The following is a 115,343-nucleotide window of genomic DNA, read 5'->3' as shown; positions in this document are numbered from 1 at the left end:
CTCAAAGGCAACTTATTGCGCAAGGAAATTGCGCAGCAGCTGATGTCCCTGCTCGCTGAGAATGCTTTCGGGATGGAACTGCACGCCTTCCAGCGCCAGGGTTTTATGGCGGAATCCCATAATTTCGTCAGGCTCGCCGTCACGCACCGTCCAGGCCGTCACCTGGAACGCATCGGGCAGGGAATCGCGCTGCACAATCAGCGAGTGGTAGCGGGTCACGGTAAGGGGATTATTGAGATTGCGGAACACGCCCTGGCCGGTGTGCTGAATCGCGGAGGTTTTGCCGTGCATCACCTGACGCGCCCGCACCACCTTCGCGCCATACGCCTGCGCAATTGCCTGATGGCCCAGGCAGACACCCAGCACCGGCACGTTACCGGCGAAATGCCGAATCGCCGCCAGCGAGATGCCCGACTCTGACGGCGTGCAGGGACCAGGAGAGATGACCAGATGGGTCAGCGGTAACGCTGCCATCTGCTCCAGGGTGATGGCATCATTGCGCACCACCTGAACCTGCGCGCCCAGCTCGCAGAAGTATTGATAAAGATTCCAGGTAAAGGAGTCGTAATTGTCGATAAGCAGCAGCATGACGCGTCCAGAATGATAAACCGCGCCGCTATTCTACGCGGTTAAGCCGCCTCACTCACCACTTTCGCAAACACCTGCTCCAGCGGAGTCAGGTCTCCGGCTACACCCGCCTGATTAGCGGCTTTCCAGCTCTCCGCGTCCGTCTCTTCCCACGACAGCAGATAACCGGCATGCAGCGCCAGCTGCTCAAAGAAAATCCGCTGCGCCCGGCCATTTCCATGACGGAAAGGATGCAGCATATTGATTTCGCAGTAGTAATGAGCGATGCGCTGAATAAATTCGTCACGCGGCAACTCAGCCAGGCCTTTCTCCTCTTCCAGCGCGGCCATCAGCGCGTTACCTTCCTTTTCGATATATTCAAAATGGCAGAACGGCGTCTCATCACGCCAGATATCAATGGTGCGCAGTTCGCCAGCCCAGCTGTAAATGTCCTGGAACAGCGTGCGGTGGATCTGGCGCAGGTAAGGCAATCCGGGATTACGCGGCCCCAGTTCCAGCGTGGCGGCACGCGCTGCACTGAAGCTCAGCTCCGCCTTGCGCAGTTGCGCGGCGTCATGAATGTCGGCCAGATTTTTCAGCACCGTGTCATGCTGCCACAGGTAAGTATCCTGGGTCACAGCGGTATTAGAGTCCATATTGCCTCCTCAGTGACGCCAGGCGTGCAGCCGCATCTTCACTGTTCAGGCTGGTTTCATTCGGCGCAAAGCCTTCCAGCTTACAGCTGGCCTGATAGCTGGCGCTACGCCGCTGTTGCCACAGAGTGACCTTCTGTTTTTCGGTGAGTTTGTTCGCCATACCGCCTCCTGCTCAGGTTTTTGCCCTAAGTATAAGAGCAAATTCTGGCTTTGCCGGAAGCGGCAGGCGGTCGCCATCCGCAGATGGCGACAAAAAGCGTTAAGGCAGGACTTTGGCGGAGAGGATAACTACCGGTTTGGACGGCACATTCTGGTACGGACCCACATCTTTGGTCGGAACCTGAGAAATTTTTTCAACCACATCCTGACCTTTCACAATCTTACCAAATACGGCATAGCCGAAATCGCGCTGGCCGTGGTCGAGGAAGGCATTATCCGCAACGTTGAGGAAGAACTGGCTGGTGGCACTGTCTTTATCGGCAGTACGCGCCATAGAGATGGTACCGCGCAGGTTACGCAGTCCATTGTCCGCTTCGTTTTTAATTGGCGCGTTGGTCTGCTTCTGCTGCATATCCGTGGTGAAGCCACCACCCTGCACCATGAAGCCCGGGATCACGCGATGAAAAATGGTGTTGTTGTAAAAACCGTTGTTGACGTAATCAACAAAGTTTTTCACAGAAACCGGCGCTTTCTGGTTATTCAGTTCGAGTTCGATATTGCCGGCGGAGGTGGTGAGCAGAACGTGGGTGTCACCTTTTGCGGCCAGCGCCTGGGCGGAAACGGAAGAGAGCGCTAACAGGGTGATGGCCGCTGTTAAAGTACGTTTAAACATGAAAGATTCCTTACCTGGGAGAGCGGGCACAAAAACGTGATTGATTGTAAAGAGACTCTATTCCATGAGCCAGCGTTTTACCTATATTTACGCTGTTGCGGCAAAAGCGCTGAGCAAACGTTAAACAACCGTAATTGCGTGATTAAAATCACACAACACATGAAATATGGATCTGTAGTTTCACTGCTTGTTTATTAAGATCACAGTTCCGTTTACACTTTCTGACACTTTTTGGCACCCGGTTCTCAACAGGTTCAGAACATGACAAACCGTAATCGTATTGGCCTTACCTGGATAAGCTTCTTCTCCTACGCGCTGACCGGCGCGCTGGTGATCGTTACCGGCATGGTAATGGGCGATATCGCAAAAGATTTCCAGATCCCTATCTCCAGCATGAGTAACACCTTCACCTTCCTCAACAGCGGCATCCTGGCGGCGGTCTTCCTGAACGCCTGGCTGATGGTGATTGTGCCACTGAAGCGCCAGCTGATTTTCGGCTTCGTCCTGATGGTGCTGGCGATAATCGGGCTGATGACCAGCCGCGATCTGACCATCTTCTCGCTCTGTATGTTTGTGCTGGGCGTGGTCAGCGGCATCACCATGTCGATCGGCACCTTCCTGATCACTCACATGTATGAAGGCCGTCAGCGTGGTTCACGTCTGCTGTTTACCGACTCCTTCTTCAGCATGGCGGGCACGCTGTTTCCGGTGCTGGCAGGCATTCTGCTGGCGCGTCAGCTGCCGTGGTACTGGGTCTACGTCTGCATTGGCGTTATCTACGTCGCCATCTTCGTCATGACGCTGTTTGTGGAGTTCCCGGTGCTGCGTAAGCCTGAGAACAGCCCGACCGTTGAGAAAGAGAAATGGGGTGTGGGCGTGCTGCTACTGGCTGTCGCGGCACTCTGCTACATCCTGGGCCAGCTCGGTTTTATCTCCTGGGTGCCGGAATATGCCACCAAAGTTATGGGCATGAACATCAATGACGCCGGACAACTGGTGGGCAGCTTCTGGACGGCATATATGGTCGGTATGTGGGCCTTCAGCTTCCTGCTGCGCTTCTTCGATCTGCAACGCATTCTGATGGTGCTGGCGGGTCTGGCTACGATACTGATGTACTGGTTCGTCAGCAGCAGCGATGCCGGCATGCTGAAATGGATCATCATGATTCTGGGCTTCAGCTCAAGTGCTATCTATACCACCATCATCACTCTCGGCTCGCTCCAGACCAAAGTGGCGTCACCGAAGCTGGTGAACTTCATTCTGACCTGCGGCACCGTCGGCACCATGCTGACCTTTGTGGTCACGGCGCCTATCGTTGAGAAAAGTGGTGTGCATACCGCACTGGCGACGGCGAATGCGCTTTACGCCGTGGTATTTGTGATGTGTGCCCTGCTCGGCTTTGTCAGCCGTCATCGTACTCACGGTCACGTCACGCATTAATCCTTCAGGGCGGCGAGCGATCGCCGCCCTGCTCATTAACGTCGGAAATCTACGCGCTCCCGTTCCCGCCAGTAAATCTCACTTTCTGCAGGCTTCGTCTCCGCCACCACCACGCCACGACGCACTGAATAGCGCACCGGGACCTGCCTTCTTACCGCATCAAAACCGCTCTCTGCTGGCAATATAATCAGACTGGCCTCGTTGCCGCTCTGAATGCCATAGCCTGCAAGCTGCATCGTTTTCGCGCTGTTATGCGTAATCAGATCCAGACCCGCATCAATCTGCTCATAGCCCATCAGCTGACAGACATGTAATCCCATATGCAGCACCTGCAGCATGTTGGCGGTGCCCAGCGGATACCAGGGATCAAACACATCGTCATGGCCAAAGCAGACGTTGATCTCTGCCTCCAGCATCTCTTTTACCCGCGTAATGCCGCGCCGCTTAGGATAGGTGTCGAAGCGGCCCTGCAGGTGAATATTAACCAGCGGATTGGCGACAAAGTTAATGCCCGACAGCTTCAGCAGCCGGAACAGCCGTGAGGCGTACGCGCCATTGTAAGAGTGCATCGCGGTGGTATGACTGGCCGTCACGCGTGCGCCGTTGCCGTCGCGATGTGCCAGCGCCGCCACGGTTTCCACAAAGCGCGACTGTTCATCATCGATCTCATCGCAGTGAACATCGATCAGCCGATCATAGCGGTCAGCTAGCGCAAAGGTTTTATGCAGCGACTCGACGCCATATTCGCGGGTGAATTCGTAGTGCGGAATCGCGCCAACGACATCCGCGCCCAGCCGCAGGGCCTCCTCCAGCAACGCTTCGCCGTTAGGATAAGAGAGAATGCCCTCCTGGGGAAACGCCACAATCTGGATGGTGATCCAGGGTGCCATCTCCGCTTTCACTTCCAGCATCGCTTTCAGCGCCGTCAGTGAGGGGTCAGACACGTCAACATGGGTGCGGACAAACTGAATGCCGTTGGCGATCTGCCACTTCAGCGTCTGCAACGCCCGCTGTTTGACATCTTCATGGCTGAGCAGCGCCTTTCGCTCGGCCCAGCGCTCAATTCCTTCAAACAGCGTGCCGGACTGATTCCATGCCGGTTCACCCGCCGTCTGGGTGGTATCCAGATGAATATGCGGCTCAATGAAGGGCGCGCAGGCTAAGCCGCCCTCGCCGTCCAGCGATTGCTCCACCGGAGAAGGCTGCTGCGGCTGGGCTGAAATCCGGGCTATTTTTCCGTCGGCGATTTCGATTTGCCACAATCCTTCCCGCCAGGGTAAACGCACGTTATTGATCCACTTAGGTGACAGCATGGCTGATTCCTTATCCGAAAAACCCGTGTGGTTAAAACTAACACGATTCATACCACCCGTGGCAATGCAGGATATTCAGCAGGTTAGCCGCGCCAGATAAACCTAATTAAAATCAACTATATAACTCTTAATGGGTATATGGCGTTGTGGTTGATGCATATCAATAAGCGTCAGAAAGGGCGCGCTATTGTAGCCGCAGATATCGCAAATTTGAGGCAAAAATGAGCAAGCACAATGTCGTCGTTATCGGTAACGGCATGGTCGGCCACCGCTTCATAGAAGAGTTACTTGAGAAAGCGGAACCCGACCAGTTTTCGCTGACCGTCTTTTGTGAAGAACCCCGCGTCGCCTACGACCGTGTCCACCTGTCCGCTTACTTCTCCCATCACACCGCCGAAGAGCTGTCGCTGGTTCGTGAAGGCTATTACGACACACATCAGGTCAATCTGCTGCTGGGCGAGCGCGCCATCACCATTAACCGTGATGAGAAGCTCATCCACTCCAGCACCGGGCGAGCCGTTCACTATGACACGCTGATTTTTGCCACCGGCTCTTATCCGTGGATCCCGCCGATTAAGGGTGCCGAAGGCAGCGACTGCTTTGTCTACCGCACCATCGAAGATCTCAATGCCATTGAAGCCTGCTCGCGCCGCAGCAAACGCGGTGCGGTGATTGGCGGCGGCCTGCTGGGACTGGAAGCCGCGGGCGCGCTGAAAAATCTGGGTATTGAAACCCACGTTATTGAATTTGCGCCGGTACTGATGGCAGAACAGCTCGATCAGCAAGGCGGGGAACAGCTGCGTCGCAAGATTGAACAGATGGGCGTGCGGGTCCACACCAGCAAAAACACCCAGCAGATAGTGCATCATGAGCACGGCGGTAAAACGCTGCAGTTCGCCGACGGCAGTGCGCTGGAAGTCGATTTCATTGTCTTCTCCACCGGCATCCGCCCGCAGGACAAACTGGCAAAACAGTGTGGATTAACTCTGGGTCCGCGCGGCGGCATCGCCATTGATGACCAGTGCCGCACCAGCGATCCCGCCATTTACGCCATCGGTGAGTGCGCCGCCTGGCAGAATCGCGTCTATGGCCTTGTGGCGCCGGGTTACAAAATGGCGCAGGTCGCCAGCGACCAGCTGCTGGGCCGCGATAATGCGTTTACCGGCGCGGACATGAGCGCCAAACTCAAGCTGCTGGGTGTCGATGTCGGTGGCATTGGCGATGCGCGCGGCACCACGCCAGGCGCACGCAGCGTGGTCTGGCTGGATGAAAGCAAATCGGTCTACAAACGCCTGATTATCAGCGAAGATCAGAAAACCCTGCTGGGTGCGGTGCTGGTGGGCGACACCAGCGACTATGGCAACCTGCTGCAGCTGGTGCTGAATGGTATTCCACTGCCGGATAACCCTGAAGCGCTGATTCTGCCAGCGGGCAGCGGAGATAAACCGGCCATCGGCGTCGATTCCCTGCCTGACAGCGCGCAAATCTGCTCCTGCTTCGACGTCAGCAAAGGCGACATCATCAAAGCGGTTCAGGGTGGCTGTCACACCGTGGCCGCGCTGAAAAGCAGCACCCGAGCCGGTACCGGCTGCGGCGGCTGTATCCCCCTGATCATCCAGGTACTGAACAGTGAACTCAGTCGTCAGGGTATCGAGGTCAATAATCACCTTTGTGCCCACTTCGCCTGGTCACGTCAGGAGTTGTATCACCTGATTCAGGTTGAAGAGATCAAAACCTTTGATGAACTGCTGGCCCGCTATGGTCAGGGTTACGGCTGTGAAATATGCAAGCCTGCGGTGGGCTCCCTGCTCGCCTCCTGCTGGAATGAGTATGTGCTCAAGCCGCAGCACGCGCCGTTACAGGACAGCAACGACCTCTATCTGGGTAATATTCAGAAAGATGGCACCTATTCGGTCATCCCGCGCTCGCCCGGCGGTGAAATTACACCACAGGGACTGAAAGTGATTGGCGAGATCGCCGAACGCTACCAGCTCTACACCAAAATCACGGGCTCGCAGCGCATCGGCTTGTTTGGCGCGCAGAAAGACGATCTGCCCGCTATCTGGTCACAGCTGAGCGAGGCCGGATTTGAAACCGGTCAGGCCTATGCTAAAGCGCTGCGTATGGCGAAAACCTGCGTCGGCAGCGCGTGGTGCCGTTACGGCGTGGGCGACAGCCTCGGCTTCGGCGTCATGCTCGAGAACCGCTATAAAGGCATCCGTACACCGCACAAGATGAAGTTTGGTGTCTCTGGCTGCACCCGTGAATGCGCAGAGGCCCAGGGCAAAGATGTCGGCATTATCGCCACCGAAAAAGGCTGGAACCTCTACGTCTGCGGCAACGGCGGCATGAAACCGCGTCATGGCGACCTGCTGGCGGCAGATCTCGATCAGCAGACGCTGGTCAGCTATCTTGACCGCTTCATGATGTTCTATATCCGCACCGCCGATCGCCTGCAGCGCACCTCGCTGTGGCTCGAGAGTCTGGAAGGTGGCATCGACTATCTGCGTAGCGTGATCGTGGATGACAAACTCGGCCTTAACAGCCAGATGGAACAGCAGCTCGCCGCGCTGCGTGCCAGCGTTCGCTGTGAATGGCAGGCGACGCTGGAAGATGAGAGCCAGCTGACGCGCTTTGCCCACTTTATCAACTCGCCGCAACGCGATCCTGCTGTGCAGCGGGTGGCAGAGCGCGATCAGCATCGCCCGGCGCGCCCCGAAGAACGTATTGCCGTGACCCTGATTGAGGAAACCGAATCATGAGCCAGTGGAATCCGGTGTGCCCGCTGACGCAGATCCTGCCCGCCACGGGCGTCTGCGCGCTGGTCAAAGGCCAGCAGGTGGCTATTTTCCGCCCGCGCGACGATGAGCAGCTCTATGCCATCAGCAATATCGACCCGTTTGCCGATGCCAGCGTGCTGTCACGCGGCATTATCGCCGAACATCAGGATGCGCTGTGGGTGGCCAGCCCGCTGAAAAAGCAGCATTTCCGCCTCAGCGATGGCTACTGCATGGAGGATGAAACGCGCTCCGTGGCGGCCTGGCCGGTGCGGGTCAATGCCGGACAGGTTGAAGTCTGCCTGTAACGCCTGTTAACAGCCCGCCTTAGCGGGCTTTTTTAAGGACCTCTGATGGACTACTTCCCCTTGTTCTGCCGCCTGCAGGGCCGACGCTGTCTGCTGGTCGGCGCGGGTGACGTGGCGGAGCGAAAAGCGCGCCTGCTGCTGGAGGCCGGTGCCGATCTTTGGGTCGGAGCCCCCGATTTCTCCCCTGCCTTCCTGCAATGGGCGCAGCAGAAAGCCGTCACGCTGCTACCAGGGCATTTCGATCCCGCGTGGCTGACCGGCTGCTGGCTGGTGGTCGCCGCCACCAGTGATAACGAGGTCAATCAGCAGGTGGCTGACACAGCTGAAAAACAGCAGATCTTCTGCAATCTGGTGGATGCGCCGCAGCAGGCCAGCGCCATTATGCCGTCGATCATTGACCGCTCACCGCTGATGGTCGCCGTCTCTTCCGGTGGACGCGCGCCGGTGCTGGCGCGGCTGCTGCGGGAGAAACTGGAGGCGATGCTGCCGCAGCATCTGGGTCAGCTGGCGCAGCGGGCGGGCGGCCTGCGCGATCGGGTGAAAAAGCAGTTCGGCTCCCTCAATGTCCGACGCCACTTCTGGGAGCGCTTTTTTAACAGCGAACGGCTGGCCCAGACGCTGGCTAACGGCGACGGTGAACGCGCGGATCAGATTACCGACGCACTTTTTAGCGCAGACCTTCCGCAACAGGGTGAAGTAGCGCTGGTCGGTGCCGGTCCGGGCGATGCCGGATTGCTCACACTCAAAGGCCTGCAGCTGATCCAGCAGGCAGACGTCATCGTCTATGACCGGCTGGTCTCCAATGAAATCCTGAATCTGGTGCGCCGCGATGCCGAACGCATCTTTGTCGGTAAACGCGCCGGACATCACTGCGTGCCGCAGGATGCGATCAACCAGTTGCTCTGCGAACAGGCGCAGTGCGGCAAACGTGTGGTGCGGCTGAAAGGCGGCGATCCCTTTATCTTTGGTCGCGGCGGTGAAGAGCTGGAAGCGCTGGCACAGCTGAAGATTCCGTTCAGCGTGGTGCCGGGCATCACCGCGGCATCAGGCTGTGCGGCCTACAGTGGCATTCCCCTGACCCATCGCGATCATGCGCAGAGCGTCAGGCTGGTAACCGGGCATCTGCAGAAATCCGGTACGCTCGCCTGGCAGACGCTGGCGGCAGAACAGCAGACGCTGGTGTTTTATATGGGGCTGGGCCAGGCCGGAGAAATTCAGCAGCAGCTGATAAAACATGGGATGCGCAGCGATATGCCGGTGGCGCTGGTGGAAAACGGCACCAGCACGCGTCAGCGCGTGGTCACCGGGACACTGAACGAACTGGAAGCGTTAGCCGGTCAGGTGAGCAGCCCCAGCCTGATGATTATTGGCAGCGTGGTGAGTCTGCGCGACAGCCTGCGCTGGTTCTGAATGGGCAAATAAAAACGGCGGGCACAATGCCCGCCGTTTTTTATCCGCTCAGCCATTACGGCATCGCGACAAAGCCTACCGCTTCGTAAACCTTCTTCAGCGTTTCCTGCGCCTGTGCGCGTGCTTTCGCCGCGCCATCACGCATTACCTGCTCCAGCAGCGCTTCATCGTTACGGAAGCTGTGATAACGCTCCTGCAGCTCAGAGAGCATGCCCGATACCGCATCGGCTACTGCGCCTTTCAGGTGGCCATACATCTTGCCTTCGAACTCCTGCTCCAGCTCGGCGATGGTTTTACCGGTCACGCCCGACAGAATATCCAGCAGGTTAGAGACGCCCGCTTTCTCTTTGATGTCGTAGCGCACCACTGGCGGCTCTTCAGAATCGGTAACGGCGCGTTTGATCTTCTTCACAACCGCTTTCGGATCTTCCAGCAGGCCGATCACGTTGTTGCGGTTGTCATCAGACTTGGACATCTTTTTGGTCGGTTCCAGCAGCGACATCACGCGCGCGCCAGACTTCGGAATGAACGGCTCTGGTACCCGGAAAATATCGCCATAGATCGCATTGAAGCGATGCGCAATATCGCGGCTCAGCTCCAGGTGCTGCTTCTGATCTTCACCGACCGGCACCTGATTGGTCTGATAGAGCAGAATATCCGCCGCCATCAGCACCGGGTAGTCGAACAGACCGGCATTGATGTTCTCTTCGTAACGCGCTGATTTGTCCTTGAACTGCGTCATACGGCTCAGTTCACCGAAATAGGCGTAGCAGTTCAGGATCCAGCTCAGCTGCGTGTGCTCTGGCACATGCGACTGAACAAAGATGGTGCTTTTTTGCGGGTCGATACCACAGGCCAGATAGAGCGCCAGCGTATCCAGCGTCGCTTTACGCAGTGCAGCAGGATCCTGACGCACGGTGATCGCGTGCAGATCAACAATGCAGTAAATGCAGTGGAAATCATCCTGCATCTGCACCCACTGACGCAGCGCTCCCATATAGTTGCCAATGGTCAGTTCGCCGGACGGCTGTGCGCCGCTGAAAACGATGGGTTTCATACTTAAGTCCTGATATTTACAGCCCCAGTGTGGGCAAAAGTTCGTCGAAAGAGTCGAGGGTTAAATCGGGCTGGCTGGTGGCAATCGGCTCGCCATAGTTATAGCCAAAGGTCATACCGACATTAGGTACGCCTGCCGCCTGCGCCGCCTGGATATCATTGCGAGAGTCGCCAACAAACAGCAACTCGTTCGGCAGTACGCCGAAGGTGCCCAGCACCATGAAGATCGCTGCAGGGTGCGGTTTTTTAACCGGCACATCATCGCCACCGATAATCAGCGAAAACGCATCGGCAATGCCAAGCGATTCAAGCAGCGGTGCCACAAACGGCGTCGGCTTGTTGGTCACAATCGCCATCGGCAGCCCGGAAGCTTTTAAGGCATCCAGCGTCTGCTTCACCTGTGGGAACAGCGTGCTGCCCGCATCCACGGTGTCGGCGTAGTGGCGGTCAAACAGCGCGCGTGCATCGCGCTGCTCTTCCGGCTGCGGCTCACGGCCCAGCGCGAAGGTCAGCGCACGGGCCATCATGATATCGGCACCGTTGCCAATCCAGGTTGAGACACGCTCAAGGCCCGCCTGCGGCAGACGAAGATCCTTCAGCGTGCGGTCGATCGCATCGGCAAGGCCTGGCGCGCTATCCACCAGCGTGCCATCGAGATCAAACGCCAGCGCACGAATATCAGTGAAATGAGCCATTGGCTTTCTCCAGTTCGTTGCGCATATCGTCGATCACTTTTTTATAGTCAGGATGACCAAATATGGCAGAACCCGCGACAAACATATCTGCACCGGCAGCCGCAATCTCGCGGATATTGTCGATCTTCACGCCGCCATCCACTTCAAGACGAATGTTGTAGCCGCTCTGATCGATACGTCTGCGCGCTTCACGCAGTTTATCCAGGGTGCCGGGAATAAATGACTGACCGCCAAAACCTGGGTTCACGGACATCAGCAGAATGATATCCAGCTTATCCATGACGTAATCGAGGTAGCTCAGCGGGGTCGCCGGATTAAACACCATACCCGCTTTACAGCCGTGCTCTTTGATCAGTTGCAGGGTGCGGTCAACGTGCTCGCTGGCTTCCGGATGAAAGGTAATATAGGTGGCACCGGCTTTGGCAAACTCCGGGATCAGCGCATCGACCGGTTTTACCATCAGATGCACATCGATGGGGGCAGTGATGCCATAGTCGCGCAGTGCTTTCAGCACCATCGGACCCATGGTCAGATTAGGGACGTAGTGGTTGTCCATTACGTCGAAGTGAACCACGTCACCTCCGGCCGCCAGCGCTTTGGCTGTGTCTTCGCCCAGGCGGGCAAAATCCGCCGACAGGATTGAAGGGGCCAGCAAATATTGTTTCATCCGATTCTCCCACTGTTGTGCGCCAGCACTCAGGCTGGCGTAATGCGTTGGTCGCGGACGAAACAGACTAGCGATAAAGTGCCAGCAGTTCGTCGACCTTGGTGCGACCGGCTATGCTCCGGCTGATAGATCGCCGTGCTTTGACCACATGTAACACTGCATCCTGATACCATAAACGCGTCAGTGCAGTGTCGTGGTTAGAAATCAGTACCGGAATCCGGTGCTCCGACGCAGCCAGCTGTGCCGCTAACGCCGCCAGATTCTCCTGCTCACGCAGGCTGAAGCTGTTGGTATGATAAGCCGTAAAATTGGCCGTGGCCGACAGCGGTGCATAAGGCGGATCGCAATAGACCACCGAGCCTTTACCAGCACTGGTCAGGGTAACATCGTACGATTCACAGACAAACGTCGCTTTTTGCGCGCGCTCGGCAAACCATAACAGTTCGGCTTCCGGAAAGTAGGGTTTGCGATAGCGGCCAAACGGCACGTTGAACTCACCACGCAGGTTATAGCGGCAGAGGCCGTTGTAACAGTGACGGTTCAGATAGAGGAACAGCAGCGCACGCTGGTAGGCGTCGGTGCTGGTATTAAATTCGGTGCGGCGCTGGTAATAACAGATTTCGTTGTTACCTTCCGGCGTAAACAGCAGCTGCGCGTCACGGATGAAATCCGCAGTACGCGTTTTGACAATGTTGTAGAGATTAATCAGGTCGCTGTTGATATCAGCCAGATGGTAGCGATCAAATTCCGTGTTCAGAAACACCGAACCCGCGCCAACAAATGGCTCGACCAGACAGTCGCCTTGCGGCAGATGACGATGGATCTCTTCTACTAAGGGAAATTTTCCCCCTGCCCATTTCAGGAAAGCGCGATTTTTTTTCATGCTGTCGTGGTTATAACATCTTATTGTGAGGCTGTGGCTGGACCGACAGCAGATCTGCGCTTAAAACGGGGCCAGAGCCTGGCCCCACATCCGCTATTGGCTGGCTTCTTTCTTCACCTGGCTGACGGGTTTTACCCACGGGTTCTTCGCACGCACGTCTGCAGGCAGCGATGCTACAGCGCGTTTGGCATCGGCCGGTGTGGCATAGGAGCCACTCACCAGCACGTACCACGACTGACCGTTACGGGTGGTTTTGTAGACGTGATATCCACTCAGATTTTGTTGCTTAGCCCAGGCATTCAGGCTTTCCGGCTTCGATGCACCGCTCAGCTGCAGAGTGTAGCTGCCACCTGGCAGTGATTTGCTGGCTGAACTGCTGCCCGCAGCCGTGGTAGCTGGCGCAGAACTCACTGGCGTACGCGCTGGCGTGGTGTGCGTTTTGCTGTCACGGGTTACAGGCTTCGATGCTGTTTTATGCGATGAATCGTGCGCCGGACGAGCAGCGGTATTGGATTTGTTCGGTGTCTGACGGACTGAAGGTGCCGTAACAGGATTAGCAGCCGTTCCGGCATTGCCGCTGACCGTTGCTGGCGCCATTGGCAGTGAACTGCCGCCCTGCGTGCCCATCGCGGCACTGTCAACCTGCTGCTGCTGATTAGTCAGCGCGCTATTCAGATCGCCCGGCAGCGTGACACGCTGCTGATTCGCGGGCGCATCAACCGGGGCGGCCTGGGTAGGCGTTGAAGCCACAGGCGGCATCGAAATGTCGCGCTGCGGATTAGAGGCAGCATCACCGCTGGTCGCCGCGTTATTTTCGCTGGTGGCAGGGGTAGTCTGCGCACCTGACGGAGGCGTCTGAGCGCCGGACATGGAAGAGGAGCCGCCCAGGTCAATGTTCTTCTCGCTGCCCGAACCGCCATTGGTGGCAGGGGTTGTTCCCGCCGTGGCCGGTTTTTTCTCATCCGGGCCATTCAGCGCCGAACCAATCCCCAGTACCAGTAACAGCAGAACCAGGATCCCGACGCCCATCATGATACGCTGGCGCGAAACCGGTGTTTTGGCCGCAGTAGAGGACTTACGAGGGCGCGAGGGACGGCGGTCGCTGGCGTCAGGCTTTAACTCGTCTTCCGGTTTAAACTCATCCATTTTGGCTCCTCCGTAAAGCGGCATTCCGCACTGCGCACCCTGCGCGCCGCGTCACCACTCAACTGCTTAATCTCAGGGTTGCTGACAATCGTTAATTGCAGCCAGCACCATATCATGTGCCACGCCACCACGCACTTCAGAGCGGCCAATCGACAGCGGGAGTATCAGCCGCAGTTCGCCCGCCAGAACTTTTTTATCGCGCATCATGTGCGGCAGATACATCTCTGCACTCATTGCCTGCGGCCCATGCACCGGTAAACCGGCACGCCTGAACAGGGCAATAATGCGGTCGGTCTCTTCCGCCCGGAACTGTCCCAGACGTTCAGCCGTGCGTGCTGCCATTACCATGCCCGCCGCAATTGCTTCACCGTGCAGCCAGTTGCCGTAGCCCATGTGTGCTTCGATCGCATGACCAAAAGTATGGCCCAGATTAAGCAACGCCCGCTGACCGTTTTCACGCTCATCGGCCGCCACGACGTCAGCCTTCAGTTCACAACAGCGACGAATGCAGTACGCCAGCGCCTGTTCATCCAGCGCCAGCAGAGCATCAAGATTCTGCTCCAGCCACTGGAAAAACGCACCGTCAAGGATAATGCCGTACTTAATGACTTCCGCTAAGCCAGACGCCAGCTCACGCGCAGGCAGCGTCTTCAGACAGGCCGTATCAATCACCACTGACGCGGGTTGATAAAACGCGCCGATCATGTTTTTGCCCAGCGGATGGTTAACGGCCGTTTTGCCGCCAACTGAAGAATCAACCTGCGACAGTAAGGTGGTCGGTACCTGGATAAAGCGTACGCCACGCTGATAACTGGCCGCAGCAAAACCGGTAAGATCGCCAATGACGCCGCCGCCTAAGGCGACAAGCGTCGTATCACGACCGTGCGGCTTTTGCAGGAGCGCGGTAAAGACCTGATCCATCACGGCCAGCGTCTTATGTTGCTCGCCGTCGGGTAAGATCACCTGATCCACTTTTACACCTGCCGCTGTCAGCCGCGCTGTCAGCTGGTCAAGATAGAGCGGAGCCAGCGTCTGGTTTGTCACCACCATGGCGTTTTCGCCCGCGGTCAGCGGCCAAAAAGAAGCCGGATCGTTAAACAGTCCGGCGGCGATAGTGATGGGGTAACTGCGTTCCCCCAGTGAGACGGTGATCTTCTCCATGATGCCCGATACCTGTTAAAAAGCCTTCGAACGTTGGATCAACTTTTTTCCAACATGTGGATAATCTGATTCGCCACCACTTTTGCACTCTGATCATCTGTGCGAATGGTGACATCGGCGATCTCTTCGTAGAGCGGGTTGCGTTCGCCAGCCAGCGCTTCAAGCACTTCGCGCGGCGGTGAATCCACCTGCAGCAACGGACGTTTTTTGTCACGTTGGGTGCGCGCCAGTTGCTTCTCGATGGTGGTTTCAAGATAAACCACAACACCGCGGGCGGAGAGACGATTACGCGTTTCCCGGGATTTGACGGAACCACCGCCTGTCGCCAGGACGATGCCTTGCTTCTCGGTCAGTTCGTTAATGATTTTTTCTTCGCGATCGCGAAAGCCAGCTTCGCCTTCGACATCAAAAACCCAGCCCACATCCGCTCCGGTGCGTCGCTCAATTTCCTGATCGGAATCGAAGAACTCCATGTTGAGTTGCTGAGCCAACTGACGGCCAATAGTGCTTTTGCCGGCACCCATCGGCCCAACCAGAAAGATATTGCGTTTCTCTGCCATTTTGTCGGTATTACTAAGAATTCGTTAATGATACCCCGCGTTCAGCATTTGCTGGCGGGACAGGAACTGAGACCTCATGAGCGTTAGCAAGAGTCAGATGAAAAATTATCTCAACACTCAAGGCTGTTTGGCAACCGATTATATTGCCTTCAGCACATCCATTTCTGAATTGGCCTGTGTTCGCGAAACTGTAACGCGCCAGCGCTGCGTCTTTACAACGCTGCTTACAGAGGAGTTTTCTGATCTGTTTGCCGGGATTTACCCTGCATAGACGGTTACACCGTATTGAAAATCGCTAAACCTTGTAAGCTAATTCCTCTCCTGCGTCAACGCAGATGGCCTTAAGGGACGCATTTTCCGTTTTATCCAGCCGTAAGCGCTGCTTCCCTGACCAATCGCGGCGTTATGAAGATCACCAGCTCTCTTTTTTTGCGCTGCTCCGATTGCTGACGAAACAACCCGCCAATCAGCGGCACATTTCCCAGCAGTGGCACTTTATTCTCTCCGTGACTGCGCTGCTGCTGAAAGATACCCCCTAACGCCAGTGTTTGCCCGTCACTGACCGTGACCTGCGTCTCAATTTCCTGTTTATCGATGGATAATATGTCACTGTCGCCGGTTCTGATGCTGCGACCCGGCATGTTCTGACTGATATGGATCTTCAGCTGGATGCGGCCATTCCCGGAAATCGTCGGTGTCACCTCCATGCCCAGCACCGCTTCTTTGAACTCGATACTGGTGGCACCGCTGTTTCCCGCCGACACTTCATAAGGTATCTCCGTGCCCTGCTTAATCGACGCGGTCTGCTGATGTGAGGTAAAGAGACGCGGACTGGCGATGATTTCAATCTGGTTCTCCTGCTCCAGCGCACTTAATTCCAGATCCAGCAGCTGACCGCCGATGCGCGCCAGCGCCATACCCACGCTGATGCCGGGTGAACTCACCGCCAGCGGAATATCCAGCCGGGGATGATGCAGGATGTCTGTCACGGCGGCGTCACCGGCCTGCAATCCCCACTTCACGCCCAGCTCCTGCAGATGCTCTTCGCTGATGGTGACGATATGCGCCGATAGCTCGATTTGCTCCAGTGGCAGGTCCAGCGCCCGTATCCAGCGTTCCGTCTCTTTCAACGCTGCCGCCGTATCGCGCAGTAACAGGGCGTTGGTGCGTTTGTCGACCGTCACGCTTCCGCGCGGTGTCATCAGCGACTGCCGTTCAGTCAGCAGGCTGGCATGCACCTCGCTGGCGCTGGCATAGCGCAATATCACAGCGCGCTGCTGCAAAGGCATCTGCTGCAACTTTTCCTGCTGCTCCGCTTCCCGTGCCTGCTGCTGAGCCTGCTGCCAGCTCTCCGGATAGACCAGCAGCACATTATCCTGTTCTATCAGCGTCAGCTTTGCCATGCGCGCTACCAGGTCCAGCGCCTGATGCCACGGCAGGTTATCAAGCCGCAGCGATAACGACCCTTCCACCTCTGGCGCTATCATCAGGTTGATCTGCTGATAGTCAGCCAGCGCCTGTAAAATGCGCGCTACCGGCGCGTTATCAAATGTCAGGCTGAGAGGCTCCTCATCAGCGGCGTAAACCGGCAGCAGGCAGCTTAAGAGCAGCAGCAGAGTAGCTATCCTTTTCATGCGAACGTCCTTTTAAGTAAAACGAAGTCTGTTGTGCAGTGCAGCTATTCGGTACCGCTAAGGAGAGGCTGCGGCGGGTCATATCAGCGAGTTGCCAGGGCGACAGGGGAAATGGCTTGCCTGTGCGGACTGCGACGCTCTCACCCTGCGGGTTTAGCAGCCAGGCATGAAAATCCGTCTCACGGCCAATGATCCCCTGCAGACGCCAGCCGGTAAGCGGCTCCACGAGCGCCTCACAAATCGAACCGGCAACAGGCCGGAACGGATCACGTGCCAGCACACCGCCACAGCACAGCAGTAAAATCAGCAGGCTATTGCGCATCGTCGGGCTCCAGCCAGAGTTGAGCCACCAGATACTGCGGCTGCGCCAGCAGCTGGAAATGCACCGGAAACGTCAGGGAAGCATCGGCAAGCTCGGCAAAAAGTGACTGAAACGCCGGCCACTGCAGATGCAGGGTCAGCGTGCGTGAAGGATAATCCGGCTGCCACTCTTCCAGCTGATGACGCCGTGCCGCCAGCATCGCTTCCACTGCCCGGCCCGATGCACCCGGTGCAGATCTGGCGGTCTGCATCGACTGCAGCTGCGCCTGCAACTGCGCTATATCCGGGTTCTGGCCCCACTGCCGCCGCCGCTGTTCCAGGGTACGGTTCAACTGCAACAGTTTCTGCTGTTCAGCGATCAGCGTCTGCTGCTGTGGCCGCAACCAGAAAACCCATGAGATCAGTAACAGGCTGGCTGAGACGGCAGCGAGCATGCCGTAACGCGGAAGTGCAGCCATCTGCCACCAGCGATCCCACCACTCATTCATCAGTCACCTCCTTCACCTCTGCCCGCAGTGAAAAGCGATAATGACTATCAGCCTGACGCTTAACGCTGCCCTGCCTCACCTGACCAAACAGCGCGACGGTGGTTAACTGCTCACGGAACTGCCGGACCGCCGCCATATCCTGCGCCAGCCCCTCCAGCGTGAGACGATTGTCGCGCTTCTCCAGCCGGGTCAGCCAGGCGGTGTCAGGCAGTAACGCGGGTAAATCGAGCCAGAACTGATGCCATGCGGTCAGTTGCAATGCCTTCTGGCGCTGCTTCGCCTGCTGTTTTTGCACTGCCGTGCGCTGTGCCAGTAATGTCTTTTGCTGCGCCAGCTGCGCGTCCAGGTTTTCCAGCGCCTGCTGCTGTACCCTGCCCGTCTGCGCCACCTGCTCACGCGCCTGACAGATGCGCCAGCTTTGCTGCATGACTCCCACCAGAACAGCACTCAGCATCAGTGACAGCACGACAAGGCTCTGTCGCCGCTGCTGCTGCTGACGGCGCTGCCGCCACGGCAACAGATTCACTGCGTCCATCATTGATCTCCGTCGCGCAGCGCCAGCCCGGCCGCCAGCGCAAAGGCACCCGGACTTTCCGGTAACGGCGGCTGTTTATAATGGAACAGATCAAAAGGGGAAAACGCGCGGGCATCAGCGGGCAGCGCAGAATTATCGGCTGAGCACCAGACGACAGAACGGGCATCGGGGAAGGCCTGCTGCTGTAGTGCCGCAAGCGTGGCAGCTTCGCCGTTGTCAGCCGCGGTATGCACATCGCTCCAGAGCCAGCGGTTATCCTGCTGCAGCACCAGTACCGCACCCTCCTGCAGCGCGGCCTGGCGGGCCAGCCGCCTGAGCGCTTCGGTAGTCAGCTCGAACACCTGCGGCTTTAATCCCGCCTGCAGCAGTGGCGCTGCCCACTGGTCTATAATCTCCAGCCGGGCCGCCGTGACGCAGAGCTGGCCGCTCTGTGTGTCGGCCCGGTAATCCAGTGCCAGCGCAGCAGGCTCCAGCGGAAAGAGACGGCGCGCGGCCGCCTGCACGTAGTGCCCCAGCGCAGGCTCATTGAGCGACTGTGCGGGCAGGGGAAGCTGGCGCTGCAGTACCAGCCGGGCGGGCAGCGCGACACGCAGCGAGTAACGACGCGGCAACCGCTGACGCCAGGCCGTTAAGGCTGCCAGTAATTCAGGCGAAGATTGCAGCACGCCGTTTCTTAACGTATCTTGCGGCAGCCGCTGCTGCCACCAGTGGCGTAGCTGCCAGCCATCACGACGAGGCTGGAGGGCCAGGGCACAAATCTGCCTATTCTGAATATCCAGCCCAATTTGCCAGGTATGAAAAGCCATGCGCGCGATCTCCTTATCGTCCGGGAAAGATGGACATATCAAAGCGTCTGGCTTGCCTTTATACTACCGCGCGGTTGTTTATAAACTGCTCAAACGACAAGAGATGGGAAATTCCAGGTGAAGTTCGTAAAGTATTTATTGATCCTTGCAGTGTGTTGCATCCTGTTGGGAGCTGGCTCGATTTATGGTTTATACAAATACATAGAGCCACAGCTGCCCGACGTAAACACGCTGAAAGATGTGCGTCTGCAAACCCCGATGCAGGTTTACAGCGCCGATGGCGATTTAATCGCCCAGTATGGCGAAATGCGCCGTATCCCTTTGACTCTGCAGCAAGTGCCACCTGTGATGGTGAAAGCGTTTATTGCGACCGAAGACAGCCGTTTCTATGAGCACCATGGTGTTGACCCGGTGGGTATTTTCCGTGCGGCCAGCATTGCGCTGGTTTCCGGTCACGCCTCACAGGGTGCCAGTACCATCACTCAGCAGCTGGCCCGTAACTTCTTCCTGAGCCCGGAACGCACTCTGATGCGTAAAATAAAGGAAGCGTTCCTGGCGATCCGCATTGAGCAGTTGCTGAACAAAGATGAAATTCTTGAGCTCTACCTGAATAAGATCTACCTCGGCTACCGTGCTTATGGCGTCGGCGCAGCTTCGCAGGTCTATTTTGGTAAGCCGGTTGACCAGCTGTCGCTGAGTGAGATGGCGATGATTGCCGGTCTGCCAAAAGCGCCGTCCACCTTTAACCCGCTTTATTCACCGAGCCGCGCCCTGTCACGCCGCAACGTAGTACTGGCGCGTATGCTGGATCAGCATTACATCACGCAGCAGCAGTATGACGAGGCACGCAATACGCCGCTGGTGGCGAAGTATCACGGTCCGGAAATCGCCTTCTCTGCTCCCTATCTCAGCGAGATGGTGCGTCAGGAGATGGTGAAACGCTACGGCGACAATGCCTATACCGACGGTTACAAGGTTTACACCACTGTCACCCGCCGTCTGCAGGAAGCCGCTCAGACCTCGGTGCGCAATAACGTCATGGCTTACGATATGCGTCATGGCTATCGCGGCCCGACCAGCGTGCTGTGGAAAGTGGGTGAACCTGCCTGGGACCAGACGAAGATTGAGAAGGCGCTGAAGCCGCTGCCGGTCTATGGACCGTTGCATCCGGCCGTGGTCACAGAAGCACGCAGCGATGAAGCGACCGTGATGCTGAAAGATGGCAGCAATGTGTCGCTGGCACTGGCGGGTGTGCGCTGGGCGCGTCCTTATAAATCTGACACCGTGCAGGGTCCGACGCCGAAAAGCGTGACGCAGGTCCTGCAGGCTGGTCAGCAGATCTGGGTGCGCAAAGTGGGTGACGACTGGTGGCTGGGCCAGGTGCCGGATGTGAACTCGGCGCTGGTCTCGCTGGACCCGAATGATGGTGCGGTGCGCGCGCTGGTGGGCGGTTTCGCCTTTAACCAGAGCATGTTTAACCGTGCGACCCAGGCGCTGCGCCAGGTCGGTTCTAACATCAAGCCTTTCCTCTATACCGCCGCCATGGATCGCGGCCTGACGCTCGCTTCCATCCTGAACGATGTGCCTATTTCACGCTGGGATGCGGGTGCCGGGGCTGACTGGCGTCCGAAGAACTCACCGCCAACGTATGATGGTCCGATTCGTCTGCGTCAGGGACTCGGCCAGTCGAAAAACGTCGTCATGGTACGTGCGATGCGTGCGATGGGCGTAGACTACGCCGCAGAGTATCTGCAGCGCTTTGGTTTCCCGGCTCAGAACATTGTGCACACCGAGTCGCTGGCATTGGGTGCAGCCTCATTCACACCGTTACAGGTGGTACGCGGCTACTCCGTAATGGCGAATGGCGGCTTCCTGGTCGATCCTTACTTCATTACCAAAATTGAGAATGAACAGGGCGGCACCGTATTTGAAGAGAAACCGAAGATCGCCTGTCCACAGTGCAATCTGCCGGTCATCTACGGTGAGACCAAAAAAGCGCTGGCGTTGAATGAAGAGAGCGTCGAGAACGTTGCTGCTTCAAATAACAACCAGAATCAGGCGGTTCCTCAGCCTGAATTGGAGCAGGTTCCTGCGCAGGCACAGCAGGGTGAGCAGCAATATGCGCCGCACGTGATCAATACCCCACTCACCTTCCTGATTAAGAGCGCGCTGAACAGTAATATCTTTGGCGAACCGGGCTGGATGGGAACCGGCTGGCGTGCCGGGCGTGACCTCAAGCGTAATGATATCGGCGGCAAAACCGGTACCACCAACAGCTCGAAAGACGCCTGGTTCTCGGGTTACGGCCCTGGCGTGGTGACGTCAGTCTGGATCGGTTTTGATGATGCGCGCCGCAATCTGGGCCGCAGCACGCTCTCCGGTGCGATTCCCGATCAGATTTCGGGCTATGAAGGTGGTGCGAAGAGTGCACAACCGGCATGGGATGAGTACATGAAGAGCGCGCTGGACGGTGTGCCGGTACAGCCGTTAACCCCGCCGGATGGCGTGATCACAGTGACTATCGACCGCAGCACCGGCAAGCTGGCCAATGGCGGTGGCAACACCCGTCAGGAGTACTTCATCAATGGCACCCAGCCAACCGAATATTCGGTGCATGATGTGGGTACGACGATTATGGATAACGGCGAGAGTCACGAGCTGTTCTGATGTGACCCACATAATCGCACGATAAAAATGGCCGACTTTAAGTCGGCCATTTTTTTATTCAGTGACGCATCTTAATCAGTAATTCAGCCGCCCCTGTTTCACCAGCCATTCGCGCGCCATAAACAGCGCACTGACATTGCGTGCTTCGCGGAAATCGGGTTCGTCCAGCAGCGACAGCATATCGCTCAGCGGCCAGCGGTGGACAATCAGCGGCTCCGGCTCATCGCCTTCCAGCTTTTCGGCGTAGAGACCTTCCGCTATCACAATATTCATCTTGCTGGAAAAATAGGAGGGGGCCATTGTGAGCTTACCCAGCGTGGTCAGCTGTTCGGCACCAAAACCCACCTCTTCTTTCAGTTCGCGCACCGCCGCTTCATTCACGGTTTCACCTGCATCGATCAGCCCTTTCGGAAAACCCAGCTCGTAAGTTTCCAGTCCGACGGCATACTCCTGAATCAGGATCAGATGGTCATCAATAATCGGCACAATCATCACCGCTTCACGCTCAGAGGGCTTCATCCGCTCATAAACGCGATGCGCCCCATTGCTGAAAGCCAGATCGACCGACTCAATAGTGAATAACCGTGAACGTGCCACGGCGGTGATATTGAGGATGTCGGGTTTTTTTGGAATTTTCATATCAGCCTCAAATTATTCTGCGTCGGCTATCTGGAGCGAATTAGCATACCTAACCACAGGCAATTGTGCGACAGTCAGGCAATGACGTTATCGTTGCATAGATTACAGCGATTGAATAACAGCCTTTGGTTATCAGTTAAGACTAAATTTGCATTAGTCAATATGCTGCGATAAGTTTCAGATAATACCGATATTTAATCCAGTCTGTGCCAGTTACCATTCGGACAAGGCAGGGTTTAACAAATGCCAATAAGATATACGCTGGCACTATTTCATCGGGTGTCTGACTCCTCAGGGTTATATAATCTTCCGGAATGCCTCTTTTATAGTGAGCATAACCGGAGGCGAAAGTTTAAAGTGAAGGCAGCATTTTGGCTGAATTGAGCAGAGCATGAGCACAATCTTTATGATCCTGGCCATAGTGCTGACCTGTTCAATCCTGGCAGGTATTGGGTTCTGGTACGCTATGCGGCATCGCCCGCCGTTGGCGAAACCGCTGCCATTCATCAGTCCGCCCTGCCGTAAACTTTCTGCCCAGGAGCGTGAGGCGGTCGATAAATATGTCGCCGCGCTGGAAAAGCAGCCCCGTACCACGCTGACTACCGATAAGCGCAGCGCGCCTGAACGTCTGACACTCACGGCGCAGAGCAACAATGTGTATCCGGTTACCCGCGCCATTACCCGCTATGGCCTCTCGACTGACGATCCCCATAAATGGCGCTACTATCTGGATGAAGTTGAAGTTCATCTGCCGCCGCTGTGGGAACAGTACATCACCGACGAAAACTACGTTGAGTTAATCCGCACCCAGTCCATTCCGCTGGTAATCTCACTGAACGGCCACTCGCTGGTGGATTACGCGGTCGACCAGCAATCGCTGCCAACACTGATGCGCCCGGTGTCGACCAACGCCTCTATCCGCAAAGCAGAAACGGAAAATGTCGAACTGCTGCAGGTGCGCAAAGAGACAGCGGAAGAGTATCGGCTGTCACGGCCAGACGGCACGCGTGAAGCGGTGATGATCTCCCTTGCCTTCTTACTCTTTTTCTTCAGCCTGCTAGTGCCCACCACACTAATGATCTGGCTGGTACTGACGGGCGCAGTCACGATCGCGGCCAGTCTGTGGCTGCTCTATCGTATTCCCGGTGAGCGCGGATTGCGTGATATCCACTGCCTGCGCGGCGCGCCAAAGCGCTGGGGCCTGTTCAGCGAATCTAATCAGGAGCAGAGCAACATTACGCTGGGGATTATTGACCTGGCCTATCCCCCGCACTGGCAGCCCTATGTGGCACACGATCTCGGTCAGGTGACGGATGTCGAAATCTACCTCAACCGCCAGGTGGTGCGTCAGGGACGTTTCCTGTCGCTGCAGGATGAAGTCAAAAACTTCCCTATCCAGCGCTGGCGGAAAAACGTGGTGCTGGCCTGTGGTTCGCTGATGGTGCTGACCATGCTGGTCACCTGGATCCCGCTGGGTATGCCGATTAAGCTCAGTCTGGCCTGGGCCAGAGGCACGGATAGTCTGGAGGTCAACAGCGTCGATAAACTCAGCAGCGTGCCGCTGAATATTGGCGACAACCTCAAAGTGAGTGGCACCGGCATGTGTTCCGTGCCGGACAACTACCAGAGCAACCGCAGTTACGCCTATATGCCGTTTGACTGTTCGGCGGTCTACTGGAATAACGCCATGCCATTGCCGCAGCCACAATCTGACATCATAGACAAAGCCGCGGCGCTGCTGGATACCACGACAAAGCAGCTGCATCCGGAAACCAATACCGATCCCAAACTCAATCCACAGCTGGCGTCCGCGATTCAGAAGTCCGGCATGATTCTGCTGGATGATTTCTCCGATCTGGTGATGAAAACGCAGGATCTCTGCAATCAGCCGCAGGACTGTATGCGCCTGAAAAATGCGCTGGTGAACCTGGGCAATGCTAAAGACTGGGAAGCGCTGATGCGCCGGGCAGATTCCGGTCAGCTCAACGGCATGAATGTGCTGCTGCGGCCGGTAAGCGCCGAAGCGCTGGAAAATCTGGTCAATACCGCCACCTCGACCTTCTTTTTCCGTGAAACCCGTCGTGCGGCAGAAAATCTCAACAGCCCGCCGCCAGGGGGATTCCTGATCGTTAGCGACGAGGGTCGCCAGCTGGTGAATCAGCCACAGCCCACCGTGTCACTGTTTGATCTTGATCCCCCCTCCCAGTGGCACGAGCTGCAACGTATTTCTGCCATGCTGCTGCACACGCCGTTCAGCGCCAGCGGCATCATTACTGGCATTTCTACCGATGCCAACGGCACACGTCACATCATGCTGCACAATGAACCGGACGCTATGGCGCAGTGGCGCTATCTCGGCACCGTATTGCTGCTGCTGGTGCTGCTGACCTGCGGCGTGATCAACGGACTGCTGGCGCTGCGTCGCATGCACCGTAATCGCCAGCGCATGATCGATATCCAGCAATACTACGACAAGTGTTTCAACCATAACCTCGGCACTTTGCAGAGCGTGCGCTCGATATTCTGAGCCCTGCCCTTCTGTGCTACCCTGTCGCCCGGTTTTTTACAGGGTCTGACACTACGATGCTCAACTGGTCTGAGATTGATACCGTGCTGCTTGACATGGATGGCACGCTGCTGGATCTGGCATTCGATCGCCACTTCTGGCTGGAGCATGTCCCTGAACAGCTCAGCCAGCAACGCGACATCACCCGTGCAGAAGCCGACGCGATCATCACGGAAAAGTATCAGGCCGTCGCCCATACGCTAAACTGGTATTGTCTGGATTACTGGGCAGAGGCGCTGTCGCTGGACATCCGTGCCATGACCTGGGCGATGCGCAGCCGGATCGCACTGCGTGACGATACGCTGCCTTTTTTGCAGGCCCTGCGTCGCGCCGGAAAGTCCACGATTCTGCTGACCAACGCGCATCCTTACAATCTGGACGTCAAACTGGCGCAGACAGGTTTAGCGCCGCACCTTGATTTATTACTTTCCACCCATACCTTTGGGTATCCGAAAGAAGACCCGCGTTTATGGCACGCGGTACAACAGCACACCGGCTTTTCTGCGCCGCGCACGCTGTTTATCGACGATAGCGAAGTGATTCTGGATGCTGCAACGTTATGGGGCATCGGCTGGTGTTTAGGCGTTAAGAATCCCGATTCGGGTCGTCCTGAACAAATCTTTCAGCGTCACCGCGCCACGGACGATTACCGGACGCTGATCTGAGTCAGGAGCAGTAATGAAAGAGAAAAGCAGCGAAGAGGTCCGCCTCGACAAGTGGCTGTGGGCAGCGCGCTTCTACAAAACCCGGGCGATGGCGCGGGAAATGATTGAAGGCGGCAAGGTGCATTACAACGGCCAGCGCAGCAAACCCGGCAAAGTGGTAGAGCTGAATGCGGAACTGACACTGCGTCAGGGCAATGATGAACGCACCGTGGTGGTGGCTGGTATCACCGCGCAGCGCCGTCCCGCCAGCGAAGCCCAGCTGCTCTATCACGAAACCGATGCCAGCATTGAAAAACGCGAAAAAATGGCGCAGGCGCGCAAGATGAATGCGCTGACTATGCCCCATCCCGATCGGCGACCTGACAAAAAAGAGCGTCGCGATTTGATGAAGTTTAAATTATCGGGCGATGAATAACGCCGTCTTCGCTGACGCACCATCGCCCCGTTCCAGTGAGAGAAAAAAATATGTCAGTCCAGGATCAACTGCACCGTTATCTGTTTGAAAATGCCGCCGTGCGCGGCGAGCTGGTGAACGTCTCTGACACCTGGCGTGAAACCGTGAAGAACCACGACTATCCGGCACCGGTTAAAACGCTGCTGGGTGAGATGCTGGTCGCCACCAGCCTGCTGACCGCTACGCTGAAGTTCGATGGCGAAATCACCGTGCAGCTGCAGGGTGACGGTCCGCTGTCGCTGGCGGTGATCAACGGTAACAACAACCAGGAGCTGCGCGGCGTCGCACGTATCAAAGGCGACATCGCGGACGACAGCACCCTGAAAAGCATGGTCGGCAATGGCTATCTGGTGATCACCATCTCCCCTGAAAAAGGTGAGCGTTATCAGGGCGTGGTCGGGCTGGAAGGTGACACCCTCGCGGCGTGCCTGGAAGATTACTTCATGCGCTCCGAGCAGCTGCCCACGCGTCTGTTTATCCGCACCAGCGACAAAGGCGCTGCCGGTATTCTGCTGCAGGTGCTGCCCGCGCAGGACACGGAGAAAGAGGTCTTCGAGCACCTGGCGACCCTGACCGAAACCATTAAAACGGAAGAGCTGATCGATCTCCCTGCCAATGAGGCGCTGTGGCGTCTTTACCATCAGGAAGAGGTCACCCTCTACGATCCGCAGCCGGTGATCTACAAGTGCACCTGCTCGCGCGAACGCTGTGGCGAAGTGCTGACCACGCTGCCGCAGGAAGAAGTGGATGAGATCATCGCGGAAGATGGCAAAATTGACATGCACTGCGACTATTGCGGCTCAAACTACGTGTTTGACGCAGTAGACATTGCCGCCATCCGCAGCCACTCCCATGAGAATAACGACCGACTGCACTGATTAATCGGGCGGCGTCTGCCGCCCCTTCTCGATTCCCCAGCCTATCCCCATAATTTTTCAGACAAATTATCTTTTTTTACTTTCATAACATCTTTTAAACGTTCGAAACATGGCCTTAACGCGCCCTGAGTCGCATTTTTAGATCACTGCCCTTTTTCCCTTAACGCAGAAGAGTAAACTGCGCGCGATCGTGCAAACGCCCGGAAGCCAGGGGCAGATGCCCTGAATAGCCCGGTTATCTTTGCAGGCTGTCGTAACGACGCGCAGTAAACCGTCAGTGATTCACCGCACCCGATACAACAGCCGGTGGCACGATCCCAACCTATCTCTGCTTTGCAGAACAGACACCGATTTAAGGAGCAGTAAAATGCGCGTTAACGGCCTGACCTCGCAAGACCTTGCCGCTTTGGGCATCGTGGATACCACGGAAGTGGTTTACAACCCTGATTACGACACGCTATTTCAGGAAGAGACGCGCCCGGACCTCGAAGGTTTTGCTCGTGGCACCCTGACGCAGAGCGGCGCGATTGCAGTAGACACCGGGATTTTCACCGGGCGATCGCCAAAGGATAAGTACATTGTGCGTGATGACACCACGCGCGATACCCTGTGGTGGAACGACCAGGGCACCGGCAAAAACGACAATCAGCCTCTGTCACAGGAGACCTGGAACGCACTGAAAAGCTGCGTCACCCGCCAGCTTTCCGGCAAGCGTCTGTTTGTGGTGGATGCCTTCTGCGGTGCCAATGCCGATTCACGTCTGAGCGTTCGTTTTGTCACCGAGGTGGCCTGGCAGGCGCACTTCGTGAAAAACATGTTTATTCAGCCTACAGACGCTGAGCTGGCCGACTTCACGCCTGACTTTGTGGTGATGAACGGGGCCAAATGCACCAATCCGGACTGGCAGGCGCAGGGTCTGCACTCGGAGAACTTTGTTGCCTTCAATCTGACGGAACGCATGCAGCTGATTGGCGGCACCTGGTACGGTGGCGAGATGAAGAAAGGTCTGTTCGCCATCATGAACTACCTGCTGCCGCTGAAAGACATCGCCTCAATGCACTGTTCAGCTAACGTCGGTAAAGCAGGTGATGTGGCGGTCTTCTTCGGCCTCTCCGGCACCGGCAAAACCACACTCTCCACCGATCCTGACCGCCAGTTGATCGGCGATGATGAGCACGGCTGGGACGATGATGGCGTGTTTAACTTCGAGGGCGGTTGCTACGCCAAAACCATCAATCTTTCTGAGCAGGCTGAGCCGGAGATCTACCGCGCCATTCGCCGCAATGCGCTGCTGGAAAACGTGGTAGTGCGCGAAGATGGCAGTGTTGATTACGCTGATGGCAGCAAAACAGAGAACACCCGCGTCTCCTATCCGATTAATCACATCGACAATATCGTGCAGCCGGTCTCAAAAGCGGGCCACGCGAAGAAGGTGATTTTCCTGACCGCCGATGCGTTTGGCGTGCTGCCACCGGTTTCACGTCTGACGCCGGAGCAGACGCAGTATCATTTCCTGTCAGGCTTCACCGCCAAACTGGCCGGCACCGAGCGTGGCGTGACAGCGCCGACCCCGACCTTCTCCGCCTGTTTCGGCGCGGCATTCCTGACGCTGCATCCGACGCAGTACGCTGAAGTGCTGGTGAAGCGGATGGAGGCGTCCGGTGCGCAGGCTTACCTGGTCAATACCGGCTGGAACGGCAGCGGCAAACGCATCTCACTGAAGAATACCCGCGCCATTATCAATGCAATCCTGGCGGGTGAGCTGGATGATGCACCGACAGAAACGCTGCCAATCTTTAATCTGCAGATGCCGGTTGCGCTGGGCGAGCTGGACAGTGACACGCTCGATCCGCGTCGTAGCTGGGAAAGTGAAGAGAAGTGGACCGCTGCCGCCGAAGGTCTGGCACAGCGCTTTATTGATAACTTCGACAAGTATACAGATAACGCCGCAGGTGCTGCGCTGGTGAAAGCCGGTCCGCAACGCTAAAAGAACCGGCGCGGCAGTGATGCTGCCGCGCCGCGTTTATCAGTTTGAGATGCTGTTACTGCCATTGTTGTGACTCAGCGCCATCGTTTCCACTAACGGCAACCAGGCACGAATACGCAAGCCCCCGCGTTCGCTCTCGCCAATCTCCAGCGAGCCCTGATGGGCATCGATAATCCGCTGTACAATCGCCAGACCGAGACCGGTTCCGCTGGTGCTGCGGGCGCTGTCGCCCCGCACAAACGGCTGGAACAGATGCGCCAGCTGATCCGGCTTGATGCCAGGTCCATCATCTTCCACCTGGAACCAGGCGCGATGCAGTTCCCGTCCGCTGCTGACCTTGATCCAGCCATTGCCGTATCGTGCGGCGTTGACCACCAGGTTAGCCAGCGCGCGCTTAATCGACAGCGGGTTGATATCCAGCATTAACTCTTCCGGCATCACCGCATTTTCTATTTCACGCTCGTAGCCACTTTCCGCCGCAACTACCTCACCCAGCACGCTGTTCAGATCGGCACGCTCGGTCTGCATCTCCTGACCGGTGCGCAGGTAGTCGATGAACTGTTCGATGATGGCGTTGCACTCTTCGATATCTTTGTTAATCGATTCGGCCAGATAGCCATCCTGCTCGCTCATCATCTCGGTGGCGAGACGAATACGGGTCAGCGGCGTACGCAAATCGTGGCTGACGCCCGCCATTAACAGCGTGCGGTCATCCGCCAGCTGCTTCACCCCGGCCGCCATCTGATTAAAGGCACGCGTTACCGATCGCACTTCTGACGCGCCATACTCACGCAGCGGCGGCGGAATAATCCCGCGTCCCACCTGCAGAGCGGCGTGCTCCAGATCCACCAGCGGTCGGTTCTGAATGCGGATAAACAGCCAGGCACCGCCAATCGCCAGCAGCATAATCGCCAGGGTATAGCGGAACAGCGGCGAGAAGTCGCCCTGATGAATCTCTGTCAGCGGCACCCGCACCCAGATATCGGGCGACAGCCAGGTTTTCAGCCAGACCACCGGAGAGTTTTTGTTCACCTCAACCCGGACATCGGTCGGACCGCCGAGCTGCTGCCCCATCTGCTCGCTCAGGAACTCATAGTGCTGCGCCCAACGCAATCCGCTCTCCTCTGCTGCTGCATTGGTGTAGAGCGAGATCCCCAGTTCGCGGTAGATTTCCCGGCGAAACGCCGGGGGCACTTCCAGCTGCGTGCCATCTTCCAGCTGCAACCGGTCGGTCATCAGCATACGAACTTCGTAAGCGAGCACCTTATTGAACTGTTGCAGGCTGGGAAGAATGGCGAAGTTCAGCACTACCAGATAGGTCGTGACCAGGCTGACGAACAGCAGGGTAACGATCAGCAGCAGGGTGCGGGCAAACGAACTCCGTGGCGAGAAGCGCAGTCGCTTCATGCTTTACTGCCGTCCGGCACAAAGACATAGCCCAGACCCCAGACGGTCTGAATATAACGCGGATGCGCAGGATCCTCTTCCACCATGCGACGCAGGCGGGAGATCTGGACGTCGATCGAACGTTCCATGGCACTGTATTCACGGCCACGCGCCAGGTTCATCAGCTTGTCACGGGACAGCGGCTCACGCGGGTGGCTTACCAGCGCTTTCAGCACGGCAAACTCACCGCTGGTCAGCGGCATCGGCTCATCTTCACGGAACATCTCGCGGGTGCCGAGGTTAAGTTTGAATTTACCGAAGGCGATAATCGCCTCTTCCTGCGACGGTGCGCCTGGCAGTTCGTTGGCCTGACGGCGCAGCACCGCGCGGATACGCGCCAGCAGCTCACGCGGGTTGAAAGGCTTGGGAATGTAGTCGTCAGCGCCGATCTCCAGCCCCACGATACGGTCCACCTCTTCGCCCTTGGCGGTCACCATGATAATCGGCATCGGGTTGCTCTGACTGCGCAGACGACGGCAGATAGAGAGGCCATCTTCGCCCGGCAACATCAGGTCGAGCACCATCAGATGAAAGGATTCACGGGTTAACAGACGATCCATCTGCTCGGCATTAGCGACACTGCGCACCTGAAAGCCCTGCTCGGTGAGATAGCGTTCAAGCAGTGCACGCAGACGCATATCATCATCGACGACCAGAATTTTGTAGTTCTCTTGCATTTTCAACTCCCAAAGGCGCTATTGCCTGAGCCAACATTGTTAAAAAAAGATGCCTTATAGTGACAGTCATTAATGGTTTATATTCTAGCCAAAATTGTTACAAAGCATATTAAACAGGAGCTTATATTTGAATTAAGGTGATTTCGGGCCTGTTTTAACCCATTTGCCCCTGCCCGGCCTCTGATACGGCAAATCTGAAAAAAAGGCCCGGTTTCTCTGTATCGCTGGCGTCAGAAGCGAGCCAGTTTTTAATCAACGAATCAATTCAGTGAGTTAGCAGATAATTTGACTTAATGATCAGCCATCATTGTAGATAAGCTCCAGATAATCTACCTCAACAGCGAAGCGGCAGCATAATATTCCAGTAAACCTGCGTAACGCCCCACGCTCCTCTCGGATTAGTTTCAGCGGCCCTCTCAGCAAGGCCATTTTAAATTAAAGCCCTTTAAATCAATCAGTAAAGCCAACTTTTCGCCCCTCTCGTTTTGAACCAGACTGCTCTGGCAACATTCGATGTCTCAACGGGGAATACACAATGAAAAAAACAATTTTACTGCTGAGCGCGCTGGCATTAGGCAGCGTCAGCCCAGGTTATGCTGCCACAGCAACCGGTGAAGCCGCCGGTGCAGCAGCGACAACGACTGCAAAAGGTAACTCTGACGCCATCGGTGTGGGTGCAGTCGCAGCCCTGCTGGGCGTTGCGCTGGCCACCATGGGCGGCGGCGGCGGTGACGGTCACAGCACCGGCACCTCGACCACCACGGCGACTCACGCCGGAAAATAAGTTTAAGCATCTACTGGCTTCAGATTACTGGTTTGATTTTGAATCACAGCACCAACCCTTTCGCCGCCGGGGAAATCAACGTGGGTTTTTAGCCTTTAAAAACCCTTTCCCCGACTCTTTTTTGCTGCGCCCTCTTTGCCTTACACTGTCGCTCCTGAGATCACTGTGGCCGGTATAGCATGAAAACCCGACTTATTACCCGCGAAGGCTTCGATAAGCTAAAAGCGGAACTCGACTATTTATGGCGTGAAGAGCGACCGGAAGTGACGAAAAAAGTCACCTGGGCTGCCAGTCTTGGCGATCGCAGTGAAAATGCCGATTATCAGTACAACAAAAAACGGCTGCGTGAAATTGACCGCCGCGTTCGCTATCTGACCAAAAGTCTTGAACAGCTGCGTATTGTTGACTATTCCCCCCAGCAGGATGGCAAAGTCTTCTTTGGTGCCTGGGTAGAAATTGAAAACGATGAGGGCGACCTCAAACGCTTCCGCATTGTGGGCTACGATGAGATTTTTGGCCGCAAAGATTACATCTCAATCGACTCGCCGATGGCGCGGGCGCTGCTGAAAAAAGAGGTCGGCGATGCCGCCACCGTTGAGACGCCACTGGGTCCGGCACTGTGGTATGTCAACGCGATTGACTACCCGCAATAACGATTCAGATTATCGCTGAAAGCCGCCCGCGTCTCTGGCAATTTTGACCATCAATCCGTATAACTGTCGGCTATTTCTCAACCCGGAAAGCAAGACAGTCCTGATGATGAAAGTTCTGAGCCAGATAATTGCCAGTGAGCTACAGGCGCGACCAGAGCAGGTTGATGCCGCCGTTCGCCTGTTAGATGAAGGGAATACCGTGCCGTTTATCGCACGCTATCGTAAAGAGGTCACCGGCGGCCTGGATGATACCCAACTCCGCCAGCTGGAAACCCGCCTCAGCTATCTGCGTGAACTTGAAGAGCGACGCCAGTCGATTCTGAAGTCGATTGACGATCAGGGAAAACTGACTGACGACCTCGCCCGCGCCATCAATACCACCCTCAGCAAAACCGAGCTTGAAGACCTCTACCTGCCCTACAAACAGAAACGCCGCACGCGTGGACAGATCGCGATTGAAGCCGGTCTGGAACCGCTGGCGGACACACTGTGGCAGGATCCGTCGCACATCCCTGAGCAGCTGGCGGAGCAGTATGTCGATGCTGATAAAGGCGTCGCAGACGTCCGTGCCGCGCTGGATGGTGCCCGCTACATTCTGATGGAGCGTTTCGCCGAGGATGCCGCGCTGCTGGCCAAAGTGCGTAACTACCTGTGGAAAAATGCCCACCTGGTCTCACGCGTAGTGGAAGGCAAAGAGGAAGCGGGCGCGAAGTTCCGTGACTACTTTGATCATCATGAAGCGCTGAGCACCGTACCGTCGCATCGTGCGCTGGCAATGCTGCGTGGCCGCAACGAAGGCGTGCTGCAACTCTCGCTCAATGCCGATCCGCAGTTCGACGAAGCACCGCGTGAAAGCCACGGCGAAACCCTGATTGCTGAACACCTGAACCTGCGCCTGAATAACGCCCCTGCCGACAGCTGGCGTAAAGCCGTCGTGAGCTGGACGTGGCGCATCAAGGTGATGCTGCATCTGGAAACCGAACTGATGGGTACGGTGCGCGAACGCGCAGAAGATGAAGCGATCAACGTCTTTGCCCGCAACCTGCACGACCTGCTGATGGCAGCCCCGGCGGGCATGCGTGCCACCATGGGACTGGATCCCGGCCTGCGTACCGGCGTTAAGGTCGCTGTGGTCGATGCCACCGGCAAAGTCGTGGCGACCGATACCGTTTATCCGCACACCGGCCAGACCGCCAAAGCCGCTGCCGCTGTTGCCGCGCTCTGCATTAAGCATCAGGTCGAGCTGGTGGCGATTGGCAACGGTACCGCTTCCCGTGAAACCGAGCGTTTCTTCCTGGATCTGCAGCAGCAGTTCCCGCAGGTCACGGCACAGAAAGTGATTGTCAGCGAAGCTGGCGCATCGGTCTACTCAGCCTCTGAACTGGCGGCGCTGGAATTCCCGGATCTCGATGTTTCGCTGCGCGGCGCGGTGTCGATTGCCCGCCGTCTGCAGGATCCGCTGGCCGAGCTGGTGAAAATCGATCCGAAATCAATCGGTGTCGGCCAGTATCAGCATGATGTCAGCCAGAGCCAGCTGGCGAAGAAACTCGACGCCGTCGTCGAGGATTGCGTGAACGCCGTCGGCGTGGACCTGAATACCGCCTCGGTGCCGCTGCTGACCCGCGTCGCGGGCCTGACGCGCATGATGGCGCAAAACATTGTCGGCTGGCGTGATGAGAATGGCCGCTTCCAGAATCGCCAGCAGCTGCTGAAAGTGAGCCGTCTTGGGCCAAAAGCCTTTGAGCAGTGTGCGGGCTTCCTGCGCATTAACCACGGCGACAATCCGCTGGATGCTTCGACCGTCCACCCGGAAGCTTACCCGGTCGTGGAGCGTATTCTGGCCGCCACCGAGCAGGCACTGAGCGATCTGATGGGCAACGCGGGCAGCCTGCGTAATCTCAGCGCCCGCGATTTCATTGATGAACGTTTTGGTCTGCCGACCGTTACCGACATCATGAAAGAGCTGGAGAAGCCGGGCCGCGATCCCCGTCCTGAGTTCAAAACCGCGCAGTTTGCGGAAGGCGTGGAAACGCTGAACGATCTGACGCCGGGCATGATCCTCGAAGGTGCTGTCACCAACGTCACTAACTTCGGTGCGTTTGTGGATATCGGCGTGCATCAGGATGGCCTGGTCCATATCTCGTCGCTTTCTGACCGCTTTGTGGAAGATCCACATCAGGTGGTGAAAGCGGGTGATATCGTCAAAGTGAAAGTGATGGAAGTCGATCTCCAGCGTAAACGTATTGCCCTGACCATGCGTCTTGATGAGCAGCCAGGCGAAAGCAATGCACGTGGCGGCGCGAAGAATGCCGCCCCGCGCGAAGAGAAACGTCCGGCCGCCGGTAAAGGCCGTCCACGTCCGGTCAGCACGTCCGCGGGTAACAGCGCGATGGGTGATGCGCTGGCTGCGGCGTTCGGTAAAAAACGCTAAGCTTTTCAGGGGGCCATCAACTGGCCCCCCTTTCACACCCTTCTCCCCGGTTGAAAATCCCCGCCATCGCGCTACGCTAAAAAGATGCCTGTCATAAAAACAACACCTGCTGTGGCACCCAATTCACGATGGAAACGATCACCGATCTGATTGAGAAGATTTATGCTGGCACATTCCCGGAGGCGACCTTTGCGCGCCTGCAGGCTGACATCGCTACCGCCCGTGAGGCGATTAAGCTGCCACGTAAGGCACACTGGGATGAACAGGATGTGGTGCTGATCACCTACGCCGATCAGTTTCGGGAAGCCGGTAAACCCACGCTCAGCACCTTTTCCCGTTTCTATCAGCAGCATCTGCAATCCACGTTTCCGCTGGTCCACCTGCTGCCCTTTTTTCCCTGGTCGTCCGATGACGGCTTTTCGGTGATTGATTATCATCAGGTCGATCCGCAGTGCGGCGACTGGCAGGATATTGCGCGCCTGCATCAGGAAACCCGGCTGATGTTTGACTTCGTCTGCAACCACATGTCGTCACGGAGCGCCTGGTTCCGCCACTTTCTGGCGCAGGATCCCGGCTGGAACGATTTCTTTATCAGCATGCCGCCCGCCACCGATCTCAGTGCCGTCACGCGACCGCGCACTTCGCCGCTGCTGACGCCGTTTAAGATGGCCGATGGCGACACCCGCTTTATCTGGACCACCTTCAGCGCCGACCAGATCGACCTTAATTTTGCCAATCCTGAGGTGTTGCTGCGCATGGTCAACGTGCTGCTCGACTACCTGATCCGTGGCGCTGACTATGTACGTCTCGATGCGGTCGGCTATATGTGGAAAACGCCCGGCACGCGCTGTATTCATCTGGAAAAAACCCATCAGCTGGTGAAGCTGTTTCGCGCCATTGCCGACCATGTCGCGCCTGGGACGGTGATTATCACCGAGACCAACGTGCCGCATCAGGACAACATCAGTTATCTGGGCAACGGGCACGATGAGGCGCAGATGGTCTATCAGTTTTCACTGCCGCCGCTGGTCCTGCACGCCATTCATACCGGATCGGCGCGCGCACTGCGGCAGTGGGCCAGTTCGCTGGATCTCAGCAGCAACGACACCACCTTCTTCAATTTTCTGGCATCCCACGATGGTATCGGGCTGAATCCGGCACGCGGCATTTTGTCGGAGGTGGAGATTGTGGCGCTGGTGCGCGATCTGGCGCTGGAAGGCGCGCTGGTCTCCTATAAAAACAACCCCGACGGCACCACCAGCCCCTATGAAATCAACGTCACCTATCTGGATGCGTTAAATAGCGAAGCTGACGATGACGCCACGCGGCTGAAACGCTTTTTGCTGGCACATGCGATTCTGCTGGTCTTTCCTGGCGTGCCGGCTATCTATATCCAGAGTATTCTGGGCGGTCGTAACCATTATGATGGCGTACGCGCAGCCGGGCACAACCGGGCGATTAACCGGCAGAAGTATGATTTGCAGCAGATTGAGGCGGCGCTGGCGGGCAGTGACTGGCTGCGTCAGCAGGTTTATACCCGTCTTGGCCAGCTGATTCAGTTACGACGTCGCCAGCCTGCGTTTCATCCTGATAATCCGATGACGATCTATGACAGCGAAAATGCCGTGCTGGTGCTCAGCCGTCATCAGCCAGAGAGCGGCGACGGACTGCTGTGCGTGTTTAATCTCAGTGGACGGTCAGTGATGACGCAACTGCCGGTGGCGCATACGTTGCAGGATGTGGTGAGCGGAGAGAAAATTGATGGCACCCAGCCGGTTAAGCTGGATGCCTGGCAGTTCATGTGGCTACGTTAATTACTTGTAGACTTCAGCGGTGGCGCTGAATTTACCGTGTTCGCGACCGGCGATCACCAGGTAATATTTACCGCCTTTTTCGTCAGCGAGCTTAGACAGCACTTTTTTAGCATCCATTGGCGAGGTGGTTTCCGCCGTGGTGTTAACGGTGCCAATCTTCTGCAGGTTCATTGTCTTAACTTCTTCTTTGGTGACTTCTTTCGCTGCCATCGCAGAAAATGAAATCGCGCCCATCATCATTGAAGCCACAACCCATTTAAAAACCTTCATTATGTTTACCCTCATTCATGATCCATTGTGAGATGTAAGCAGCCGCTAAACGCGTAAGGCAGTATGGAACGGCATAGTCATTTCCGTGACTAATCACATAAAATTGCAGCGGCCTTGCTCACAGAGAGAAGTATTGCTGCTGTCAGCGATTTTGCCAATATAAAGCAGCACTATCCTGATAAATTACTGATAAAGTTAACAATATGCTGACAGAAGTTGTCAGGATGGGAAATAAAAGGTGCATGCGCTGCTTTTTCAATAACCACCGAAGGCGAATCTGGCAACATTTCATCTATCTCAGCGGCTATCCGGCGCGGCACCAGTCCATCCAGCGCCCCATAGAGTCGCAGGAACGGCAGCCTGATCTGCGGTAGCGCGTCGCGCAGATCGACCTGGCGCAGAATCTCCAGACCGCCATCCAGTACCGCTACCTCCGGCATCGGTTGTGACAGCACCACCTCTTTCAGCTGTCGAGCATCGGCACGCGCGGTTTCAGTGCCCAGCGTCTGCAGCGCCAGAAAGCGCTCTACCGTGCGCTGAAAATCGTTGCTGAGCATCTGCTGAAAGTTCTGCAGCGTCTCCGGTTTAATGCCGGGCCAGCGCTCTGTGGCGGTGAAACAGGGCGACGACGCCACGGTAATCAGTGCAGCCAGCTTTTCTGGCGCTGTCAGCGCCAGCTGCGTTGCCACCAGTCCGCCCAGCGACCAGCCCACGACTATCGCCTGCGGTGGCAGCAAAGGCAGTAGCTCTTCTGCCATCTGCGCCAGCGTCAGTGCACCAAAATCACCGCTCCGGCCATAACCCGGCAGATCGACCAGATGCAGGCGATAGTGCGGGCTGAGTCGCGGAATAATGCTTTGCCAGACTTCGGCATTCAGTCCCCATCCGTGCAGCAGCACAAGATCGCGTTTTCCTTCCCCGCAGGTGTGCCAGTAGAGCGACGTCATCAGTTACTATCCCGAAATTGATAAGGAGATCGCTATGCTAGCAATGCCCGCCCTGTGTTGGCTATGCCGGATGCCGTTACGGATAGCCCGGCACGGCATCTGCAGTTTATGCCTGCGCGGATTACCGCCGTTGCCATTGCTCTGCCCACGCTGCGGATTACCGGCAGGCTCAGCAAAGGTCGCCTGTGGTCGCTGCCAGCTTAAACCGCCTGCCTGGCAGGCGCTGGTCTGCGTCAATGACTACTGTCCGCCGTTCAGCCAGTGGGTTAATCAGCTGAAGTTTTCTCACATAACCGCACTCAGGGTGATGCTGGCGCGGCTGCTTTTGCTAAGCTGGCTGAATGTTTACCGGCGTGGCACGGTGCCGCGTCCCGATCTGCTGCTGCCGGTTCCGCTGCACCGGCGGCGACGCTGGCAGCGCGGCTTCAATCAGACGGTACTGCTGGCCGCTCCGCTGGCGCACTGGCTGGGATGTGAATGGCGTGAAGGTGTTTCCCGCAGGCGCAGGGGCGCATTACAGCATCAGCTCAGCGCCCGGCAGCGCCGCACCAACTTACGCGGTGCCTTCCGCCTTGAAATGGCGGTGCAGGGACGCCATATCGCCCTGCTGGATGACGTCATTACGACCGGCAGTACCGTAGATGAAATCAGTCGTCTGTTACTGGCGCAGGGTGCCGCCAGCGTGCAGGTCTGGTGCCTGTGCCGTACCTTGTAGAGCGTCATTGATGGGCGTATTATAACCAACTAAATTAGTCAACTATTGAGCAATCGACATGATCCGAATTACTGACTCTGCCCAGGAACATTTTTCTAAACTGCTATCCAAACAAGAAGATGGCACCCAGATTCGCGTATTCGTGATTAACCCGGGTACGCCAACAGCCGAGTGTGGCGTCTCTTACTGTCCGCCCGATGCAGTTGAAGCTACTGACACCGAACTGAAGTTCGAAAAGCTCTCTGCCTACGTTGATGAGCTGAGCAAGCCGTATCTGGAAGATGCCGAAATCGACTTCGTTACCGACAATCTCGGTTCACAGCTGACGCTGAAAGCGCCGAATGCCAAAATGCGTAAAGTCTCTGATGATGCGCCCATGGTTGAGCGCGTTGAGTATCTGCTGCAGGCGCAGATCAACCCACAGCTGGCTGGCCACGGCGGTCGCGTGTCGCTGATGGAGATCACCGATGAAGGTTACGCCATCCTGCAGTTTGGCGGCGGCTGTAACGGCTGTTCGATGATCGACGTGACCCTGAAAGATGGTATTGAGAAAGAGCTGCTGGCCGCCTTCCCGGAACTGAAAGGCGTGCGCGATATTACCGAGCATCAGCGCGGCGAACACTCGTTCTACTGATGATAAAGCGCGGCAGTCCGGCTGCCGCGCCCTTCTTACTTCTCTTTCTTTCCTGACTGACGCTGCTGACTCACGACCTTCAGTAACGCATTCACTTCCTTGTCCGCAAAAATCTCCTCCAGCGTTTTGCTCAGCTTGCGTCGCCAGTTAGGGTACTGATCCACCGTACCCGGCACGTTAACCGGCGTGGTCATTCCGAGCCAGTCCTCCGGTTGTAGCCCCAGCAGCGCACTGTCGGTATCCGCCAGGAAGCGATGGATCGCCCGGTTCAGCGCAGGCGTCATAGCCAGCTTCTCCGCCTTCTTCTGGCTGCGAGCCGGTAAGGCACCCGCCTGATGCAGCGCATCCAGCAGCGCCTGCTTCTGTGCGGCACGCTGCTCATGTAACGCTTTTACCGCATCGCCCGGATAAAGACCCAGCTTCTCGCCCAGTTCCAGATCGCCCTGCTCCCAGAAGCCGGTCAGCGTCGGCAGATCATGGGTACTGGCGCTGGCGATAGACTGACGTGGATAGTCTTCAGGGGCGCGATAGCGCTCATCTTTCTCCTGCTCAAACCACAGCACCTTCCATGAAAAGACGCCGCTTTTACGCAGCAGGCTGACGATCTCCTGAGGCACGGTGCCGAGGTCTTCGCCAATCACCATACAGCGCAGCCGGTGGCTCTCCAGCGACAGAATAGCCAGCAGATCGTTGACCGGATAGGCCACATAAGCACCTTTATCCGCCGTCTCTCCGGCTGGCACCCACCACAGACGCAGCAGCGACATCACATGGTCGATACGCAGCGCGCCGCAGTCACGCATATTGGCGCGCAGCATGTCGATAAATGGCTGATAGGCGCGCGCCTGCATCACATGCGGATCCATCGGCGGTAAGCCCCAGTTTTGTCCCAGCGGTCCCAGACGGTCAGGCGGTGCGCCCACCGAGGCCTTGAGGCGATAAAGCTCCGGGTCGTGCCAGGTCTCCGCACTGCCTTCCGCCACGCCCACCGCCAGGTCACGGTAGAGACCGACGCTCATGCCCAGCGCCTGACTGTGCGCCCAGCAGCCTGAGAACTGCTGCTGCGCCAGCCATTGCAGCCACTGCCAGAAGGCGATCTCCTGTTCATGCTGTTCACACCACTGCTGTACTTCCGGCGACTGACTGTTGCGCCACGCCTCTGGCCAGGCAGGCCAGCCGCCCTGCTGCGACTTGTCTGCCTGCCGCTCCAGCTGTATGCCATCGTAGGCAGCCTGATAGCGCAGGCTGTCACCGCCGTCACGCACAAAAGCAGCAAAGGAGAGAGGCTCTTCGCTCTGGCTGTCACGCGCCTGAAAGTGTGTCCAGGCATGGCGCAGCGCCGCCAGCTTCAGCGCCATCACGGCTTCGTAGTCAACCTGCTCCGCCTCACGTGCTTTGGTCAGTGCCTTCTGTGTTTTCGCGCTTTTCCACCATTTCTGCGCCGCCGCGCTTTGCTGAAAATCGGTTACCTGACTGACGTCGATATAGATTACGTTCAGCCAGCGGCGCGATGACGGACTATACGGGCTGGCAAAACCGGCGCTGGCGGGATAGAGCGCATGCAGCGGATTCAGCCCGACGAAATCGCCGCCGCGTTCAGCCAGCTGCACCAGCAGTTGATCGAGATCGCCGAAGTCGCCGATGCCCCAGTTCTGTTCAGAGCGCACGGTATAAAGCTGAACCAGTGCACCCCAGCGTTTTTCTCCGGCTTCCAGCGCCGGAGGCAGATAGCAGCGCCGCGGCGCGACAATAATCTGCGTCTGCCAGCTTTTCTTTCCTTTAGTGAGCGTCAGCTGGTGATAACCCTGGGTCAGCGGTCCCGGCAGCGTAAAAGGCTCCCCGGCGGTTAACTCACCGCTGTGCTGCTTGCCCTTTTCGGTCTGCAATTGCCAGCTATAAGTGCCACTGCCCTGAGGCGTCAGCTGTCGCTTACTGCTGCCGCTGAACACCGCGACCGGTGGCAGCGGGGATTTACTGGCCTTCTGCGGTTCTGCCATCACCGCCAGCAGTGCGCGTTTGGTCTCATCGCTGACGGCCTCTTTCCTGCCGTTAACGTCGATATAATCCAGTGAAATGCCTGCGGCACGGGCGGCCTGATCGAGTGAATTTTGCTTCATTGCTGCTCCTTAGCGCGGTGCCTGCCAGATACGTTGCTGATAGTCACGAATGGAACGATCCGAACTGAACATGCCGGTTCGTGCCGTATTGAGGATGGCGGCGCGGGTCCAGCCTTCGGGGTCACGCCATAGCGCTTCCACCCGTTGCTGCGCCTCGATATAGGCCTGGAAATCGGCCAGCACCAGCCAGGGATCGCCGTGTTTCGTCAGGCTCTCCAGCATCAGGTCAAAGGCGTGCTTATCCCCGTCGCTGAATTTGCCCTTCTCCAGCGATTTCAGTAAATCGTCCAGCGGCTTGTTCTGCTTACGCACCTTTTTCGGGTTGTAGCCTTTCGCCTTGAGCGCTTTCACCTCATCCACGGTGTGACCGAAGATAAAGATGTTCTCTTCGCCCACCTGTTCGGCAATTTCGACATTAGCCCCATCCAGCGTGCCAATCGTCAGCGCACCGTTCAGCGCCAGCTTCATGTTGCCGGTGCCGGAGGCTTCATAACCGGCGGTGGAGATCTGCTCAGAGAGATCGGCTGCCGGGATCATCTGCTCGGCCACGGTGATACGGTAGTCGGGGATAAACACCACTTTGAGTCTGTCGCCAACCCGCGGATCGTTGTTCACCACCTCCGCCACTTTGTTAATGGCGTAGATGATATTTTTGGCGAGGTAGTAACCCGGCGCGGCCTTAGCCCCGAACAGGAATACCCGTGGTGTAAAGGTGATATCTTCCGGTTTATTACACAGCGTCTGATAGCAGTAGAGGATATGCAGCAGGCTGAGATGCTGGCGCTTGTACTCATGCAGACGCTTGATCTGCACATCGAACAGCGCAGCCGGATTCACGATGATGCCGGTGTGCCGCGCGATATACTTTGTAAGCTGCGCTTTGTTCTGCTGTTTGATGCTGCGATAGCGCTGACGAAACGCCTGATCGTCGGCATAAGCCTCCAGACCGATCAATGCATCAAGGTTATTGGCCCACTCGGTTTTCAGCGTCTCATCAATCAGACCGGCCAGCGCCGGGTTACACTGCTTCAGCCAGCGACGCGGCGTAATGCCGTTGGTGACGTTATGGAATTTTTGCGGCCAGAGCTGGTGATACTCCGGGAAGAGATCGCTGACCACCAGACGGGAGTGCAGCGCCGCCACGCCGTTGACCGCAAAGCCGCTGACGACGCAGAGATTGGCCATCCGCACCTGACCGTCAGCCACCACCGCCAGCTTGTGCCACATCGCTTTGTCATCCGGCCAGCGCTGCTTCACCTGCTTCTTCAGTCGCTGATTAATCTCTTTAATAATCAGCATGTGGCGCGGCAACAGGCTGCGCATCAGCTTCTCATCCCAGCGCTCCAGCGCCTCCGGCATCAGCGTGTGGTTGGTGTAAGCAAACAACCGGCTGGTGATCTGCCATGCTTCATCCCAGCTCAGCTGATGCTCATCCAGCAGCACGCGCAGCATCTCCGGAATGGCAATGGTCGGATGGGTATCATTGAGCTGGATCACTTCGAAATCCGGCAGGCTGTGAATGCTGCGCCCCGCCAGATGGTGACGCCGCAGGATATCCGCCACCGCACAGGCGCACTGGAAATATTGCTGCATCAGGCGCAGCCGCTTGCCAGCCTGATGGTTGTCATTGGGATAAAGAACCTTGGTGAGCTTTGCCGCTTCGATACCGGGCTGCTCCGCCTGCAGGAAGTGGCCGTCATTAAAGGCGGTGAGATCAAACGGATGCGCGCTCACTGCCTGCCACAGGCGCAGCGGCAGCGTCACGCCGTTGCGGTAGCCGGTGACCGGCAAATCCCAGGCCTCACCGCGCAGCGTAAAATCGGGATGCCAGCGTACACCGCCGTTTTCCAGTTTTTCTACCCGACCGCCCATCGCGACGTCAACATCCAGCGCCGCGTTGTGACGGAACCAGGGATAGCGTTCGCGCTGCCAGTCATCGGGCGCTTCAATCTGCTTACCCTCGTCAAAAGACTGGCGGAACAGGCCGTACTGGTAATTCAGTCCATGGCCGGTGGCGGACTGCCCTACCGTTGCCATTGAATCCATGTAGCAGGCGGCCAGCCGTCCCAGCCCGCCGTTGCCGAGCGCCGGATCGACCTCCTGCTCCAGCAGTTCGGTTAAATCGAGCTGCTGCTCAGCCAGCGCCGCTTTAACCTCGTCATACCAGCCGAGATTCAGCAGGTTGTTGCCGGTCAGACGGCCTATCAGAAACTCCATCGACAGATAATTAACGTGACGCTGCTGCACCGCCGGACGCGGTGCCGGTTGGGCGGCCAGCAGTTCGGCCAGCGCCGCGCTCACCGCCTGCCACGCCTGGTGCGGGGTCATCTGCTGTGCGGAGAGGAGACTTAACTGCTGCCACTGGCGGGTCAATGCGGCGTTAAAACGGGCTTTATTAAATTTTTGCTGCGGCATATCACTCCCTTCTGTTACGCAATGAGGTGAAGCAAAAATAGAAAGCGCACGGGCTGGCAACCGGGTGCCAGCAACCGTTAAGTAAAGACGTGAGTGAGGAAAAAAGCGACAGCAATCAAAGAAAAACGCCAGCCGGGCGGCTGGCGTAGCAGGAATCAGCAGAGTTCGAGGTGAACCTCATGCTGCTCAATCACTTTCATAACGCTGGCGGGCGGCATTTTGTCGGTGTAGAGATAGTCCAGCAGACTCATGTTACCCAGGTTAACCATGGCGTTACGGCCAAACTTCGAGTGATCCACCACCAGCATCACGCAGCGTGAATTTTCAATGATGGCACGCTTGGTGCGGACTTCGTGATAGTCGAACTCCAGCAGCGATCCATCCATATCGATGCCGCTGATCCCCAGGATGCCGTAATCGAGCCGGAACTGGGAAATAAAGTCGAGCGTCGCTTCCCCCATCACCGCGCCATCGCGGGTCCGTACTTCACCGCCTGCGATGATCACCCGGAAGTCGGGTTTGCCCATTAACAGCATCGCCACGTTAAGATTGTTGGTCACCACACGTAAATCGCTGTGGTTGAGCAGCGCGTGCGCCACCGCTTCCGGCGTGGTGCCGATGTCGATAAACAGCGTGGCCCCATCCGGGATCTGGCTGGCAACACGCTGCGCAATCCGCGCTTTTTCCGCTGACCACATCATTTTACGATCGTGCCAGGCGGTATTCTCAGAGCTGGAAGGAAGCGCCGCGCCGCCGTGGTGACGCTGAATTTTGTTCTGATCGGCCAGATCGTTGAGATCGCGACGAATGGTTTGCGGGCTGACCTCAAAGTGATCCACCAGCTCCTCAGTACTGACATATCCCTGACGACGGACTAAATCGATAATCGCATCATGACGTTGCGTCTGCTTCACGTTCCTCTCCTGTTAACCCGCTTATATCCTGTCTAACGACGCGTGACGTGACGCGTATCCACCAGCGCCATCGCCAGCCCGACGACCAGACCGGCGACGTGCGCCGCGTTAGCAATCGCCAGACCAAAGACGCCGAACCAGCCAATCACCAGCCAGACCAGCGCAAATCCGATCAATCCCCTTTCAAGATAGACGCCGCTGTCAGGATCGCGCTCACCGCGCAGCCAGCAGTAACCCATCAGCGCATACACCACGCCAGACAGACCGCCAAACCAGATGCCGCTGAACTTCGCCTGCAGCCAGCCGCTGAGCAGCGCCGAAATCAGCATAATCACGAACAGTTTGCCGCTGCCAAGGCGCTTTTCGACCGCGCCGCCGAGATACCACCACCACATCAGATTAAACAGGATGTGCAGCAGTGAAAAGTGCAGCAGCGCATGGCTGAACCAGCGCCAGACCTGCAGATGCTGGTCGGCATCCGGCCAGGAGAGCCAGGCCATCACGGTCTGATCGCCCATCACCTGCATCAGAATAAACACAGCGATACAGAGCACCATCAGGGACATGGTCAGCGGACCGGCCCGCTCGCGGATATTCGCCCAGATGTTGCTACGCTCATAGCGCAGACCGCTGTCAGTCTTGCCGCTGTGCCAGCTGGCAGCCTGATAACGCGGATGGTTAGGGTCGTGCAAAAACTGCTGAAGTTCGTTTTCGACCACTGAGATCTTGCTCTCGTCATCCAGCATGATGACGTAGTGATTTTCATGCTCGATGCGCAGCGTGATGCCCTGCGTCGCCATGTAGTCCACAAACGCCTGCGCCATGCGTGGCTGATTAAACTGGGTAATGCGCATCATTAACTCTCCATGTGACGGGCTGCAATTTATTCACTGCCGAGGGCAACCTGCTGAGGAAAAGCGGCACGCCAGGCATCAAAGCCGCCATCAATGCTGTAGGCCGCGCTGAAACCCTGTCCCAGCAGATATTGCGCCGCGCTTTTGCTGCTGTTGCCGTGATAGCACATTACCAGTACCGGCAGGCTGTGGTCTGCGCCACTGACAAAGTCGCTGAGGTTGGTGTTGGTCAGATGCAGCGCGCCTGCCGCATGGCCCAGGGCATAACTTTGCGGATCGCGGATATCCACCAGCAGTGCACCCTCAGCCAGATGCGCCTGCGCCTGCTGCACGTTAATACATTCGAACATTTCCATGGAATCTCTCATAACAGCGTCGTCGTAATGCTGCGTAGTGTAACCCGAGAATCCACGCCGATAACCTGACAATCGTTACGGCTATCTGTTTTTTTGGTGGGCAGAATGTTAGCTATATCACGCAAAAATGTTTTTACCCGGTTAAAAGCTGGCGTCAATGTTGGTTTGCGATTATTATTATGCTCGAAAACGAACATTAATGAACTATTCCGAACATCGGAGGAGATGACGTGGAAACCAAAGACCTGATCGTGATCGGCGGCGGCATCAACGGTGCCGGCATTGCAGCAGACGCTGCAGGACGCGGACTGTCGGTGTTAATGCTGGAGGCGCGGGATCTGGCTTGCGCGACCTCCTCTGCCAGTTCAAAACTGATTCACGGCGGCCTGCGCTACCTTGAACATTACGAATTCCGTCTGGTCAGTGAAGCACTGGCCGAGCGCGAAGTCCTGCTGAAAATGGCCCCGCATCTGGCGTTCCCGATGCGCTTCCGTCTGCCGCACCGTCCGCACCTGCGTCCGGCATGGATGATCCGCACCGGCCTGTTTATGTATGACCATCTCGGCAAGCGTACCAGCCTGCCAGGCAGTAAAAGTCTGCGGTTTGGCGCAGATTCGGCCCTGAAGCCGGAGATTACGCGCGGATTCGAATATTCTGACTGCTGGGTCGATGATGCCCGCATGGTAGTACTGAATGCGCAGGAAGTGGTGAAGCGTGGCGGTGAAGTCCGTACCCGCACCCGTGTAACCCGTGCCTGGCGCGAAGGTGGCTTGTGGAAGGTTGAAGCGGAAGATGTCGATACCGGCAAAACCTTTACCTGGCAGGCGAAAGGCCTGGTCAACGCTGCTGGCCCATGGGTTAAGCAGCTGTTTGATGACAGCCTGAAGCTGAAATCGCCTTACGGTATCCGCCTGATCAAAGGCAGCCACATCGTGGTGCCGCGCGTTCATACCGAGAAGCAGGCTTATATTCTGCAGAACGAAGATAACCGTATCGTGTTTGTCATCCCGTGGATGGATGAGTTCTCCATCATCGGCACCACCGATGTGGAGTACAAAGGCGATCCTAAAAACGTCAATATCGACGACAACGAGACCGAATACCTGCTGAAAGTGTTCAACGGGCACTTTAAAAAGCAGCTGACCGCTGACGATATCGTCTGGTCTTACTCTGGTGTGCGTCCGCTGTGTGATGATGAATCCGATTCACCGCAGGCGATCACCCGTGACTACACGCTGGACGTACGCGACGATAATGGTCAGGCACCGCTGCTTTCCGTATTCGGCGGCAAGCTGACCACCTATCGTAAGCTGGCGGAACATGCGCTGGAAAAACTGGTGAAATACTACCCGAACGCCGGTCCGGCCTGGACCAAAAACTGCGTGTTGCCGGGTGGCAATATCTCCGGCACCCGTGAGGATTATGCAGCCAGTCTGCGTCGTCGTTATCCGTTCATCAGCGAAAATATGGCGCGTCATTTCTCGCGCACTTATGGCAGCAGTACGGAAACCCTGCTGGCTGGCGCGAAAAGTCTGGATGACCTGGGTGAGAACTTCGGACACGAGTTCTACGAAGCCGAACTGCGCTACCTGGTGCAGCATGAGTGGGTGCGTGAACTGGATGATGCTATCTGGCGTCGTACCAAACAGGGTATGTGGCTGACCAAAGAGCAGCAGGCTCGCGTTGCCGAGTGGCTGGCAGCGAAAGCAAAACCCGTTCTGTCACTGGCCTCCTGAACAGAGACTTAAAATACAGAAAGCAGGCTTCGGCCTGCTTCTTTTATGGCATATTCACCGGATAAACGTTCAGAATCCTCACGCTCCAGGATTAACGCTAGCTGAATATTAAGCATGGCTGAATATTTATATTGATAATTAATTACGACCAGCAATATTCACCACTGTAACTTTTACTTCATCTTTCTCAGTCTACACTTAACCCTTCGCTTATCTCTCTCCCCCTCTTTCTCTATCGTTACCTTAAATCTAACGTTCAGTTTTTTTGCTTAATTGAACGATGCATTAAGAAAGCTCAGACTTCCCTCAGCATAAACGAAGCAACAGCGATTCTAATCAGGAGGTTGAAATGAACACAGGCCAAACGCCTGCCCGGGAGTGGAACACACGCCGCAGTGAAAAAGCGCGCCGTATAGCTTCCTTTCCCCTTAATGGCAAAGTCATTCCTTCAGAAAGAGCTACCGAAGCACTGGAAACACTCATTGCACCAGGCGACCGCGTGGTGCTTGAAGGGAATAACCAGAAACAGGCTGACTTCTTATCCCGCACGCTGGCAGCGGTGAATCCGGCAAAGATTCACGACCTGCATATGATTATGCCCAGCGTCGGCCGCAGTGAGCATCTCGATATTTTTGAAAAAGGCATCGCCCGCAAACTCGACTTCTCTTTTTCCGGTCCGCAAAGTCTGCGCATGTCTCAGCTGTTACAGGATGGCCAGCTGGAAATCGGCGCTATCCATACCTATATCGAACTCTATTCCCGCCTCTATGTTGATCTCAGCCCGAATGTGGCGTTGATTGCCGGTTACAAAGCTGACCGCAAAGGCAACCTCTATACCGGCCCGAGTACCGAAGATACCCCGGCACTGGTGGAAGCCGCCGCGTTTCGTGACGGTATCGTGATAGCCCAGGTCAATGAACTGGTCGATGACGAAACCGACCTGCCTCGCGTCGATATCCCCGGCTCCTGGATTGACTACGTCGTCGTCGCAGACAAACCGTTCTTTATCGAACCGCTGTTTACCCGCGATCCGCGCCTGATTAAACAGGAACATATCCTGATGGCGATGATGGCGATTAAAGGCATCTATGCCGAACACCAGGTGCAGTCGCTGAACCACGGTATCGGTTTTAATACCGCCGCGATTGAACTGCTGCTGCCAACCTACGGCGAGCAGCTCGGCCTGAAAGGCAAAATCTGTAAGCACTGGACGCTGAACCCGCATCCGACGCTGATCCCGGCGATTGAGAGCGGCTGGGTCGAGAGTGTGCACTGCTTCGGCGGTGAGCTGGGGATGGAAGAGTATATCCGCGCCCGTCCCGACATCTTCTTTACCGGCAGCGACGGCTCAATGCGCTCTAACCGCGCCTTCTGTCAGCTGGCCGGCCAGTACGCGGTTGATATGTTTATCGGTGCCACCCTGCAGGTTGATGGTCTGGCCAACTCCTCTACCGTGACGCGTGGTCGTCTTTCAGGTTTCGGCGGCGCACCTAACATGGGTCACGATCCCCATGGCCGTCGTCACGCAACGCCCGCCTGGCTGAACATGATCACCGAGCCAGACCCGATGCAGCGCGGTAAAAAACTGGTGGTGCAGATGGTCGAAACCTTCCAGGCAGGCGCGAAACCAACCTTCGTTGAAACCCTGGATGCGGTTGAGGTCGCCAAAACCTCCGGTATGCCGCTGGCACCGGTCATGATTTACGGCGATGACGTGACCCATGTGCTGACTGAGGAAGGCATCGCCTATCTCTATCGCGCAGAAAGTCTTGAAGAGCGTCGCGCTATGGTCGCTGCCGTTGCGGGCATTACCGACATCGGCCTGGGTGTGGATGCGGCACGCGTCGCAGCCCTGCGTAAAAGCGGCAAAGTGGTCTACCCGGAAGATATGGGTATCCGCCGCTCTGACGCCACGCGTTCACTGCTGGCAGCGGGCAGCGTCGCTGACCTGGTTGAATGGTCAGATGGCCTGTACAACCCACCTGCTAAATTCCGGAGCTGGTAAATGAAACTCCTGTCACAGACTCAAGCCGAGGCGCAGTCCAGCCAGCTGGCGACGATGGCGCGCGATTGTCTGATCGATGAAGCACGCCTGAGCCCTAAGCCGGGTCTGGTCGACAGTCGGGGAAACGGCGCGCATCAGGATCTGACGCTGGCGCTGATGGAGCGTTCCGCTCACAGCCTGATGCCAGCCTTTCTGGCGCTGGCCCGTCACAGCTGGCTGCGTCCCGCTGATATCGCCCTGCGCGAAACGGTAGGCCGCCTGGGCCGTGACGGTGAGCAGCAGATGATGGCGGCAACCGGCGGCGTTAACACCCATCGTGGCGCGATCTGGGCGCTGGGCTTGCTGGTGAGTGCGGCGGCCATGCACGGTGGCGCTGCCAGTGCCGACCAGCTGACCCGCACCGCCGCCGCACTGGCCAGCCTGCCCGACCAGGCTGCGCCAAAGCTGTTCAGCAAAGGGTTAAAAGCGACGCACCGCTATCAGGTGCCCGGCGCACGCGAAGAGGCGCAACAGGCGTTTCCTCACGTGATGAAGCTGGCGCTGCCGCAGCTGCTGACCAGCCGGGCGGTGGGTGCCAGTGAAAGTGAAGCCCGTCTTGATGCGCTGATGGCGATCATGACCTCGCTCAGCGATACCTGCGTGCTGTCACGTGCGGGTATGACCGGACTGGTCGCCATGCAGCAGGGCGCACGCGCCGTACTGCTGGCGGGAGGCTGCCGCACAGCTGCAGGTCAGGTGGCGCTGTCGCAGCTTGATCGGCGCATGCTGGCGCTCAATGCTTCGCCTGGCGGGGCCGCCGATTTGCTGGCCGCGACGCTGTTTATTGATCGGGTCTGCTCGCCTGAACATTCTTATTTTTAGAGGCCATTATGGAACACATCACATTATCTTTACCTGCTAACCGCCTGCTCAATGGCAGAGCGCTGGCCGGGGTCGTTGGTTCCGGTGATATGGAAGTGCTGTACACCGCAACTGAAGGCCAGACACTGAACATCGATATCACCACCTCACTGGATAACAGCGACGCTCGCTGGAAGGCGCTGTTTGACCGCCTGAACTTAATTAACGGCCTGCCCGCAGGAAAGCTGATTATTCACGATTTCGGCGCGACACCCGGCGTAGCGCGTATCCGTATTGAACAGGTTTTTGAAGAGGTGAGCCATGCGTAACGATGCCAGTTTTATTGAATTACGGGCCCGTGAACGCGCCCATGCGCTGCTGGATGCAGGCAGCTACCGCGAACTGCTTGATCCCTTTGAAGGCATTATGTCGCCATGGCTGGCCCCGCAGGGCGTGGTGCCTCAGTCAGACGACGGCATGGTGGTCGCACGCGGCACCCTGAACGGTCAGCCTGCCGTGGTGGTTGCCATTGAAGGCACCTTCCAGGGCGGCAGCATGGGCGAAGTCTCCGGGGCGAAAATGGCGGCAGCGCTGGAGCTGGCGGCGGAAGACAATCGCAACGGCATTCCGACTCAGGCGGTGCTCTGCCTGGAAACCGGTGGCGTGCGCTTGCAGGAAGCGAATCTTGGCCTGGCGGCGATTGCGGATATTCACGCAGCGATTGTCGATCTGCGTCGCTACACCCCGGTTATCGGCATCGTCAGCGGCACCGTTGGCTGCTTCGGCGGGATGTCTATCGCTGCCGCACTCTGCAGCTACCTGATTGTCACGCGCGAAGCCCGTCTGGGACTGAACGGTCCACAGGTCATTGAGCAGGAAGCAGGCATTGAAGAGTATGACTCGCGCGATCGCCCGTTTATCTGGAGCATGACCGGCGGCGAAATCCGCTACGCCAGCGGCCTGGTCGATGCGCTGGTGAGTGACGGCATCAACGCGGTAAAAACCGCCATGAATGAGTTTATTGCCAAAGGCGTTCCGGCTCAGAACCGCAGCGATAACTATGCCGATTTCCTGTCACGTCTGTCGCAGTTTGATACCCGCCAGCAGGCGGATACCGCGCAGATTAAACAGCTTTTCGCCCGGGAGGAGAAATAATGACTCAGACAAGCAGCCGCGGTGCAACCTGGCTGGAAAAACTCGCACCCAATGCACAGCGTCTTAGCGGCCTGTGTGCCTCTGTTCAGGTGGCTGACGGCCAGCTCAATGGCGAAAACGTCCGCTTTATTGCCGTCGTGCCCGATCCACAAAACCACTATCCGCGCGCCGCGCAGGGTGAAGTCGGTCTGCTGGAGGGCTGGACGCTGGCGAAAGTGGTGAATGAAACGCGCGAAGCAGACAAAAACAGTGCCGTAAAACGTCCGATTGTGGCGGTGATTGATGTGCCAAGTCAGGCCTATGGCCGCCGCGAAGAGGCATTTGGTATTCATCAGGCGCTGGCGGGTGCAGCGGGGGCGTATGCCAACGCACGCCTTGACGGTCATCCGGTGATTGGCCTGATTGTCGGCAAAGCGATGTCCGGTGCGTTCCTGGCACACGGTTATCAGGCTAACCGACTGATTGCGCTCAACGATCAGGGTGTGCTGGTGCATGCCATGGGCAAAGCATCGGCGGCGCGTATTACGCTGCGTTCCGTGGAAGCGCTGGAAAAACTGGCTGCGACCATTCCACCGATGGCTTACGACGTAAATAACTTCGCCACGCTGGGCCTGCTCTCCGATCTGCTGAACGTGGGCAATCCTGATGCGCCGTCTGACGCCGATGTGGCGATGGTTGAGATTGCGCTGCACAAGGCGATCAGCGACGCTCGCCAGGATCCGAGCCTGAAAAGCCGCCTCGGTGCCTCCAATCGTCACAGCTCCTCCCTGGTTCGCGAACGTATGCGCGCGGCCTGGTAATTAACTAAAAAAATAAACCTGCCGAAACCGGTCTGACGGGGCGCATCGCTAATTGCGCCCCGGAGCAGTGGCCGTGTTCAGAATTATAAACATCGCTGTTTTTAAAGAATTCTTCTTAAATACAGGTGATTTATGATTTATATAATTGTTCATGCCCTTGCTCCGATCTTTGTCATTATGTTGCTGGGTTTCTGGGCCGGTAAGGCCGGAATGGTCAACAACAAAGATGTCTCTCTGCTTAATATCTTCGTGATGGATTTTGCACTGCCCGCCGCGCTGTTCAGCGCCACGGTTCAGACACCGTGGCCAGGCATTGTGGCGCAGTGGCCGCTGATTGTGGTGATCACCGGTGCAATGTGGATTACCTATGGCACCGTCTATTTCCTTGCGACCAAAGTGTTCAAAAAGTCACCGCAGGATGCGGCCGTTCTGACGCTGACCGTGGCGCTGCCTAACTACGCCGCACTGGGACTGCCCATTCTGGCCAGCGTGCTGGGTGAAAATGCGGCCACCTCCCTCTCCGTGGCGGTGTCGATTGCCTGTGGTTCAGTGCTGCTCACCCCGCTGTGCCTGCTGATCCTGGAACGTGAAAAGGCGTTTGCCGCAGGTACCGAACACGGTTCAACGCTGAAAATGCTGCCGATCCTGATGTGGCGTTCAGTAAAAAAACCTATCGTGATGGGACCGTTGATTGGGGTGGTTCTGTCAGCGCTGGGCGTTAAAATGCCGGATCTGGTGCTGGCCGCGATCAAACCGCTGGGCCTGGCGGCCACCGCCGCTGCGCTGTTCCTGACGGGTGTCATCCTCTCTGCGCGTCAGCTGAAACTCAACGCCGTCGTCGGCGTCGGTACTGTGGCTAAGCTGCTGATTCAGCCCTTTATCGCCTGGGGTCTGGTACTGGGGCTGGGACTTAACGGTTCAGTCGCCATCACCGCTATCCTGATGATTGCGCTGTCGGCCGGTTTCTTCGGCGTGGTGTTCGGCAACCGCTTTGGCGTGCAGTCACCCGATGCTGAAGCCGTGCTGCTGTTAAGCTCAATTCTGTGTATTTTATCGTTACCGCTGTTCATCACGCTGACATCAGGAATGTAATATGAGTGCGCCGCGCCCCCACGATCTGCTCTGGCTGCGTCACAGTGACGCGTTAGCCGCGGTTAAAGAGAGCTGGGTCAGCCCGTTCTGGCATCCCGATCTGCCGGTGGTGGTACGGCGAGACCACCGTGAATCCGGTCTGATTCCGGTGGGTGTGCGCGGTGAACGACGTGAGCAGCGCGCCGCCGGCTGGATTAGTCCAGCCGATATTGTCCGGATGGTGACGCCAGAGAGGCTGGCAGAACGGACATGGCTGCTGGATTCACCCTTTACCGCTTATGCGCCGGTTCGCGCGGCGATTGCGCTCAGCGAGACTCTCTGGCCCTGGCACTGGGGCATTACCGGCAGCACCGGTTATGCGCTGGCGACGCAGCGACTTGTGCTGCACGCTGCCAGCGATCTTGATTTAGTGATCCGCGCGCCAGAGCCACTGCCACGCGATGCGCTGCAACAGTGGCTGACGCAGACTGACGCACTGGACTGCCGGGTAGATACCCAGGTGGAAACGCCGTCTGGCGCGTTTGCGCTGAACGAGTGGCTGCGTGAGGGTCGCGTGCTGTTAAAAACCGATACCGGACCGATACTGACCGCTTCACCCTGGAGCAGGGAGAATCCATGAAAATACTCTTTACCTTTCCCGGCCAGGGCACCCAGCGTGCCGGGATGCTGCAGCATCTGCCCGACGGCGACGCGGTGTTAAACAGCGTGCGAGCGGTACTGGGCGACGAGACCGACCGGCTCGACAGCACTGATGCGCTGCGCCACACCCGCGCCGTCCAGCTCAGTCTGCTGATTGCGGGAGTCGCCTGGGCGCGCGAGCTAATCCGCCGTGGGGTGAAACCGGACATCGTCAGTGGTCTGTCGATTGGTGCATTTCCCGCTGCGGTGATTTCCGGCGCGCTCGATTTCAGCGACGCCCTGCGGCTGGTGGCGTTGCGCGGCGATCTGATGGAACAGGCTTATCCGCAGGGATATGGCCTGACCGCGATCACCGGTTTAACGCTGAGTCGTCTTGAGAAACTGCTGGCTGGCAGCAATACCTACATCGCCAACCTGAATGCGGAAACGCAGATTGTGATTGCCGGTCGTGACGAGGATATGGCTGTCGTGGCGCAGAAAGCGCTGGATGCCGGTGCCAGCAAAGCCGTTAAACTCGCGGTGAGCGTGCCGTCGCACTGCGCGCTGCTGGATAAACCCGCCGCTGAACTGGCGCGCGCATTTGAGTCCGTCAGCCTCTCGCGGCCCGATTGCGCTTACCTCAGCGGCTCCACCGGACGGGTGATTTGGGAGCCGGAAAAGATTGCTGACGATCTCGCCTTTAATATGGCGCGCACGGTGCAGTGGAATGATGCGATGGTTTCAGCTAATCAGCGCGATGCCCGACTGGCGATTGAGATGCCGCCTGGCAATGTGCTGACCGGCCTGACGCTGCAGGCGGGCTGGCAGGGCGAAGCGATTTGTCTGGAGCGTAACAGTATCGACGTTGCGCTGCATCTGGCTAAACGACTCAGTCAGTAAGGCTACGGGCGTACATCCGCCCTTCTGCCGCCAGGGCCAGCAGGTCATTATCGCGTTCGCGACGGTGTGAGTAGACAATCGAAATCTGCTGACGCATCTGATAAGGCTCAGCCAGAGGCAGCAACTGAATGTTATTTTCATACACCTTCTTCATCCGTCCGGGGATCAGCGCCAGGCCAATGCCCGCCTGCACCAGGCTTATCATTGAGAAGATGTCATTTACCTGCGTGACCATGCGCGGTTCAAATCCGGCTATCTGAAACGCCTCCTGCGAACCGGTATAGGTGGCAAATCCCTCAGCCAGTGAAACAAAATCACGGTCGGCAAAATCACGCAGATCCACCGGGCCGGTTCCCTCCCGCGTCTCCCCGGCTGGCGCGGCCAGAAAGATACGGTCTTCAAACAGCGGAATCACATCAAAATGCGCATCGCTGAGTTCGCCGTCATCGGTGGCGATCAGAATGGCATCCAGCGCGTCATCTTCCAGCATGTTCAGCAGCATCTGATTGGAGCCCATGGTCAGATCAAGCTCCAGCGTGGGCCGGCGCAGTTTCATGCCCATAATCAGTCGGGGGATGGTTTCAAGCGTAAGCGAGTAGAGCGTGCCAAGCCGCAGACGACCCACACCGATACCCGCCACCTTGCGCGCCTCTTCAATACCTTTACCCATCAGGGTGGTCACGTCACGACAGTAGTCCAGCAGCGTCCAGGCGGCAGGCAACGGCACCAGGTTACGGCCTTTGTGGATAAACAGCGGACAGTCGATGCCCTCTTCCAGCGTGTGCAGCGCGCGGTGCACGCTGACGCTGCTCAGGGCCAGCGCTTCCGCCGTGCGGGCGATATTCCCTTTGCTCATAAACATCATAAAGACGCTGAGCTTGCGAAAGGTAATTTCCTGATTGATGTTGTCACTCATGGGCCGCGGTTGCCTGTCGGGTCGTTTTGCTTTCCCGCATAGTAGCGATTCTCAGCCAGGGTGTAATGATCTGGCTCGCTCTGCGGGCAGATACAGGCACAGAAATCATGAGACGCTGAACCCTGTGAAAAAGGGTGAGGGATGGCGGGAGGGTCTGAAGAGAAGATGGCAATGTGGCGGCCGGTTACCCGGCCGCACAGAACGTCAGAAAGGCGTACTGCCCGGACCCTACAGCCTTATTGGTGTAATGTTCCAGATCTCATCGGCGTACTCCTGAATGGTACGGTCCGACGAGAAGTAGCCCATGCCGGCGATATTTTTCGCTGCGCGGCGCTGCCACTCATCCGGTTTACGATAGAGCGCATCCACCTTATCCTGGGTATCCACATAACTGCGATAATCCGCCAGTAACTGGTAGTGATCGCCGAAGTTAACCAGAGAATCGAACAGATTGCGGTAGCGACCCGGATCCTGCGGGCTGAATACGCCAGAGGCAATCTGAGTCAGCACCTGATGCAGCTCATCGTCCTTTTCGTAATAGTCACGCGGGTTATAGCCGCCCTTACGCAGCGCTTCGACCTGCGGCGTGGTATTACCAAAGATAAAGATGTTCTCTTCCCCGACGTGATCCAGCATCTCAACGTTGGCGCCATCCAGCGTACCGATCGTCAGCGCACCGTTCAGCGCAAACTTCATGTTACTGGTGCCGGACGCTTCCGTCCCTGCGGTCGAGATCTGCTCAGAGAGATCGGCTGCCGGGATAATGATCTGCGCCAGGCTCACGCTGTAGTTCGGGACGAAGACCACCTTCAGTTTGTTCTTCACCTGCGGATCGTTGTTGATCACATTCGCGACATCGTTGATCAGATGAATGATGTGCTTGGCGACGTAATAAGCCGACGCTGCTTTACCGGCAAAGATATTCACGCGCGGCACCCAATCCGCCTGCGGATCGGCCTTGATACGGTTGTAACGGGTGATCACATGCAGCACGTTGAGCAGCTGACGTTTGTACTCGTGAATACGCTTGATCTGTACATCAAACAGCGCGTTCGGGTCGAGCACCACATCCAGATTCTTCGCTACCCAGTCGGCCAGCCGACGCTTGTTCTGATGCTTGGCAACCGCGACTTTTTCGATAAACGCCGGATAGTCGATCTGGGCTTTCAGCTCATCCAGCTGGCTGAGATCGGTACGCCAGTTGCGACCAATCTCCTCATCCAGCACCTCTGACAGCGCCGGGTTCGCCAGCGCCAGCCAGCGACGTGGAGTGACGCCGTTGGTTTTGTTGCAGAAGCGGCCCGGGAACAGACGGGAGAAGTCGGCAAACAGTGACTGCACCATTAAATTGGAGTGCAGCTCTGACACGCCATTCACTTTATGACTGACGACGACGGCCAGCCAGCCCATGCGTATCCGGCGTCCATCGTTTTCATCGATGATCGAAATGCGCGACAGCAGATCCAGGTCATCAGGATAGTGATCCTGAATCGTCTTGAGGAAGAAGTCGTTAATCTCGAAAATGATGCTGAGGTGGCGCGGCAGGATCTTACCGATCATATCGACCGGCCAGGTCTCGAGCGCTTCGGTCATCAGCGTATGGTTGGTATAGGAGAAGACCTGACAGCAGACGTCGAAAGCGCTGTCCCAGCTGAATTTATGTTCGTCAATCAGCAGGCGCATCAGTTCGGGGATCGCCAGCACCGGATGGGTATCATTCAGGTGAATGGCGATCTTGTCCGCCAGGTTGTCCCAGGTCTGGTGCATCCGCCAGTGGCGATTCAGGATGTCCTGCACGGTCGCGGAGACCAGGAAATATTCCTGACGCAGACGCAGCTCACGGCCTGAATAGGTGGAGTCATCCGGGTAGAGCACGCGCGACACGTTTTCAGAGTGGTTTTTATCTTCCACCGCCGCAAAATAGTCACCCTGGTTGAACTTGCCGAGGTTGATTTCGTTGCTGGCCTGCGCACCCCACAGTCTTAGGGTATTGGTGGCATCCGTGTCGAAGCCCGGAATGATCTGGTCATAGGCCATCGCCAGGATCTCTTCGGTCTCCAGCCAGCGCACCTTCGTGCCTTCATGCTGAACGCGACCGCCAAATCGTACTTTGTAACGGGTATTGAAACGCTGGAATTCCCACGGATTACCATATTCGAGCCAGTAATCCGGCGACTCTTTCTGCTCACCTTCCACGATGTTCTGTTTGAACATGCCGTAATCATAGCGGATGCCATAACCGCGGCCCGGCATGCCCAGCGTCGCCAGCGAATCGAGGAAACAGGCCGCCAGGCGACCCAGACCACCGTTGCCCAGCCCCGGATCGTTCTCCTCTTCCATCAGCTCGGCCAGATCCAGACCCATCTCATCCAGCGCCTGGTTGAGATCGTCATAGATCCCCATCGCCAGCAGCGCATTCCCTAACGTGCGGCCCATCAGGAACTCCATCGACAGGTAATAGACCTGGCGGACATCCTGAGAGAGCTGAGCACGGCTGGAACGCAGCCAGCGCTCCACCATCCGGTCGCGCACTGCCAGCAGCGAGGCGTTGAGCCACTCGTGCTTGTTGGCGATCGAGGGATCTTTGCCGATAGTGAACATCAGTTTGTAGGCAATCGAATGCTTTAAGGCATCAACCGTCAACGTTGGTGAGGCGTAAGTGAAAGGTGCATTCATATCCAGTTTTCCCAATCCGTTACATCAAACGTTGGTAGAGATCACGGTAGGCTTGTGCGGCCACCTGCCAGCTAAAGTCCATGCCCATCGCCTGACGCTGAACGTAACGCCACAGTGAAGGACGGGACCACAACACAAACGCGCGCCGGATGGCCCGCAACAGCGACCAGGCATTGGCATCTTCAAAGCTGAAGCCACTGGCGATACCGTCGGCCAGGTTCTCCAGAGAGCTGTCATTGACGGTATCTGCCAGCCCGCCGGTGCGGCGCACTAACGGCAACGTACCATACTTCAGGCCATAAAGTTGAGTCAGGCCGCAGGGCTCAAAGCGACTCGGCACCACGATCACATCCGCGCCACCGACAATGCGATGGGAGAACGCTTCGTGATAGCCAATCTGCACACCCACGCTGCCCGGATGCTCCGCCGCTGCCGCCAGGAATCCCTGTTGCAGCTCGGCATCACCCTGTCCCAGCAGCACCAGCTGTCCGCCCTGCGCCAGCAGGCCAGGCAGCGCTTCCAGCACCAGGTCCAGGCCTTTCTGTTTAGTCAGTCGGCTGATCACGCAGAATACCGGCGCTTTATCATCCACCTTCAGCCCCATCGCCACCTGCAGCTGCCGTTTGTTTTCCGCTTTCGCTTCCAGCGTGTCGCGGTTATAGCGCGCACTCAGCAGCAGGTCGTGCGCCGGGTCCCAGATAGAGGGATCGACGCCATTGAGGATCCCGCTAAGACGGCCTTCCCGCATCCGCTGCGCCAGCAGGCTTTCCATGCCATAAGCAAATTCGGCAGAGGTAATTTCATGAGCGTAAGTCGGGCTCACCGCCGTAATGTGGTCAGCGTAAAAGAGTCCCGCTTTCAGGAAGGAGATCTGACCAAAGAACTCCAGCCCATGCATGTTAAAGAACGACCACGGCAGGCCAATCTCATCCATGTGATGCGCCATGAACAGCCCCTGGTATGCCAGGTTATGTACGGTGAAGACGGATTTAGCCGGACGACCACGCGCTTCCAGATAGGCGCAGGTCAGGCCAGCATGCCAGTCATGCGCATGCACGATCTCAGGACGCCACATAGAGTCCATGCCGCACGCCAGTTCACAGCCGACCCAGCCCAGCAGCGCAAAGCGCAGATAGTTGTCGACATATGCAAACTGCGACTCGTCATGGTAAGGACTGCCGGGACGATCGTAGAGGCCGGGCGCATCAATTAAGTAAATGCCCACACCATTAAATTCACCAAATAGCAGACGTATATGACCGGCAAATGTCTCTCGCTCCGTCACTACCTGGAGATCGGGTATGCCTTTGCGCAATGCGGGAAAAGCGGGCAACAGTACCCGTGTATCCGTGCCGCCCGCAATCTGCGCCTGAGGTAATGCCCCGACTACATCAGCCAGTCCGCCCGTTTTCAGCAGCGGGAAAAGTTCTGAACAGACATGTAAAACCTGCATCCTCGACCTCATTAAGTTATCCGGCACGCTCCGCGTGCCGATTGCGTAAGTTCCGCTTATCGCTTACAGCCCCGCTTTGGCCAGCCTTGCCAGCATGGCGCGGGTGACCAGTACGATCCCTTCATCCGAACGGTGAAACCGGCGACTGTCTTCATCGGGGTTTTCGCCAATAACCATGCCCTCCGGCAGTTCGCAGGCGCGATCAATCACACAGCGACGCAGGCGACACGATCGGCCCACTACCACATCAGGCAACAGTACAGTTGAATCAATATTGCAAAACGAGTTAACGCGGACGCGTGGGAACAGCACGGAATTGACCACCACCGAACCGGAGATGATGCAGCCGCCCGATACCAGTGAGTTCATGGTCATCCCGTGACTGCCGGAACGATCCTGAACAAATTTGGCCGGCGGCAGCGGCTCCATGTGAGTACGAATCGGCCAGGTGACGTCATACATATCCAGCTCAGGCATCACCGAGGCCAGGTCAAGATTGGCGCGCCAGTAAGCTTCCAGCGTTCCGACGTCGCGCCAGTAAGGCGGCGCATTGTCATCGTTCTGGACGCAGGAGAGCGCAAAGGAGTGCGCATAGCCTTCGCCGCTTGCCACGATTTTCGGCAGGATATCTTTGCCGAAATCATGGTTAGAGCCTGGCGTCTGCAGATCCTCCTCCAGCAGCTCATAGAGATAGTCCGCGTTAAACACGTAAATCCCCATGCTGGCGAGCGACTGCGTGTCATCACCCGGCATGGTGGGCGGTTTCGCGGGTTTCTCCACGAAGTCGATCACCATGTTATCTTCGTCCACCGCCATCACGCCAAAGGCCGTAGCCTCATGTACCGGCACCGGTAAACAGGCGATGGTACATTTCGCCTCGTTCACCACGTGATCCAGCAGCATGCGTGAATAATCCATCTTATAAATGTGGTCCCCGGCAAGGATCACGATGTACTGCGCCTGATAGCGGCGAATTACATCAAGGTTTTGCGTCACGGCATCGGCCGTTCCGCGATACCACTGTTCGGTCGAAAAGCGCTGCTGCGCTGGCAGCAAATCGACAAACTCATTCATCTCTTCATTGAAGATCGACCAGCCACGCTGGATATGCTGAGTCAGGGTATGAGACTGATACTGGGTAATCACGCCAATCCGTCGGATACCGGAGTTGACGCAGTTGGAGAGGGCAAAGTCGATAATGCGGAACTTGCCGCCGAAATGCACCGCCGGTTTAGCACGTTTGGCCGTTAAATCGACCAGGCGCGTGCCGCGTCCGCCGGCAAGGATCAGAGCAACCGTCTGTGTAGGGAGCTGGCGGGCCAGCATCAGGTGATCTGTTCTGTCTAACTTAACCATGTCTGACTCCTTATGATTGCTTTTGGAACACGCACACACCGTGTGCGGGACCATGCCAGACAGTTAGCAGGATGGGGTTATCGTCCCCGGCGAAAGGAGGAAGGGCACGCCATTCTCCGTCTGGTAACACGATGTCATTCACCGTATCCGTGGCGTTTATTGTTATTAACCAGCGGCCGGACAGCAGGATCTGCAATCTGTGCATCCCCTGTGCCCATTCATCGTGTTGCAGTGGCTGGCCACCGGCATTGAGCCACTGCACATTACCGTCACCGTCCTGCCACCAGCGATCTGCGGTCAGCGCCGGAATGCGCTGGCGCAGAGCAATCAGTGCTGCGGTGAATCCGACTAATCCCTTCTCATCCGCCTGCCAGTCAAGCCAGCTCAGGGCGTTATCCTGACAGTAGGCGTTGTTGTTGCCGCGCTGCGTATGGCCGCGCTCATCGCCGGCCAGCAGCATTGGCGTGCCCTGTGACAGCAGCAGCGTCGTCAGCAGTGCCCGCACGCTGCGGCGGCGGCGTTCGATCACGTCAAAGCTGACGTTCAGCCCCTCTTTGCCGTGGTTGTGGCTGTAGTTATCACCGTGGCCATCGCGGTTATCTTCCCCATTCGCTTCGTTGTGTTTACGTTCGAAGCTCACCACATCCCACAGCGTAAAGCCGTCATGGGCGGTGATCAGGTTAACCGTGGCGTGTGGCGGCCGGTCATCATGCTGATAGAGATCGCTGGAGGCGGCAAAGCGCCGAACGAACTCGCCATTGCTTAAGCCGCCATGCAGCCAGTAACGACGCGCGGTGTCGCGAAACTTATCGTTCCATTCGGCAAACGGTGGCGGAAAACGGCCAACCTGATAGCCGTCAGGGCCGATATCCCAGGGTTCTGCAATCAGCTTGACCTGAGAGAGCAGCGGACAGGCGCGTATCGCCTCAAAAAAGGGTGCATCACGCTGGTAATCGGGTGTGCGGCCCAGAACCGGCGCAAGGTCAAAGCGGAAGCCGTCGACATGGCAAACGCGCACCCAGTAGCGCAGCGCCTCTAAGGTCCACGCCATCACCTGCGGATGGTGGATATTCAGCGTGTTGCCGCAGCCGGTCCAGTTCTGATAACCGCCCTGCTCATCGAGCCAGTAGTAGCTGGCATTGTCGATACCGCGCATCGAGATCGTCGGGCCAATCTCGTCCAGTTCGGCAGTGTGGTTGAACACCACATCCAGTAGTACTTCAATACCCGCGGCGTGCAGGCTCTTGACCGCCTGCTGAAACTCCTGCAACGGCGTCACACCCGGCTGACCGGAGGCGTAACGGGGATCCACCGCCCAGAGCGCAAAAGGGTTATAACCCCAGTAGTTGCTCAGGCCAAGCTGCAGCAATCGCGGTTCGCTGGCGAAGTGGGCCACTGGCAGCAGCTCAAGAGTGGTAATTCCCAGCTTGCGCAGGTAATCCACCATAACAGGATGACCCAGCGCCGCGTAAGTCCCGCGCAGCGTTTCCGGAATTTCCGGATGCTGCTGCGTCAGGCCGCGCACATGGGCTTCATAAATTACCGTGTTGCCCCAGGCCGTACGTGGCGCGACATCGCCCTGCCAGTCAAAATCTTCGGCTACCACCACACATTTAGGCGCAATCGCGGCGTTGTCATGCGGATCGGGCTGCGCTTCGCCGCCCTGAAACAGCGGGTCATCCGGAACATCGCCTTGCACCGCGCGGGCGCAGGGGTCAACCAGCAGCTTTGCCGGATTAAAGCGATGTCCCTGCTGCGGCGACCAGGGGCCATAAACCCGGTAGCCGTAGCGCTGTCCCGGTTTTAACGCCGGAACATAACCGTGCCAGATATCCCCACTGCGGCCAGGCAGGTCAAGACGCTGTTCTGCGCCCTGTTCATCAAACAGGCAGAGCTCTACGCGCGCCGCATGCTGTGAGAACAGAGTGAAGTTAACGCCTTTGCCATCGTAACTGGCACCCAGCGGTTCGGGATCGCCGGCAGTAATGGTCATTCAGCCTCCCGCACCAGCCAGACTGTTGCCAGCGGCGGCAGATTGAGACTCAGCGACTGCGGTCGTCCGTGACTCTCCTGCTCATCGGTATGCACCCGATGAATGCGCACGTCACTGCCGTGATACTCATGCTGATCTGTGTTCAGCACTTCACGCCAGTAGCCAGGCTGATTAACGCCAAAGCGATAGCCCGGACGCGCCACCGGGGTGAAATTGCTGATGACGATCACTTCGTTGCCTTCACGGTCGCGGCGGACAAAGGCGAAGACGGAGTGTTCCGCATCGTTCACCACCAGCCACTCAAAGCCTGCCGGATCAAAGTCCAGCTGATGCAGCGGTGTGTAGTGCTGATAGGTGTGGTTGAGGTCGCGCACCAGACGCTGAACACCGTGATGCCAGTTGTCATCCCCTTCCAGCAGATGCCAGTCCAGGCTGACGTCGTGGTTCCACTCGCGGCCCTGAGCAAATTCATTGCCCATGAACAGCAGTTTCTTGCCCGGGAAGCCCCACATCCAGCCGTAGTAGGCACGCAGGTTGGCGAACTTCTGCCAGGCGTCGCCCGGCATACGATCGAGAATCGAGCGCTTACCGTGCACCACTTCGTCATGCGACAGCGGCAGCACAAAGTTTTCGGTGTAGTTGTACATCATGCCGAAGCTCATCAGGTTGTGATGGTGCTTGCGGTAGATGGGATCGACCTGCATGTAGTCGAGCGTGTCGTGCATCCAGCCCAGATTCCATTTGAACCAGAAGCCCAGCCCGCCGCCTTCGGTCGGACGTGTCACGCCAGGATAGTCGGTGGACTCTTCAGCCATGGTTACCGACCCGGACGCGACGGTGCCGAGCGTGCGGTTGGTGTAACGCAGAAATTCGATCGCTTCGAGGTTCTCACGGCCACCGAACTGATTCGGCACCCACTCCCCTTCGTTACGGCTGTAATCGCGGTAGATCATCGACGCCACCGCATCCACGCGCAGGCCATCAATGCCAAAACGTTCGGTCCAGTAGAGCGCATTGCCCGACAGGTAATTGCTTACTTCGCGGCGGCCAAAGTTGTAAATCAGGGTGTTCCAGTCCTGATGGAAGCCTTCACGCGGGTCGCTGTGCTCATAGAGCTGCGTGCCGTCGAAGCGCGCCAGACCGAAATCATCGCTGGGGAAATGACCCGGCACCCAGTCGAGCAGCACGTTGAGGCCCGCTTCATGGGCGGCGTCAATAAAGGCGCGGAACTCATCACGGGTTCCAAAACGGCGGGTCGGTGCATACATGCCCAGTGGCTGATAGCCCCAGCTGCCATCAAACGGATGCTCGTTGATCGGCAGCAGTTCGATATGGGTAAAGCCCATCTCTTTAACGTAAGGCACCAGCTGTTCAGCCAGCTCTTTGTAGCTCAGCCAGAAGTTGTTGTCGGTGTGACGACGCCAGGAGCCCAGATGCACTTCATAGATGGAGATGGGCGCGTCAAAACCGTTGGCGGCTTTACGCTCCTCTTTCATCTCAACCGGCTCTGGCAGGCCACAGATCATCGACGCAGTTTGCGGGCGCATCTGCGCTTCAAAGGCGTAAGGATCCGCTTTGATGCGCAGTTCACCATTGGCATCGATAATTTCATATTTGTAGAGCTGACCGTTGACCGCGCCCGGTACAAACAGCTCCCAGATGCCCAGTTCCTGACGCAGGCGCATCGGATGACGGCGGCCATCCCAGAAGTTGAAGTCACCAACCACTGAGACGCGACGGGCATTGGGTGCCCAGACGCAGAAGCGGGTACCGAAGACGCCATCGATGACGTCGCCATGCGCGCCCAGCGTCTCGTAAGGACGCAGGTGTGTTCCTTCCGCCAGCAGCCACAGATCCATCTCCTGCAGCAGCGGGCCAAAGCGGTAGGCATCATCGACCAGATTTTGCTGGCCGTGCCAGTTCACCGCCAACTGGTAGCGGAAATGATTTTTACGGCGTGGAATGACGCCACTGAAGAAGCCGCGTGCATCCTCGCACACCAGCTGGGCCAGTTTACGCCCGGTGGAGGTTTCAATGACCCACACTTCGAGCGCTTCGGGGAGCAATGCCCTGACTTCCAGGCCTTGCTGAGTTCGGTGCATCCCTAGTAACGAAAAAGGGTCGGCATAATTACCCGCAAACAGGGCATTGATCGCATCGCGATCGGGAAGCTCTGACATGACTTTCTTCCTGTGATAATTGGCAGCCGAAATGAACGCAACATAGCCTGTCACGCTTCACCTGCGCTGCTCTTCATTGAGCCATACGTACAACGACAAAGAAGTCAGGCCATTCCGTGGGAAAATTTTTTTGCCGTGTACCACAACCATTTAGTCCGGAAAGCACAAGAGTGACCTGTGGCACATCATGGTTAAATCATAGCTTGGTCGCGGCAGTTGCCATGGACTTAAGCAAAATATTCTTTAGCGATCGGCAAAAAAGGGAAGCTGATCACTTAGTAAGCGAAACGGCAGATTGTTTCGTGTACGAAAGGGACAAAAAAGGCCGGATAAATCCGCGGATTAGTGTCATTTATGCTGCCCGGCGTGTCCGGATGAAAGACGCTGCATTTTTCACCGGACTGGAACAGTATCTCTGCCGGCAGACAATGTCAGACACCCGGCGTGATGAACGCAGACGGCGATGGAGAAAAGCTACCTGATAACGTGTTGTAAAGCGATGGTTAACAGCATGTTTCTAATCGACTCAGAGATAAGAGCATATGATGGCTAAGATACAGGGCACCTGTACTTCATCCTGCTCAGCATCTTCGTGTCGCCTGCTCTGTATCACAGGCAGAGTAACATTGTCGTTATGACTCAACGCCCTGACTGCACAGACACTTTGTAAGGATGCAAAAAGAATGGGTTATCGAAAAACAGGTTAAGCACGCCACACAGCCAGACGCCAGTCATCAGTGGCCCTACAAGCCATGAAGTACAGAGCGGTATGTTGCTTAAAACGCAATAACACCATTCCAGGCCAGTCAGCAAAAAAGCCCGCAACCATCAATGATGATTACGGGCTTTCATATAGCCATCCGATCTTTTTGTCTTATCCGATTGGCATGACTCAGGCGATGTTTGCTGGTTAGTTGGTCAGCAACCGCAGCATGCGACGCAGCGGTTCGGCAGCGCCCCATAACAGTTGGTCGCCTACCGTGAAGGCGGAAAGGTACTCCGGCCCCATGTTCAGTTTACGCAGACGGCCAACCGGCGTGGTCAGCGTGCCGGTCACGGCGGCAGGCGTCAGTTCACGCATCGTCAGCTCGCGATCATTCGGCACCACTTTGACCCACTCATTATGGGAGGCCAGCAGCTGTTCGATTTCAGCCAGTGGCAGATCGCGTTTCAGCTTCAGGGTAAACGCCTGGCTGTGGCAACGCAGCGCGCCGACGCGCACGCATAATCCATCAACCGGGATGACCTTAGAGGTGGCGAGGATCTTGTTGGTCTCCGCCTGGCCTTTCCACTCTTCGCGACTCTGACCGTTTTCCAGCTGCTTGTCGATCCACGGAATCAGGCTGCCCGCCAGCGGGACGCCGAAGTTGTCGGTTGGTAAGGTGCCGGAACGGGTGAAGTCGGTCACGCTACGCTCGATGTCGAGGATGGCGGAAGCCGGGTTCTGCAGCGCAGGCGCAACGTGATCGTGCAGCATGCCCATCTGGGTCAGTAGTTCGCGCATGTGGCGCGCACCGCCGCCAGAGGCTGCCTGATAGGTGGCAACCGAGGCCCACTCCACCAGATCCTGCGCAAACAGGCCGCCCAGCGACATCAGCATCAGGCTGACGGTACAGTTACCGCCGACAAAGGTTTTGATGCCACGGTCAATGCCCTGGCGAATCACAGCATGGTTGACCGGATCGAGAATGATGATGGCATCATCCTTCATGCGCAGCGTAGAGGCCGCATCAATCCAGTATCCCTGCCAGCCGCTGGCGCGCAGCTTTGGATAGACGTCACTGGTGTAGTCGCCGCCCTGGCAGGTGATAATGATATCCAGCGCGCGCAGCGCTTCAATATCAAACGCATCCTGCAGGGTGCCCTGCTGTTTGTCCGCAAACGCGGGTGCCGCCTGACCATGCTGCGACGTCGAGAAGAAGACCGGATTGATTGCATCAAAATCACGCTCTTCACTCATGCGGGACATCAGCACTGAGCCGACCATGCCGCGCCAACCAACAAAACCTACATTCTTCATGTCGTGTCCGTCTAAGGCAGTTACACCTGCTTTTCATTTCAGAGGAGAGAGCCGCGTGCTATTTTCACGCCGCTCTGCGTAATAATAGGATTTACCTGTGTCCCCTCACTCTACAAAATGCAGGCCGGGTAGCAAGTGAATTAATTCGATTACGCTAACTTTTTCAGCAGCGTAACTAATAACTCCGCTTTTTCGCGAACAACATGGCGCAAAACCGATGACTGAAATGATTTCGGCAACAATATTATTGTTGTTAATTATGGATCCACTGGGCAATCTGCCGATTTTTATGTCGGTTTTAAAGCATCTGGAGCCGAAACGGCGGCGGGTGGTGCTAATCCGTGAAATGCTGATTGCCCTGATCATCATGCTGCTGTTCCTGTTTACCGGCGAACGCATCCTGGCGTTTTTGAATCTGCGCACCGAAACCGTGTCGATTTCTGGCGGGATCATCCTGTTTCTGATCGCCATCAAGATGATTTTCCCGTCGGCTGAAAGCAGCAGTTCTGGCTTACCGGCGGGCGAAGAACCGTTCCTGGTGCCGCTGGCGATTCCACTGGTGGCCGGGCCATCGCTACTGGCCACATTGATGCTGCTGTCGCATCAGTATCCGCATCAGATGTCGCATCTGGTCGGCGCGCTGCTGATCGCCTGGGGTGTAACGGTCGCTATTCTGCTGATGTCAGGTCTGTTCCTGCGTCTGCTGGGCGATAAGGGTGTGAATGCGCTGGAACGTCTGATGGGATTGATACTGATTATGCTGGCGACTCAGATGTTCCTGGATGGCATCCGAGCCTATCTGAAGTTATAGAGAAAGGTCTGCGCTTCCCGTAATGCCGGGGAAGCGCAGAAACAGCAGGCCTAAGAGAGCAATTCGAAAGCAATCATTCCAACAACTGCGCCCACGGTGCCGAGAATGGTCTCCATCAGCGTCCAGGTCTTCAGCGTTTCCGCTTCGCTGGCCCCGGTGAAGCGGCCAAACAGCCAGAACCCGGCATCGTTCACATGGCTGATAATAATCGAGCCACCGCCGATGCAGATCGACAGCGCCGCCAGTTGCGCACCGCTGTAATGCAGCGGTTCAATCACCGGCATGATTAAGCCCACGGTGGTCAGACAGGCGACCGTCGCCGACCCCTGAATCACCCGCACCGCGCCCGACAGAATAAAGCAGGCCAGCGCAATCGGCAGACCCGCGCCGGTCAGCGCATTGCCCAGCACCGGCCCTACGCCTGAATCCACCAGCACCTGCTTGAATACGCCACCCGCACCAATCACCAGCAGGATAATCCCGGCCGGTTGCAGCGCGCTGCCGCACACCTGCATCACCCGCTCTTTATCCATACCCTGACGGTAAGCCAGGCCATAAATCGCCACCAGCAGCGCCAGCAGAATGGCAGTGAAAGGATGGCCGATAAATTCCAGCCACTCGTACAGCGTGGTGCCTTCGGTCGTGAAGCGTGCGCCGATGGTTTTCAGGCCGACCAGCACCAGCGGGAACAGGATCAGTGAGAGGCTGAAGCCAAACGACGGCAGCTTGCTCTCATCGACATCCGGTTGATGATCTTCCGGCGGTGCGCTGAAGGTAACGTGATTGCCGATGAAGTTGCCAAACAGCGGCCCTGCAATCAGCATGCCCGGGATCGCCGCGCAAAGACCCAGCAGAATCATCCAGCCGAAGTCCGCGTGCATCTGTGAAGCCAGCAGCATTGGAGCCGGTCCGGGCAGCAGGAACGCCGCCGACGCGGCCACACCGGCAAACAGCGGGATCACCAGCTTCACGAGATTGCCGCCGGTACGCCGCGCCACCGCAAACGCGATGCTGATTAACAGCACCACCGCCACCTCAAAGAAAAGCGGCAGCGCGCAGATCAGACCGGCAATGCCCATCGCATAATGGGCGCGGCTCTGACCAAAGGTTTTCAGCATCCGGATAGCGATCTGATCCACGGCGCCGGTTTCATGCAGGATTTTGCCGAACATCGCGCCCAGCGCGACCACAATGGCAAGGAAGCCGAGCGTGCCGCCCATCCCCTTCTGCATGGTTTCCGCGATTTTGTTCAGTGGCATGCCGGAGAAGAGTCCGGCACCGATGGAGACTAACATCAGCGCGACAAAGGCGTGCATACGGGCCTTCATCACCAGAAAAAGCAGCAGCAGGACGGAGCCTGCTGCGGTCAAAACGAGTGTTGCGGTATTCATCTCTAATCCTGGCTGATAGCGTCCTGGATAGTCGCAACCGTAGCCGCCACCACCTCGTCCAGTGAATGCGCGATATCCACGACCAGGACATCCGGCTCATCACTGCCCGGCTCTTCCAGCGTGGCAAACTGGGTGACCAGCATCTGCGGCTTGAAGAAGTGGCCTTTACGCGCCTTCAGGCGGGCTTCGATGGTGTCGAAATCGCCTTTCAGGTAAACGAAACGCAGGTTATCGTTGCCCTGACGAAGAATGTCGCGATAACTTTTTTTCAGGGCTGAGCAGACAATGATGGAGATCGCCTGGGTACGCTGCATGGCAAACGCGGCATCATTCAGCGCCTGTAACCACGGCTGGCGATCGCTGTCATCCAGCGGATGACCATCGGCCATCTTCAGGATGTTGGCGCGCGGGTGGAGAAAATCACCGTCAAGAAAAGCGGTATTCAGCTGGTGAGAGACCTGGTTGGCGACAGCAGATTTTCCGCTGCCTGAAACGCCCATCAGGATAAAAACGTGATGCGACGGGGATTGCGTTGTCATTTTTCTGCTCCGGCAGGTGAGAATTTGCCAATGTTACCGATAACAATGTCGTTTCTCATTCTCCTGGCCGGTTAACAGCCTGGCAACCTTTTTACCAGGAAAAGCATGAAAGTGTGAGCTGACTCATAAAAACATCACAATCAGATGCTGCCACCTTCACTGATCTCAAAACCGATATCCCGTAGCGGATCATCACTGCTCTCACCGGCAATACGCGCCAGCAACATTGCCGCCGCTTCACGGCCCATTCGGTCGCGCGGCGTCAGCACTGTCGCCAGCTGTGGTGTGACGACCTGACTGATATCATGGCCGTGAAAACCCGCTATCGCCATCTGAGTGGGTACCTGCAATCCCTGGCGCTGACACTCAAACATCGCGCCGACTGCCAGATCATCATTGGTACAGAACAGGCTATCCGTTTCAGGATAGAGACGTTGTGCTTCACGCAGCAGATCGCCACCGGCGCTGAATGATGAGGCATCCTCCATCATCACGCTGTGCGGCGTCAGACCCGCTTCGCGCATGGCGATTTCATAACCGCGCTGCTTTTGCAGCGTGCGTTCATCAAGGCGTGCGCCAAGATAGACAGTGTGACGATGGCCTTTGCTGAGGATCGCCTGTGTCATCTGCCGGGCCGCTTCGACGTTATCAAAGCCGACAGCCATGTCCAGGCAGGGTGTAACGCTGTCCATCACCTCAATCACCGGAATACCGGCCACTTCCAGCATACGCAGCGTGCCTGGCGTATGGGTGCGTTCGGTGAGGATAACGCCATCGATGTTCCAGCCCAGCAGCGAGCGCAGTTGCAGCTCCTCTTTTTGCGGGTTGTAACCAAAGTGGGCGACCAGCGTCTGATAGTTGGCTTCGTCAGTGACGGCTTCAATGCCGCGCAATACGTCAGCAAAAACCTGGTTGGTGAGCGACGGCAGCAGCACACCGATGGCACGGCTGGTAGCGTTAGAAAGCATATCGGGGGCGCGATTGGGGATATAACCCAGCTCATCCAGTGCCACTGCAATCTTGTCCCGCAGGGCAACAGAGACCTGCTCAGGATTACGCAGGTAACGGCTGACGGTCATTTTAGTAATGCCGACGCGATCGGCAACGTCCTGTAATACCGGTCTTTTCTTCTTCATCGTAGCGCCTGGGATCGCCCTGAAAGCTAAAGTACGATGAGTCTATCACTTTTCTGTCACAAAATTCCTAACCGGGCGCGACGAGGCGCGCCCGTTATCTGCTTAGACAGGTGGCAGATCAAACAGCAGGACTTCGGCCGCCGAGCTGGCTTCAATCGTCAGCGCGCTTTCGTCCCAGATCGCCAGGGCGTCGCTGGTGGTGACCGCGTTGCCGTTAACGGTAACATCACCTTTCACGACCTGAATCCAGATACGACGTCCCGCATCAATCGCAACGTTATCCTGCTCACCGGCAGCCAGTACCCAGCGCGACAAGGTCATGTCCTGATAAACTTTCAGCGACCCTTCACGGGCATCCGGGCTTAACACCAGCTGGCGTCCCTGCACATCCGGGAAGCGGCGCTGATCGTAGCGTGGCTCAATACCGGTACGCTCAGGAATGATCCAGATCTGATAGAGGTGCAGCGGTTCGCTTTCGCTGGCGTTGTACTCAGAGTGACGCACACCGGTGCCGGCACTCATGATCTGGAACTCCCCTGCCGGGATCTGCTCTTTGTTGCCCATGCTGTCCTGATGCTCAACCGTACCGGAAAGCACGTAGGTCAGGATTTCCATATCTTTATGCGGATGGGTGCCAAATCCCTGACCGCCATCGATCACATCTTCATTGATGACCCGCAGCGCGGAGAAACCCATGAAGTTCGCATCGTGATAGCTGGCGAAAGAGAAGGTGTGCCAGCTATCCAGCCAGCCATGGTTTGCGTGACCGCGTTCTTCAGCTTTGCGTACATAGATCATGTTCAAATCTCCTCAATGTTTTTTATAGTGTGTCCCTGAGGCGGTTTGATTGATAGCTGAAAAACTTCACTCCTCTGTTCAAATTCATTGAATGATCGTGCAGGAGTGGCTGAAAAGCATTGAAGGAGAGCAGGCAAAAAAAAGCCAGCATCTAAGCTGGCGAAATAATACTGGAAGCAATGTGAGCAATGTCGTGCTTTTCCAGGCTGTCGGGCGACCTCCCGGAAACGCATGGCAATAATAATCATTATCATTCGCGTCTGTAAAGTCATTTTCACTTTTTTTAGCTTGATTAATGATCTGAATACCTTGATGTTTAAAAGGTTTTTATGGGAGAAAGGAGCGATCATGAGTGAAATAGTTGTCCGCCACGTCATGCCAGAAGATGCAGCCGCGCTGCACAGGATTTACAGTCAGCCAGATACCCAGGCCAGCACGCTGCATCTGCCTCACTCATCGCTACAGATGTGGCAGACCCGACTCGCTTCGCCACAGCCTCATTCACATCTGCTGGTAGCCTGCATCGACAAAGAGGTTGTTGGCCAGTGCGCATTGCATGTGGAGGAGCGCCCCAGACGCCGTCACGTCGCCTCTTTGGGGATGGGCGTGGATGAACGCTACCGGCAGCGAGGCGTCGGCACTGCACTCATGCGAGAAATGGTCTCGTTGTGCGACAACTGGCTACAGGTGAGCCGGATGGAGCTGACGGTGTTCGTCGATAATGGCCCGGCTATCGCCCTGTATCAGCGTTTCGGTTTTGAGATTGAGGGAACGGCCAGAGGTTTCGCCATACGGCACGGTGAACTCATCGACGCGCATTATATGGCGCGGGTTAAAGCCTGACGTGTGGAAGCAGAAAGGGCACCGAAGTGCCCTTCAGATTAATGACAAATTCAAAGTACGGTGAATCGGGTAGCAACGTATTAGCCTGACGCGCAGGGAATACGGTCAGAAGAGGAAAGCGTCCCGCCGCCCGGAAAACAACGCCCGGAGCGTTTTTGAACAATGCAATGCGTTGACCTCACTACGCCTGGCACGCCCGTCATGCGATGTTTGTGAGGATTACGCTGCACTGATCACCAGCTATGGCTTACGTCTTGCAAAATGTTTTTGATAAGCTGGAAATTATTCCGGATGCAGGTGATGCGCAGTCGCGCTGATTTATATACCGGCATAAAGTGCTTTGCTCAGAGTTCTGGAACGATCAGTAGTACTGAAATTTGAGGGCACTGCAGACCTGGCTGCAGATTACAAAAAAACGGAACCGGGGTAGTGAGAGAGAGGATGATTATTTATGACTGACAATCATACAGTTATTACAAAAATGCAGGCTGACAGTCTGCTGGGAGTACGCCTTGATAAGGCACTGGCCGGCGTAAAAGATGCCGTTCTGGATCAGGCCCGGCATGTAAACATGGGTGTCACACGTCTGGCTTTTTACAGCTCATGTTTTACCGACAATTACCAGGACGTATGTGCAGCACAGAAAAGTGAAGACGTGCGTTTTATGGAAGCACTGGTTCAGTTGGTAAAGCGCCATGATGTCATCAAAAGAATGTTTCAGATCTACGTTGAGCACCTTCTGAGTACCCGCTCCTCTGAAAGCACACGCAGAATTCAGCAGGCTCTGATAAAAAAAGGGGCGACTATCGCGTCATCCTCGCTGACCAATCAGGGACTTAGTTCTGCTATCGCCGCCGCTCTGGGTTTTAGCTTCGGGATGAAAATATCCGTAGATACCAAACTTGCCAAAATCTCTGCTGTATCAGTCACTCTTGCAAGCTATTACGGCTATGTTCAGGAAGCGGCAGAGGCTGCACACAGGCTCTTACAGCTCAGCCCTATTTATTACAGCGCGCTTTACGCTGAAAAGTTAGAAATGCTTTATTTCATCATTGAGCCGGTAATCAATCAGAATGTACATCTGATTTCTACTTTGTCTTCAGAGGACGAAATCGCCAACGCCATCATGCGAGTTCTTAGATGAATAATTATTTTATCAAATGGCTGCACCGGCAGCTCCGCTATTTCGCGGCCACCCTAATCCCGGCAGCGCTTATTATCGGATTCGGCATGCTGGCCGTCACCTTCTGGCCAGCCTTTGCATGGAGCTCAACAGCCGTCTTTGCCGTTCTGGTTATAGGCCTGACTTTCTGGCTCGTTTAAAGAATTGCACATCACCCACTGTATGCTCATTAGCGGCATACAGGGGGTGATGCTTTTGCGTCTTTCCGATCTGACCGTGTTCCCTGAGCAGGCTAAATCCAGCCGCCACTTTGTTCTCAGATATCAGTAACCCGCACTCAAATCATCAATGCTGCGCGGATCCGAAGCACCATACAGCATGCCATCCGGCCCAATCATGATGCTCTGCGTACTGCCCATCGACGGCAGCACTTTCACATGCTGGCCTTTAGCTTCCAGCAGACGCAATGTATCAGGGCTGAAGCCCTTCTCCACCCGCAGCTGATCCGGCAGCCACTGATGATGGAAGCGTGGTGCGTTGGTGGCTTCCGCCACGTTCATCCCGAAATCAATGCTGTTCACCACCATCTGCAACACCGTGGTGATAATGCGGCTGCCGCCCGGACTGCCGGTCACTAGCCAGGTTTTGCCGCCTTTAGCGACGATGGTCGGCGACATTGATGACAACGGACGTTTCGCCGGCTGCACCGCATTCGCTTCCCCGCCCACCAGCCCGTAGACATTGGGCGTGCCCGGCTTGGCGGAGAAGTCATCCATCTCATTATTCATCAGGATGCCACTCTTGCCCGCCACAATTCCGCTGCCGAAATAGGTGTTCAGCGTGTAGGTGACCGCAACGGCATTGCCCTGCTTATCCACCACTGAGAAATGGGTGGTCTGGTTGCTTTCGTAAGGTTCGAGCTTGCCCGGTTTGATCTCACTGGAAGGCCGCGCCTTTGCCACGTCAATCTGCTGCGCCAGCGTTTTAGCATAGGCTTTACTGGTCAGCGCCTGCCAGGGCACCTTCACGAAATCGGGGTCGCCGAGATATTCCGAGCGGTCCGCGTAGGCATATTTTTCCGCTTCCGCCATCACCTGCATGGCGTCAGCGCTGCCAAAGCCCATCTTCGCCAGATCGAAGTTCTCCAGGATATTGAGAATCTGCACGATGTGGATACCACCGGATGAGGGCGGTGGCATTGAGAAGACTTCATAACCGCGGTAGGTACCACTGATGGGCTGACGCTCGACCGCCCGATAGGCCGCCAGGTCAGCTTTGCTGATCAGCCCGCCGTGCTGCGCCATCTCGCCGGCGATCTCATCCGCGATTTCACCTTTGTAAAAGGCATCCGGCCCCTGGCGGGCAATCAGTTGCAGGCTGTGAGCCAGGTTTTTCTGCACCAGCCGATCGCCCTTCTGCCACGGCGTGCCGTCCGGTTTGTAGAAGATCGCTTTGCTGTTGGGATGGGTGATCAGCACCTCTTTGCCGTAGGTCTTCAGGTCATCCGCCAGCGCATCGTTGACCGGAATACCGTCACGCGCCAGTTTGATCGCCGGTGCCAGAAGGGTGCTCAGCGGCAGGGTGCCATATTTCTGCGCAGCCAGCGCCAGTCCGGCAACGGTGCCCGGCGTGCCGGAAGCCAGATGTGAGGTCAGCGACAGCTTACTGTCGGCGTTGCCCTGCTTATCCAGGAACATGTCGCGCGACGCGTGGCCCGGTGCCATTTCACGGAAATCGATAGCGGTAGCGCGGCCAGAAGCCGTGCGCAGCAGCATAAAGCCGCCGCCGCCCAGGTTGCCCGCCTGCGGATGGGTCACGGCCAGCGCAAAGCCCACGGCGACCGCGGCATCCACCGCATTCCCGCCCTGACGCAGAATTTCCACGCCCACCTGGGTTGCCAGCGCATCCACCGACGCCACCATGCCGTGCTGCGCTTTTACCGGGTGAAAAGTATCACTGTCCACACCGTAGGAGACCGGCGGAGCCTGAGTGGGCGCGGCGTTCGCGCCTGCCACCACGGTAAAACTCATCACCAGCGACCAGCTAAGCTGACGCACTGTCTGCTTCATTTTCATCCTGCCACCATCCCATGTTGTTATTTACATTTTTTTATCATTTCTGCAAGTGCCTACAAATACAGCAAAATAACCGGGGTTAAGTCAAATCAGGAATACATCTGAAAGTAAGGTCTGTGATATCGCGTAAACTTATGGGTGCGACCCTGATATCGGTGTGCGCCGTTGTGCACCCAAAAAACCTGTCGCGATAAAGGAAGGAGGAAAGATGAAAAAGTGGATGATTGTTTTAGCCGCCCTGCTGCCTTTCGCCAGTCAGGCGAACACGCTGAACAGCACCAACGATCCGAATAAACCGGGTTATAACCCGAGTCAGCAGCGGATGCAGTCGCAGATGCAGAGCCAGCAACAGCAGCAACAGCTGAAGCTGCGCCAGGATCAGCAGCGTCAGACGCAGGACATGCAGCGTAAAATGCAGGAGCAGCGCAACAGCGCCCAGCAGCGGGTGATTACCACGCAGCCGGGCCAGCAGAACCAGAATCCGAATCAGAACTAATGAAAATCGGGGCCAATGATGTCGATGCTGTCAGTACAGATGGCATCGACGCCCCACTTCAGCAATTCCCGCGCCCGGTCCGGGCTGTTCACGGTATACACCAGAATCTTCAGTCCGCCTGCTTTCAGTTCGGTGACCCGCTCAGCGGTCAGGACCTTGTGATTGAGATGAATGGAGACGCACGCCAGCGCGCTCGTTTTCTCCTGCCACTCGGGATCCCAGCTGTGCGACAGCAGGCCACGCGGCAACTGCGGCTCGACCTGCATCGCCGCTTCCAGCGCCTCAAAAGAGAACGACGAGAGCAGCGGTGCGGTCTGATCCTGCCACAGAATCGCGGCAGCCTGCGCCACGGCGCGTCCGGTTTCAGCGTCGCTGCCGGTGGTCGGTTTGATCTCGATGTTCGCCATCATCTGATGCTGACGACAGCGTGCCGCTACTTCGTCCAGCCGCGCCAGCTTTTCGCCGGTAAATGCGTTGCCAAACCAGCTGCCCGCATCAAGCTGCGACAGCTTCTCCCACGGCAGCTGACCTGCCACGCCCCAGCCATTGCTGGTGCGATCCAGCGTGTCGTCATGCAGCAGGAAGATCTGCGCATCCATTGATAATTTGGCATCAAACTCAATCATTTGATGACCATACTTTGCGCCGACATCAATTGCCGCCAGGGTGTTTTCCGGTGCCAGTTTACCGCCACCGCGATGGGCAACGATGCGGGGATAGGGCCAGTGTTGTGTGCTCATTCCAGACGCTTTCCATGGGTTGAATCGAAGAAGTGTAACGCATCTGACGGCAGATGCAGCCACAGCGTACTGCCTGGCTGCGGCCGTTCGCTGTGGGCTAAGCGTACCACCAGTGGCGTGTCCCCGATGCGACCATGTGCCAGATTATCGGCGCCCAGCATCTCCAGCGTATCGACGCGTAGCGGTACGCCGCCCTGCTCACGGCTGCTTTGCCGGATATGCTCTGGCCGGATACCCAGCACCACCGGCTGGTTAGCCCATTTCGGTTTACTGTCACTGAGCGGCAGTGCATGCGAGGCATCGAGATTAAAGCGCGAACCATCGCTGCTGATCTGCCCTTTCAGCAGATTCATCGCGGGCGCGCCGATAAACGAGGCGACAAACTGGCTGGCGGGACGTTCATACACGTCGACCGGCGTGCCGATCTGCTCGACGACACCTTTATTCATCACCATCACCCGCTGCGCCAGCGTCATCGCCTCAACCTGATCGTGCGTCACATAGAGGCTGGTGGTCTGTAAGCGGCGATGCAGCTGCTGCAGCTCCAGCCGCATCTGCACTCGCAGGCGGGCGTCGAGATTCGACAGCGGCTCATCGAACAGAAACACCGCCGGTTCACGCACGATGGCGCGCCCCATCGCCACGCGCTGGCGCTGTCCGCCCGAAAGCTCGCGAGGCCGGCGCATCAGCAGGTGATCCAGCTCCAGGCTGCGCGCCGCGTCGAGCACCCGCTGGCGGATTTGCTCTTTGCCCATCCCACGGATTTTCAGGCCATAGGCCATGTTCTCCTCCACCGACATATGGGGATAGAGCGCGTAGTTCTGAAACACCATCGCAATGCCGCGATCTTTCGGCTCTTCCTGGGTGACGCGCCGATTGTCGATATAGATATCGCCGGAGGTAACGCGCTCCAGTCCGGCCACCATGCGCAGCAGGGTCGATTTACCGCAGCCAGATGGCCCGACCATCACCATAAACTCGCCGTCATTGATGGTGACGTTCAGCGGCTGAATGATCTGATTTTTGCCATCGTAGGATTTGGTTACTGCCTGAAGGGTTACGCCTGCCATCTTATTTCTCACTCTCAACCAGACCGCGCACAAAGGCACGCTGCATGACTAACACCACCGCCAGCGGTGGGATCAGGGTTAATAACATTGCCGCCATCACTTCGTTCCACTGGGTTGGCGATCCGCTGGAGGAGATCATGCTTTTGATCCCCGCCACCGCGGTGCCGAGGCTGGCGTCATTGATGATCAGCAGCGGCCAGAGATACTGGTTCCAGCCGTAGATAAAGGTGATCACGAACAGCGCCGCCAGATTGGTTTTCGACAGCGGCAGAACAATGTCGATGAAGAAGCGCATCGCACTGGCACCGTCGATGCGCGCCGCTTCCACCAGTTCATCCGGCAGTGACATAAAGAACTGACGAAACAGAAAAGTGGCGGTCGCTGAGGCCATCAGCGGCAGGGTTAAGCCGCTGTAGCTGTCGAGCAGATTAAGGTCGGCAATCACCTGCACCGTGGGGAAGATACGCACCTCAACCGGCAGCATCAGCGTGATGAAGATCAGCCAGAAAAAGAGCGTGCGTAGCGGAAAGCGAAACCAGACCAGGGCAAACGCCGACAGCATCGACACCGTGATTTTGCCGAAGGTAATGCCCAGCGCCATGATCATGCTGTTGAGCAACATCAGGCCAAACGCCGGTCCGCTGCCGTTAACGCCGTGCGTCCAGATGCGCGAGATGTTCTCCCACAGATGCGTGCCCGGTACCAGCGTCATTGGCACCTGATAGACCGCCTCGTTATCCAGCGTCGCCGCCACAAAGGCAACATAGAGCGGAAACAGGATGGTAAGCACGCCCAGCACCAGTACGATGTGGCTGAAGAGATCCAGTCCGCGTCGATTCTCAATCATTGGTATTGCACCTTACGTTCAACAAAGCGGAACTGGAGCACCGTCAGCCCGATGACCAGCAGCATCAGCACCACCGACTGCGCCGCGGATGAGGAGAGATCCAGACCGGTAAATCCTTCGCGATAGATTTTATAGATCAGCGTGGTGGTGGCCTGCACCGGCCCGCCACCGGTTGCGGCATCGATCACCGGGAAGGTATCGAAGAAGGCGTAGATCAGGTTCACCACCAGCAGAAAGAAGCTGACCGGCGTAATCAGCGGCAGAGAAAGGTTGAAGAAGCGACGCACCGGCCCGGCACCGTCGATGGCGGCGGCTTCCACCAGCGATTTGGGGATTGATTGCAGTGCGGCGAAGAAGAACAGGAAGTTGTAGCTCATCTGCTGCCAGATCGACGCCAGCACAATCAGGAACATCGCCTGACCGCTGTTCTGCGCATAGTTCCAGTTGTAGCCGATGTGGTTCAGCAGATAGCTGAACAGGCCCAGACCGGGGTTAAACAGAAACATCCAGAGCACCGCGGCCACCACCGGGGCAACGGCGTAGGGCAGCAGCAGTAGGGTCTGATAGAGGCGGCGCAGTCGCACCACATAATCCACCAGCGCCGCCAGCAGCAGCGAAAACACCATGCCGAAGACCGTGACCATGCTGCTGAATTTGATTGTGGTCCAGAACGAATCCAGATAGTAGGGATCGGCAAACAGGCGTCTGAAGTTCTCCAGCCCAACAAAGCTGCTGGAGATGCCAAAGGGATCGAGACTTTGCAGCGAGTACCACAGCGCTTCACCGGCAGGCCAGAGAAAGAAGATGGCGGTAATCAGCAGTTGCGGCAGCACCAGAAGATAAGGCAACAGGCTGGTGCGAAAGACCGGACGGGATGAAGACATGGCGTACCTGACGTCAGAAAAGAGGGGCCAGCCTGGGCTGGCCAGGGGAGAGATTACTTCATTTGCTGCTGGAAGCGGCGCAGCAGCTCGTTGCCGCGTTTCACTGCGTTATCCAGCGCGCTTTGCGGTGACTGTTTACCGGTCCAGACGCTTTCCAGCTCCTCGTCGATCACGGTACGAATCTGCGGCATGTTGCCCAGACGCATCCCTTTGGTGAACGGCAGTGGCGGCTTGTTCATCATCTGGCGGGTCGCGATATCTGCTCCCGGATTTTTGTCGTAGAAGCCCTGCTGTTTCGTCAGCTCGTAGGCGGCGGTGGTGATCGGCAGATAGCCGGTTTTCTGATGCCATTCCGCGGCGATTTCCGGTTTAGACAGGAACTGCATAAACTCGGCCACGCCTTTATAGGTTGCCGCATCTTTGCCTTTCATCACCCACAGGCTCGCACCACCAATCAGGGCGTTCTGCGGCGCATTCGGTACGGTGTCGTCATACGGCATCATGCCGACGCCGAAGTTGAATTTAGCGTAATGACGGATATCGGCCAGCGAACCGGATGAAGCGGTGGTGATACCGCAGTCGCCGTTGTAGAACTTGGCGGTGGACTCATCTTTGCGGCCAAAGTAGGTGAAGTCACCTTTCTTATTCATCGCTTCCAGCAGGTCGATATGACGAACCTGCACCGGCTTGTTGAACTCCAGCACCGCGTCGAGGCCGTCAAATCCGTTGTTCTCCGTCGCCACCGGCAGAGCATGCCAGGCACTGAAGTTTTCGATCTGGATCCAGCCCTGCCAGCCGCTGGCGTAACCACAGCTCATGCCCGCTTTGCGCAGTGCCGCGGCATCGGTCGCCAGCTCCTGCCAGGTTTTCGGTGGCTGATCCGGGTTCAGACCCGCTTTTTTGAAGGCGTCCTTGTTGTAGTAGAGCACCGGCGTCGAGCTGTTAAACGGCTGAGAGATCAGCTGACCTTTGCTGTCGCTGTAGTAGCCCGCCACCGTGGGTACGAACTGTTTTTCATCAAAGGGGATGCCGGCATCTTTGAAAACCTGATGCACTGGCACAATCGCCTTAGAGGCCATCATGGTCGCCGTACCGACTTCATAGACCTGCAGCACCGCAGGCGCTTTACCGCTGCGCACGGCCGCAATCCCTGCCGCCAGACTCTGCTCGTAGTTACCTTTGTAGGTCGGAACAATTTTGTAATCGGGATGCGTCTCGTTAAAACGCTGTGCCAGCGAATCCACTTCTTTGCCTAACTCGCCTTCCATAGAGTGCCAGAAGGGGATCTCAGTGGCGGCCATGGCATGGCTGCTGAGCGTCAGACCGAGCAGCACGCTCATCAGGCTACGACGAAAGGTAACGACGGACATAGAATTTTCCTGTGCAGGTAAATACGCGTGAAATCACGGATTTCTGGTTCGCGAAGTAACATGACACGAGGAAATGACGGATTAATAACAGGCAGATGACAGCGGGGTGACAGGCGAAAGAGAGGAAGGGCGGAGCAGCACTACTTTGTGGACAAAATCTAGCCAGGTTGCTGTAAGACTGAGCATGCACAGGAAACACGGTCAGATCGGAAAGACGCAAAATCCGTCATCCATGACATGCTCGGCCCGCGCCGTCCATGGCGCGGGACGCTTTCCTCTTCTGACCGTGTTCCCTGCGCGTTGAGTTTATTTGTTGCGGCCAGATTCACCCTGATTTGGTTTTGTCAGCAGTCTGAGCGGCTACACATCATTACTACGTCGAATTTATTACCATAAGCTGCAACGGCCTCGGGCAATAGCAGCGCTTGTCCGTGCTTTTGCGCAAATGTAAAGGCCATCGACACTACCACTCAAACCAACACTAAAGGCCGTCGGCGTCGCAGGCAGTTCGGCACCGGCCAGCGCACAGCATCCGGAGCGTACTGGAGTACGTGAGGAATGCGAGCACTGCCCGGTGTCGAAATGGCAAGTAAGCCAGGCCTCTAAACGTTAAGCGCCGAGGTACGCGCTGCGGACGGCTTCGTTGGAGAGAAGAGCTGCACCGCTATCTTCGAGCACGACATGCCCGTTCTCCAGCACATAGCCCCGATCCGCCAGCTTCAGCGCCTGATTCGCATTCTGCTCCACCAAGAAAATCGTCATCCCTTCACTGCGCAACTGCTCAATGGTGTCGAAGATCTGCTGAATAATGATCGGTGCCAGTCCCAGCGACGGCTCATCCAGCAGCAGCAGGCGCGGCTGGCTCATCAGCGCACGGCCAATCGCCAGCATCTGCTGTTCGCCGCCTGACATCGTTCCGGCGCGCTGGATTTTACGCTCCTCCAGCCGCGGGAAGAGTTCATACACGCGCTTAATCCGCGTCAGATACTCCGGGCGGCTGGCAAAAAAGCCGCCCATCGCCAGGTTCTCTTCCACCGTCATGCGCGAAAACACCCGCCGTCCCTCTGGCACGATGGCGATTGCTTCACGCATAATGCGCGCCGTTTGCCAGTCGGTAATCGCTTTGCCATCAAAGGTGATAGTGCCCTGGGTCGCGCGCGGTTCGCCGCACAGCGTGCCCAGCAGCGTGGTTTTTCCGGCTCCGTTAGCGCCAATCAGGGTGACAATTTCGCCCTGATTGATATAGAGGCTGACGTTGTGCAGCGCCTGAATTTTGCCGTAGTGAGCGCTGACGTTCTCAATGGTTAACATCGCATTTGCCATCTCAGGCCTCTCCTAAATAGGCACGAATGACATCCGGATTATTACGAATCTCCTCCGGCGTTCCATTAGCCAGCGGCGTTCCCTGATTAACCACGTAAATACGGTCAGAAATACCCATCACCAGCTTCATATCATGTTCAATCAGCAGCACCGACACCTTGTGTTCGCCACGCAGTTCCGCAATCAGCGCGTCCAGCTCATGGGTCTCTTTCGGGTTAAGACCCGCTGCCGGTTCATCCAGCATCAGGATCTCCGGGCGCGTCACCATGCAGCGCGCAATCTCCAGCCGACGCTGCTGACCATAGGCCAGATTACCCGCCTGACGGTTTGCCAGATCCAGCAGACCCACCCGCTCCAGCCAGGTCGCCGCACGATCCAGCGCCTCGCTCTCACTGCGGCGAAACGCCGGGGTTTTCAGCAGGCCGGAAAATACGCCGCTTTTCAAATGCTGATGCTGCGCGACCAGCAGGTTCTCAATCACCGTCATCTCACGGAACAGGCGCACATGCTGGAAAGTGCGCACGATGCCCATCCGCGCAATCTTCTGGCCCGGCAGCCCTTCCAGATGCTGCTCACGCAATTTGATCGTGCCGCCGGTGGGCTTGTAAAAGCCGGTCAGGCAGTTGAACACGGTGGTTTTACCGGCACCGTTGGGGCCAATCAGTGAAACGATCTCCTGCGGACGCAGCTCCAGTGCCACATTGTTCACGGCTAACAGACCGCCGAAGCGCATCATCAGGCCTTCAACGGCTAATAAAGGCTGAATCATGCCTGTTCTCCTTTTTTAGCGGCTCTGAGCTTCAGATGCGGACGCTTCATCGGTAATAATCCCTGCGGACGCCAGATCATCATCAACACCATCAGGCCACCCAGCACCAGCATGCTGTACTCATTAAGATCGCGCATCAGCTCGCGTGATACCACCAGCAGAATGGCGGCCAGAATCACCGCAAACTGCGAGCCCATCCCACCCAGTACCACAATCGCCAGCACAAAGGCGGACTCGACAAAGGTAAAGGACTCCGGACTGACAAAGCCCTGACGCGCCGCGAACAGACTACCGGCAAAGCCCGCAAATGCGGCACTGATGGTAAAGGCGGTCAGCTTGATGCGGGTCGGACTCAGGCCCAGCGAACGGCAGGCAATCTCATCCTCGCGCAGCGCTTCCCAGGCGCGGCCCAGCGGCATCCGCAGCAACCGGTTGATCACGAACAGCGTCAGTACCACCAGCAGCAGCGCCACCAGGTAGAGAAAGATGATGCGGTCGCTGGGATCGTATTTCAGCCCAAAGAAGTTGTGGAAAGTATCCCAGCCGCCTTCACGCGGCGTACGGCCAAACTCCAGACCAAACAGCGTCGGTTTCGGGATCTGGCTGATGCCATTTGGCCCGCCGGTCAGGGCGGTATTGTTCAGCAGCAGAATACGTACGATCTCACCGAAGCCCAGCGTCACAATCGCCAGATAGTCGCCGCGCAGTCGCAGTACCGGGAAGCCCAGCAGCAGGCCAAACAGCGCCGCAACCATGCCAGAGAGCGGCAGGCACTGCCAGAAGCCAAGACCGTAATAGTGGTTCAGCAGCGCAAAAGTATAAGCGCCGATGGCGTAGAAGCCGCCATAACCCAGTACCAGCAGGCCAGAGAGGCCGACGACGACGTTTAAGCCCAGACCCAGCATCACGTAGATCAGCGTCATGGTAGCGATATCGACGGTGCCGCGTGACACCAGGAATGGCCAGGCAACCGCGGCGATAATCAGCACCGCCATCACCAGCTTCTGCTTCGGCGTCGAGCCATCCAGACCAGGCAACACCAGCGCCGGACCAGAGATTTTCTTCAGGCCGCTTTGCCAGATCGGACGCAGCAGCTGGAACAGAAACACCACCGCACAGCCTGCGGCGATCCAGTTCCAGCGCACGCTACCGGCGTTCTGCACCACCAGATTCGTGCCGTCCAGATTCAGGCGCAGTCCCATAAAGAAGGTGGCGAGCACCAGCAGCATCAGGGAGGAGATCAGGGCGTTGATAAAAGAGGTCTTCATACTTTTTCGACCTCCGGACGACCCAGAATCCCGGTCGGCATCACCAGCAGCACCACAATCAGCAGGGCAAACGAAACCACATCTTTATATTCCGTGCTGAGATACGCAGAAGTCAGCGCTTCAGCAATCCCCAGCACCAGGCCGCCAATCATGGCACCCGGAATACTGCCAATCCCACCCAGCACAGCAGCGGTGAAGGCTTTCATGCCCGCCATAAAGCCGATGAAGGGATTAATCGAACCGTAGAACTGGCCCAGTAATACGCCCGCCACTGCCGCCATCGCGGCACCGATCACAAAGGTCAGCGAGATCACGCGGTCGGTGTTAATCCCCAGCAGGCTGGCCATTTTCAGGTCTTCTGCGCAGGCGCGACAGGCGCGGCCCATGCGGGAGTAACGGATAAAGGTGGTCAGCGCCAGCATCGCCAGGAAGGTCACCACCCAGATCACAATCTGCATGGTAGAGATGGTCGCGGCAAAACCGTTGCTCTCGCCTACCGTCCACTGTCCGGTGATCAGGCTCGGCAGCGCCAGGTCGCGTGACCCCTGGGTCAGGCTGACGTAGTTTTGCAGGAATATCGACATCCCGATGGCGGAGATCAGCGCAATCAGGCGCTTGGATGAACGCACAGGCCGGTAGGCGACGCGCTCAATGCTCCAGCCGTAAGCGCTGGAGATAATGACTGCCATCACAAAGCCAGCTGCAATCATCAGCCAGGTGGTGTCGATGCCCATCATCATCAGGGCGGCAATCACGATAAAGGAGACATAGCTACCGATCATGTAAACCTCGCCGTGGGCGAAGTTAATCATGCCGATAATGCCGTAAACCATGGTGTAACCGATGGCGATCAGCGCGTAGGTGCTTCCCAGGGTCACACCATTAAACATCTGCTGAATAAAATAGAGGAACTGCTCGGACATACCTTGACCCTTACTTAACCGATCGCAGGCGATCGGGGTACAAAAAACGCCTGGCAAACGGGCACCAGGCGTTCGTGTCGCTGGTCAGGAGAAACCGGTTATCCGGCTTCCCGCTCACCACAAAACAGCCTGGTTTATTTCACAGCGGTCGAGGTGCCATCGGCATGCCATTTGAAGACGCCGAATTCAAAGCCCTTGAGATCGCCCTTCTCATCCCAGTTCAGGTTGCCCATCACGGTTGGGACCGCAGCGCCTTCCTTGAGGTTTTTCACGATAGCGTCCGGCTCTGCGCTCTTGCTGCGCTCCATGCCGGTTGCCAGCGACTGCAGTGCTGCATAGGTGGTCCAGACGAACGGGCCGGTCGGATCCAGTTTCTTCGCTTTCAGCGCGTCCACAATCGGTTTGTTGGTTTCAACCTGGTCGTAGCGTTTCGGCAGAGTCACCAGCATGCCTTCAGAGGCTGCACCGGCGATGTTCGACAGCGAGGCGTTACCCACGCCTTCTGGTCCCATAAATTGAGTTTTCAGACCCGCAGCGCGCGCCTGACGCACGATCTGCCCCATTTCCGGGTAGTAACCGCCGAAATAGACGAAATCGACGTTCTCTTTCTTGAAGCGGGCCACCAGCGTAGAGAAATCTTTATCGCCTGCGGTGATCCCTTCAAACATTACGATATTGGCGCCCTGCTTTTTCAGGCTCTCCTGCACGGAGCGCGCCAGGCCTTCGCCATACTGCTGTTTGTCATGCACCACAGCGATACGCTGCGGTTTCAGCTCGGTCATTACGTATTTCGCGGCGGTCGGCCCCTGATCGGAGTCGAGGCCGGTGGTGCGCATAATCAGTTTATAGCCACGGGAAGTCAGGTCAGGTGCGGTCGCGGCCGGGGTGATCATCAGCACGCCTTCATCTTCATAGATGTCAGACGCCGGCTGGGTGGAGGAAGAGCAAAGGTGGCCGATGACGTAGCGGATGCCGTCGTTAATCACCTTGTTCGCGACCGCAACCGCCTGTTTCGGATCACAGGCGTCGTCATATTTCACCGCCACCAGCTTGTTGCCGTTAACGCCGCCTTTGGCATTGATATCTTCAATCGCCTGCGTTGCACCGGCGAACTGCATGTCGCCGTACTGCGCCACCGGACCCGACATTGCGCCGACAATGGCCACTTTGATATCTTCAGCCAGCGCCGCATGGCTCATCGCCAGTGCTACACATCCCGCCAGTAATGCGCGACCTTTCATTTTCATCCTGACTACCCCATTTGTTTTGTCGTGTATGTTGTGAGTGCTTGCGTTGCCAGATAAAGTCGAAAACTGATTAATGATGAATGAGTTAGCGTACTTTTCTGACATTTATTAGTAATAAGGCTTTATTTTTCAGGTTATTAAACAGGAAGTTTCTTCTGTAAATCAACTGACACATTCAGAATTGACCGGGTTAAACAGCATAATACACTGGATGCAACGGCCGGTTTATGACCACTTTGCCAGCGTGTTATGCTGGATTGATCGCCCGCTATCCAGGTTTACTACTGTTATCCTGGCATCCAGGCCATCTTTTGACCTGTTTTATTGATGAAAATGTGGTGGCCCTCTGGTTGTATACTTTCGCTACACTTTCCCCTTTTTTAGAGGTTTTTGTTATGAAGCTCACTATCCAGCGCCTGACTGCGCTGACGCCGCAGGACCGCATCGATCTTGGCAAAGTCTGGCCGGATCTGGAGATGGAAAAACTGGAACAGGGTTTGAGTGAGTCTCATCGTCTTTACGCGGCGCGTTTTAACGACCGCCTGCTGGCGGGTTTGCAGCTGGAAATTTCCGGCATCCACGGCAAGGTTCACCGGCTGGCGGTGCGCGATGTCACCCGGCGACGCGGGGTAGGCCAGTATTTGCTGGAGGAGACGATCAGGCAGAATGGTTCAATCGCGGACTGGTGGATTGCCGATGATGGCAGTGACGATCAGCAGGTACGCGCGGCGTTTATGCAGGCGTGTGGCTTCAGGGCGCAGAGTGACGGCTGGATACGGGCGGCAGACTAGCCGGACGCAGAAAACAAAAAGGGCGACATCATCTGTCGCCCCTTAAGGTCTTGAAGTGCGTTACGCTTCAATCGCCATACGCAGTTTCTTCATAGCGTTCTTTTCCAGCTGCCGGACACGTTCGGCGGATACGCCGTACTGATCGGCCAGCTCCTGCAGCGTGGTTTTATTGTCTTCGTCCAGCCAGCGGGCGCGAATGATGTGCTGACTACGCTCATCCAGACCTTCCATCGCATAGCTCAGCTTGTCAGCCGCGTGCGCATCCCAGTTATCCTCTTCGATGCCGTCGGCAAAGTCAGAGGTTTTATCCTGCAGATACAGCACCGGTGCCATAGAACGGCCTTCGCTGCTCTCGTCGTCGGCAGACATATCAAAGGTCATATCCTGCGCGGCCATACGCGATTCCATTTCGCGCACGTCTTTGCTGCTTACGCCCAGCTCGCGCGCAACCATCTCGACTTCGTCCTGATTGAACCAGCCCAGACGCTGCTTGGTTTTACGCAGGTTAAAGAACAGCTTACGCTGTGCTTTGGTGGTCGCGACTTTCACGATACGCCAGTTACGCAGCACGTATTCGTGAATCTCCGCTTTAATCCAGTGCACGGCGAACGAAACCAGACGCACGCCCACTTCAGGGTTGAAGCGACGCACCGCTTTCATCAGGCCGATGTTACCTTCCTGGACTAGGTCAGCCTGTGGCAGACCATAGCCGGAGTAATTACGAGCGATATGAACTACAAAGCGTAGGTGTGACAGGATCAGCGTCTTAGCTGCTTCCAGATCGCCCTGGTAATGCAGCCGTTCAGCCAGCGCTTTTTCCTCTTCTGCCGAAAGCATCGGCCAGGTATTCGCCGCCCGGACGTAAGACTCCAGGTTGCCAAGAGGAGCAATAGCTAAAGTTTGCATTTCTTTGGTCATTCAAACCCTCACAAATTCAGTGGAATTGCCGCACATTTCCCTGCGCAGACGATACATTACGTCAACGTCACGCGAGATCCGAAAGCAATCTGTGCTACTTAGAGTGATAAAGTTATCCACAAGTTCAATTATAGCAGTGAATATTTTACACACAGATGACAGGAAGGGAAGAGGGGAAAATCCTCTGCACCCACCATCGGTAGCAGAGGACCATTATAACAAAAAAATGTTGCAGGCGTTTACTGCGGCGTAAATCGACGTAAATGTTGTACCGTCGCCAGCCAGGCTGCGACCCAGCCGATGATGGCCGCAATCAGCAGCAGCAGCAGCGCTTCATCCCAGGAAAAGCCTTCCAGCGAGAAAGTGGTACCAAATACGGTTGCCACACTGGCGACGACCGACTGCAGACGCAGCACCAGCACTTCTGACAGCAGCAGCGACAGCACTGCCCCACTGAAGCCCAGCAGCGCTCCACCGTAGAGGAACGGACGCAGGATAAAGCCGTCAGTGGCACCAATCAGCTTCTGCACGTTAATGGTGTCGCGCCGGGCAAAGATGCTAAGACGGACGCTGTTACCGATCACCAGGAAGACCGCTATAATCATCAGGACGCCAATCATTGAGGCGATTTGCCCCACCAGCCCGGTCAGCGCCGCCAGCCGCGCAAACCAGCTGTCATCCATTCGCACTTCATCCACGCCCTGCACTTTGCTCACCCGATCGCGCAGGCTCTGCATGGTGTCTGAGTTCTGGAAGTTGAGCTTAGGCGTGATGATGGCCACCGCAGGCAGCGGATTCTGCTCCAGCATATCCATTGCGCCACCAAAGCCTGACCAGTTACGGAATTCGTTTAGCGCCTCTTCCTGCGTCAGGTAGTTGACGTTATCCACGCCTTCAACCTGCTTGAGCTGTGCCACCACATTTTCTGCCGCCGTATCATCCAGCGTTTTGGAGAGATAAACGGTCAACTGCGGCGCCGGGTACCACTGCGTGGCCGCCTGGCTGACGTTTTTCCACACCATGTAGCAGACGCTGGGCAGCGTCAACGAAATGGCGATGACCATCACCGTCAGCAGCGTCGCTAGTGGCTGACGCCACATGTCCGAAAGTGTGCCGCGCAGCGCATAGCGCCACTGCTCCTGCCAGCCGCCCTTCAGCGCTTTACTCTTCGACTTCGACGGCTGCTTCGCTTTCGGTGCAGCCGGACGTTTAATACGTTTATTGACCATCGTGGCCTCCGTGCAGACGTCCCTGATTCAGCGTCATCATCCGGTAGTTGCGTCGGGCGATCAGGCCGCTGTCATGCGTCGCCATCAGGACGGTGACGCCGACGCGGTTAAACTCTTCGAACAGGCGCAGAATGTCTTCTGACAGCGCGTCGTCCAGGTTACCAGTCGGTTCATCGGCCAGCAGCACGGCCGGCTTGTTCACCACCGCACGGGCGATGCCCACACGCTGCTGTTCACCGCCCGAAAGCTGAATCGGATAACTTTTCGCTTTGTCGAGCAGGCCCACTTTATCCAGCGCCGCCGAAACGCGACGACGGATATCCTCACCGCTGGCACCGGAAATAATCAGCGGGATCGCCACATTGTCATAAACCGACCGATCCATCAGCAGGTGGTGATCCTGGAAGATCATGCCAATCTGACGACGCAGGAAAGGCACCTCACTATTACGCAGGCGGGAAATGTCATGGCCGCTGAACCAGATTTTTCCGGCACTCGGGCGCTCAATGCCACAAATCAGCTTCAGCAAGGTACTTTTACCGGCACCGGAGTGGCCGGTCAGAAACGCCATTTCGCCGGGACGCAGATGGAAATCTACCCCCTGCAGCGCCTGACGTCCGCCGAGATATGCCTTACTGACCTCTTCAAAGCGAATCATCCTAATTAGTCCTCTCGGGCAAACAGTGCCTCAATAAAATCTTCCGCCTTAAACGGCCGTAAATCTTCAATGCCTTCACCGACGCCGATGTAGCGAATCGGGATACCGAACTGATCGGCCACCGAGAAGATCACGCCGCCTTTGGCGGTGCCATCCAGCTTAGTGAGCGCAATTCCGGTCAGGCCGACGGCTTCATTAAACAGTCGGGCCTGGCTGACCGCATTCTGTCCGGTGCTGGCATCCAGCGTCAGCATCACTTCGTGAGGCGCGGAATCATCCAGCTTTTTCATCACGCGGGTGATTTTTTTCAGCTCTTCCATCAGGTGCGATTTGTTCTGCAGACGACCCGCCGTATCGGCAATCAGCACGTCAACGCCGCGTGATTTCGCGGCCTGAATGGCATCGAAGATCACCGAAGCGGAATCTGCGCCGGTATGCTGCGCAATGACCGGAATGTTATTACGCTGGCCCCACACCTGCAGCTGCTCAACCGCCGCGGCACGGAAGGTATCACCGGCCGCTAACATCACGGACTTGCCCTCGGCCTGATACTGGCGCGCCAGCTTACCGATGGTGGTGGTTTTACCCACGCCATTGACGCCCACCATCAGGATGACAAACGGCGTTTTGCCTGAAACGTCCAGTGGCGCATCCACTTTCGCCAGAATCGAGGCCATCTCTGCTTTCAGCAGACCGTAGAGCGCTTCCGCGTCACGCAACTGCTTGCGGTTTGCCTGCTGGGTCAGATTGGTGATGATGCGGCGCGTGGTATCCACGCCCACATCCGCAATCAGCAACTGCTCTTCCAGCTCGTCAAACAGGTCATCATCAATCTTTTTGCCACGGAACAGGCTGATAAAACCGGAACCGAGGTTCTGACGGGTTTTGACCAGGCTGCGCTTCAGGCGGGAGAAGAAGCCCTCTTTGCTGGGACGCTCCTGCTCCTGCACGATGAGCGGTGCGGCGGCCAGCGGCAGATCGCTGACGGTATCGGATAACGACTCAGTCGGTTCCTGGTCAATGACGTCGGCGTCACCCAGTGCCAGTGCGGTCAGCTCTTCCTCGGTCAGCGGCGCATCTGCTTCGCTATCCTGAGTCTCAGCGACCGCTGCGTCATCCAGCACCTGTGGCGTGAGCACTTCGTTGTTTAACGGTGCTTCGCTGTGCGGGGGTTCGACGATCTCTGCATCGCCCAGCGCCAGTGCCGTCAGCTCCTCTTCGCTTAACGGCGCGTCTGCGGGTTCCGCATCAGCGATCGGCGTAACCACATCGTCGGCGTCGATAACCGGCGTCGCGTCATGTTCAGGTGCAGCAACTTCCAGTAGCGCTTCAGGGTCGGCCTCAATCGGCTCAGCCTCATCCAGCACCGCAGGTGCTGATTCATGCGGCGCTGCCGCAGTGACTTCCGCCTCACGCTGCTGTCCGGCCACCGTTTCGGTGATGACGACAGTCTCTTCCGCTTGTGCTTCAGCCTGGCTTAATGCCGGGGCTTCCTGTTCTGTCTGCTGCTGTTCGGGCTGAGCGACCTCTGGTGTCTGCTCCTCTGCTGCAGGTTGTTTCTCTTCCTCTTTGCCAAATCCCAGCCAGGAAAAAAAGCCACGTTTTTTCTCTTTTGCCATTGTGTGACGACACTCCTCGATGGCTTTGTCCCGGTCGCGCGTGGTTTCCAGGGGTAAATCAATGAAATTGGTCAGCGCCAGACCGGCGTAAACCGCAGAATAATGCATGACTTCAGCAACTCAGTAGTCTAACACTTTCCAGCCAGCTCACCACAGCACCCTTTTTTAACGTTTCTTCTCACCGATTCGCCCGTTAAACTACGCAACAAATTATGACGAGTTGTGAGCAAGATGAATAAAAACCCCCGCAATACAGGCGGTACCGGGCAGATTCGCATCATTGGCGGTCAGTGGCGCGGACGCAAATTGCCGGTGCCGGACAGTGCCGGACTGCGCCCGACCACCGATCGGGTTCGCGAGACGCTGTTTAACTGGCTCGCCCCGGTGCTGCCAGAGGCGCGCTGCCTTGATTGCTTTGCCGGTAGCGGCGCATTAGGCCTGGAAGCGCTGTCGCGTTACGCGGGATCGGCGACGCTGCTGGAGCTGGAACGTCCGGTGGCACAGCAGTTAACAAAAAATCTGCAGACGCTGCGCGCCACGAATGGCACTGTGGTTCAGACCAATGCGCTAAACTGGCTGGCACAGGCGGGTACACCCTTTGATGTGGTGTTTATCGATCCCCCGTTTCGTCAGGGATTGCTGGAGCAGACGCTACAGTTGCTGGAGCAGAATAACTGGCTGGCCGATCAGGCGCTGATTTACGTCGAAAGTGAAGTGGAAAATGGCGCACCAACGGTGCCGCCAGAGTGGGATCTTTATCGCGAGAAAATAGCCGGACAAGTGGCTTATCGTTTGTATCAACGTCAACAGGAGACGCAGGATGTTACTTAATTTGGGGCGTCTGTTGATGCTATGCGTGTGGGGATTTTTACTGGCTAATCTGGTCCATCCCTACCCGAAGCCACTGACTTATTTTATCAACGTTGCACTGATCTTCATGATCCTGATGCATGGTCTGCAACTGGTATTACTGCGCACGACGCAGACCAAAGATGCACCGCCGATTGACCGCGTCACCCAGGCGAAAGTGTTTCTGTTTGGCGTGTTTGAACTGGTCGCCTGGCAGAAGAAAAACTTCCCACGCAAAAAGTAGTGTCGGGCGGGCGCAATGCCCGCCTTACTGCACGGGCGTGAAGCTGATAAAGCGCGTGCCCTGCATCTTCAGCTCTCCTCTCGCGCCTTTATCCAGCTGATGATACTCCCCCTCTTTAAGCTGCACTTTGATGTCGCTGTCACCGTTCAGCGGATGAAACAGCACCTCATACCGCATCTCTTCCCCGGCGATGACTTCACGCTGCCGTGAACGACGATTAGGCGAAGGGAATTCACGCTTAGTTTTGACTTCAGCCTGCAGAGCACGCGTGGGGGAGGCATCATTCACCGCAGCCTCACGCCGTTGCTTAATAAACTGACGACTCGCCAGCACGGCAATAATCGCCAGAACGATGATAAAGATTAACGGTGGTTTGCTCATAGCGCTCTCATGCCTGTTAAATCAGGCGGGAAAGCATACAACCAGAGTTGCCTGATTGTCACATCTCAGAGGCTTAACCTAAACTGGAAGGGATATTTTGGGATCTTTCACCATTTTGAGTAAAAAAAGGGAGAAACAATGCTCTGGTCTTTCCTCGCTGTACTTTTCTCCGGCTGGCTCTATGTCGATGCCACCTATCGCGGCCCACAATGGCAACGCTGGCTGTTTAAGCCCGTCACGCTGCTGCTGCTGGTCGGGCTCGCCTGGCAGGCTCCGGTGCTGCAAACCACGGACTATCTGATTCTGGCCGGTCTGGTTGCGACACTGGTCGGTGATGCGTTAACGCTACTGCCGCGTCAGCAGATGCTCTATGCCGTCGGGGCGTTTTTCCTGTCGCACCTGCTCTATACGCTCTGCTTCGCCGCCAGCATGACCATGACCTTCTTCTGGCCGATTCCGCTGACGCTGCTCATCATCGGTGCTGCTCTGATTGGCATCATCTGGAGCCGACTGGAGGATCTGCGCTGGCCTGTCTGCACCTTTATTGGCATGACGGTAGTGATGACCTGGATAGCGACCGAGCAGTACTTTTTCCGTCCGACCGATTACAGCTTCTCGATCATGGTCGGTGCCGGTCTGCTGCTGCTCGCCAACGCGGTCTGGTTTATCTCGCACTATCGTCGTCGCTTCAGCGCTGACAGCGCGATTGTGGCCGCCTGCTACTTTGCCGGTCACTTTATGATCGTGCGTTCACTGTGGGTCGTCTGAGAAATTAGTCTTGACTCTGGAGTTCACTCCAGAGTGTAGGATAAGGGATGGGCAACGTTGCTCATCCCGCGACTCTTACACTCCGGAGGTCATATGCATCAACATCACGCCTGTGGCTGTGGCAAACCGCGTGCCAGCCACGCCGCAGCAAAACCGCTGTGCCAGGTTCGTCAGGCCCGTCCACTCTCCCTTTCTATTCATGCTGCTACGCCCGTGACGGCGGATACGGCAGGCTGCTGCTGTGACTGCAACAGCAGCCCTGGCAATGAGGCCGACACTGCTGAGGAAAGCGACCGGCGAGGTGCCTGGCCCTTTAGCTGGCAGGTCAGCGGCATGGATTGCCCGGGCTGCGCCCGCACCATTGAAACCGCCGTCCGCCAGGTAAAAGGCGTGACCGATGCCCGCGTGCTGTTCAGCAGCGAGAAGCTGGTGGTTAACGCTGACAACGATGTACAAAGCGCCGTTGAACAGGCGGTAAAAAAAGCCGGTTTCCGGCTTGCTACACCTTCGGAGACGCCGTCCGCAAGCTCGCGCTGGCAGCAGAACCGGATACTGATTTTACTGGCGCTGCTGGCGCTTGCCAGCAGCGTTCTCAGCCAGTTCGCGCCCGTCTGGGGCGATCGGCTGTTTGTGCTGACCACCATGGTCGGCCTGGTTCCGGTCGCGCGCGGTGCCTGGCAGCGTCTGCGCAGCGGATCGCCTTTTACCATTGAGACATTAATGACGCTGGCGTCGGCAGGCGCGTTGATCATTGGCGCGCATGCAGAAGCCGCCATGGTGCTGGTGCTGTTTCAGCTGGGCGAACAGCTGGAAAGCTATGCCGCGTCAAGGGCACGCAGCGGCGTCACCAGCCTGATGGCGTTGCGGCCTGAATCAGCGATTCGCCTGGAACAAGGCAAGCGCAGTGAGGTGCCGCTGGCGGCGCTGCAACCGGGTGATGTGATTGAAGTCGCGGCGGGCAGCCGTTTGCCGGTCGATGGTTGTTTAATCAGCCCGCTCGCCAGTTTCGATGAGAGCGCGCTGACCGGTGAGTCATTACCAGTCACCCGCGCCAGCGGTGAACAAATCCTGGCCGGGGCCACCAGCATCGACCGGCTGGTGACGCTGGAAGTGGTGTCAAAACCCGGTGAAAGCTCGATTGACCGTATCCTGCAGCTGATTGAGGAAGCAGAAACGCACCGTGCGCCGGTTGAACGCTTTATCGATCAGTTCAGCCGCATCTATACGCCGCTGGTGATGCTGCTGTCGCTGCTGGTGATGGTCGTGCCACCCGTGCTCTTCTCAGGCGACTGGCAGCCGTGGATCTACAAAGGACTGACCCTGCTGCTGATTGGCTGCCCCTGTGCGCTGGTGATCTCTGTGCCAGCCGCAATTACTTCCGGGCTGGCTGCGGCGGCGCGTCAGGGTGCACTGATTAAAGGTGGTGCGGCGCTGGAACGCCTGAGTTCGCTGCGCAGGATGGCCTTTGATAAAACCGGCACCCTGACGCTGGGCAAGCCCCAGCTGACGCAGATCCTGCGGTTTGGCACAGCCAGCGAGTCAGAGATGCTGGCGTTAAGCGCTGCGGCGGAACAGGGTGCGACCCATCCGCTGGCCAGCGCTATCGTGGCGGCCGCGCAGGCGCGTGATCTAGTCATTCCTGACGCGCAGGCTCAGCAGGTGCAGGCGGGACGCGGCATCAGTGCGCGGGTCTCAGGCCAGCAGATTCAGTTGCTGACGCCCGGCCATACGCCCGGCCTGACGCCGCAGCAAAGCGCGCAGATTGCGCAGCAGGAAGCCGAAGGTGAAACCCTGGTGGTACTGATGCGCGATGGCGAGGCGCTCGGTGCGCTGGCCCTGCGCGATCAGCTGCGCGACGATGCCGTGGAGGCGTTAAAAGCGCTGAAAAAGCTGGGCATTGAGAGCCTGATGCTGACCGGCGATAACCCGCGCGCGGCAGCAACCATTGCCCGCCAGCTCGATATTGATTATCGCGCCAGCCTGCTGCCCGCCGATAAGGTGGCGGCCATCCGTGAACTGAGTCAGCAGCAGCCGCTAGCGATGATCGGAGATGGCATTAACGACGCCCCGGCGATGAAAGCGGCGACGCTGGGCATTGCGATGGGCAGCGGCATCGATGTCGCGCTGGAAGCGGCCGATGCGGCCCTGACGCGGAATCAGCTCAGCAACCTGGCCCCGATGATTGCGCTGGCGCGTCGTACGCGGCGCATCATCCGCCAGAATATCGGCATTGCGCTGGGGCTGAAGGCGATTTTCCTGGTCACCACCCTGCTGGGTCTGACCGGACTCTGGCTGGCGGTGCTGGCAGATTCCGGTGCGACCGCGCTGGTCACCGCCAACGCGCTGCGGTTACTGCGGCGCCGTGACTGAGTAAAAGGCTCTGTCTGAAGAGTAGGGTTAACGGCGGCCTGAACGGCTGCTGTTAACCCGCCATACCTTTGCGGATCAGAAACTGATAGGGCAGCGTGTCGGTCTGCTGTGCCAGCAGGCCATGTTCCATGAAGCGGCAGAAGCCGGGAATATCGCGGGTCGTCGCCGGATCATCGGCGATAATCAGTAACGTCTCGCCATCCTGCAGGCTGCGTACGGTTTTGCGCACCATCATCACCGGCTCCGGGCAACGCAGGCCACGGGCGTCCAGCTGATGGTCGGCAGAGGAAAAAGCATCGCTCATAATCAACTCGGTTCAGGTAAGGGGCGCTCATTCTAGCGCGTGCTGGCGGTGAAGCAAGGCGATAACGATTGCGTTAAAATTAACCATTGCATAAAAAGCACAACGCGGTAATATGCCGCCGCTTTTTGCTCATAAAACTGCCAGGCGCTGCCCGAACGGCGTCCCGCAATGGGTTCCCTCACCCCAACATTAAAAAGGTTGAATATGCTCGCATTTTCTTCACGTCAGCGCATGCATGCGCTTTTCTGGTTATCGCTGTTTCACCTCCTGGTGATCACCTCCAGTAACTACCTGGTTCAGTTGCCGATCTCTGTCTTTGGCTTCCACACCACCTGGGGTGCGTTCAGCTTTCCGTTTATCTTCCTGGCGACCGATCTCACCGTGCGTATTTTTGGCGCACCGCTGGCCCGACGCATTATTCTGGCCGTAATGATCCCGGCGCTGTTTATCTCTTACGCTGTCTCGGCGCTGTTCTATCAGGGTGAATGGCAGGGCTGGCAGGCGCTGGAAGTGATGAACCTGTTTGTTGCCCGTATCGCCTGCGCCAGCTTTATGGCTTATGCACTGGGTCAGATCCTCGACGTTCATGTATTTAACCGTCTGCGTCGTCTGCCTCAGTGGTGGATAGCACCCGGCTGCGCCATGTTCCTGGGGAATATCAGCGATACGCTGGCCTTCTTCTTTATCGCCTTCTATAAAAGCCCCGATGCGTTTATGGCGCAGCACTGGGTCGAGATCGCCCTGGTGGATTACAGCTTCAAGGTGCTGATCTGCATGGTCTTCTTCCTGCCCGCCTACGGCGTGCTGCTCAATGCCGCGCTAAAACGTCTGGCTGAACGCCAGACCGCCCGCCAGGTCAATTTCGGCTAAGAACTTATATAATTTCCGCCATTACCCGCTAAGATCTTCTGACAATCATCAGGTTGCGTTTGCAACCTGATTCCTGTTGTATTAATGCCTGACTGGAAACTTAAAAAAGGGATTCTGATGCGCAACCTGGTGAAATATGTAGGAATGGGTTTACTGGTACTTGGCCTGGCGGCCTGTGACCAGAAGAAAGATGAAGCGGCGAACGACAACGGCGTCAGTGCCAGTCAGTCGGCGCAGACCGTCACGCTGATGGATGGCAAACTGAGCTTCTCACTGCCACCAGGCATGTCAGATAAAAGCGGTAAACTGGGTTCGCAGACCACGAACATGCATGTGTATGCGGATGAAACCGGAGCCCGCGCGATTATTGTGATTGCCGGTGACCCGACCAGTGACGGGCTGGATGTGCTGTCGAAGCGCATGGAACAGCAGCAGCGCAACCGCGATCCGCAGCTGCAGGTGGTGTCGAACAAATCTGTGACGCTGAAAGATCAGCCCGCTCAGCAGCTGGATACCGTGATTTCTGCCAACAACCAGACTTCATGGTCTTCCGTGGTTCTGGCAAAAGTGGATGGCAAACTGGTGACGCTGCAGATTACGCTGCCAGGCGATAACCAGCAGCAGGCCCAGAGCGATGCTGACAGCATTGTGAAAAGCATTACGCTGAAGTAAAACAAAAGGCGGGCTTCCCACAGGGAAGCCCGCCTTTATTCAGAGCACGTTATAACCCTGTATTTTCCCGGATATATTTCCGCGCTTTCACCGCATACTCAAACGGATTGGCCAGCGCCGGATCCTGCTCCGCTTCCACCACCATCCAGCCTTTGTAGCCGAAATCGTCCAGGATTTTAAACACTGGCTTAAAGTCGATCACGCCATCGCCCGGCACGGTAAAGGTGCCCTTTTTCACCCCTTCCAGGAACGAGAGATGATTCTCACGCACTTCAGCCACCACCTCATCACGCACATCCTTGAGATGCACGTGGAAGATGCGCGGCAGATATTTTTCCAGTACCGCCAGCATCTTCTGCTGGGAGCCTTCGGAGTAGTAGACGTGGCCGGTGTCATAGAGCAAACCAACCTGCTCGTCGGTCATCGCCATAAACCGGTCGATCTCTTCAGTGGTCTGAATGCCGGTGCCCATGTGGTGATGCAGCGTCACGCGCATCCCCTTCTCTGCTGCGATGCGAGCCAGTTCGTTGTAGCCTTCTGCGGTTAACCGCCACTCTTCATCGCTGAAAATCGCTTTCTCTTCAAACACTGCCAGCGTGGTGCCCTGAATACTTTTACTCTGCTCAGAACAGCCAATCACCCGCGCGCCCATCGCATGCAGGAAGTTCATATGCTCGATGAACTGTTCGATGGTTTTCTCTTTGTCGCCGTTGGCAAAAAAGGTGCTGAACCAGGCGTTGCAGATTTCGATGCCGCGAATATCGAGCATCGGTTTCAGAATCGCCGGATCGCGCGGATATTTGCTGCCCACTTCACTGCCGGTAAAGCCCGCCAGCGCCATCTCACTGACGGTCTGCTGGAAGGTGTTCTCACTGCCAAGATCCGGCATGTCATCGTTGGTCCAGCCGATCGGCGCGATCGCCAGTTTTACGTTCTCTTTGTTCATCTTCTTATTCCCGGATGGAGAGCGGCCAGGCCGCAGAAAGAGCTAAATCAGTTATAGAAAGCAGGACGCGGCGGCATCTCTACCGGCTCAATCGCACCACTGTTCTGCGCTTTGATGCAGGCATCGGCGGCCACGGAGGCGGCGAAGCCATCCCAGGCAGAAGGACCGGTAAGCTGACCCGCTTTGATGTCGTTGATAAACGCCTGCAGCTCAACGTCATACGCCTCGATAAAGCGATCTTTCCAGTCCACCAGAATGGTATTCGACAGGCGGGCATCTTTGCGAAGCTGCACCGAAGAAGGCTCTGGCAGGCGGGCAATACCCTCTTCACCGACCACTTCACACTGAATGTCATAGCCGTAAGCGCAGTTAACGAAGATCTCGACGTCGATGCGCACCCCTTTGTGGGTTTCGAACAGGACGATCTGCGGGTCTTTCAGCTGACCATGGGTCTTCGACGTCACGCGCGGGAAGATCACCTGCACCGTTTTATAGTCGTCGTTTGTCAGCCAGCGCAGCACATCCAGCTCGTGGATCAGGGTGTTGGTGATCGCCATCGGCGTGGTGTAGTTCTCCGGCACTGTCGGGTTGCGGTGCGCGCAGTGCAGCATCAGCGGCTCACCGATATCGCCATCGGTGATCACTTTTTTCAGGGCGCGGTAGCCCGCATCGTAAGGGCGCATAAAGCCGACCTGCACCAGGCGTTTACCCGCCTGAATCTCTGCATCCACCACCCGGCGGCAGCCTTCGGCACTCATCGCCAGCGGCTTCTCACAGAAGACCGGTTTACCGGCGGCAATCGCCGCCAGGGTGAACTCTTCATGGGTCGGATCCCATGAGGTGACCAGCACCGCATCGACGTTGGGTGACTGAATCACATCGTGACCATTTTCAAACACCGCTGCCTCAATATTCAGGCGTTGCAGGGCAGCACGCGCGCCGTCGACATTGATATCAGAGACAGCAACCACCTGAGCCCCCTGCAGCACATGGCTGCAGCGGCGAATATGTTCCTGACCAATTGCACCTGTACCAATGACGCCAAGTTTCAAAGTCATAATTACACCTGTGTAGGGTTCGTACGGAGAAGAGGAAAACGGGCCGCAGCACGGCCCGGAAATTAATATTTGCGCGCCTGATCCAGATGGGTGTTGAGCTTGTCCGCCACCGCCTGAGCGCGTTCGGTTTTCGACGCCTGCGCCACGCCGACATGCCACCAGCTGAAATATTTGTGGATCATGGTTTTTGGCAGCACTTTGATGTCGATAAGGGTGGAGACCGTCTGGGTGCGGGCATCTTCCAGCGCCGCTTTAAGCTGTTCCAGGCTGGTGACGCGATAAGTTTTGCAGCCATAACCGGCAGCAATAGCCGCGAAATCGACCGGGATAAAGCCGCCGTCCAGCCTGCCGCTTTCCGCATTACGGAAACGGAACTCGGTGGTGAAGCTGTCCATACCGTGTTCCATCTGCAGGTTGTTGATACAGCCGTTAGTCATGTTATCCAGCAGCACGACGTTGATCTTCGCCCCTTCCTGAATCGAGGTGACCAGCTCAGAGTGCAGCATCATAAAGGAGCCGTCACCGACCAGCGCATAGACCTCGCGCTGCGGCTGCGCCAGTTTTGCACCCAGCGCGGCATTGACTTCATAGCCCATGCAGGAGTAGCCATATTCGACGTGGTAGGCGTTGTAATCTTTGGTGCGCCAGACGCGCTGCAGGTCGCCCGGCAGGCTGCCTGCGGCGGCTACCACGACCGCATCTTTCGGCAGTTGCTCATTTAAGGTGCCGAGCACGCTGCTTTGCGTCAGCAGTGACTGGGTCAGGCGGTTAAATTCTGCGAACACCGCTTCGCGGTCGAGATGGTCAGCAATCTCTGGCACAAAGTCGCCATCGTGATATTCCACCTGATAGACGCGCTGCGTCTCTTTCAGCAGCTGGCTCTGCGCCTGCTCAATCTGGCTGCCCCAGTCATTACTGTAGTGCTGTGAGGCCAGTGCAGCGGTGAGCGCGGTCAGCCCTTCACGGGCATCGGCCAGCAGCTGCACGCCATCGAGCTTGTAGCTGTCGAAGTTGCTGACGTTAATGTTCAGGAAGCTGACATCGGGATGCTGGAAAATCCATTTCGATGCGGTGGTAAAGTCGGTGTAGCGGGTGCCGATGCCGATGACTAAATCGGCCTCTTTCGCCAGCAGGTTCGCGGCCAGACAGCCGGTTTCGCCTACGCCGCCGACATTCAGCGGATGGTCAGAGACCAGCGTGCCCTTGCCCGCCTGCGTCTCGGCAAAGGGGATCTGATAGCGCTCGGCAAACTGGCGCAGCGCCTCGCCCGCTTCAGAGTATTTCACCCCGCCGCCGCAGATAATTATCGGCTTGCGCTTATGGTTAATCAGCGTCAGGGCATCCGCCAGCTGCGCCGCGACCGGCAGGCGGCGATCCAGACGGTGCACGCGTTTCTGGAAGAAGTAGTCCGGGTAATCCCAGGCCTCACCCTGCACATCCTGCGGCAGCGACAGCGTGACCGCGCCGGTTTCGGCCGGATCGGTCAGCACGCGCATGGCATTGATACAGGCGGACATTAGCTGCTCAGGACGGCTGACGCGATCCCAGTATTTGCTGACGGCGCGGAAGGCGTCGTTGGTGCTGATGCTAAGATCGTAGCTCTGCTCAATCTGTTGCAGCACCGGATCGGGCTGACGGGTGGCGAAGACGTCGCCGGGCAGCAGCAGCAGCGGAATGCGATTAGCGGTCGCAGTGGCGGCGGCAGTAATCATGTTAGCCGCACCCGGTCCCACAGACGAACTGCAGGCGATAATCTGACGGCGCAGCGACTGACGGGCAAAGCCGGTGGCAGCATGGGCCATGCCCTGCTCGTTACGACCCTGCCAGACCACCAGATCGCCGCTATCCTGTTCCAGCGCCTGGCCCAGCCCCAGCACGTTGCCATGGCCGAAAATCGCGAAGATGCCTTTGACGAACTTCGTCTCAGTGCCATCAACATCGATGAATTGATTATCAAGAAATTTAACCAGCGCCTGTGCCGTGGTCAGTCTGATTGTGCCCATGTTTCTTCCTTACATGCTGGTGGACCCCGACTTCCGCGACAGCGCGCCAGGCGTTGTCATTGGCGGAAAAGCGGCCGGAATAACTGAAACGTGAGGCGATTATAAACAAATATATTTTTCATAAAACACGATTACAGAAGAAACATTTCATTTTGCGAGTGAGATCAAATTTAATGATGGCAACAGGTCTGGCGGGCGATCACGACGGGGAAATCTGGAACGTTTAGCAGAGAGTGGTTCATGATGAAAAAATTCATTTCAATGGGGCAGCTTGCCTGACTGGCGTACGGATTCCTGCGATCGCCTTCACAACCCTGACATACCGCACATCGTGACAGCAGAGACCGCGCAGGCGGGAGGCAATCAGGAGTTTTACCTGGTTCACAAAATTGCGATGGATATTTCATTTCATATTGAATATGGAATTTTTATTCCTCATACTTCTCTCATAGCCAGCCAGATACCCACAGACCCGGAAGCAGAGCCTGCCTGGATCGATCTTTTCGCCCGCCAGCTCTGCGAATCACAGAAGGAAACCACAGGTATGAGTACACAACAGAAGCCGCTTGATGTGATTTGTATCGGGCGCATCGCCGTTGATTTTTATGGCCAGCAGATTGGGGCACGGCTGGAAGATGTCACCTCCTTTGCTAAATATCTGGGCGGATCATCGGGCAACGTCGCTTATGGCACCGCGATTCAGGGGCTGAAATCGGCGATGCTGGCGCGGGTGGGAGATGAGCACAATGGTCGCTTTCTGCGTGAGGAATTGCAGCGCGTGGGCTGCAACACCGATGCTCTGATCACCGATGCAAAACGCCTGACCGGCATGGTGATTCTGGGGATTAAAGATGAAGAGACTTTTCCGCTGATTTTCTACCGTGATAACTGCGCTGATATGGGTCTGGTACCGGACGATATCGACGAAGGCTTTATTACCTCGTCCCGCGCGGTGGCAGTCACCGGCACGCACTTATCTCATCCGCAGACCCGTGAAGCGGTGCTGAAAGCGCTGGATATCGCCCGCCGCAATGGCCTGCGAACGGCGCTGGATATCGATTACCGCCCGGTGTTATGGGGACTGACTTCTCTGGGTGACGGTGAAACACGTTTCATTGAGTCGTCTCAGGTCACTCAGCAGTTGCAGGAAGTGGTGCACTATTTCGATTTGATCGTCGGCACCGAAGAGGAGTTTCATATTGCCGGTGGCAGCACCGATACCCTGACTGCGCTGAAGAACGTGCGTCAGGCGAGCCAGGCGACGCTGGTCTGCAAACGCGGTCCGCTGGGTTGCGTGGTGTTTGAAGGTGAAATTCCGGATAGCTGGGAACAGACTCAGCTGCACACCGGCGTGCGCGTCGACGTGCTCAACGTGCTGGGCGCGGGCGATGCCTTTATGTCTGGCCTGCTGCGCGGCTGGCTGAATGATGAAGGCTGGGAGCAGGCGTGCCGTTATGCCAACGCCTGTGGCGCGCTGGTGGTGTCACGCCACGGCTGTGCCCCTGCCATGCCAACCAAAGCGGAGCTGGATGATTTCCTGAGCCGCGACACAGAGGTGAAACGTCCCGATCTCGACAGTCGTCTGAACCATCTGCACCGTGTGACCACCCGTAAGCAGCAATGGCCGGAGCTGAACGTGTTCGCTTTTGACCATCGCAAACAGCTGGCGGATATGGCGCAGGAAGCGGGTGTTGATGAGAGCCGTATTCCACAGCTGAAACTGCTGCTGCTGGAAGCCGCTCAGCAGGCGGCCAGTGAGGCGGGATTAGAGAACAAAAGCGGCATTCTGGCGGATACCACGTATGGTCAGAAAGCCCTGAATGCCATCACGGGTAAGAAGTGGTGGATTGGCCGCCCGATCGAGCTGCCCAGCTCACGTCCACTGCGTCTGGAGCATGGCAACATCGGCTCGCAGCTAATCGACTGGCCCGCCGAGCATGTCGTGAAATGTCTGGTGTTTTATCATCCGCATGACAGTGCTGAACTTCGCAAAGAGCAGGATGACCTGGTGCTCGACGTCTGGAAAGGCTGTAACAAAAGTGGCCATGAGCTGCTGCTGGAAGTGATTCTTCCCGAGAGCAACCCGGATAAGAATGAAGCCTATTACCTTGATATGCTGAGCCATTTCTACAGTCTGGGTATTCAGCCGGACTGGTGGAAACTGCCTCCGCTATCCGCAGAGAGCTGGCAGGCGATCAGTCGTCTGATTGAGGAGCAGGATCCTCTCTGTCGCGGCATTCTGTTGCTGGGTCTGGATGCACCCGAAGAGAAGCTTAAAGCGGGCTTCGCTGCGGCGGCCAACGCGCCATGGGTAAAAGGTTTTGCGGTGGGTCGCACCATCTTTGGTCAGCCTTCGCGTCAGTGGTTGCAGGGTGAACTGGACGATCAGGCACTGATTGAGACCGTAAAAGGCAACTATCTGCGGCTGATTGAGTACTGGCGCGCTGCCCGCGCCTGATTTGCTGCTCTGCACCAGACTGTCTCAACCGCGATGGCCTCAGACTACTGACTCACTCAAAGCAGGGTGAATGTTGCAGCAACGAATAAGCTCAGCGCGCAGGTAACACGGTCAGAAGAGGAAAGCGTCCCGCGCCAGGGACAAAAACGCCGGGAGCGTTTTTGAACAACGCGAAGCGTTGGCCCGGCAACGGGCGCACCTCATGGATGAGGTGCGTAATAGCGCGGGCCGAGCAGCCATGGATGGCTTGAGCGACTTTCCGATCTGACCGTGTTACCTGAGCCTGTGCGGACTCATAGCAGGCAGAGACAGACTTTTTAGTAATATCACGCCATCCCAACCGGGATGGCGTTTTACTGGTTACCCCTCTTCTATTCTGTCATTTCATCCCTGCTATCATTTCATCCCGTTTTTCACCCTGTCATTGCCCGCCTGGGCGCGCTAAAGCCAATCTGTGAACCATTTCATAAAGCCATGAAATAAACCGCTTCGTTGACGCAAACAAATGAAATTTTCCATCCATCTGATACTATAGCGCTCATTATGCAGCCATTATTCTAATGATACGGGCAGAAGTGATGAACAATAATCCCACCCAACTTTCTCTCTTGCAGGACGATATTCGTCGCCGCTACGAAACGCTGAGCAAGCGTCTTAAACAGGTTGCGCGCTACATCCTTGATAACAGTAACAGTATTGCTTTCGATACCGTCGCCTCGATTGCTCAGCAGGCCGATGTACCACCGTCGACGCTGATCCGTTTTGCGAATGCGTTTGGCTTCAGCGGCTTCAACGAAATGAAACAGGTTTTTCGTCAGCACCTGATGGAAGAGACGGTCAACTATACCGAGCGCGCGCGTCTGTTTCGTCAGACCTCAACGGACGACAGCGCCAGTGCGCCTGAGAGTCCGGCGGAAATCCTCAACGTCTTTACCATGGTGAACAGCCAGGCGCTGCAGCAGCTGGCGATGCAGGTGAATCCTGAGCAGCTGAACAAAGCAGTAAAACTGCTGAATGAGGCTGAGAACATCTATGTAATTGGCCTGCGTCGCTCGTTCAGCGTCGCCTCCTATCTGGTCTACGCGTTGCGTCATCTGGAGCGTCGTGCGTTTCTGATTGATGGTCTGGGCGGGATGTTTACCGAGCAGCTCAGCCTGGTTAATCCGAAAGATGTGGTGATTGCGATCAGCTACTCGCCCTATGCGCGTGAAGCGGTCGAGGTCGTCGAAATGGGGGCCAAGCGTGGCGCGCATCAGATCGCCATTACCGACAGCCAGGTCAGCCCGCTGGCTGCCTTTAGCGATGTCTGCTTTGTGGTGCGTGAAGCGCAGGTCGATGGCTTCCGTTCGCAGGTCGCCTCACTCTGCCTGGCACAGACGCTGGCGGTGTCACTGGCGCTGAATAACGCCGATAGTTCCGCTCAGTAACCTGCGTTTCGCACAGCAAAAAGGGCAGCCTAATCGGCTGCCCTTTTTTACAGGCATACGCTGATAAAACCGCTGAGCCTTACTCTGATCGTGGATAGCTGTCGCTGTTCACCCAGGCGTGATCTTTTTCCCAGCTGAATTTCCACAGCCGTACCGGCCCTGCCATCACGTTCAGATAGTAGTTGTTGTATCCGGCCAGCGTCGCCACCGGATGATAGCCACGCGGCACCATCACGACATCGCGGTTATAGGGTGCCATACAGGCATCCAGTGAGCGATCGTCGGTATAAACGCGCTGCATGGCAAAACCAGGTTCCGGATCGAAACGGTGATAGTAGGTCTCTTCCAGGTAGGTTTCGTTTTCACTCTCCTCCTGATCATGCTTGTGGCTGGGATAGGAGCTGGTATCGCCTTCGTTGGTATAAACCTCCACCACCAGCAGACTGTCAGCGGGTTCAGTATCAGGCAGGATATTATGCACCAGACGCTGGTTGCGCCCTTTACCGCGATGCTCAACACCGACATCGGCTGGCGCAATCAGTCTTGCAGGCAGATTGCCCTGACCGGGCGCGTTACAGACGGCCAGCTCAAGATCGCTGTCAGCATAGACTTCCACTTCATCGTCATGCGGCACATACACGGAATACGGCGGCACGCGTTCGAAAGGCGACATGCGCTTACCGATTCCGGGAAACTCAGCATGGCGGGTTTTCACCGAGGCCAGCCCGGCCACCAGCACCAGACACAGCTCTTTGTCACCGCTGGTCAGGCGCAGAGTTTCCCCTTTTTTCAGCAGATAAGCATCAAAGCCAACATAACGCCAGCCAGCACGCTCAGGCGTGACATGCTGAATACGGCCCTGTGCGTCCGGGGCCTGTGCTTTCGACAGTAAAGACATCCTGATCCTCCTCTCTGTCACGATTGACGCTGCGGTCATTTCACGGGCGAGGTGCCCGCGAACAAAGCGACCGGCAGAGTCTCCTGCCGGTCGCGATCAGCGTTGAAATAGATCAACCTAAGGTTGGCATACTGAATTCAGACACGGTCTGCTGACCGGACGGCCAGCGCACGGTGGCGGTTTTCATGCGGGTATAGAAACGCACGCCATCCGGCCCGTGAACATTAAGCGCGCCAAACACGGAACGCTTCCAGCCACCGAAGCTGTGGAATGCCATCGGCACCGGAACCGGCACGTTAACACCGACCATGCCCGCTTCAACGTTCTGCACAAACTCACGCGCGGTGTGACCGTTGCTGGTGAAAATTGCGCTGCCGTTACCAAACTCATGGCTGTTGACCAGCTGCAGCGCGCTGTCGTAGTCCGGTGCACGCATGATGCTCAGCACCGGCCCAAAAATCTCTTCACGCCAGATCACCATCTCAGAGGTGACGTTATCAAACAGCGTGCCGCCAACGTAGTAACCTTCGGCGTGACCTGCAACCTGCACGTTACGACCATCGACCACCAGCTTCGCGCCTTCCTGCTCGCCTTTGTCGATGTAACCCAGCACCTTCTTCTGATGCGCGGCTGAGACAACCGGTCCCATCTCATTTTCATCGGCACCCTGATTGATCCCAGGACCGATCCGCAGCGCTTTCACCAGTGGCGTCAGACGGGCAATCAGCTTGTCAGCTGTGTCATCGCCCACCGCGACCACAACCGGCAGCGCCATGCAGCGTTCACCGGCCGAGCCAAACGCACCGCCCATAATCGCGTTAACGGTGGCATCCAGATCGGCATCCGGCATAACGATAGCGTGGTTTTTCGCCGCGCCAAACGCCTGCACCCGCTTACCGTGGGCGCTGGCAGTTTTATAGATATGCTCAGCCACACCGGACGAGCCGACGAAGCTCACCGCTGCGATGCGCGGATCTTTATAGAGCTGCTCAGCATCTTCGTTAGAGCTGTGCACCACGTTGAATACGCCATCCGGCAGGCCCGCTTCGGTCAGCAGCTCGGCCATGCGCACGGCCGCAGAGGGATCCAGCGCCGGTGGCTTCAAAACAAAGGTATTACCGCAGGCCAGCGCGATCGGGAACATCCACAGCGGCACCATCGCCGGGAAGTTAAACGGCGTAATACCCGCTACGACACCCACCGGCTGCATCAGCGAAAAGCTGTCAACGCCGCCGCCGACGTTCGGGGAATATTCACCTTTAAGCAGATGGGGGATCCCGCAGGCAAACTCAATCACTTCAATGCCGCGCGTCAGTTCACCTAAGGCATCAGACCAGACTTTGCCATGCTCAGAGACAATCAGCGCCGCCATCTCTTCACGATGCTGCTCCATCAGGGCTTTAAAGTTAAACAGAACGCGGGCGCGACGCAGCGGCGAGGTTTTTGACCAGGCAGCAAATGCGTCATGCGCGACACCAATCGCCTTGGCCACTTCATCGGCGGTACTTTGCGTCAGTTCACGTACCACTTTGCCGGTTGCCGGATCGTAAACAGGAATGGTTTCGTTGCTGGCGCTGAAAGTCGTTTTGCCGCCAATAAAGTTACCTATGATTGTCATGATGTTGCCTCTTAAGATGGTTAAGTTCCCTGCAGACGGGCCCTGTGGCCTGCCACACTGCCTGACCAGGCAAACCTGAAAGCGTGCTATGAAGCTATTACAGTGGAATAAATTTTTCAAATAGTTCTTTTTGGAAAATTTGCTTTTAGCGGCACGGATCGCATTTTTGCCGCCCTCAAGCCACTGAAGATGTCCTGATGGCAGGAGGCGTTTACCAGCGCTCAGCCTTAGTCAGGCAGGCGAAAAGCAGAGGCGGATAGAGCGGGTATTCCTGCGAAGTTGATCCAGCGTTTATGCATCGGACTGAAACGGAATATGAAATTAATGCGAGACCGATCTAATAATCTGCATTTCATAATTCACTATTAATGAAATAAATGTTTTCTTTAGTCCATCCTTCTCCTGTCCCGGAGTCAGCGCATGGCCATAGATCCCACACGTTTCTGTATCAACCGCAAAATTGCGCCCCGGCTCTCGCTGGAGGCCTTCTTTCAGCTGGTTCAGCGTCTGGGGCTAAGCAAGGTCGAACTGCGTAATGACATGCCGGGCGGCAGCGTCACCGATGACCTCAGCACCGATCAGCTGCGCGCCCTGGCGGATAAATATCACATCGATATCGTCACGATTAATGCGCTCTATCCCTTTAACCGGATCGATGACGCGCTGCTGACGCGGGCGGAGTCGCTGTTACAGACAGCACAACAGATCGGCGCAAAAGCACTGGTGATGTGTCCGCTGAATGAGGGGATTACCGTGTCGCCTCAGCAGACGCAGGCGGCAATGCAGCAGCTGGCGCCGCGCTTTGCACACTATGGCATTCAGGGGCTGGTCGAGCCGCTGGGGTTTCCGGTCAGCTCACTGCGCTCGATCGTACAGGCGCAGCAGTTGATCGCCGCGGCGGATGTGCCCTTCAGGCTGCTGCTGGATACCTTTCACCATCATCTCTATGAACAGGCTGAACAGGAATTTCCGGCGGGTATCGATATTGACCAGATTGGGCTGGTGCATCTTTCGGGTGTGGAAGATCGGCGCCCGACTGCCGAACTGACCGACGACGAACGCATCATGCTGAGTGACAACGATGTGCTGAAGAGCGTGGTGCAGGTTAAACGGCTGGAGATGCTCGGCTACAAGGGCGTCTACGCTTTTGAGCCGTTCTCCGGTCAGCTCAACAACTGGACACCGGCGGAGATTGAACGCCAGATCCGCCACAGTATTGAACTGCTGCAGGCCTGAAACCTGTTCGCGCCCGAAATTTATTGGTTTATCTGTGTCTGAAAAGACGTTATGGCCCGCTGCTGGGCCATTTTTTTATCCTGATCAATGCCCGCTTACGGGCTCTGAAGCCTGACGCCGCTGCAGGCGCAGCGTGCAGAAGAAAGCGACGCAGACCAGCAGCGCCGTGAGCAAGTAGACGCGTGAGACACCGGCATAATTCATGATGAATCCGGCCAGTGGCCCGGTTATTCCCAGCGACAGATCCATAAAAGCGGTATAGGTCGCCAGGGCGCTGCCCTGATTCTGCTGCGGCACCACTTTTACCGCCACCACGCCCAGTGCCGGAAACACCAGTGAAAACCCGGCGCCGGTCATAAACGCGCCCGTTTTTGCCATCCACGGATCGCCTGCGGCGGCGACCAGAAAGAGCCCGGCAGCCTCAACCGCCAGACAAACGCTGGCGACCCGCAGGCCACCGTGACGGTTAATCGCATTCGGGAACAGCAGGCGCGCCCCGACAAAAGCGCCGCTGAACAGGGAAAGCGCAAAGGCGGCTCCCTCCCAGCCTTTATCCTGATAGAACAGCGTGATAAAGGTGGCAATCACGCCGAAACCCGCTGACCCCATCGCCAGAATCGCGCCAAAGCCAGCGATTTTCCCCAGCACCGCCCGAAACGGCAGCGGTCTGGCGCGGCTGGCTTTTACCGCCGGACGCGGGACCGCGCAGACGATGCCAACCACGCAGATGGCCACAATCACCAGCGATAGCCACAGCAGCCCGCCGGCCCGGAAGATCACCACGCCCAGCGGCGCACCTATCGCCATCGCGCCATAGGTGACGATGCCGTTCCAGGAAATTACGCGGCCAATGTGCAGTGAACCGACCCGCGCTACCCCCCACAACGAAGTGCCGGTGCCGGTAAAGCTCTGGCCCACACCCAGAATCAACCGGCCCACACAGAGCAGTATCAGGCTCCAGAGCGGGGATGCGATCAGCGCCGCCAGCAGAATACACAACCCGCTAATCAGACAGCCCACCAGGCCCGTCACCACCACTTTCTTTGGCCCCCAGAGATCGGCATAGCGCCCGGCATGTGGCCGGCTCAGCAGCGTCGCCACATATTGCAGGCTGATCACCACGCCCGCCCAGAATGCGCTGAAGCCCAGCTGGTCATGCACCCAGCCAGGCAGGACCGCCAGCGGCAGACCAATGGTGAGATAGCTGGCAAAGTTGTAGGCGACGATAGAGAGGATCAGCAGCGAGATGTTCAGGCTTCCGGATGGAGCATTCTGTTCCGCTGCAGGCTGTTCAGGCATAGGTTCTCGCACGTAGTTGGCTGAATGATAAGGTTTATCCTTTAACTATACCTGCTTTCGCCACCGGCGCATCACACTGGCACGGTTATCGGGCAGTAAAACGCGGCGCAAAAACAGGAACAGCAGGAGGTCGCGGTCCTGCCGTCATAGCTGAGTGCGGTGGCGCTGATTATCACGCTATTATGCCGCCGCGCTTTACCGTTTCTCTGATAAATCAGATTGTTAATTTTCTTTCAGCTACACTTCCAACAGCCAGATTACGTCACGGGAGAGGCAATGAGCGAGCTGCAACGGGAAAAGATTGGACAAAATATTCTGATAAAACTGGCGATGCTGGTCATCATTCTTGCCGGGGTTCGGGCCGCGTCCGATATTCTGGTCCCGCTTCTGCTGGCGGCGTTCTTTGCCATTGTGCTCAACCCGCTGGTGACAATGCTGATGCGTCGTGGCTTACGCCGTGGACTGGCGATTGGGCTGGTCATTACTGTGATCTTCTGCGGTATCCTGCTGCTGGGTGCCATCATCGCCAGCTCAATGAGCGAGTTTTCTGACCTTTACCCGCAACTGCGCGCCACCATGGAACAGAAAATGACGGTGCTGCAACATCTGGCGGCGGGCTTTCATCTCAATATTTCTACCGACGCGCTGGTGCAGCGTTTCGATCCGAATACCATGGTGAACCTGGCGAGCGCGGCGCTCAGCGGCTTTTCGGGTGCGATGACCAATACTGTGCTGCTGGTGCTGACCGTGGTCTTTATGCTGTTTGAGGTTCACCATCTGCCTTACAAAATGCGTAACGCGCTGGTGAACCCGAAAATTCGTATCGCCGGGCTGCATAAGGCGCTGAAAGGTGTGACGCACTATCTGGCGCTGAAAACCCTGGTGAGTCTCATCACCGGCATCGCCGTCTGGCTGAGTCTCTATCTGCTGGATGTGAAGTTCGCGCTGCTGTGGGGCGTCGTGGCCTTTATCCTCAACTATATTCCTAATATCGGCCCGATTATTGCCGGCATTCCGCCCTTTCTGCAGGCGCTGTTACTGAACAGCCTGTTTGATGCCGCGATGGTGGCTGCGCTGTTTACCGCGATTCATATGGTGTTCGGCAATATGCTGGAACCGCGCCTGATGGGTCGCGGCCTGGGCTTATCAACGCTGGTAGTGTTCCTGTCTCTGGTCTTCTGGGGCTGGCTGCTCGGTCCGGTCGGCATGCTGCTCTCGGTGCCGCTGACCAGCATTACCAAAATCCTGATGGAGACCACGCCGGGCGGCAGCCGTCTGGCGATTATGCTCGGCACCGGACGACCTAAACGCGTCCGGGGTCTAACCAAGTAGCCGCTGCTGCACGTGCTGCAGATGGCTCTCCATCGCCTGGCGAGCCGCTGCTTTATCGCCTGCCACAATCGCGTCGGCAATCTGCTGATGATCAGCGTTCATCGCCTGCGCAAAGCTGTTATCGGCATAATGGCGTTCCAGCCGCTGCACGTGCGGGCTGTGACGCCGGTTCCAGAGCTGCTCCAGCAGGTCGCGTAACACGTCGTTACCGCTCATCTCGCCGATCAGCAGATGGAAGCGTTTATCCTGCTCCAGAAACGCCGCATCGTTTTCATTGTAGTGCTGCAGTTCAGCGGTCAGCGCCAGCAGTGCCTCTCGCTGTACGGCGGTACCGTTAAGGGCGGCAAATCCTGCCAGCATGCCTTCAAAGGCTTCACGCGCCTGCAAAAGATCCTGCAGGCTGCAGGTTTCACTCTCCTGCGGGATGGCGGCCTGTGGCAGCGGCTGAGCGACGTAGATACCGTTGCCGGTGCGGATATCGACCCAACCGGTCATCTCCAGCGCAATCAATGCTTCACGCACTGACGAACGGCTGACACCTAACTGTTTTGCCAGCTCGCGTTCGGGCGGCAGCAGGCCGCCCGCCACAAAATCACCGCGCGTGATACCGGCCATAATGGCGTTGGCGATCTGACGATACAGGCGCTCCGTCTTGATGACTGGCAGGCTCATTACCCTCTCCTTTTATTCCGCATAATCCGCTCACTTGCCGGATGCAGTTTGTCATGCTGCGATCCGGATCACGGCCCTGATGTGTCCACTATCATACTCTTGGCCCAGCGGCCTGACCACTGGGCCACATCACAGTTGAGGAGTAAAAATGGAACATACATGGCGATGGTACGGCCCGAACGATCCGGTCTCCCTGGATGATGCGCGTCAGGCGGGCGCAACCGGTATTGTGACGGCGCTGCACCATATCCCTAACGGTGAAGTATGGCCGGTTGAGGAGATTAAAGCGCGTCAGGCACTGCTGGCGGAAAAGGGTCTGGTCTGGTCGGTGGTGGAGAGCATCCCGGTTCATGAGGCGATCAAAACCCAGCGCGGTGACTACCTTCGCTATATCGCCAGCTATCAGCAGTCGATACGCAATCTGGCCGCCTGTGGCATCGATACCGTCTGCTACAACTTTATGCCGGTGCTGGACTGGACACGCACCGACCTCGCCTGGACGCTGCCGGATGGCGCAAAAGCGCTACGCTTCGACGCCGACGCTTTCGCCGCCTTCGAACTTTATCTGCTGCAGCGTCCGGGCGCGGAGCAGGATTACAGCGCGGCTGAACAGCAGGCCGCCGCTCAGCGCTTTGCCACCATGAGCGCTGAGGATAAAAGTACGCTGGTGCGCAATATTATCGCCGGTCTGCCTGGTGCCGAAGAGGGTTACACCCTGGAGCAGTTCCAGGCGCAGCTGGCACAGTATGACGGCATCGACAAAGCGAAACTGCGCGAGCATATGGCAACCTTCCTGCGCGCTATCGTGCCGGTTGCGGAGGAAGTGGGGATTAAACTGGCAGTGCATCCGGACGATCCACCGCGACCGATTCTGGGCCTGCCGCGCATCATCTCTACCCAGGAAGATATGCAGTGGCTGAAGGAAACCGTGGACAGTCTGCACAACGGTTTCTGCTTCTGTACTGGTTCCTATGGCGTGCGTGCCGACAATGCGCTGGTTGAGATGGCGGAAACCTATGCCGACCGCATCAACTTTGTCCACCTGCGCGCCACAAAGCGCGAGGCAAACCCTAGCAGCTTCCATGAAGCCGCGCACCTGGCGGGCGACGTCGATATGGTCGGCGTCATCAGGGTCATTCTGGCGGAAGAGCAGCGGCGGCGGCGGACGGGCAATCAGCGAGCAATTCCGATG

General features: G+C 56.9%; 105 protein-coding genes (1 of these 105 running past the window's edge). 43 read left to right on the top strand and 62 right to left on the bottom strand.

Going from position 1 to position 115,343, the window contains the following annotated elements; translation table 11 throughout:
- Positions 1-12: 12 nt before the first annotated feature.
- The 4 genes from IV493_RS01045 to ppiA form a co-directional block, all read right to left on the bottom strand.
- Complete coding sequence (locus IV493_RS01045; RefSeq protein WP_195857629.1) at positions 13-588, bottom strand: aminodeoxychorismate/anthranilate synthase component II; 576 nt, start codon at positions 586-588, stop codon at positions 13-15.
- A gap of 41 nt (positions 589-629) precedes the next feature.
- Positions 630-1,223: a putative adenosine monophosphate-protein transferase Fic gene (locus IV493_RS01040; RefSeq protein WP_195857628.1), complete on the bottom strand. Its 594-nt coding sequence runs from the start codon at positions 1,221-1,223 to the stop codon at positions 630-632.
- Positions 1,213-1,383 (bottom strand): YhfG family protein, encoded by a 171-nt coding sequence (locus IV493_RS01035; protein WP_013359270.1) that lies wholly within the window; start codon positions 1,381-1,383, stop codon positions 1,213-1,215. The genes IV493_RS01040 and IV493_RS01035 overlap by 11 nt, the downstream gene beginning before the upstream one ends.
- Positions 1,384-1,482: 99 nt before the next feature.
- Positions 1,483-2,055, bottom strand: a complete 573-nt coding sequence (gene ppiA / locus IV493_RS01030) for a peptidylprolyl isomerase A (RefSeq protein ID WP_003852970.1) — start codon at positions 2,053-2,055, stop codon at positions 1,483-1,485.
- Between the two features lie 261 nt (positions 2,056-2,316).
- On the opposite strand from ppiA, the gene tsgA reads away from it, so the two are divergent.
- Positions 2,317-3,495 carry an MFS transporter TsgA gene (gene tsgA, locus IV493_RS01025; RefSeq protein WP_013359271.1) on the top strand — a complete coding sequence of 393 codons (1,179 nt, stop codon included), beginning with the start codon at positions 2,317-2,319 and terminating at the stop codon, positions 3,493-3,495.
- Between the two features lie 35 nt (positions 3,496-3,530).
- Here the strand turns inward: tsgA and IV493_RS01020 are convergent, their stop codons facing one another.
- On the bottom strand, positions 3,531-4,808 hold the full coding sequence (locus IV493_RS01020) for a cytosine deaminase (protein ID WP_013359272.1): 1,278 nt from the start codon (positions 4,806-4,808) through the stop codon (positions 3,531-3,533).
- A 221-nt stretch (positions 4,809-5,029) separates the two neighbouring features.
- Between IV493_RS01020 and nirB the strand changes: the two genes are divergently transcribed.
- Genes nirB through cysG form a run of 3 tightly spaced genes read left to right on the top strand, consistent with a single transcriptional unit; the run spans position 5,030 to position 9,303 of the window.
- The gene (gene nirB, locus IV493_RS01015; protein ID WP_195857627.1) at positions 5,030-7,570 is read left to right on the top strand and encodes a nitrite reductase large subunit NirB; all 2,541 of its coding nucleotides are present in this window, start codon (positions 5,030-5,032) and stop codon (positions 7,568-7,570) included.
- A complete protein-coding gene (gene nirD, locus IV493_RS01010) occupies positions 7,567-7,893 on the top strand; it encodes a nitrite reductase small subunit NirD (protein WP_013359274.1) in 327 nt (108 codons plus the stop codon). Before nirB ends, nirD begins: the two co-directional genes overlap by 4 nt.
- Before the next feature lie 45 nt (positions 7,894-7,938).
- On the top strand, positions 7,939-9,303 hold the full coding sequence (cysG, locus tag IV493_RS01005) for a siroheme synthase CysG (RefSeq protein WP_147789582.1): 1,365 nt from the start codon (positions 7,939-7,941) through the stop codon (positions 9,301-9,303).
- Positions 9,304-9,358: 55 nt separating this feature from the next.
- On the opposite strand, the gene trpS is transcribed toward cysG, so the two are convergent.
- The 7 genes from trpS to aroK all read right to left on the bottom strand — a co-directional run bounded on the left by trpS (position 9,359) and on the right by aroK (position 15,471).
- Entirely contained in the window at positions 9,359-10,360 is a 1,002-nt protein-coding gene (trpS, locus tag IV493_RS01000; protein WP_013359276.1) for a tryptophan--tRNA ligase, read from the bottom strand.
- Positions 10,361-10,376: 16 nt separating this feature from the next.
- On the bottom strand, positions 10,377-11,054 hold the full coding sequence (locus tag IV493_RS00995; protein ID WP_147789583.1) for a phosphoglycolate phosphatase: 678 nt from the start codon (positions 11,052-11,054) through the stop codon (positions 10,377-10,379).
- Positions 11,038-11,721, bottom strand: coding sequence for a ribulose-phosphate 3-epimerase (rpe, locus tag IV493_RS00990; protein ID WP_013359278.1), 684 nt, complete (start codon positions 11,719-11,721; stop codon positions 11,038-11,040). The genes IV493_RS00995 and rpe overlap by 17 nt, the downstream gene beginning before the upstream one ends.
- 67 nt (positions 11,722-11,788) lie before the next feature.
- Positions 11,789-12,604 carry an adenine-specific DNA-methyltransferase gene (gene dam, locus IV493_RS00985; RefSeq protein WP_013359279.1) on the bottom strand — a complete coding sequence of 272 codons (816 nt, stop codon included), beginning with the start codon at positions 12,602-12,604 and terminating at the stop codon, positions 11,789-11,791.
- Positions 12,605-12,697: 93 nt separating this feature from the next.
- On the bottom strand, positions 12,698-13,750 hold the full coding sequence (locus tag IV493_RS00980; RefSeq protein WP_195857626.1) for an SPOR domain-containing protein: 1,053 nt from the start codon (positions 13,748-13,750) through the stop codon (positions 12,698-12,700).
- Between the two features lie 72 nt (positions 13,751-13,822).
- On the bottom strand, positions 13,823-14,911 hold the full coding sequence (gene aroB, locus IV493_RS00975) for a 3-dehydroquinate synthase (protein WP_195857625.1): 1,089 nt from the start codon (positions 14,909-14,911) through the stop codon (positions 13,823-13,825).
- Positions 14,912-14,949: 38 nt separating this feature from the next.
- Positions 14,950-15,471 (bottom strand): shikimate kinase AroK, encoded by a 522-nt coding sequence (gene aroK / locus IV493_RS00970; RefSeq protein WP_003852989.1) that lies wholly within the window; start codon positions 15,469-15,471, stop codon positions 14,950-14,952.
- A 97-nt stretch (positions 15,472-15,568) separates the two neighbouring features.
- Here aroK and IV493_RS00965 point away from each other — a divergent pair, with 97 nt between their 5' ends.
- Positions 15,569-15,742 carry a hypothetical protein gene (locus IV493_RS00965; protein WP_223811662.1) on the top strand — a complete coding sequence of 58 codons (174 nt, stop codon included), beginning with the start codon at positions 15,569-15,571 and terminating at the stop codon, positions 15,740-15,742.
- Between the two features lie 91 nt (positions 15,743-15,833).
- Here IV493_RS00965 and hofQ read toward each other — a convergent pair whose 3' ends face one another.
- From hofQ to pilM, 5 genes are read right to left on the bottom strand one after another with little or no spacing between them, the layout of a single operon-like run.
- Positions 15,834-17,105 carry a DNA uptake porin HofQ gene (gene hofQ, locus IV493_RS00960; protein WP_195857624.1) on the bottom strand — a complete coding sequence of 424 codons (1,272 nt, stop codon included), beginning with the start codon at positions 17,103-17,105 and terminating at the stop codon, positions 15,834-15,836.
- Entirely contained in the window at positions 17,044-17,427 is a 384-nt protein-coding gene (locus IV493_RS00955) for a DNA utilization family protein (protein WP_195857623.1), read from the bottom strand. Before IV493_RS00955 ends, hofQ begins: the two co-directional genes overlap by 62 nt.
- A complete protein-coding gene (locus IV493_RS00950) occupies positions 17,417-17,914 on the bottom strand; it encodes a hypothetical protein (RefSeq protein WP_195857622.1) in 498 nt (165 codons plus the stop codon). Before IV493_RS00950 ends, IV493_RS00955 begins: the two co-directional genes overlap by 11 nt.
- Positions 17,907-18,452 (bottom strand): PilN domain-containing protein, encoded by a 546-nt coding sequence (locus tag IV493_RS00945; protein ID WP_230299979.1) that lies wholly within the window; start codon positions 18,450-18,452, stop codon positions 17,907-17,909. Before IV493_RS00945 ends, IV493_RS00950 begins: the two co-directional genes overlap by 8 nt.
- Complete coding sequence (gene pilM, locus IV493_RS00940) at positions 18,449-19,255, bottom strand: type IV pilus biogenesis protein PilM (RefSeq protein WP_195857621.1); 807 nt, start codon at positions 19,253-19,255, stop codon at positions 18,449-18,451. The genes IV493_RS00945 and pilM overlap by 4 nt, the downstream gene beginning before the upstream one ends.
- A 117-nt stretch (positions 19,256-19,372) precedes the next feature.
- Here pilM and mrcA point away from each other — a divergent pair, with 117 nt between their 5' ends.
- Entirely contained in the window at positions 19,373-21,922 is a 2,550-nt protein-coding gene (gene mrcA / locus IV493_RS00935) for a peptidoglycan glycosyltransferase/peptidoglycan DD-transpeptidase MrcA (protein WP_013359286.1), read from the top strand.
- A gap of 75 nt (positions 21,923-21,997) precedes the next feature.
- Here mrcA and nudE read toward each other — a convergent pair whose 3' ends face one another.
- Entirely contained in the window at positions 21,998-22,561 is a 564-nt protein-coding gene (gene nudE / locus IV493_RS00930; RefSeq protein ID WP_033784164.1) for an ADP compounds hydrolase NudE, read from the bottom strand.
- Positions 22,562-22,952: 391 nt separating this feature from the next.
- Between nudE and IV493_RS00925 the strand changes: the two genes are divergently transcribed.
- The 5 genes from IV493_RS00925 to pckA all read left to right on the top strand — a co-directional run bounded on the left by IV493_RS00925 (position 22,953) and on the right by pckA (position 29,111).
- Entirely contained in the window at positions 22,953-25,088 is a 2,136-nt protein-coding gene (locus tag IV493_RS00925) for an intracellular growth attenuator family protein (RefSeq protein WP_041457130.1), read from the top strand.
- Positions 25,089-25,144: 56 nt separating this feature from the next.
- Positions 25,145-25,792: a GMP/IMP nucleotidase gene (gene yrfG, locus IV493_RS00920; RefSeq protein WP_033784167.1), complete on the top strand. Its 648-nt coding sequence runs from the start codon at positions 25,145-25,147 to the stop codon at positions 25,790-25,792.
- A 13-nt stretch (positions 25,793-25,805) separates the two neighbouring features.
- Positions 25,806-26,207 (top strand): ribosome-associated heat shock protein Hsp15, encoded by a 402-nt coding sequence (gene hslR / locus IV493_RS00915; protein WP_195857620.1) that lies wholly within the window; start codon positions 25,806-25,808, stop codon positions 26,205-26,207.
- Positions 26,208-26,257: 50 nt separating this feature from the next.
- Complete coding sequence (gene hslO, locus IV493_RS00910; RefSeq protein WP_195857619.1) at positions 26,258-27,124, top strand: Hsp33 family molecular chaperone HslO; 867 nt, start codon at positions 26,258-26,260, stop codon at positions 27,122-27,124.
- Between the two features lie 367 nt (positions 27,125-27,491).
- On the top strand, positions 27,492-29,111 hold the full coding sequence (pckA, locus tag IV493_RS00905) for a phosphoenolpyruvate carboxykinase (ATP) (protein ID WP_195857618.1): 1,620 nt from the start codon (positions 27,492-27,494) through the stop codon (positions 29,109-29,111).
- 39 nt (positions 29,112-29,150) lie between these two features.
- Here the strand turns inward: pckA and envZ are convergent, their stop codons facing one another.
- Complete coding sequence (gene envZ / locus IV493_RS00900) at positions 29,151-30,518, bottom strand: two-component system sensor histidine kinase EnvZ (protein WP_013359293.1); 1,368 nt, start codon at positions 30,516-30,518, stop codon at positions 29,151-29,153.
- Positions 30,515-31,234 (bottom strand): two-component system response regulator OmpR, encoded by a 720-nt coding sequence (ompR, locus tag IV493_RS00895; RefSeq protein ID WP_003853014.1) that lies wholly within the window; start codon positions 31,232-31,234, stop codon positions 30,515-30,517. The genes envZ and ompR overlap by 4 nt, the downstream gene beginning before the upstream one ends.
- A gap of 535 nt (positions 31,235-31,769) precedes the next feature.
- Between ompR and yjbE the strand changes: the two genes are divergently transcribed.
- The 4 genes from yjbE to IV493_RS00875 all read left to right on the top strand — a co-directional run bounded on the left by yjbE (position 31,770) and on the right by IV493_RS00875 (position 36,916).
- Complete coding sequence (gene yjbE / locus IV493_RS00890; protein WP_013359295.1) at positions 31,770-32,018, top strand: exopolysaccharide production protein YjbE; 249 nt, start codon at positions 31,770-31,772, stop codon at positions 32,016-32,018.
- 179 nt (positions 32,019-32,197) lie between these two features.
- Positions 32,198-32,671 carry a transcription elongation factor GreB gene (gene greB / locus IV493_RS00885; RefSeq protein WP_013359296.1) on the top strand — a complete coding sequence of 158 codons (474 nt, stop codon included), beginning with the start codon at positions 32,198-32,200 and terminating at the stop codon, positions 32,669-32,671.
- Between the two features lie 103 nt (positions 32,672-32,774).
- Positions 32,775-35,102: a Tex family protein gene (locus IV493_RS00880; RefSeq protein WP_033784169.1), complete on the top strand. Its 2,328-nt coding sequence runs from the start codon at positions 32,775-32,777 to the stop codon at positions 35,100-35,102.
- Positions 35,103-35,230: 128 nt separating this feature from the next.
- A complete protein-coding gene (locus IV493_RS00875) occupies positions 35,231-36,916 on the top strand; it encodes a sugar phosphorylase (RefSeq protein WP_195857617.1) in 1,686 nt (561 codons plus the stop codon).
- Here the strand turns inward: IV493_RS00875 and IV493_RS00870 are convergent, their stop codons facing one another.
- Positions 36,917-37,186, bottom strand: a complete 270-nt coding sequence (locus IV493_RS00870) for a YdgH/BhsA/McbA-like domain containing protein (RefSeq protein WP_003853019.1) — start codon at positions 37,184-37,186, stop codon at positions 36,917-36,919.
- 170 nt (positions 37,187-37,356) lie between these two features.
- Positions 37,357-38,133: a pimeloyl-ACP methyl ester esterase BioH gene (gene bioH / locus IV493_RS00865; protein WP_147789592.1), complete on the bottom strand. Its 777-nt coding sequence runs from the start codon at positions 38,131-38,133 to the stop codon at positions 37,357-37,359.
- A 34-nt stretch (positions 38,134-38,167) separates the two neighbouring features.
- Between bioH and gntX the strand changes: the two genes are divergently transcribed.
- On the top strand, positions 38,168-38,848 hold the full coding sequence (gene gntX, locus IV493_RS00860) for a DNA utilization protein GntX (RefSeq protein WP_033784173.1): 681 nt from the start codon (positions 38,168-38,170) through the stop codon (positions 38,846-38,848).
- Between the two features lie 58 nt (positions 38,849-38,906).
- Positions 38,907-39,482, top strand: a complete 576-nt coding sequence (nfuA, locus tag IV493_RS00855; protein WP_010253194.1) for a Fe-S biogenesis protein NfuA — start codon at positions 38,907-38,909, stop codon at positions 39,480-39,482.
- A 35-nt stretch (positions 39,483-39,517) separates the two neighbouring features.
- Here the strand turns inward: nfuA and malQ are convergent, their stop codons facing one another.
- The 5 genes from malQ to glpE all read right to left on the bottom strand — a co-directional run bounded on the left by malQ (position 39,518) and on the right by glpE (position 46,138).
- The gene (gene malQ / locus IV493_RS00850; protein ID WP_195857616.1) at positions 39,518-41,599 is read right to left on the bottom strand and encodes a 4-alpha-glucanotransferase; all 2,082 of its coding nucleotides are present in this window, start codon (positions 41,597-41,599) and stop codon (positions 39,518-39,520) included.
- 9 nt (positions 41,600-41,608) lie between these two features.
- Complete coding sequence (gene malP / locus IV493_RS00845) at positions 41,609-44,014, bottom strand: maltodextrin phosphorylase (protein WP_195857615.1); 2,406 nt, start codon at positions 44,012-44,014, stop codon at positions 41,609-41,611.
- Between the two features lie 155 nt (positions 44,015-44,169).
- Positions 44,170-44,928, bottom strand: a complete 759-nt coding sequence (locus tag IV493_RS00840; RefSeq protein WP_013359303.1) for a DeoR/GlpR family transcriptional regulator — start codon at positions 44,926-44,928, stop codon at positions 44,170-44,172.
- A gap of 32 nt (positions 44,929-44,960) precedes the next feature.
- A complete protein-coding gene (glpG, locus tag IV493_RS00835) occupies positions 44,961-45,782 on the bottom strand; it encodes a rhomboid family intramembrane serine protease GlpG (protein ID WP_013359304.1) in 822 nt (273 codons plus the stop codon).
- A gap of 29 nt (positions 45,783-45,811) precedes the next feature.
- Entirely contained in the window at positions 45,812-46,138 is a 327-nt protein-coding gene (gene glpE, locus IV493_RS00830) for a thiosulfate sulfurtransferase GlpE (RefSeq protein ID WP_049788879.1), read from the bottom strand.
- Between the two features lie 230 nt (positions 46,139-46,368).
- On the opposite strand from glpE, the gene glpD reads away from it, so the two are divergent.
- The 9 genes from glpD (at position 46,369) to mdcH (ending at position 55,284) form a co-directional block, all read left to right on the top strand.
- Entirely contained in the window at positions 46,369-47,874 is a 1,506-nt protein-coding gene (glpD, locus tag IV493_RS00825) for a glycerol-3-phosphate dehydrogenase (RefSeq protein WP_013359306.1), read from the top strand.
- Between the two features lie 349 nt (positions 47,875-48,223).
- Entirely contained in the window at positions 48,224-49,879 is a 1,656-nt protein-coding gene (gene mdcA / locus IV493_RS00820; RefSeq protein ID WP_195857614.1) for a malonate decarboxylase subunit alpha, read from the top strand.
- Positions 49,880-50,740, top strand: coding sequence for a triphosphoribosyl-dephospho-CoA synthase (locus IV493_RS00815; RefSeq protein ID WP_095706576.1), 861 nt, complete (start codon positions 49,880-49,882; stop codon positions 50,738-50,740).
- 8 nt (positions 50,741-50,748) lie between these two features.
- Positions 50,749-51,048 (top strand): malonate decarboxylase acyl carrier protein, encoded by a 300-nt coding sequence (gene mdcC, locus IV493_RS00810; RefSeq protein WP_033784182.1) that lies wholly within the window; start codon positions 50,749-50,751, stop codon positions 51,046-51,048.
- Complete coding sequence (locus IV493_RS00805) at positions 51,041-51,874, top strand: biotin-independent malonate decarboxylase subunit beta (protein WP_013359311.1); 834 nt, start codon at positions 51,041-51,043, stop codon at positions 51,872-51,874. The genes mdcC and IV493_RS00805 overlap by 8 nt, the downstream gene beginning before the upstream one ends.
- Positions 51,874-52,674 carry a biotin-independent malonate decarboxylase subunit gamma gene (mdcE, locus tag IV493_RS00800; protein ID WP_013359312.1) on the top strand — a complete coding sequence of 267 codons (801 nt, stop codon included), beginning with the start codon at positions 51,874-51,876 and terminating at the stop codon, positions 52,672-52,674. The genes IV493_RS00805 and mdcE overlap by 1 nt, the downstream gene beginning before the upstream one ends.
- Before the next feature lie 132 nt (positions 52,675-52,806).
- Entirely contained in the window at positions 52,807-53,766 is a 960-nt protein-coding gene (locus IV493_RS00795) for an AEC family transporter (RefSeq protein WP_195857613.1), read from the top strand.
- A 1-nt stretch (position 53,767) separates the two neighbouring features.
- The gene (locus IV493_RS00790; RefSeq protein WP_013359314.1) at positions 53,768-54,385 is read left to right on the top strand and encodes a malonate decarboxylase holo-ACP synthase; all 618 of its coding nucleotides are present in this window, start codon (positions 53,768-53,770) and stop codon (positions 54,383-54,385) included.
- On the top strand, positions 54,382-55,284 hold the full coding sequence (gene mdcH / locus IV493_RS00785) for a malonate decarboxylase subunit epsilon (protein WP_095706574.1): 903 nt from the start codon (positions 54,382-54,384) through the stop codon (positions 55,282-55,284). Before IV493_RS00790 ends, mdcH begins: the two co-directional genes overlap by 4 nt.
- Here mdcH and IV493_RS00780 read toward each other — a convergent pair.
- From IV493_RS00780 to asd, 7 genes are all read right to left on the bottom strand, one after another.
- Positions 55,274-56,200, bottom strand: coding sequence for a LysR family transcriptional regulator (locus IV493_RS00780; protein WP_033784187.1), 927 nt, complete (start codon positions 56,198-56,200; stop codon positions 55,274-55,276). The two genes, mdcH and IV493_RS00780, sit on opposite strands and share 11 nt — an antisense overlap.
- Positions 56,201-56,428: 228 nt before the next feature.
- A complete protein-coding gene (glgP, locus tag IV493_RS00775; RefSeq protein ID WP_013359317.1) occupies positions 56,429-58,876 on the bottom strand; it encodes a glycogen phosphorylase in 2,448 nt (815 codons plus the stop codon).
- Positions 58,877-58,895: 19 nt separating this feature from the next.
- A complete protein-coding gene (gene glgA, locus IV493_RS00770; RefSeq protein ID WP_013359318.1) occupies positions 58,896-60,329 on the bottom strand; it encodes a glycogen synthase GlgA in 1,434 nt (477 codons plus the stop codon).
- Positions 60,330-60,392: 63 nt separating this feature from the next.
- Complete coding sequence (gene glgC / locus IV493_RS00765) at positions 60,393-61,685, bottom strand: glucose-1-phosphate adenylyltransferase (protein WP_013359319.1); 1,293 nt, start codon at positions 61,683-61,685, stop codon at positions 60,393-60,395.
- A 10-nt stretch (positions 61,686-61,695) separates the two neighbouring features.
- Entirely contained in the window at positions 61,696-63,678 is a 1,983-nt protein-coding gene (gene glgX, locus IV493_RS00760) for a glycogen debranching protein GlgX (RefSeq protein WP_095706573.1), read from the bottom strand.
- Positions 63,675-65,858, bottom strand: a complete 2,184-nt coding sequence (glgB, locus tag IV493_RS00755; protein WP_013359321.1) for a 1,4-alpha-glucan branching enzyme — start codon at positions 65,856-65,858, stop codon at positions 63,675-63,677. Before glgB ends, glgX begins: the two co-directional genes overlap by 4 nt.
- A gap of 910 nt (positions 65,859-66,768) precedes the next feature.
- Positions 66,769-67,878, bottom strand: coding sequence for an aspartate-semialdehyde dehydrogenase (gene asd / locus IV493_RS00750; RefSeq protein ID WP_195857612.1), 1,110 nt, complete (start codon positions 67,876-67,878; stop codon positions 66,769-66,771).
- A 217-nt stretch (positions 67,879-68,095) separates the two neighbouring features.
- Here asd and IV493_RS00745 point away from each other — a divergent pair, with 217 nt between their 5' ends.
- Positions 68,096-68,689 carry a YhgN family NAAT transporter gene (locus IV493_RS00745; RefSeq protein ID WP_013359324.1) on the top strand — a complete coding sequence of 198 codons (594 nt, stop codon included), beginning with the start codon at positions 68,096-68,098 and terminating at the stop codon, positions 68,687-68,689.
- A gap of 50 nt (positions 68,690-68,739) precedes the next feature.
- Here IV493_RS00745 and gntU read toward each other — a convergent pair whose 3' ends face one another.
- The 4 genes from gntU to IV493_RS00725 form a co-directional block, all read right to left on the bottom strand.
- Positions 68,740-70,080, bottom strand: coding sequence for a gluconate transporter (gntU, locus tag IV493_RS00740; protein WP_008926287.1), 1,341 nt, complete (start codon positions 70,078-70,080; stop codon positions 68,740-68,742).
- A 2-nt stretch (positions 70,081-70,082) separates the two neighbouring features.
- Positions 70,083-70,619 carry a gluconokinase gene (gene gntK, locus IV493_RS00735; RefSeq protein ID WP_033784195.1) on the bottom strand — a complete coding sequence of 179 codons (537 nt, stop codon included), beginning with the start codon at positions 70,617-70,619 and terminating at the stop codon, positions 70,083-70,085.
- Positions 70,620-70,759: 140 nt separating this feature from the next.
- Positions 70,760-71,755, bottom strand: coding sequence for a gluconate operon transcriptional repressor GntR (gene gntR, locus IV493_RS00730; protein ID WP_013359330.1), 996 nt, complete (start codon positions 71,753-71,755; stop codon positions 70,760-70,762).
- A gap of 102 nt (positions 71,756-71,857) precedes the next feature.
- Positions 71,858-72,553 (bottom strand): pirin family protein, encoded by a 696-nt coding sequence (locus IV493_RS00725; protein ID WP_013359331.1) that lies wholly within the window; start codon positions 72,551-72,553, stop codon positions 71,858-71,860.
- Between the two features lie 348 nt (positions 72,554-72,901).
- Between IV493_RS00725 and IV493_RS00720 the strand changes: the two genes are divergently transcribed.
- The 3 genes from IV493_RS00720 (at position 72,902) to IV493_RS00710 (ending at position 74,719) form a co-directional block, all read left to right on the top strand.
- Positions 72,902-73,396: a GNAT family N-acetyltransferase gene (locus IV493_RS00720; protein ID WP_013359332.1), complete on the top strand. Its 495-nt coding sequence runs from the start codon at positions 72,902-72,904 to the stop codon at positions 73,394-73,396.
- A gap of 451 nt (positions 73,397-73,847) precedes the next feature.
- Positions 73,848-74,540, top strand: a complete 693-nt coding sequence (locus tag IV493_RS00715; RefSeq protein ID WP_013359333.1) for a hypothetical protein — start codon at positions 73,848-73,850, stop codon at positions 74,538-74,540.
- On the top strand, positions 74,537-74,719 hold the full coding sequence (locus IV493_RS00710) for a hypothetical protein (RefSeq protein WP_041457131.1): 183 nt from the start codon (positions 74,537-74,539) through the stop codon (positions 74,717-74,719). Before IV493_RS00715 ends, IV493_RS00710 begins: the two co-directional genes overlap by 4 nt.
- A 123-nt stretch (positions 74,720-74,842) precedes the next feature.
- Here IV493_RS00710 and ggt read toward each other — a convergent pair whose 3' ends face one another.
- Positions 74,843-76,588: a gamma-glutamyltransferase gene (gene ggt, locus IV493_RS00705; protein WP_370584655.1), complete on the bottom strand. Its 1,746-nt coding sequence runs from the start codon at positions 76,586-76,588 to the stop codon at positions 74,843-74,845.
- A 214-nt stretch (positions 76,589-76,802) separates the two neighbouring features.
- On the opposite strand from ggt, the gene IV493_RS00700 reads away from it, so the two are divergent.
- On the top strand, positions 76,803-77,090 hold the full coding sequence (locus IV493_RS00700; protein ID WP_013359335.1) for a DUF2756 domain-containing protein: 288 nt from the start codon (positions 76,803-76,805) through the stop codon (positions 77,088-77,090).
- Here the strand turns inward: IV493_RS00700 and ugpQ are convergent.
- From ugpQ to IV493_RS00650, 10 genes are all read right to left on the bottom strand, one after another.
- Positions 77,087-77,830 carry a glycerophosphodiester phosphodiesterase gene (ugpQ, locus tag IV493_RS00695; protein ID WP_013359336.1) on the bottom strand — a complete coding sequence of 248 codons (744 nt, stop codon included), beginning with the start codon at positions 77,828-77,830 and terminating at the stop codon, positions 77,087-77,089. The genes IV493_RS00700 and ugpQ overlap by 4 nt on opposite strands.
- Positions 77,827-78,900, bottom strand: coding sequence for a sn-glycerol-3-phosphate import ATP-binding protein UgpC (locus IV493_RS00690; RefSeq protein ID WP_013359337.1), 1,074 nt, complete (start codon positions 78,898-78,900; stop codon positions 77,827-77,829). The genes ugpQ and IV493_RS00690 overlap by 4 nt, the downstream gene beginning before the upstream one ends.
- 1 nt (position 78,901) lies before the next feature.
- A complete protein-coding gene (gene ugpE, locus IV493_RS00685) occupies positions 78,902-79,747 on the bottom strand; it encodes a sn-glycerol-3-phosphate ABC transporter permease UgpE (protein ID WP_013359338.1) in 846 nt (281 codons plus the stop codon).
- Positions 79,744-80,631 carry a sn-glycerol-3-phosphate ABC transporter permease UgpA gene (ugpA, locus tag IV493_RS00680; RefSeq protein ID WP_013359339.1) on the bottom strand — a complete coding sequence of 296 codons (888 nt, stop codon included), beginning with the start codon at positions 80,629-80,631 and terminating at the stop codon, positions 79,744-79,746. The genes ugpE and ugpA overlap by 4 nt, the downstream gene beginning before the upstream one ends.
- 53 nt (positions 80,632-80,684) lie before the next feature.
- A complete protein-coding gene (ugpB, locus tag IV493_RS00675) occupies positions 80,685-82,001 on the bottom strand; it encodes a sn-glycerol-3-phosphate ABC transporter substrate-binding protein UgpB (RefSeq protein ID WP_195857610.1) in 1,317 nt (438 codons plus the stop codon).
- A 609-nt stretch (positions 82,002-82,610) separates the two neighbouring features.
- Positions 82,611-83,324: a high-affinity branched-chain amino acid ABC transporter ATP-binding protein LivF gene (livF, locus tag IV493_RS00670; protein ID WP_013359341.1), complete on the bottom strand. Its 714-nt coding sequence runs from the start codon at positions 83,322-83,324 to the stop codon at positions 82,611-82,613.
- Position 83,325: 1 nt separating this feature from the next.
- A complete protein-coding gene (gene livG / locus IV493_RS00665) occupies positions 83,326-84,093 on the bottom strand; it encodes a high-affinity branched-chain amino acid ABC transporter ATP-binding protein LivG (RefSeq protein ID WP_013359342.1) in 768 nt (255 codons plus the stop codon).
- A complete protein-coding gene (locus IV493_RS00660; protein WP_033784204.1) occupies positions 84,090-85,361 on the bottom strand; it encodes a high-affinity branched-chain amino acid ABC transporter permease LivM in 1,272 nt (423 codons plus the stop codon). Before IV493_RS00660 ends, livG begins: the two co-directional genes overlap by 4 nt.
- A complete protein-coding gene (gene livH, locus IV493_RS00655; protein WP_009087789.1) occupies positions 85,358-86,284 on the bottom strand; it encodes a high-affinity branched-chain amino acid ABC transporter permease LivH in 927 nt (308 codons plus the stop codon). Before livH ends, IV493_RS00660 begins: the two co-directional genes overlap by 4 nt.
- A 134-nt stretch (positions 86,285-86,418) precedes the next feature.
- Positions 86,419-87,531, bottom strand: coding sequence for a branched-chain amino acid ABC transporter substrate-binding protein (locus tag IV493_RS00650; protein ID WP_013359345.1), 1,113 nt, complete (start codon positions 87,529-87,531; stop codon positions 86,419-86,421).
- A gap of 395 nt (positions 87,532-87,926) precedes the next feature.
- Here IV493_RS00650 and panM point away from each other — a divergent pair, with 395 nt between their 5' ends.
- Complete coding sequence (gene panM, locus IV493_RS00645; RefSeq protein ID WP_013359346.1) at positions 87,927-88,322, top strand: aspartate 1-decarboxylase autocleavage activator PanM; 396 nt, start codon at positions 87,927-87,929, stop codon at positions 88,320-88,322.
- A 60-nt stretch (positions 88,323-88,382) separates the two neighbouring features.
- Here panM and rpoH read toward each other — a convergent pair whose 3' ends face one another.
- The 4 genes from rpoH to ftsY all read right to left on the bottom strand — a co-directional run bounded on the left by rpoH (position 88,383) and on the right by ftsY (position 92,746).
- Positions 88,383-89,240 (bottom strand): RNA polymerase sigma factor RpoH, encoded by an 858-nt coding sequence (rpoH, locus tag IV493_RS00640; protein ID WP_003852201.1) that lies wholly within the window; start codon positions 89,238-89,240, stop codon positions 88,383-88,385.
- A 239-nt stretch (positions 89,241-89,479) separates the two neighbouring features.
- Entirely contained in the window at positions 89,480-90,469 is a 990-nt protein-coding gene (ftsX, locus tag IV493_RS00635; protein WP_195857609.1) for a permease-like cell division protein FtsX, read from the bottom strand.
- A complete protein-coding gene (ftsE, locus tag IV493_RS00630; protein WP_013359348.1) occupies positions 90,459-91,127 on the bottom strand; it encodes a cell division ATP-binding protein FtsE in 669 nt (222 codons plus the stop codon). Before ftsE ends, ftsX begins: the two co-directional genes overlap by 11 nt.
- A gap of 5 nt (positions 91,128-91,132) precedes the next feature.
- Positions 91,133-92,746, bottom strand: a complete 1,614-nt coding sequence (gene ftsY, locus IV493_RS00625; RefSeq protein WP_195858140.1) for a signal recognition particle-docking protein FtsY — start codon at positions 92,744-92,746, stop codon at positions 91,133-91,135.
- 231 nt (positions 92,747-92,977) lie between these two features.
- Here ftsY and rsmD point away from each other — a divergent pair, with 231 nt between their 5' ends.
- On the top strand, positions 92,978-93,577 hold the full coding sequence (gene rsmD / locus IV493_RS00620; RefSeq protein WP_195857608.1) for a 16S rRNA (guanine(966)-N(2))-methyltransferase: 600 nt from the start codon (positions 92,978-92,980) through the stop codon (positions 93,575-93,577).
- Complete coding sequence (locus IV493_RS00615; RefSeq protein ID WP_003852192.1) at positions 93,567-93,839, top strand: DUF1145 family protein; 273 nt, start codon at positions 93,567-93,569, stop codon at positions 93,837-93,839. Before rsmD ends, IV493_RS00615 begins: the two co-directional genes overlap by 11 nt.
- A gap of 24 nt (positions 93,840-93,863) precedes the next feature.
- Here IV493_RS00615 and IV493_RS00610 read toward each other — a convergent pair whose 3' ends face one another.
- The gene (locus tag IV493_RS00610; protein WP_013359352.1) at positions 93,864-94,220 is read right to left on the bottom strand and encodes a DUF2500 domain-containing protein; all 357 of its coding nucleotides are present in this window, start codon (positions 94,218-94,220) and stop codon (positions 93,864-93,866) included.
- A gap of 138 nt (positions 94,221-94,358) precedes the next feature.
- Here IV493_RS00610 and IV493_RS00605 point away from each other — a divergent pair, with 138 nt between their 5' ends.
- Both IV493_RS00605 and IV493_RS00600 read left to right on the top strand, forming a co-directional pair.
- Positions 94,359-94,988: a lysoplasmalogenase gene (locus IV493_RS00605; protein WP_013359353.1), complete on the top strand. Its 630-nt coding sequence runs from the start codon at positions 94,359-94,361 to the stop codon at positions 94,986-94,988.
- 93 nt (positions 94,989-95,081) lie between these two features.
- The gene (locus tag IV493_RS00600; protein WP_195857607.1) at positions 95,082-97,358 is read left to right on the top strand and encodes a zinc/cadmium/mercury/lead-transporting ATPase; all 2,277 of its coding nucleotides are present in this window, start codon (positions 95,082-95,084) and stop codon (positions 97,356-97,358) included.
- Between the two features lie 52 nt (positions 97,359-97,410).
- On the opposite strand, the gene tusA is transcribed toward IV493_RS00600, so the two are convergent.
- A complete protein-coding gene (gene tusA, locus IV493_RS00595) occupies positions 97,411-97,662 on the bottom strand; it encodes a sulfurtransferase TusA (RefSeq protein ID WP_010253330.1) in 252 nt (83 codons plus the stop codon).
- 204 nt (positions 97,663-97,866) lie between these two features.
- Here tusA and IV493_RS00590 point away from each other — a divergent pair, with 204 nt between their 5' ends.
- Together IV493_RS00590 and IV493_RS00585 are read left to right on the top strand one after the other, a co-directional pair.
- Entirely contained in the window at positions 97,867-98,532 is a 666-nt protein-coding gene (locus tag IV493_RS00590) for a 7-cyano-7-deazaguanine/7-aminomethyl-7-deazaguanine transporter (RefSeq protein WP_033784210.1), read from the top strand.
- 117 nt (positions 98,533-98,649) lie between these two features.
- The gene (locus tag IV493_RS00585) at positions 98,650-99,204 is read left to right on the top strand and encodes a DcrB family lipoprotein (RefSeq protein ID WP_033734745.1); all 555 of its coding nucleotides are present in this window, start codon (positions 98,650-98,652) and stop codon (positions 99,202-99,204) included.
- Between the two features lie 49 nt (positions 99,205-99,253).
- Here the strand turns inward: IV493_RS00585 and iolE are convergent, their stop codons facing one another.
- The 3 genes from iolE to iolD all read right to left on the bottom strand — a co-directional run bounded on the left by iolE (position 99,254) and on the right by iolD (position 103,211).
- A complete protein-coding gene (iolE, locus tag IV493_RS00580; protein ID WP_013359357.1) occupies positions 99,254-100,150 on the bottom strand; it encodes a myo-inosose-2 dehydratase in 897 nt (298 codons plus the stop codon).
- A gap of 47 nt (positions 100,151-100,197) precedes the next feature.
- Complete coding sequence (locus IV493_RS00575; protein ID WP_195857606.1) at positions 100,198-101,208, bottom strand: Gfo/Idh/MocA family protein; 1,011 nt, start codon at positions 101,206-101,208, stop codon at positions 100,198-100,200.
- A gap of 62 nt (positions 101,209-101,270) precedes the next feature.
- Positions 101,271-103,211, bottom strand: coding sequence for a 3D-(3,5/4)-trihydroxycyclohexane-1,2-dione acylhydrolase (decyclizing) (gene iolD / locus IV493_RS00570; RefSeq protein WP_195857605.1), 1,941 nt, complete (start codon positions 103,209-103,211; stop codon positions 101,271-101,273).
- A gap of 544 nt (positions 103,212-103,755) precedes the next feature.
- Here iolD and iolC point away from each other — a divergent pair.
- Positions 103,756-105,669, top strand: coding sequence for a 5-dehydro-2-deoxygluconokinase (gene iolC, locus IV493_RS00565; RefSeq protein WP_195857604.1), 1,914 nt, complete (start codon positions 103,756-103,758; stop codon positions 105,667-105,669).
- Positions 105,670-106,247: 578 nt separating this feature from the next.
- A complete protein-coding gene (locus IV493_RS00560; RefSeq protein ID WP_033784214.1) occupies positions 106,248-107,096 on the top strand; it encodes a MurR/RpiR family transcriptional regulator in 849 nt (282 codons plus the stop codon).
- A gap of 79 nt (positions 107,097-107,175) precedes the next feature.
- Here IV493_RS00560 and iolB read toward each other — a convergent pair whose 3' ends face one another.
- Positions 107,176-107,994: a 5-deoxy-glucuronate isomerase gene (gene iolB, locus IV493_RS00555; RefSeq protein ID WP_013359363.1), complete on the bottom strand. Its 819-nt coding sequence runs from the start codon at positions 107,992-107,994 to the stop codon at positions 107,176-107,178.
- A 112-nt stretch (positions 107,995-108,106) separates the two neighbouring features.
- The gene (locus IV493_RS00550) at positions 108,107-109,612 is read right to left on the bottom strand and encodes a CoA-acylating methylmalonate-semialdehyde dehydrogenase (protein WP_195857603.1); all 1,506 of its coding nucleotides are present in this window, start codon (positions 109,610-109,612) and stop codon (positions 108,107-108,109) included.
- A 420-nt stretch (positions 109,613-110,032) separates the two neighbouring features.
- On the opposite strand from IV493_RS00550, the gene IV493_RS00545 reads away from it, so the two are divergent.
- Positions 110,033-110,848: a TIM barrel protein gene (locus IV493_RS00545; RefSeq protein ID WP_195857602.1), complete on the top strand. Its 816-nt coding sequence runs from the start codon at positions 110,033-110,035 to the stop codon at positions 110,846-110,848.
- Positions 110,849-110,932: 84 nt separating this feature from the next.
- On the opposite strand, the gene IV493_RS00540 is transcribed toward IV493_RS00545, so the two are convergent.
- Positions 110,933-112,147, bottom strand: a complete 1,215-nt coding sequence (locus IV493_RS00540) for an MFS transporter (RefSeq protein ID WP_195857601.1) — start codon at positions 112,145-112,147, stop codon at positions 110,933-110,935.
- A gap of 276 nt (positions 112,148-112,423) precedes the next feature.
- Here IV493_RS00540 and IV493_RS00535 point away from each other — a divergent pair, with 276 nt between their 5' ends.
- A complete protein-coding gene (locus IV493_RS00535) occupies positions 112,424-113,479 on the top strand; it encodes an AI-2E family transporter (protein ID WP_195857600.1) in 1,056 nt (351 codons plus the stop codon).
- On the opposite strand, the gene IV493_RS00530 is transcribed toward IV493_RS00535, so the two are convergent.
- The gene (locus IV493_RS00530; protein WP_195857599.1) at positions 113,468-114,151 is read right to left on the bottom strand and encodes a FadR/GntR family transcriptional regulator; all 684 of its coding nucleotides are present in this window, start codon (positions 114,149-114,151) and stop codon (positions 113,468-113,470) included. The genes IV493_RS00535 and IV493_RS00530 overlap by 12 nt on opposite strands.
- A 148-nt stretch (positions 114,152-114,299) precedes the next feature.
- On the opposite strand from IV493_RS00530, the gene uxuA reads away from it, so the two are divergent.
- Positions 114,300-115,343 carry the 5' portion of a mannonate dehydratase gene (gene uxuA / locus IV493_RS00525; protein WP_013359369.1) on the top strand. 141 nt of this gene lie beyond the right edge of the window, so 1,044 of the gene's 1,185 nt are visible here — the first part of the coding sequence; the start codon lies at positions 114,300-114,302; its stop codon lies off the right edge, out of view.

The sequence above is a fragment of the Pantoea sp. SM3640 genome, from assembly GCF_015654165.1.
In the GTDB taxonomy this organism is placed as follows: domain Bacteria; phylum Pseudomonadota; class Gammaproteobacteria; order Enterobacterales; family Enterobacteriaceae; genus Pantoea; species Pantoea vagans.
Note: the sequence above shows the minus strand (reverse complement) of the source record. Positions and strands in the feature narration are given on the sequence as shown.

Bases quoted from the DNA above. Each gene is read 5' to 3' on its own strand.
- IV493_RS01045 (WP_195857629.1), bottom strand. From the start codon at position 588: ATGCTGCTGCTTATCGACAATTACGACTCCTTTACCTGGAATCTTTAT.
- IV493_RS01040 (WP_195857628.1), bottom strand. From the start codon at position 1,223: ATGGACTCTAATACCGCTGTGACCCAGGATACTTACCTGTGGCAGCAT.
- IV493_RS01035 (WP_013359270.1), bottom strand. From the start codon at position 1,383: ATGGCGAACAAACTCACCGAAAAACAGAAGGTCACTCTGTGGCAACAG.
- ppiA (WP_003852970.1), bottom strand. From the start codon at position 2,055: ATGTTTAAACGTACTTTAACAGCGGCCATCACCCTGTTAGCGCTCTCT.
- tsgA (WP_013359271.1), top strand. From the start codon at position 2,317: ATGACAAACCGTAATCGTATTGGCCTTACCTGGATAAGCTTCTTCTCC.
- IV493_RS01020 (WP_013359272.1), bottom strand. From the start codon at position 4,808: ATGCTGTCACCTAAGTGGATCAATAACGTGCGTTTACCCTGGCGGGAA.
- nirB (WP_195857627.1), top strand. From the start codon at position 5,030: ATGAGCAAGCACAATGTCGTCGTTATCGGTAACGGCATGGTCGGCCAC.
- nirD (WP_013359274.1), top strand. From the start codon at position 7,567: ATGAGCCAGTGGAATCCGGTGTGCCCGCTGACGCAGATCCTGCCCGCC.
- cysG (WP_147789582.1), top strand. From the start codon at position 7,939: ATGGACTACTTCCCCTTGTTCTGCCGCCTGCAGGGCCGACGCTGTCTG.
- trpS (WP_013359276.1), bottom strand. From the start codon at position 10,360: ATGAAACCCATCGTTTTCAGCGGCGCACAGCCGTCCGGCGAACTGACC.
- IV493_RS00995 (WP_147789583.1), bottom strand. From the start codon at position 11,054: ATGGCTCATTTCACTGATATTCGTGCGCTGGCGTTTGATCTCGATGGC.
- rpe (WP_013359278.1), bottom strand. From the start codon at position 11,721: ATGAAACAATATTTGCTGGCCCCTTCAATCCTGTCGGCGGATTTTGCC.
- dam (WP_013359279.1), bottom strand. From the start codon at position 12,604: ATGAAAAAAAATCGCGCTTTCCTGAAATGGGCAGGGGGAAAATTTCCC.
- IV493_RS00980 (WP_195857626.1), bottom strand. From the start codon at position 13,750: ATGGATGAGTTTAAACCGGAAGACGAGTTAAAGCCTGACGCCAGCGAC.
- aroB (WP_195857625.1), bottom strand. From the start codon at position 14,911: ATGGAGAAGATCACCGTCTCACTGGGGGAACGCAGTTACCCCATCACT.
- aroK (WP_003852989.1), bottom strand. From the start codon at position 15,471: ATGGCAGAGAAACGCAATATCTTTCTGGTTGGGCCGATGGGTGCCGGC.
- IV493_RS00965 (WP_223811662.1), top strand. From the start codon at position 15,569: ATGAAAAATTATCTCAACACTCAAGGCTGTTTGGCAACCGATTATATT.
- hofQ (WP_195857624.1), bottom strand. From the start codon at position 17,105: ATGAAAAGGATAGCTACTCTGCTGCTGCTCTTAAGCTGCCTGCTGCCG.
- IV493_RS00955 (WP_195857623.1), bottom strand. From the start codon at position 17,427: ATGCGCAATAGCCTGCTGATTTTACTGCTGTGCTGTGGCGGTGTGCTG.
- IV493_RS00950 (WP_195857622.1), bottom strand. From the start codon at position 17,914: ATGAATGAGTGGTGGGATCGCTGGTGGCAGATGGCTGCACTTCCGCGT.
- IV493_RS00945 (WP_230299979.1), bottom strand. From the start codon at position 18,452: ATGATGGACGCAGTGAATCTGTTGCCGTGGCGGCAGCGCCGTCAGCAG.
- pilM (WP_195857621.1), bottom strand. From the start codon at position 19,255: ATGGCTTTTCATACCTGGCAAATTGGGCTGGATATTCAGAATAGGCAG.
- nudE (WP_033784164.1), bottom strand. From the start codon at position 22,561: ATGAAAATTCCAAAAAAACCCGACATCCTCAATATCACCGCCGTGGCA.
- IV493_RS00925 (WP_041457130.1), top strand. From the start codon at position 22,953: ATGAGCACAATCTTTATGATCCTGGCCATAGTGCTGACCTGTTCAATC.
- yrfG (WP_033784167.1), top strand. From the start codon at position 25,145: ATGCTCAACTGGTCTGAGATTGATACCGTGCTGCTTGACATGGATGGC.
- hslR (WP_195857620.1), top strand. From the start codon at position 25,806: ATGAAAGAGAAAAGCAGCGAAGAGGTCCGCCTCGACAAGTGGCTGTGG.
- hslO (WP_195857619.1), top strand. From the start codon at position 26,258: ATGTCAGTCCAGGATCAACTGCACCGTTATCTGTTTGAAAATGCCGCC.
- pckA (WP_195857618.1), top strand. From the start codon at position 27,492: ATGCGCGTTAACGGCCTGACCTCGCAAGACCTTGCCGCTTTGGGCATC.
- envZ (WP_013359293.1), bottom strand. From the start codon at position 30,518: ATGAAGCGACTGCGCTTCTCGCCACGGAGTTCGTTTGCCCGCACCCTG.
- ompR (WP_003853014.1), bottom strand. From the start codon at position 31,234: ATGCAAGAGAACTACAAAATTCTGGTCGTCGATGATGATATGCGTCTG.
- yjbE (WP_013359295.1), top strand. From the start codon at position 31,770: ATGAAAAAAACAATTTTACTGCTGAGCGCGCTGGCATTAGGCAGCGTC.
- greB (WP_013359296.1), top strand. From the start codon at position 32,198: ATGAAAACCCGACTTATTACCCGCGAAGGCTTCGATAAGCTAAAAGCG.
- IV493_RS00880 (WP_033784169.1), top strand. From the start codon at position 32,775: ATGATGAAAGTTCTGAGCCAGATAATTGCCAGTGAGCTACAGGCGCGA.
- IV493_RS00875 (WP_195857617.1), top strand. From the start codon at position 35,231: ATGGAAACGATCACCGATCTGATTGAGAAGATTTATGCTGGCACATTC.
- IV493_RS00870 (WP_003853019.1), bottom strand. From the start codon at position 37,186: ATGAAGGTTTTTAAATGGGTTGTGGCTTCAATGATGATGGGCGCGATT.
- bioH (WP_147789592.1), bottom strand. From the start codon at position 38,133: ATGACGTCGCTCTACTGGCACACCTGCGGGGAAGGAAAACGCGATCTT.
- gntX (WP_033784173.1), top strand. From the start codon at position 38,168: ATGCTAGCAATGCCCGCCCTGTGTTGGCTATGCCGGATGCCGTTACGG.
- nfuA (WP_010253194.1), top strand. From the start codon at position 38,907: ATGATCCGAATTACTGACTCTGCCCAGGAACATTTTTCTAAACTGCTA.
- malQ (WP_195857616.1), bottom strand. From the start codon at position 41,599: ATGAAGCAAAATTCACTCGATCAGGCCGCCCGTGCCGCAGGCATTTCA.
- malP (WP_195857615.1), bottom strand. From the start codon at position 44,014: ATGCCGCAGCAAAAATTTAATAAAGCCCGTTTTAACGCCGCATTGACC.
- glpG (WP_013359304.1), bottom strand. From the start codon at position 45,782: ATGCGCATTACCCAGTTTAATCAGCCACGCATGGCGCAGGCGTTTGTG.
- glpE (WP_049788879.1), bottom strand. From the start codon at position 46,138: ATGGAAATGTTCGAATGTATTAACGTGCAGCAGGCGCAGGCGCATCTG.
- mdcA (WP_195857614.1), top strand. From the start codon at position 48,224: ATGAACACAGGCCAAACGCCTGCCCGGGAGTGGAACACACGCCGCAGT.
- IV493_RS00815 (WP_095706576.1), top strand. From the start codon at position 49,880: ATGAAACTCCTGTCACAGACTCAAGCCGAGGCGCAGTCCAGCCAGCTG.
- mdcC (WP_033784182.1), top strand. From the start codon at position 50,749: ATGGAACACATCACATTATCTTTACCTGCTAACCGCCTGCTCAATGGC.
- IV493_RS00805 (WP_013359311.1), top strand. From the start codon at position 51,041: ATGCGTAACGATGCCAGTTTTATTGAATTACGGGCCCGTGAACGCGCC.
- mdcE (WP_013359312.1), top strand. From the start codon at position 51,874: ATGACTCAGACAAGCAGCCGCGGTGCAACCTGGCTGGAAAAACTCGCA.
- IV493_RS00795 (WP_195857613.1), top strand. From the start codon at position 52,807: ATGATTTATATAATTGTTCATGCCCTTGCTCCGATCTTTGTCATTATG.
- IV493_RS00790 (WP_013359314.1), top strand. From the start codon at position 53,768: ATGAGTGCGCCGCGCCCCCACGATCTGCTCTGGCTGCGTCACAGTGAC.
- mdcH (WP_095706574.1), top strand. From the start codon at position 54,382: ATGAAAATACTCTTTACCTTTCCCGGCCAGGGCACCCAGCGTGCCGGG.
- IV493_RS00780 (WP_033784187.1), bottom strand. From the start codon at position 56,200: ATGAGTGACAACATCAATCAGGAAATTACCTTTCGCAAGCTCAGCGTC.
- glgP (WP_013359317.1), bottom strand. From the start codon at position 58,876: ATGAATGCACCTTTCACTTACGCCTCACCAACGTTGACGGTTGATGCC.
- glgA (WP_013359318.1), bottom strand. From the start codon at position 60,329: ATGCAGGTTTTACATGTCTGTTCAGAACTTTTCCCGCTGCTGAAAACG.
- glgC (WP_013359319.1), bottom strand. From the start codon at position 61,685: ATGGTTAAGTTAGACAGAACAGATCACCTGATGCTGGCCCGCCAGCTC.
- glgX (WP_095706573.1), bottom strand. From the start codon at position 63,678: ATGACCATTACTGCCGGCGATCCCGAACCGCTGGGTGCCAGTTACGAT.
- glgB (WP_013359321.1), bottom strand. From the start codon at position 65,858: ATGTCAGAGCTTCCCGATCGCGATGCGATCAATGCCCTGTTTGCGGGT.
- asd (WP_195857612.1), bottom strand. From the start codon at position 67,878: ATGAAGAATGTAGGTTTTGTTGGTTGGCGCGGCATGGTCGGCTCAGTG.
- IV493_RS00745 (WP_013359324.1), top strand. From the start codon at position 68,096: ATGACTGAAATGATTTCGGCAACAATATTATTGTTGTTAATTATGGAT.
- gntU (WP_008926287.1), bottom strand. From the start codon at position 70,080: ATGAATACCGCAACACTCGTTTTGACCGCAGCAGGCTCCGTCCTGCTG.
- gntK (WP_033784195.1), bottom strand. From the start codon at position 70,619: ATGACAACGCAATCCCCGTCGCATCACGTTTTTATCCTGATGGGCGTT.
- gntR (WP_013359330.1), bottom strand. From the start codon at position 71,755: ATGAAGAAGAAAAGACCGGTATTACAGGACGTTGCCGATCGCGTCGGC.
- IV493_RS00725 (WP_013359331.1), bottom strand. From the start codon at position 72,553: ATGATCTATGTACGCAAAGCTGAAGAACGCGGTCACGCAAACCATGGC.
- IV493_RS00720 (WP_013359332.1), top strand. From the start codon at position 72,902: ATGAGTGAAATAGTTGTCCGCCACGTCATGCCAGAAGATGCAGCCGCG.
- IV493_RS00715 (WP_013359333.1), top strand. From the start codon at position 73,848: ATGACTGACAATCATACAGTTATTACAAAAATGCAGGCTGACAGTCTG.
- IV493_RS00710 (WP_041457131.1), top strand. From the start codon at position 74,537: ATGAATAATTATTTTATCAAATGGCTGCACCGGCAGCTCCGCTATTTC.
- ggt (WP_370584655.1), bottom strand. From the start codon at position 76,588: ATGAAGCAGACAGTGCGTCAGCTTAGCTGGTCGCTGGTGATGAGTTTT.
- IV493_RS00700 (WP_013359335.1), top strand. From the start codon at position 76,803: ATGAAAAAGTGGATGATTGTTTTAGCCGCCCTGCTGCCTTTCGCCAGT.
- ugpQ (WP_013359336.1), bottom strand. From the start codon at position 77,830: ATGAGCACACAACACTGGCCCTATCCCCGCATCGTTGCCCATCGCGGT.
- IV493_RS00690 (WP_013359337.1), bottom strand. From the start codon at position 78,900: ATGGCAGGCGTAACCCTTCAGGCAGTAACCAAATCCTACGATGGCAAA.
- ugpE (WP_013359338.1), bottom strand. From the start codon at position 79,747: ATGATTGAGAATCGACGCGGACTGGATCTCTTCAGCCACATCGTACTG.
- ugpA (WP_013359339.1), bottom strand. From the start codon at position 80,631: ATGTCTTCATCCCGTCCGGTCTTTCGCACCAGCCTGTTGCCTTATCTT.
- ugpB (WP_195857610.1), bottom strand. From the start codon at position 82,001: ATGTCCGTCGTTACCTTTCGTCGTAGCCTGATGAGCGTGCTGCTCGGT.
- livF (WP_013359341.1), bottom strand. From the start codon at position 83,324: ATGGCAAATGCGATGTTAACCATTGAGAACGTCAGCGCTCACTACGGC.
- livG (WP_013359342.1), bottom strand. From the start codon at position 84,093: ATGATTCAGCCTTTATTAGCCGTTGAAGGCCTGATGATGCGCTTCGGC.
- IV493_RS00660 (WP_033784204.1), bottom strand. From the start codon at position 85,361: ATGAAGACCTCTTTTATCAACGCCCTGATCTCCTCCCTGATGCTGCTG.
- livH (WP_009087789.1), bottom strand. From the start codon at position 86,284: ATGTCCGAGCAGTTCCTCTATTTTATTCAGCAGATGTTTAATGGTGTG.
- IV493_RS00650 (WP_013359345.1), bottom strand. From the start codon at position 87,531: ATGAAAATGAAAGGTCGCGCATTACTGGCGGGATGTGTAGCACTGGCG.
- panM (WP_013359346.1), top strand. From the start codon at position 87,927: ATGAAGCTCACTATCCAGCGCCTGACTGCGCTGACGCCGCAGGACCGC.
- rpoH (WP_003852201.1), bottom strand. From the start codon at position 89,240: ATGACCAAAGAAATGCAAACTTTAGCTATTGCTCCTCTTGGCAACCTG.
- ftsX (WP_195857609.1), bottom strand. From the start codon at position 90,469: ATGGTCAATAAACGTATTAAACGTCCGGCTGCACCGAAAGCGAAGCAG.
- ftsE (WP_013359348.1), bottom strand. From the start codon at position 91,127: ATGATTCGCTTTGAAGAGGTCAGTAAGGCATATCTCGGCGGACGTCAG.
- ftsY (WP_195858140.1), bottom strand. From the start codon at position 92,746: ATGGCAAAAGAGAAAAAACGTGGCTTTTTTTCCTGGCTGGGATTTGGC.
- rsmD (WP_195857608.1), top strand. From the start codon at position 92,978: ATGAATAAAAACCCCCGCAATACAGGCGGTACCGGGCAGATTCGCATC.
- IV493_RS00615 (WP_003852192.1), top strand. From the start codon at position 93,567: ATGTTACTTAATTTGGGGCGTCTGTTGATGCTATGCGTGTGGGGATTT.
- IV493_RS00610 (WP_013359352.1), bottom strand. From the start codon at position 94,220: ATGAGCAAACCACCGTTAATCTTTATCATCGTTCTGGCGATTATTGCC.
- IV493_RS00605 (WP_013359353.1), top strand. From the start codon at position 94,359: ATGCTCTGGTCTTTCCTCGCTGTACTTTTCTCCGGCTGGCTCTATGTC.
- IV493_RS00600 (WP_195857607.1), top strand. From the start codon at position 95,082: ATGCATCAACATCACGCCTGTGGCTGTGGCAAACCGCGTGCCAGCCAC.
- tusA (WP_010253330.1), bottom strand. From the start codon at position 97,662: ATGAGCGATGCTTTTTCCTCTGCCGACCATCAGCTGGACGCCCGTGGC.
- IV493_RS00590 (WP_033784210.1), top strand. From the start codon at position 97,867: ATGCTCGCATTTTCTTCACGTCAGCGCATGCATGCGCTTTTCTGGTTA.
- IV493_RS00585 (WP_033734745.1), top strand. From the start codon at position 98,650: ATGCGCAACCTGGTGAAATATGTAGGAATGGGTTTACTGGTACTTGGC.
- iolE (WP_013359357.1), bottom strand. From the start codon at position 100,150: ATGAACAAAGAGAACGTAAAACTGGCGATCGCGCCGATCGGCTGGACC.
- IV493_RS00575 (WP_195857606.1), bottom strand. From the start codon at position 101,208: ATGACTTTGAAACTTGGCGTCATTGGTACAGGTGCAATTGGTCAGGAA.
- iolD (WP_195857605.1), bottom strand. From the start codon at position 103,211: ATGGGCACAATCAGACTGACCACGGCACAGGCGCTGGTTAAATTTCTT.
- iolC (WP_195857604.1), top strand. From the start codon at position 103,756: ATGAGTACACAACAGAAGCCGCTTGATGTGATTTGTATCGGGCGCATC.
- IV493_RS00560 (WP_033784214.1), top strand. From the start codon at position 106,248: ATGAACAATAATCCCACCCAACTTTCTCTCTTGCAGGACGATATTCGT.
- iolB (WP_013359363.1), bottom strand. From the start codon at position 107,994: ATGTCTTTACTGTCGAAAGCACAGGCCCCGGACGCACAGGGCCGTATT.
- IV493_RS00550 (WP_195857603.1), bottom strand. From the start codon at position 109,612: ATGACAATCATAGGTAACTTTATTGGCGGCAAAACGACTTTCAGCGCC.
- IV493_RS00545 (WP_195857602.1), top strand. From the start codon at position 110,033: ATGGCCATAGATCCCACACGTTTCTGTATCAACCGCAAAATTGCGCCC.
- IV493_RS00540 (WP_195857601.1), bottom strand. From the start codon at position 112,147: ATGCCTGAACAGCCTGCAGCGGAACAGAATGCTCCATCCGGAAGCCTG.
- IV493_RS00535 (WP_195857600.1), top strand. From the start codon at position 112,424: ATGAGCGAGCTGCAACGGGAAAAGATTGGACAAAATATTCTGATAAAA.
- IV493_RS00530 (WP_195857599.1), bottom strand. From the start codon at position 114,151: ATGAGCCTGCCAGTCATCAAGACGGAGCGCCTGTATCGTCAGATCGCC.